The 115,343-nt window shown below is 60.1% G+C and carries 82 protein-coding genes and 3 tRNA genes (1 of these 85 running past the window's edge); 37 read left to right on the forward strand and 48 right to left on the reverse strand.

Annotated elements, in window-relative coordinates; genetic code table 11:
- Positions 1 to 87 precede the first annotated feature (87 nt).
- The 16 genes from J4D99_RS09620 (at position 88) to J4D99_RS09695 (ending at position 24,405) form a co-directional block, all read left to right on the forward strand.
- Complete coding sequence (locus J4D99_RS09620) at positions 88 to 1,059, forward strand: glycoside hydrolase family 43 protein (RefSeq protein WP_208131496.1); 972 nt, start codon at positions 88 to 90, stop codon at positions 1,057 to 1,059.
- Positions 1,052 to 2,935: a sialidase family protein gene (locus J4D99_RS09625; protein ID WP_236018602.1), complete on the forward strand. Its 1,884-nt coding sequence runs from the start codon at positions 1,052 to 1,054 to the stop codon at positions 2,933 to 2,935. Before J4D99_RS09620 ends, J4D99_RS09625 begins: the two co-directional genes overlap by 8 nt.
- A 122-nt stretch (positions 2,936 to 3,057) precedes the next feature.
- Positions 3,058 to 5,904 (forward strand): glycoside hydrolase family 2 protein, encoded by a 2,847-nt coding sequence (locus tag J4D99_RS09630; protein ID WP_208131497.1) that lies wholly within the window; start codon positions 3,058 to 3,060, stop codon positions 5,902 to 5,904.
- 360 nt (positions 5,905 to 6,264) lie between these two features.
- Complete coding sequence (locus J4D99_RS09635) at positions 6,265 to 6,675, forward strand: type II toxin-antitoxin system VapC family toxin (protein ID WP_208131498.1); 411 nt, start codon at positions 6,265 to 6,267, stop codon at positions 6,673 to 6,675.
- Position 6,676: 1 nt separating this feature from the next.
- Positions 6,677 to 7,801 carry an acyltransferase family protein gene (locus tag J4D99_RS09640; RefSeq protein ID WP_236018603.1) on the forward strand — a complete coding sequence of 375 codons (1,125 nt, stop codon included), beginning with the start codon at positions 6,677 to 6,679 and terminating at the stop codon, positions 7,799 to 7,801.
- 106 nt (positions 7,802 to 7,907) lie between these two features.
- Positions 7,908 to 9,077: a hypothetical protein gene (locus J4D99_RS09645; protein ID WP_208131499.1), complete on the forward strand. Its 1,170-nt coding sequence runs from the start codon at positions 7,908 to 7,910 to the stop codon at positions 9,075 to 9,077.
- Positions 9,067 to 9,441 (forward strand): hypothetical protein, encoded by a 375-nt coding sequence (locus J4D99_RS09650; protein WP_208131500.1) that lies wholly within the window; start codon positions 9,067 to 9,069, stop codon positions 9,439 to 9,441. Before J4D99_RS09645 ends, J4D99_RS09650 begins: the two co-directional genes overlap by 11 nt.
- Before the next feature lie 220 nt (positions 9,442 to 9,661).
- Positions 9,662 to 12,418, forward strand: coding sequence for an alpha-L-rhamnosidase (locus J4D99_RS09655; RefSeq protein WP_208131501.1), 2,757 nt, complete (start codon positions 9,662 to 9,664; stop codon positions 12,416 to 12,418).
- A 136-nt stretch (positions 12,419 to 12,554) separates the two neighbouring features.
- Entirely contained in the window at positions 12,555 to 13,790 is a 1,236-nt protein-coding gene (locus tag J4D99_RS09660; RefSeq protein WP_208131502.1) for a glycoside hydrolase family 88/105 protein, read from the forward strand.
- Positions 13,791 to 13,816: 26 nt separating this feature from the next.
- On the forward strand, positions 13,817 to 14,947 hold the full coding sequence (locus J4D99_RS09665) for a sialidase family protein (RefSeq protein WP_208131503.1): 1,131 nt from the start codon (positions 13,817 to 13,819) through the stop codon (positions 14,945 to 14,947).
- Between the two features lie 163 nt (positions 14,948 to 15,110).
- Positions 15,111 to 16,508 (forward strand): alpha/beta hydrolase family protein, encoded by a 1,398-nt coding sequence (locus tag J4D99_RS09670; protein ID WP_236018604.1) that lies wholly within the window; start codon positions 15,111 to 15,113, stop codon positions 16,506 to 16,508.
- A 146-nt stretch (positions 16,509 to 16,654) separates the two neighbouring features.
- A complete protein-coding gene (locus J4D99_RS09675; RefSeq protein WP_208131504.1) occupies positions 16,655 to 18,535 on the forward strand; it encodes a right-handed parallel beta-helix repeat-containing protein in 1,881 nt (626 codons plus the stop codon).
- A gap of 38 nt (positions 18,536 to 18,573) precedes the next feature.
- Positions 18,574 to 20,757 carry an alpha-L-rhamnosidase-related protein gene (locus tag J4D99_RS09680; protein ID WP_208131505.1) on the forward strand — a complete coding sequence of 728 codons (2,184 nt, stop codon included), beginning with the start codon at positions 18,574 to 18,576 and terminating at the stop codon, positions 20,755 to 20,757.
- A complete protein-coding gene (locus J4D99_RS09685; protein WP_208131506.1) occupies positions 20,757 to 21,488 on the forward strand; it encodes an L-rhamnose mutarotase in 732 nt (243 codons plus the stop codon). Before J4D99_RS09680 ends, J4D99_RS09685 begins: the two co-directional genes overlap by 1 nt.
- A gap of 182 nt (positions 21,489 to 21,670) precedes the next feature.
- Positions 21,671 to 22,738 carry a Gfo/Idh/MocA family protein gene (locus J4D99_RS09690; protein ID WP_213019543.1) on the forward strand — a complete coding sequence of 356 codons (1,068 nt, stop codon included), beginning with the start codon at positions 21,671 to 21,673 and terminating at the stop codon, positions 22,736 to 22,738.
- A gap of 77 nt (positions 22,739 to 22,815) precedes the next feature.
- Positions 22,816 to 24,405: a sodium:solute symporter family transporter gene (locus J4D99_RS09695; RefSeq protein ID WP_208131507.1), complete on the forward strand. Its 1,590-nt coding sequence runs from the start codon at positions 22,816 to 22,818 to the stop codon at positions 24,403 to 24,405.
- Positions 24,406 to 24,498: 93 nt separating this feature from the next.
- On the opposite strand, the gene J4D99_RS09700 is transcribed toward J4D99_RS09695, so the two are convergent.
- From J4D99_RS09700 to J4D99_RS09770, 14 genes are all read right to left on the reverse strand, one after another.
- A complete protein-coding gene (locus J4D99_RS09700) occupies positions 24,499 to 26,775 on the reverse strand; it encodes a DUF5703 domain-containing protein (protein WP_309509583.1) in 2,277 nt (758 codons plus the stop codon).
- Positions 26,776 to 26,816: 41 nt separating this feature from the next.
- A complete protein-coding gene (locus tag J4D99_RS09705) occupies positions 26,817 to 28,250 on the reverse strand; it encodes a sialate O-acetylesterase (RefSeq protein WP_208131509.1) in 1,434 nt (477 codons plus the stop codon).
- A 51-nt stretch (positions 28,251 to 28,301) separates the two neighbouring features.
- Positions 28,302 to 30,341 carry an aceric acid hydrolase gene (locus J4D99_RS09710; RefSeq protein WP_208131510.1) on the reverse strand — a complete coding sequence of 680 codons (2,040 nt, stop codon included), beginning with the start codon at positions 30,339 to 30,341 and terminating at the stop codon, positions 28,302 to 28,304.
- A 3-nt stretch (positions 30,342 to 30,344) separates the two neighbouring features.
- Positions 30,345 to 33,824, reverse strand: coding sequence for a glycosyl hydrolase (locus tag J4D99_RS09715; RefSeq protein WP_208131511.1), 3,480 nt, complete (start codon positions 33,822 to 33,824; stop codon positions 30,345 to 30,347).
- 189 nt (positions 33,825 to 34,013) lie between these two features.
- Positions 34,014 to 35,321: an L-fucose:H+ symporter permease gene (fucP, locus tag J4D99_RS09720; RefSeq protein ID WP_208131512.1), complete on the reverse strand. Its 1,308-nt coding sequence runs from the start codon at positions 35,319 to 35,321 to the stop codon at positions 34,014 to 34,016.
- 53 nt (positions 35,322 to 35,374) lie between these two features.
- Positions 35,375 to 35,818, reverse strand: a complete 444-nt coding sequence (locus tag J4D99_RS09725; RefSeq protein WP_208131513.1) for a MaoC/PaaZ C-terminal domain-containing protein — start codon at positions 35,816 to 35,818, stop codon at positions 35,375 to 35,377.
- A 128-nt stretch (positions 35,819 to 35,946) separates the two neighbouring features.
- A complete protein-coding gene (locus tag J4D99_RS09730; RefSeq protein WP_208131514.1) occupies positions 35,947 to 37,023 on the reverse strand; it encodes a Gfo/Idh/MocA family protein in 1,077 nt (358 codons plus the stop codon).
- On the reverse strand, positions 37,016 to 38,194 hold the full coding sequence (locus tag J4D99_RS09735; protein WP_208131515.1) for an ABC transporter substrate-binding protein: 1,179 nt from the start codon (positions 38,192 to 38,194) through the stop codon (positions 37,016 to 37,018). Before J4D99_RS09735 ends, J4D99_RS09730 begins: the two co-directional genes overlap by 8 nt.
- A gap of 52 nt (positions 38,195 to 38,246) precedes the next feature.
- The gene (locus tag J4D99_RS21800) at positions 38,247 to 40,676 is read right to left on the reverse strand and encodes a CaiB/BaiF CoA transferase family protein (protein WP_236018605.1); all 2,430 of its coding nucleotides are present in this window, start codon (positions 40,674 to 40,676) and stop codon (positions 38,247 to 38,249) included.
- A gap of 145 nt (positions 40,677 to 40,821) precedes the next feature.
- Complete coding sequence (locus J4D99_RS09750; RefSeq protein ID WP_208131516.1) at positions 40,822 to 41,982, reverse strand: ABC transporter substrate-binding protein; 1,161 nt, start codon at positions 41,980 to 41,982, stop codon at positions 40,822 to 40,824.
- Positions 41,983 to 41,999: 17 nt separating this feature from the next.
- Positions 42,000 to 45,269 (reverse strand): glycoside hydrolase family 2 TIM barrel-domain containing protein, encoded by a 3,270-nt coding sequence (locus J4D99_RS09755; RefSeq protein WP_236018606.1) that lies wholly within the window; start codon positions 45,267 to 45,269, stop codon positions 42,000 to 42,002.
- Positions 45,270 to 45,451: 182 nt separating this feature from the next.
- Positions 45,452 to 47,872, reverse strand: coding sequence for a beta-galactosidase GalB (gene galB / locus J4D99_RS09760; RefSeq protein WP_208131518.1), 2,421 nt, complete (start codon positions 47,870 to 47,872; stop codon positions 45,452 to 45,454).
- 73 nt (positions 47,873 to 47,945) lie between these two features.
- A complete protein-coding gene (locus J4D99_RS09765) occupies positions 47,946 to 49,079 on the reverse strand; it encodes a glycosylase (protein ID WP_236018607.1) in 1,134 nt (377 codons plus the stop codon).
- Positions 49,080 to 49,085: 6 nt separating this feature from the next.
- Positions 49,086 to 51,869 carry a family 78 glycoside hydrolase catalytic domain gene (locus J4D99_RS09770; RefSeq protein WP_208131519.1) on the reverse strand — a complete coding sequence of 928 codons (2,784 nt, stop codon included), beginning with the start codon at positions 51,867 to 51,869 and terminating at the stop codon, positions 49,086 to 49,088.
- Positions 51,870 to 52,955: 1,086 nt separating this feature from the next.
- Here J4D99_RS09770 and J4D99_RS09775 point away from each other — a divergent pair.
- A complete protein-coding gene (locus J4D99_RS09775) occupies positions 52,956 to 53,372 on the forward strand; it encodes a hypothetical protein (RefSeq protein ID WP_208131520.1) in 417 nt (138 codons plus the stop codon).
- A gap of 113 nt (positions 53,373 to 53,485) precedes the next feature.
- Here the strand turns inward: J4D99_RS09775 and J4D99_RS09780 are convergent, their stop codons facing one another.
- The 3 genes from J4D99_RS09780 to J4D99_RS09790 all read right to left on the reverse strand — a co-directional run bounded on the left by J4D99_RS09780 (position 53,486) and on the right by J4D99_RS09790 (position 55,870).
- Positions 53,486 to 53,695: a hypothetical protein gene (locus J4D99_RS09780; RefSeq protein WP_208131521.1), complete on the reverse strand. Its 210-nt coding sequence runs from the start codon at positions 53,693 to 53,695 to the stop codon at positions 53,486 to 53,488.
- A gap of 294 nt (positions 53,696 to 53,989) precedes the next feature.
- Positions 53,990 to 55,276 carry a flavin monoamine oxidase family protein gene (locus J4D99_RS09785; protein WP_208131522.1) on the reverse strand — a complete coding sequence of 429 codons (1,287 nt, stop codon included), beginning with the start codon at positions 55,274 to 55,276 and terminating at the stop codon, positions 53,990 to 53,992.
- Positions 55,277 to 55,405: 129 nt separating this feature from the next.
- Entirely contained in the window at positions 55,406 to 55,870 is a 465-nt protein-coding gene (locus J4D99_RS09790) for a hypothetical protein (RefSeq protein ID WP_208131523.1), read from the reverse strand.
- A gap of 57 nt (positions 55,871 to 55,927) precedes the next feature.
- Here J4D99_RS09790 and J4D99_RS09795 point away from each other — a divergent pair, with 57 nt between their 5' ends.
- On the forward strand, positions 55,928 to 56,446 hold the full coding sequence (locus tag J4D99_RS09795) for a DUF4112 domain-containing protein (protein WP_208131524.1): 519 nt from the start codon (positions 55,928 to 55,930) through the stop codon (positions 56,444 to 56,446).
- Positions 56,447 to 56,698: 252 nt separating this feature from the next.
- On the opposite strand, the gene J4D99_RS09800 is transcribed toward J4D99_RS09795, so the two are convergent.
- The 3 genes from J4D99_RS09800 to J4D99_RS09810 form a co-directional block, all read right to left on the reverse strand.
- Positions 56,699 to 57,607 (reverse strand): helix-turn-helix domain-containing protein, encoded by a 909-nt coding sequence (locus tag J4D99_RS09800; protein WP_208131525.1) that lies wholly within the window; start codon positions 57,605 to 57,607, stop codon positions 56,699 to 56,701.
- Between the two features lie 2 nt (positions 57,608 to 57,609).
- Positions 57,610 to 58,578 carry an NADP-dependent oxidoreductase gene (locus J4D99_RS09805; protein WP_208131526.1) on the reverse strand — a complete coding sequence of 323 codons (969 nt, stop codon included), beginning with the start codon at positions 58,576 to 58,578 and terminating at the stop codon, positions 57,610 to 57,612.
- Positions 58,579 to 59,051: 473 nt separating this feature from the next.
- Positions 59,052 to 59,369, reverse strand: coding sequence for a hypothetical protein (locus tag J4D99_RS09810; RefSeq protein WP_208131527.1), 318 nt, complete (start codon positions 59,367 to 59,369; stop codon positions 59,052 to 59,054).
- Between the two features lie 106 nt (positions 59,370 to 59,475).
- Between J4D99_RS09810 and J4D99_RS09815 the strand changes: the two genes are divergently transcribed.
- The gene (locus J4D99_RS09815) at positions 59,476 to 61,632 is read left to right on the forward strand and encodes a glycoside hydrolase family 97 protein (protein WP_208131528.1); all 2,157 of its coding nucleotides are present in this window, start codon (positions 59,476 to 59,478) and stop codon (positions 61,630 to 61,632) included.
- 30 nt (positions 61,633 to 61,662) lie between these two features.
- Here the strand turns inward: J4D99_RS09815 and J4D99_RS09820 are convergent, their stop codons facing one another.
- Together J4D99_RS09820 and J4D99_RS09825 are read right to left on the reverse strand one after the other, a co-directional pair.
- A complete protein-coding gene (locus tag J4D99_RS09820; protein ID WP_208131529.1) occupies positions 61,663 to 62,319 on the reverse strand; it encodes a porin family protein in 657 nt (218 codons plus the stop codon).
- Between the two features lie 200 nt (positions 62,320 to 62,519).
- Positions 62,520 to 63,746, reverse strand: coding sequence for a multidrug effflux MFS transporter (locus J4D99_RS09825; RefSeq protein WP_208131530.1), 1,227 nt, complete (start codon positions 63,744 to 63,746; stop codon positions 62,520 to 62,522).
- Positions 63,747 to 64,118: 372 nt separating this feature from the next.
- Between J4D99_RS09825 and J4D99_RS09830 the strand changes: the two genes are divergently transcribed.
- Entirely contained in the window at positions 64,119 to 64,802 is a 684-nt protein-coding gene (locus J4D99_RS09830) for a RibD family protein (RefSeq protein ID WP_208131531.1), read from the forward strand.
- Between the two features lie 51 nt (positions 64,803 to 64,853).
- On the opposite strand, the gene J4D99_RS09835 is transcribed toward J4D99_RS09830, so the two are convergent.
- The 4 genes from J4D99_RS09835 to J4D99_RS09850 all read right to left on the reverse strand — a co-directional run bounded on the left by J4D99_RS09835 (position 64,854) and on the right by J4D99_RS09850 (position 69,217).
- The gene (locus tag J4D99_RS09835; protein ID WP_208131532.1) at positions 64,854 to 65,270 is read right to left on the reverse strand and encodes a response regulator; all 417 of its coding nucleotides are present in this window, start codon (positions 65,268 to 65,270) and stop codon (positions 64,854 to 64,856) included.
- 18 nt (positions 65,271 to 65,288) lie between these two features.
- Positions 65,289 to 68,564, reverse strand: coding sequence for a PAS domain-containing sensor histidine kinase (locus tag J4D99_RS09840; protein ID WP_208131533.1), 3,276 nt, complete (start codon positions 68,562 to 68,564; stop codon positions 65,289 to 65,291).
- Between the two features lie 458 nt (positions 68,565 to 69,022).
- A tRNA-Glu gene (locus tag J4D99_RS09845) sits at positions 69,023 to 69,094 on the reverse strand.
- 48 nt (positions 69,095 to 69,142) lie between these two features.
- Positions 69,143 to 69,217: transfer RNA gene (locus J4D99_RS09850), tRNA-Glu, on the reverse strand.
- Positions 69,218 to 69,468: 251 nt separating this feature from the next.
- On the opposite strand from J4D99_RS09850, the gene gap reads away from it, so the two are divergent.
- From gap to J4D99_RS09870, 4 genes are all read left to right on the forward strand, one after another.
- Complete coding sequence (gene gap / locus J4D99_RS09855) at positions 69,469 to 70,476, forward strand: type I glyceraldehyde-3-phosphate dehydrogenase (RefSeq protein WP_208131534.1); 1,008 nt, start codon at positions 69,469 to 69,471, stop codon at positions 70,474 to 70,476.
- A 103-nt stretch (positions 70,477 to 70,579) separates the two neighbouring features.
- Complete coding sequence (locus tag J4D99_RS09860) at positions 70,580 to 71,455, forward strand: diacylglycerol/lipid kinase family protein (protein WP_208131535.1); 876 nt, start codon at positions 70,580 to 70,582, stop codon at positions 71,453 to 71,455.
- 123 nt (positions 71,456 to 71,578) lie between these two features.
- Complete coding sequence (locus J4D99_RS09865; protein WP_208131536.1) at positions 71,579 to 72,367, forward strand: DUF3050 domain-containing protein; 789 nt, start codon at positions 71,579 to 71,581, stop codon at positions 72,365 to 72,367.
- A gap of 102 nt (positions 72,368 to 72,469) precedes the next feature.
- The gene (locus J4D99_RS09870; RefSeq protein ID WP_208131537.1) at positions 72,470 to 72,814 is read left to right on the forward strand and encodes a translation initiation factor; all 345 of its coding nucleotides are present in this window, start codon (positions 72,470 to 72,472) and stop codon (positions 72,812 to 72,814) included.
- A gap of 95 nt (positions 72,815 to 72,909) precedes the next feature.
- On the opposite strand, the gene J4D99_RS09875 is transcribed toward J4D99_RS09870, so the two are convergent.
- The gene (locus J4D99_RS09875) at positions 72,910 to 75,570 is read right to left on the reverse strand and encodes a GIN domain-containing protein (protein WP_208131538.1); all 2,661 of its coding nucleotides are present in this window, start codon (positions 75,568 to 75,570) and stop codon (positions 72,910 to 72,912) included.
- 75 nt (positions 75,571 to 75,645) lie between these two features.
- The gene (locus J4D99_RS09880; RefSeq protein ID WP_208131539.1) at positions 75,646 to 75,981 is read right to left on the reverse strand and encodes a PadR family transcriptional regulator; all 336 of its coding nucleotides are present in this window, start codon (positions 75,979 to 75,981) and stop codon (positions 75,646 to 75,648) included.
- Positions 75,982 to 76,277: 296 nt separating this feature from the next.
- On the opposite strand from J4D99_RS09880, the gene J4D99_RS09885 reads away from it, so the two are divergent.
- Both J4D99_RS09885 and porU2 read left to right on the forward strand, forming a co-directional pair.
- Positions 76,278 to 77,414 carry a putative type IX sorting system protein PorV2 gene (locus J4D99_RS09885; RefSeq protein WP_208131540.1) on the forward strand — a complete coding sequence of 379 codons (1,137 nt, stop codon included), beginning with the start codon at positions 76,278 to 76,280 and terminating at the stop codon, positions 77,412 to 77,414.
- Positions 77,415 to 77,513: 99 nt separating this feature from the next.
- Positions 77,514 to 82,745: a putative type IX secretion system sortase PorU2 gene (gene porU2, locus J4D99_RS09890; protein ID WP_208131541.1), complete on the forward strand. Its 5,232-nt coding sequence runs from the start codon at positions 77,514 to 77,516 to the stop codon at positions 82,743 to 82,745.
- 70 nt (positions 82,746 to 82,815) lie between these two features.
- Here porU2 and J4D99_RS09895 read toward each other — a convergent pair whose 3' ends face one another.
- The 3 genes from J4D99_RS09895 to J4D99_RS09905 all read right to left on the reverse strand — a co-directional run bounded on the left by J4D99_RS09895 (position 82,816) and on the right by J4D99_RS09905 (position 85,618).
- A complete protein-coding gene (locus J4D99_RS09895) occupies positions 82,816 to 83,313 on the reverse strand; it encodes a dihydrofolate reductase (protein WP_208131542.1) in 498 nt (165 codons plus the stop codon).
- 41 nt (positions 83,314 to 83,354) lie between these two features.
- Positions 83,355 to 84,299, reverse strand: coding sequence for a methionyl-tRNA formyltransferase (gene fmt, locus J4D99_RS09900; RefSeq protein ID WP_208131543.1), 945 nt, complete (start codon positions 84,297 to 84,299; stop codon positions 83,355 to 83,357).
- A gap of 119 nt (positions 84,300 to 84,418) precedes the next feature.
- A complete protein-coding gene (locus J4D99_RS09905) occupies positions 84,419 to 85,618 on the reverse strand; it encodes an exo-beta-N-acetylmuramidase NamZ family protein (protein WP_309509582.1) in 1,200 nt (399 codons plus the stop codon).
- Between the two features lie 81 nt (positions 85,619 to 85,699).
- Between J4D99_RS09905 and J4D99_RS09910 the strand changes: the two genes are divergently transcribed.
- From J4D99_RS09910 to J4D99_RS09925, 4 genes are all read left to right on the forward strand, one after another.
- The gene (locus tag J4D99_RS09910; protein ID WP_309509581.1) at positions 85,700 to 86,914 is read left to right on the forward strand and encodes an ABC transporter permease; all 1,215 of its coding nucleotides are present in this window, start codon (positions 85,700 to 85,702) and stop codon (positions 86,912 to 86,914) included.
- A 195-nt stretch (positions 86,915 to 87,109) separates the two neighbouring features.
- A complete protein-coding gene (locus tag J4D99_RS09915) occupies positions 87,110 to 88,189 on the forward strand; it encodes a Kelch repeat-containing protein (RefSeq protein ID WP_208131544.1) in 1,080 nt (359 codons plus the stop codon).
- Positions 88,173 to 89,531, forward strand: a complete 1,359-nt coding sequence (locus tag J4D99_RS09920; protein WP_208131545.1) for a DUF4270 family protein — start codon at positions 88,173 to 88,175, stop codon at positions 89,529 to 89,531. Before J4D99_RS09915 ends, J4D99_RS09920 begins: the two co-directional genes overlap by 17 nt.
- A 141-nt stretch (positions 89,532 to 89,672) precedes the next feature.
- Positions 89,673 to 90,401: a PD-(D/E)XK nuclease-like domain-containing protein gene (locus tag J4D99_RS09925; protein WP_208131546.1), complete on the forward strand. Its 729-nt coding sequence runs from the start codon at positions 89,673 to 89,675 to the stop codon at positions 90,399 to 90,401.
- 68 nt (positions 90,402 to 90,469) lie between these two features.
- Here J4D99_RS09925 and J4D99_RS09930 read toward each other — a convergent pair whose 3' ends face one another.
- Positions 90,470 to 91,471, reverse strand: coding sequence for a hypothetical protein (locus tag J4D99_RS09930; RefSeq protein ID WP_208131547.1), 1,002 nt, complete (start codon positions 91,469 to 91,471; stop codon positions 90,470 to 90,472).
- Positions 91,472 to 92,244: 773 nt separating this feature from the next.
- Here J4D99_RS09930 and J4D99_RS09935 point away from each other — a divergent pair.
- Positions 92,245 to 92,583: a hypothetical protein gene (locus J4D99_RS09935; protein WP_208131548.1), complete on the forward strand. Its 339-nt coding sequence runs from the start codon at positions 92,245 to 92,247 to the stop codon at positions 92,581 to 92,583.
- Between the two features lie 849 nt (positions 92,584 to 93,432).
- Positions 93,433 to 94,833, forward strand: coding sequence for an RtcB family protein (locus J4D99_RS09940; protein WP_208131549.1), 1,401 nt, complete (start codon positions 93,433 to 93,435; stop codon positions 94,831 to 94,833).
- Positions 94,834 to 94,948: 115 nt separating this feature from the next.
- Here J4D99_RS09940 and J4D99_RS09945 read toward each other — a convergent pair whose 3' ends face one another.
- The 3 genes from J4D99_RS09945 to J4D99_RS09955 all read right to left on the reverse strand — a co-directional run bounded on the left by J4D99_RS09945 (position 94,949) and on the right by J4D99_RS09955 (position 96,608).
- Positions 94,949 to 95,494 (reverse strand): MOSC domain-containing protein, encoded by a 546-nt coding sequence (locus J4D99_RS09945; RefSeq protein WP_208131550.1) that lies wholly within the window; start codon positions 95,492 to 95,494, stop codon positions 94,949 to 94,951.
- A 94-nt stretch (positions 95,495 to 95,588) separates the two neighbouring features.
- On the reverse strand, positions 95,589 to 96,053 hold the full coding sequence (locus tag J4D99_RS09950; RefSeq protein ID WP_208131551.1) for a DUF2231 domain-containing protein: 465 nt from the start codon (positions 96,051 to 96,053) through the stop codon (positions 95,589 to 95,591).
- 84 nt (positions 96,054 to 96,137) lie between these two features.
- Positions 96,138 to 96,608, reverse strand: a complete 471-nt coding sequence (locus J4D99_RS09955; protein ID WP_208131552.1) for a low affinity iron permease family protein — start codon at positions 96,606 to 96,608, stop codon at positions 96,138 to 96,140.
- Between the two features lie 212 nt (positions 96,609 to 96,820).
- On the opposite strand from J4D99_RS09955, the gene J4D99_RS09960 reads away from it, so the two are divergent.
- Positions 96,821 to 96,902, forward strand: a tRNA-Leu gene (locus tag J4D99_RS09960).
- A 52-nt stretch (positions 96,903 to 96,954) separates the two neighbouring features.
- Here J4D99_RS09960 and J4D99_RS09965 read toward each other — a convergent pair.
- The 4 genes from J4D99_RS09965 to J4D99_RS09980 form a co-directional block, all read right to left on the reverse strand.
- Positions 96,955 to 98,526, reverse strand: coding sequence for an NFACT RNA binding domain-containing protein (locus tag J4D99_RS09965; protein ID WP_208131553.1), 1,572 nt, complete (start codon positions 98,524 to 98,526; stop codon positions 96,955 to 96,957).
- A gap of 533 nt (positions 98,527 to 99,059) precedes the next feature.
- The gene (locus J4D99_RS09970; RefSeq protein ID WP_208131554.1) at positions 99,060 to 99,833 is read right to left on the reverse strand and encodes an MBL fold metallo-hydrolase; all 774 of its coding nucleotides are present in this window, start codon (positions 99,831 to 99,833) and stop codon (positions 99,060 to 99,062) included.
- 105 nt (positions 99,834 to 99,938) lie between these two features.
- Positions 99,939 to 100,325 (reverse strand): response regulator, encoded by a 387-nt coding sequence (locus J4D99_RS09975; protein ID WP_208131555.1) that lies wholly within the window; start codon positions 100,323 to 100,325, stop codon positions 99,939 to 99,941.
- A gap of 59 nt (positions 100,326 to 100,384) precedes the next feature.
- Positions 100,385 to 103,966 carry a PAS domain S-box protein gene (locus tag J4D99_RS09980; RefSeq protein ID WP_208131556.1) on the reverse strand — a complete coding sequence of 1,194 codons (3,582 nt, stop codon included), beginning with the start codon at positions 103,964 to 103,966 and terminating at the stop codon, positions 100,385 to 100,387.
- 103 nt (positions 103,967 to 104,069) lie between these two features.
- Between J4D99_RS09980 and J4D99_RS09985 the strand changes: the two genes are divergently transcribed.
- Together J4D99_RS09985 and miaA are read left to right on the forward strand one after the other, a co-directional pair.
- Entirely contained in the window at positions 104,070 to 105,206 is a 1,137-nt protein-coding gene (locus tag J4D99_RS09985; protein WP_208131557.1) for a glycosyltransferase, read from the forward strand.
- Between the two features lie 67 nt (positions 105,207 to 105,273).
- Positions 105,274 to 106,203 carry a tRNA (adenosine(37)-N6)-dimethylallyltransferase MiaA gene (gene miaA / locus J4D99_RS09990; protein WP_208131558.1) on the forward strand — a complete coding sequence of 310 codons (930 nt, stop codon included), beginning with the start codon at positions 105,274 to 105,276 and terminating at the stop codon, positions 106,201 to 106,203.
- 62 nt (positions 106,204 to 106,265) lie between these two features.
- Here the strand turns inward: miaA and pfkA are convergent, their stop codons facing one another.
- The gene (gene pfkA, locus J4D99_RS09995) at positions 106,266 to 107,237 is read right to left on the reverse strand and encodes a 6-phosphofructokinase (RefSeq protein ID WP_208131559.1); all 972 of its coding nucleotides are present in this window, start codon (positions 107,235 to 107,237) and stop codon (positions 106,266 to 106,268) included.
- A 325-nt stretch (positions 107,238 to 107,562) separates the two neighbouring features.
- On the opposite strand from pfkA, the gene J4D99_RS10000 reads away from it, so the two are divergent.
- Positions 107,563 to 107,907, forward strand: coding sequence for a TerB family tellurite resistance protein (locus J4D99_RS10000; protein ID WP_236018608.1), 345 nt, complete (start codon positions 107,563 to 107,565; stop codon positions 107,905 to 107,907).
- Between the two features lie 73 nt (positions 107,908 to 107,980).
- On the opposite strand, the gene J4D99_RS10005 is transcribed toward J4D99_RS10000, so the two are convergent.
- The 5 genes from J4D99_RS10005 to J4D99_RS10025 all read right to left on the reverse strand — a co-directional run bounded on the left by J4D99_RS10005 (position 107,981) and on the right by J4D99_RS10025 (position 112,283).
- Positions 107,981 to 109,168, reverse strand: a complete 1,188-nt coding sequence (locus J4D99_RS10005; RefSeq protein ID WP_208131561.1) for an aspartate aminotransferase family protein — start codon at positions 109,166 to 109,168, stop codon at positions 107,981 to 107,983.
- Between the two features lie 39 nt (positions 109,169 to 109,207).
- Positions 109,208 to 109,699, reverse strand: a complete 492-nt coding sequence (locus tag J4D99_RS10010; protein WP_208131562.1) for a hypothetical protein — start codon at positions 109,697 to 109,699, stop codon at positions 109,208 to 109,210.
- Between the two features lie 19 nt (positions 109,700 to 109,718).
- Positions 109,719 to 110,180: a hypothetical protein gene (locus J4D99_RS10015; protein ID WP_208131563.1), complete on the reverse strand. Its 462-nt coding sequence runs from the start codon at positions 110,178 to 110,180 to the stop codon at positions 109,719 to 109,721.
- A 30-nt stretch (positions 110,181 to 110,210) separates the two neighbouring features.
- A complete protein-coding gene (locus J4D99_RS10020) occupies positions 110,211 to 110,783 on the reverse strand; it encodes an RNA polymerase sigma factor (RefSeq protein ID WP_208131564.1) in 573 nt (190 codons plus the stop codon).
- 78 nt (positions 110,784 to 110,861) lie between these two features.
- The gene (locus J4D99_RS10025; protein ID WP_208131565.1) at positions 110,862 to 112,283 is read right to left on the reverse strand and encodes a vWA domain-containing protein; all 1,422 of its coding nucleotides are present in this window, start codon (positions 112,281 to 112,283) and stop codon (positions 110,862 to 110,864) included.
- 433 nt (positions 112,284 to 112,716) lie between these two features.
- Between J4D99_RS10025 and J4D99_RS10030 the strand changes: the two genes are divergently transcribed.
- The gene (locus J4D99_RS10030) at positions 112,717 to 113,961 is read left to right on the forward strand and encodes an arsenic transporter (protein WP_208131566.1); all 1,245 of its coding nucleotides are present in this window, start codon (positions 112,717 to 112,719) and stop codon (positions 113,959 to 113,961) included.
- Positions 113,962 to 114,054: 93 nt separating this feature from the next.
- Here J4D99_RS10030 and J4D99_RS10035 read toward each other — a convergent pair whose 3' ends face one another.
- The 3 genes from J4D99_RS10035 to icd all read right to left on the reverse strand — a co-directional run.
- On the reverse strand, positions 114,055 to 114,600 hold the full coding sequence (locus tag J4D99_RS10035; protein ID WP_208131567.1) for a YfiT family bacillithiol transferase: 546 nt from the start codon (positions 114,598 to 114,600) through the stop codon (positions 114,055 to 114,057).
- Positions 114,601 to 115,069: 469 nt separating this feature from the next.
- Positions 115,070 to 115,240: a hypothetical protein gene (locus J4D99_RS10040; RefSeq protein WP_208131568.1), complete on the reverse strand. Its 171-nt coding sequence runs from the start codon at positions 115,238 to 115,240 to the stop codon at positions 115,070 to 115,072.
- A gap of 73 nt (positions 115,241 to 115,313) precedes the next feature.
- A protein-coding gene (gene icd / locus J4D99_RS10045; protein WP_208131569.1) for an NADP-dependent isocitrate dehydrogenase crosses the window boundary here: on the reverse strand, positions 115,314 to 115,343 show its 3' end. It continues 1,236 nt past the right edge of the window; the window shows 30 of its 1,266 coding nt (coding positions 1,237–1,266); its start codon lies off the right edge, out of view — the gene reads right to left on this strand; its stop codon occupies positions 115,314 to 115,316.

Consider the following 115,343-nt stretch of genomic DNA (forward strand, 5'->3'; position numbering starts at 1 on the left):
CATCTCTACCGAACGACCCTAGCGGCGTGATAGAGATGCTTCGACAAGCGGACGCCAGATGAGCATGACGTTCACCGGATTCCTTTAATGATTAAAAGTCACCTTCTGCGCTCCTTCACCCCACTGCTAGCCGTAGTGCTCCTGACGTCCTGCGCGAAAGACGCCTACCTGTTCACGTCGTTTCGCGAGCCGGCCACCGATGGGCTGCACCTGCTCTACAGCTACGATGGCTACAAGTGGCAGGACTTGGGCCGCTCGTTTCTGACGCCGCAGGTCGGCCCAGCCAAGCTGATGCGCGACCCCAGCATTACGCAAGGGCCGGATGGCACCTACCACCTCGTCTGGACCTGCGGCTGGAAGGGCGACAAGGGCTTTGGCTACGCCAGCTCCAAAGATTTGGTGCACTGGTCGGAGCAGCGCTTCATCGACGTGATGAGCCAGGAGCCGACTACCGTGAACGTGTGGGCGCCCGAAATTTTCTACGATAAAGGCACCCAGCAATACCTCATTGTGTGGGCCAGCACCATCCCGTTTCGCTTCCCCAAAGGCCAGGAGGACGAGGATAATAACCACCGCCTCTACTACACCACGACTACCGATTTCCAGACCTTCACGCCCGCCAAGCTTTACCTCGACCCTGGCTTCAGCGCCATCGACTCGGAGGTGCTGCGGCGCGGGAAAGATGATTACGTGCTGGTAGTGAAAGACAACACCCGGCCCGAGCGCGATATTAAAGTAGCTTTTGGGCCAACAGCGCTAGGGCCTTTTTTGAACGTGTCGAAGCCCTTCACCGCCAATTTCACGGAAGGCCCTAGCGTAGCAAAATTGCCGCATAACCAATGGCTGATTTACTACGATGCCTACCGCGAGCACAAGTACGGCGCCGTGAAAACCAGCGACTTCAAAACCTTCACCGACGTGTCGGCCCAAACCAGCGTGCCGGTGGGGCACAAGCACGGCACCATCATCGCAGTGCCCCGCAAGGTGCTGAAGAAACTTCAAGCCGTGGCCGCTAATACGGCGGCCGTTACCACTTCAAGCCGCGCCACTCATGACTAAGCTCCGACATTTTCTTGCCGGCACCGCAGTGCTTGGGCTGCCAGGCCTAGCGCTGGCCCAATCGGCCGAAACAGTCCACTACACCGGCACCACGCTCAGCAACGTGGACTACCACCACGGCCAGCTGCGCCCGGCCATCGGCACGCACTGCCGGCAAGTGCTGCGCGCCAACCGCGAGCACCCCGACGCCGCCAACGGCGAGGGCTGGACCTACAACCACGCCCCCATGCTGGCCTACTGGCAAAACCAGTTTTACCTGCAATACCTCAGTAACCCAGTGGGCGAGCACGTGCCGCCCGGCCGCACCCTGCTGATGACCTCCAAGGATGGCAAGGCGTGGACCAATCCTACGGTGATTTTCCCGCCCTACAAAATCCCCGACGGCACCACCAAGGAAGGCCACCCCGGCAAAGTCGCCAAGGACCTCTATGCCGTGATGCACCAGCGCATCGGCTTCTATACCTCGAAGAAGGGCCGCCTGCTCACGCTCGGCTATTACGGCATCGTCATCGAGCCGCACGACGACCCCAACGATGGCCACGGCATCGGCCGGGTGGTGCGCGAGGTGCTGCCCAATGGCAAGTTTGGGCCGATTTACTTTCTACGGAATAACACGTCGTGGGATAAGTCGAAGTCGTCCTACCCCTTCTATACTAGCAGTAAGGACAAAGGCTTCGTAGCCGCCTGCGAGGAAATCCTGGCCAACCCGCTCATGATGCAGCAGATGGTGGAAGAGCAGGACCGCAAAGACCCCTTGATTCCGATTCAGAAGGATTACAAAGCCTTCAGCTACTACCATTTGCCCGATGGTAAGCGAGTGGTAGGCCTCTGGAAGCACGCCCTCACCACCATCAGCCCCGACGGCGGCAAAACCTGGCCCAACCCAGTCATTCGCGCGCCGCACTTCGTAAACAGCAACGCCAAAATCTGGGGTCAGCGCACCTCTGATGGTCACTACGCCACGGTATATAACCCCTCGGAATTTCGCTGGCCGCTGGGCATTTCGACCAGCGCCGACGGCCTCAACTACACCGATTTGTGGCTGGTGCACGGCGAAATCACGCCCATGCGCTACGGCGGTGCCTACAAGAGCTACGGCCCGCAGTACGTGCGCGGCATCCAGGAAGGCGACGGCATTCCGCCCGATAAAAACCTCTGGGTAACCTACAGCGTGAACAAGGAGGACCTCTGGATTGCCTCAGTGCCCGTGCCCGTGCGTGCCACCGCCACCGAGCCAGCCAACGACGTGTTTGCCCAGCTGCCCGCCGGCCAGGAGCTAGCCAATTGGAACACCTATAGCCTGGTACAGGCGCCCGTCGAAATCGGTAAGCTACCCGATGGTACCAAAGGCCTAGTTTTCCAAGACGCCGACAAGTTTGACTACGCCAAAGCCGAGCGCATCATTCCCGAAGCCAAGAAAGTAGTAGCCGAGTTCTCAGTAATTCCTGCCCAAAACGACAAGGGCGAGCTGCAAATCGAGTTTCAGGACACCAAAGGCTCCCCAGCCGTGCAGCTCACCTTCGACGCCGAGGGCAACTTCCGCAACAAAGCTGGCGCCCGGTTCAAGAACATGACCAAGTACGTGGCCGGCCAGCAGTACGACGTGCGCGTGGCGCTCGACGCTGATACCCGCTCCTATACCGTGGCTATCAATGGCAAGCAAGCCGGCACTTACATCTTCTACGCGCCGGTTGCCTCGTTCGAGCGCATCATGTTCCGCACCGGCGAAGCCCGCCATTTCCCTACCCCCGACACCCCCGCCGACCAAGACTATGACTTGCCGAAAGCGGGGGATTCCGAGCCGCTGGCGGTGTTCTACCTAAAGTCGCTGAAGACTTCCGCGCCTGAAGCTGCAAAAGGGCTAGGCCTTAATTAAACTACTACCCATGAGAACGTCATGCTAAGCTTGCCGAAGCATCTCTACTGCGCCGCTAGGGGTACTAACCAGTAGAGATACTCCGGCAAGCTTAGCATGACGAACGTCTTTCTGACTCGTCTATGCCTTCTCGATTACTCAAGAGCTCCAGCTTCTCCAACGTTGCCGCGCTGCTGCTTTTGCTGCTCGCCTTCACGCAAGCCCACGGCCAGCGCACCGAAACGCAGCTCCTCTCCGGCCCCGACAAAGACCACACCGTGAAGTGGCAGTTTTACTGCACCGCCGGTCGCAATTCGGGCAAGTGGACCACCATCCCGGTGCCCTCGAACTGGGAGCTGCAAGGCTTTGGCAAGTACAACTACGGGCACGATAAAGACACCGCCCGCGGCAAGGAAAAGGGTCTTTACAAGTACCAATTCAAGGTGCCGGCCAGCTGGCAGGGTAAGGTCGTGAACATCGTTTTCGATGGCGCCATGACCGATACCGAAGTCAAAATCAACGGTCAGTCGGCTGGCCCCGTGCACCAGGGCTCGTACTACCGCTTCCGCTACGACATCTCGAAGCTGTTGAAATACGGCAAAACCAACCTGCTCGAAGCCACTGTGGCCAAGCACTCGGCCAACGAGTCGGTGAACGGTGCCGAGCGGCGCGGCGACTTCTGGATTTTCGGCGGCATCTTCCGGCCGGTGTTTTTGGAGACGCTGCCGGCAAGTCATATCAGCCGCGTGGCGCTGGATGCGCGGGCCGACGGCTCTCTAAAGGCTAGCGTCTACACGGGCGGCGCGGCCGATGAGGTGGTGGGTCAACTCTATACCCTAGCTGGGCAAAAAGTAGGTGGCGAGTTCCGAGTCGCCGTGGCGGCGGGCAGCCCCGCGCAGCTCCAAACAACCGTGCCCAACGCCCAGCTCTGGACGCCCGAAACCCCCAACCGCTACCGCCTAGCGCTCACGCTGCGGCAGGGTGGTAGGGACGTGCATACACTCAACCAGCGTTTTGGCTTCCGCACTGTGGAGCTGCGCGAGCGCGAGGGCTACTTCGTCAATGGCGTGAAGGTCAAATTCAAGGGCGTGTGCCGACACTCATTCTGGCCCAGCTCAGGACGCGCTACCAGCAAAGCGCTCAGCATCATGGACGTGAACCTGATGAAGGACATGAACATGAACGCCGTGCGCATGTCGCACTACCCCCCCGACGACCATTTCCTGGCCGCCTGCGACTCCCTAGGTCTGTTTGTGTTTGATGAGGTAGCCGGCTGGCACGCCGCCTACAACACGCCCACCGGCACCAAACTGGTAGAGGAAATGGTGTCCAAGGACGAAGCCCACCCCAGCATCATCGGCTGGATAAACGGTAATGAGGGCGGCCACAACTTCGACCTCGACCCCGTGCTCGACCGCATGGACCTGCAAAAGCGACCCGTGGTGCACGCCTGGCAGGTATTCCGCGGCACCGATACCCAGCACTACATCAACTACGACTACGGCAACGGCACCCATCTGCACGGCCACAACATCGTGTTTCCCACCGAGTTTCTGCACGGCCTCTACGACGGCGGCCACGGCGCGGGCCTCGAAGATTACTGGGAGCAAATGTGGCGCGAGCCGCTCTCGGCCGGCGGCTTCCTCTGGGACTTCTCCGACGCCGCCGTGGTGCGCACCGACAAAGGCGGTATCCTCGACACCGACGGCGACCACGGCCCCGATGGCATTGTGGGCCCGTACCGCGAAAAGGAGGGGAGCTACTTCACCATCAAGGAAGTGTGGAGCCCCGTATTCTTCGAGCGCCGCGAAATCACGCCCGCCTTCGACGGCGCCTTCCGCATCCAAAACCGCTTCATCTACACCAACCTAAGCGCCTGCAAATTCACCTGGAAGCTGGCCCAACTGCCCATGCCCGGCAGCGCCGCCGCGCCCGCCCCGCGCACCGGCACCATCGACGCGCCCAGCATTGCGCCCACCGAGTACGGCCCGCTCAAGCTGGCGCTGCCCGCCGACTGGCAGCAGGCCGACGTGCTCTACGTGACTGCCACCGACCCTAGTGGCCGCGAAATCTACACCTGGAGCTGGCCTATTGCCCGCCCCGCGCAGGTGGCCCAGCGGCTGGTGCCTGCGACCGGCTCCGGCTCGGCCACCATCACCGAAACCGACTCGCTCTACACCGCCAGCGCCCACGGCGTCACGCTCACCTTCAGCCGCAAAACCGGCCTGCTGCGCCAGGTGCGCAACGCCAAGGGCCTCATTCCGCTCACCAACGGCCCCGTGCTGGCCGAAGGCGAAACCGCCTTCGAAGGCCTCAAGCAGCACCAGGACGGTGCCAACGTGGTCATCGACGCCACCTTCGGCAAGGCCAGCCGCTACCAGTCGCTGCAATGGACGGTGTACCCCTCCGGCTGGGTCCGCATGACGGCCAAGTACTTTCCCAAAGACTACGATTTTGCCCTGGCCGGCCTCAGCTTCAATTACCCCGAAAAGGAAGTGCGCGGCATCCAGTGGCGCGGCGATGGCCCCTACCGCGTCTGGAAAGACCGCCTGAAAGGCACCAACCTAGGCGTGTGGACCAAGGCCTACAACAACACCAGCACTGGCGAGCCCGACGGCACCAAGAGCCCGCTCTACCCCGAGTTCAAGGGCTACTACTCCAACTTCTACTGGCTCACGCTCCAAACCACCGGCCAGCCCCTCACCATCATCTGCGACCAGGAAGACGTGTACCTGCGCCTCTTCACGCCCCGCTTCGCCGCCAAGCCCTACAACACGGCCCCGGCCTTCCCCAGCGGCAACCTCTCGTTTATGCACGGCATCACGCCCATCGGCACCAAGTCGCAAAAAGCCGAAAACATGGGCCCCATGGGCAAAACCAACATGTACTACGACTACAGCAAAGACCCGTCCTACGCCAAGGAAATCACGCTGTACTTCGATTTCTCGGGAGATGGGGCGCCTGCGCCAAAGACTGTGGGGAAGAAGTAGGAAGGACCAGAAAACCTTTCTAGGCGGTCATGCTTCGGCTGCGCTCAGCATGACCGCCTTTTTCGTAGCTTCGTTAATCGGACACAAGGAAATTTCCCTCGCCCTAAGTTTGCCTGATATGCAACCTATAACCCCACATACCAGCGTTGCCGACTACTACTACGGGGTACTAAGCAACCTAAGCGCTGATAGCAAGCTAGACCTCATTTCGCGGCTTTCGCAATCGCTTAAGCAGCATCAGGAACCAGTATATCCAAGTTTGGAATCCCTTTTCGGAGCCTATAAAGGCGAGGAAACAGCAGAGGAATTAATAGCCGCTATTCGGAATTCCAGAGTTTCCACCCGAGACATTGAGCCGCTTTGAAAACGTACTTGCTTGATACGAACATCTGCATCTACTTCATCAAGGGCTTGTATGAGCTCAACCGCAAGATTGAAGCAGTTGGGCCAACAAACTGCTTCATCTCTGAAATGACGGTGGCAGAACTCAAATACGGCGTTGAGAACAGCAAAACACCGGAATCAATGCGGCCAATTGTGGAGGCATTCATTCCCAAATTTGCCGTTATTCCCGTTTACGATGCGCTCGATGTGTATGCGGCCGAAAAGGCTCGGTTACGCCGGCAAGGGCTGATGCTCGATGATTTTGATATCCTGATTGGCGCGACGGCCATTGTTAACAACATGACGTTGGTGTCCAATAATCAAAAGCATATGAGCCGGCTAGCCAGTATAAATCTGCAGGACTGGACGATGGCAGAGCCTGTATAAGATGATGCAGCCCACCCCGCTACCCACCAAACCCCATTACCCCATCCTCGACGGCCTGCGGGGCGTGGCGGCCCTTATAGTAGTGGCCTTTCACTTGTGCGAGGCCCACGCTACCAGCCACCTCGACCAGGTGATAAACCACGGCTACCTGGCGGTGGATTTCTTCTTTTTGCTGTCGGGCTTCGTGATTGGCTACGCCTACGACGACCGGTGGGGGCGCCTCACGGTGGGCGGTTTCTTCAAGCGGCGGCTGGTGCGGCTGCAACCCATGGTGGTGCTGGGCATGGTGATAGGGGCGGGAATGTACTACTTCCAGGCGTCGGCGCTGTTCCCCATCATCGGCCAGACGCCGGTGTGGAAGGTGCTGCTCGTGATGCTCATCGGCTGCTTTATGGTGCCGGTGCCGGTGTCGCTCGACGTGCGGGGCTGGCACGAAACCTTTCCGCTCAACGGGCCGGGCTGGTCGCTGTTTTTCGAGTACGTGGCCAACGTGCTGTACGCGACGATGGTGCGCCGCTTCTCCAACCTGGCGCTGGGCATCTTGGTGGTGCTGGCGGCGGGGGCGCTGCTGCACCTGGGCCTCACCAGTCCCCAGGGCGATGTCATTGGGGGCTGGTCGCTGGAGCCCGAGCAGCTGCACATCGGCTTCGCCCGCATGACGTACCCGTTTTTTGCGGGGCTGCTGCTGTTTCGGCTGGCGCGGCTGCGGCCGGTGCAAAATGCCTTCTGGTGGTGCAGCCTGGCGGTGGTAGTGGTGCTGGCCATGCCCCGCATCGGCAGCCCCGCGCAGCTGTGGCAAAATGGGCTCTACGATGCGCTCTGCATCATTTTCGTCTTCCCCGCTATCATCTTCTTCGGGGCCAGCGGAGCGGTGCGCTCGGGTGCGGCCCAGCGGCTGTGCCGCTTCCTAGGTGATATTTCGTATCCGATTTACATCACGCACTACCCGCTCATTTACACCTACACGGCCTGGGTGGCGACCCATAAAGTGTCCTTGCGCGAGGGCTTGCCCGTGGCAGCGCTGGTCTATCTGGCGGCGGTGATTCTTGCTTATGTTTGCTTGAAGTTCTACGATGAGCCGGTGCGGGAGTGGTTGAGGAAGAAGGTGTTGATTAAAAATTGGTGATAATGATTCAATAGATTCATGAGTTTTCTAGTGTAAAACATGAATGCAGTAATTAGCAAGAATCACTAAGATTATATTTGTCTCCCTAAATGTCTTAGTTCTAAAAATGCGTCGAAGATACAGGTCTTATTCTTCTAAAATCTATTTCTACAAAAAAGAAATAGATTTTACTGATGGATACTTAGACTACAATCAGTTCTTACTGCAAGAGTTCTTTGTGGCTGATTGCGAGACAAAAGAAAATATATTGGATTCTTACAGAAGTATTTATGGAAACCGTTCACTGGGGTACCTGAAAAGCAAGTATTTGGAATGGGCAAACGGAAACTATCATTTAACTGATTTGATAAGAGGGAGAATTCTGGCAATGATGCCAAAGTTATTAAATGACCAAGCTAAGCATAAATTGGGTATTCATGATTTCGTGTATTCAATTAAGGAATCTATAAAGTCATTTCAAGTATCTCAAAAAACAATTTATAAAAACTATAATAGCTCAACAAATTTGCAGGATATTTCTCGTGTTTTCCAACAGGAGTACGATAGAATACAAGAGTTAAAAATAAATAGATTTAGATTTAATGTGCTCACTGAAGAAGAGAAAATAGAGGTAATCGAGGTGTGTAAATACATTCTTGAGATAAAACTTGAAAAAGCGTTTGCTCAGATAAAAAGGGATATAGAAGTGTTCCTGCCATATATGAGCAAATTTAAAATAGGGGTTTTTTCGGCTAAGTATTACATCGCTTTTTGTAATATAGTTATTGATTTTGCTAAAGTTGATTCTTATGAAATAGATAATTTCAAATTAAATATACATGATATTGAAGTTGATGGTAGATTTAAAATGTATGCTGACAAATATTTGGCCTATGAGCTAGTAGGAATTCAGAAGGAAGTAAAGCAAGCTATAGGGGATTCCTTTCTAAATTCGAATGATGTACAGGTGCTTATTAAAAATTATGAAGAGCTCTTAGGCAGTGATTACGAGATAGAAATGGCCTCTGTGTTTCAAGGCGAAGGCGGAAAGCTTCAAATTAAAGTGCAGTTGAAGCCCTTGGCAATGATAAAAACATCAATATTGTTTTTGTTTTTAAGGGTTTTTCTTTACATTGCTTGTGTGATAGGGGCTATTTTTTTTGTTATTAAATATAATTTATTGGCTCTGTTGTTCTATTTTGGAATTTTCTTAGGAGTGATGATATATAATCTTATAAGGTCAGAGATTAAGCAATTTAAATCACTTAAAAAAGAGCTTAAAATACATGGAAGGTAGTCAACTTTCAAGACTTGATAATGTCAAGATGATTGATATTATAACTAAGATTCCGAATCTGACGGAGCAGGATAGGCATGACCTTTCTTTGCGTGTTGCTTCCGATGATGTTGAGGTTAGGAAAAGTGTTTTGGAGAAAATCACTCAGAGTCATATTGCTCAACATGATTTAATTTTCATACTTGGAGAATTAGCAGCTCTTACTAAAAAGGGTATGTATGTGAAATCCAAGCAGACAATTAAAACAGGGTCTGGAACTTTTGAAATAGAAATGAAGGGTGGAGATTTAAAGCTCATAATACCTGTTTTGATAATTTCAGGTATTGTGTTAATAGGTGCGCTTGTGGTTTTGTTCTGGAAGTAGAAGTTCATTTTATTCTGTATTGAAAATCTAATCACCCATTCCACCATCCTCCCCACACCATGCACAAATCGACCAGATTCGTGCTAACATCCTAGAATAACGGGAAGCAAAAAAGTCCGAACTATGTGGGTGCCGAACTGCGACCCGCGCACCCCCAGCCGGCCCGGTGGCCGAGACGCTTGCTCTACCTTAGGGCGGGCGTAGGGGGAAGACTCCGACTATGACTGCCCGACTTCTGTTTCTGCTACTTACTTGTTTGTCGCTCACGGCCTTGCGGGCCGCGCCGCCTGCTGCTGTGCAGCTTCAGCGGCTGCGCTGCGAACTGCTAACCAACCCCGAAGGCATCGACGCCACCGCCCCGCGCCTGAGCTGGGAGCTGAGCGGGCCGGCGCGCGGCCTCACCCAAACGGCCTACCAGGTGCTGGTGGCCTCCACGCCCGAGAAGCTGGCCGCCGACGAGGGCGACTTGTGGAACTCGGGCAAGGTGGCCGCGGCGCAGTCGGTGCACGTGGGCTACGGGGGCGCGCCGCTGCGCAGCCAAGCGCGCTGCTACTGGAAGGTGCGCACCTGGACCAGCCAGGGCGAAACCGCCTGGAGCGCGCCGGCGCAGTGGAGCATGGGCCTGCTGAACTACCTCGACTGGAAAGGCCGCTGGATTGGGCTGGACCGCGCCTTTCCGTGGGACGATGAGACGACCCACGCCCGGCTGTCGGCCCGCTATTTCCGCAAGGAGTTCAAGGCCGCGAAGGCCGTGACGCGGGCCACGGCGTCCATCATCGGGCTGGGGCTGTACGAGCTGTATGTGAACGGCCAGCGCGTGGGCGACCAGGTGCTGGCGCCCGGCCCCACCGACTACACCCAGGGCGTGAAGTACAACACCTTCGACGTGACGCGCCTGCTGCGGCCGGGCGCCAACGCCCTAGGTACCGTGCTCGGCAACGGCCGCTTCTACGCCATGCGGCAGCACTACAAGCCGTATAAAATCAAGACCTTCGGCTATCCCAAGCTGCTGATGCAGCTAGATTTGACCTACGCCGACGGCAGCCACGAGGTCGTGAAAACCGACGAAACCTGGCAGGCCACGGCCGACGGCCCCATCCGGGCCAACAACGAGTACGACGGCGAAGAATACGACGCCACCAAGGAAATGCCCGGCTGGAGCACCGCTGGCTTCGACGCCCAAAAGTGGGGCAAGGCCGAGCTGGTGCAGGAGCCCGGCGGCGCCTTCGAGGCCCAGATGAACGAGAACATGAAGGTGATGGAAACCCTGAAGCCGGTGGCCCTCAAGCCGCTAGTGGGCGGCAAGTTCGTCCTCGACATGGGCCAGAACATGGCGGGCTGGCTGCGGCTGCGCGCCACGGGACCTAGGGGCCAGAAAATCACGCTACGCTTTGCCGAGACGCTGCAAAAAACCGGCGAGCTGTACGTGGCCAACCTGCGCGATGCCCGCGTGACCGACGTGTACACGCTGCGCGGCGGCACCCGCGAAACCTGGGAGCCCACGTTTGTGTACCACGGCTTCCGCTACGTCGAAATCAGCGGCTACCCCGGCACGCCCACGCTGGCCGATTTCGACGGCCGCGTGGTGTACGACGACCTAGCCACGACGGGCGAGTTTACGACCTCCAACGCCACCATCAACCAGGTGTATAAGAACGCCTACTGGGGCATTCGGAGCAACTACAAGGGCATGCCCATCGACTGCCCGCAGCGCAACGAGCGGCAGCCCTGGCTCGGCGACCGTACCACCGGGGCCTACGGCGAGAGCTTCGTGTTTGACAACTCGCGGCTGTACGCGAAGTGGCTCGACGACATTGCCCAGGCCCAAAAAGCCGACGGCAGCATCCCCGACGTGGCCCCCGCCTTCTGGCGCTACTACGGCGACAACGTGACCTGGCCCGGCACCTACCTCACCATCGCCGACATGCTCTATGCGCAGTACGGCGACGCCCAGCCCATTGCCAAGCACTACGACTCGATGCGCCGCTGGCTCGCCTACATGCGCGCCAACTACATGACCGCCGGCTACCTTGTGACCAAGGATAAGTACGGCGACTGGTGCGTGCCGCCCGAATCGGAGAAGCTGATTCACTCGCAGGACCCCGCCCGCAACACCAGCGGCGAGGTCATCGCCACCAGCACCTACTACCATATGCTGACGCTGATGCAGCGCTTCGCCACCGTGCTCGGCAAGCCCACCGATGCGCAAGAATACGCCGCCCTAGGTGCCAAAATCAAGGACGCGTTCAACCAGAAGTTCCTGAACGCCCAAAACCAACAGTACGCCAACAACACCGTGACGGCCAATCTGCTACCCTTGGCCTACGGCATGACCCCCGACGCCGAGCGCGGCAAGGTGTTCCAGAACATCGCCGATAAAATTTTGGTCGAAAACAAGGGACACATCAGCACCGGCGTCATTGGTACGCAGTGGCTCATGCGCGGCCTCACCGCCGAGGGCCGGCCCGACATTGCCTACAAACTGGCCACCAACCGCGACTACCCGAGCTGGGGCTACATGGCCGCCAACGGCGCCACCACCATCTGGGAGCTCTGGAACGGCAACACCGCCGACCCCGCCATGAACTCCCAAAACCACGTGATGCTGCTCGGCGATTTAATCATCTGGGACTACGAAAACCTGGCAGGCATCAAGTCGGCCGCGCCGGGTTTTCAAGAGATAGAAATGAAGCCCGCCCTGATTGACGGGCTGACCTCGGTGCAGGCGTCTTATAACTCGGTGCGCGGCCTGGTGCGCAGTAGCTGGACGCGCGATGCGAAGCGCTTCACCTGGAACATCATGGTGCCGGGCAATGCCAAGGCGCTGGTGTACGTGCCGGCCAAGGATGCGAAGGACGTGACAGAAAGCGGCAAAAAGGCTTCTGGCGCGGCTGGGGTGAAGTTTTTGCGGATGGAAGGGGCGCGGGCAGTGTTTGAGGTTGGCTCGGGGGAGTATGCGTTTGTGGCGAAGATGTAAAATAGAAAAGAACGTCATGCAGAGCGCAGCGAAGCATCTCGCGTGCAATGCTAACTAATGACGTTGCGACGATTGAATTACTACCCCACGCGAGATGCTTCGCTACGCTCTGCATGACTGTTAAGAATTTTTGTTGATGAATAAAATCCTCTTTGTAAAAAAACTAAAATCCAGCAGCCTGGCCCTAGCGATAGGTGCCACGCTACTAGCGTGCCCACCCGCCGCCCAGGCCCAAACCCCAGCGCCCACCATTGCGCAAATCCCCGCCACCGCCAAGTGGTCGGAGCGCATGGCGCTGTCGGTGCTCAAGCGGAGCCCGTGGCTGCAAGACCCGGCCCTAGGTGACTCCTGGGGCTACACCCAGGGGCTGCTGATGCACGCGCTAGAAGCGCTGGAGCACCAGAACCACGACCCGCGCCTGCGCACCGCCTTGCAGCAGTACGGCGACAAAATGGTGGATGCCCAGGGTGAGATTCACAACAAAGACTACAAGGCGCTGGATAACAGCCTCGACAACATCAACTCGGGCAAGCTCCTGTTTCAGCTCTACACCGATACCAAGCAGGAGAAGTATAAAATTGCCCTGCAAAAGCTGCACGCGGAGCTGCAGCAACAGCCCAAAACCAGCGACGGCGGCTACTGGCACAAGAAGAAATACCCCAGCCAGATGTGGCTCGACGGGGCCTACATGGCTAGCCCATTCGTTGCCCAGTACGCGGCGTATTTCAAGGAGCCCGCGGGGTTTGATGAGGCCGCCAAGCAGCTGCTCTTGCTCGAAAAGCACCTGCGCGACCCCAAAACCGGCCTGCTCTACCACGGTTGGGACGAGAAGCACGTGCAAGCTTGGGCCAACCCCCAAACCGGCCAGTCGCCCAATTTCTGGGGCCGCGCCATCGGTTGGTACGGCATGGCGCTGGTCGATGTGCTCGACTACCTCCCCGCCAAGCACCCCGACCGCCCTAAGCTGGTGCAGGTGCTCGACCAGTTGGCCGTGGCCATCCAGAAATACCAGGACCCCACCAGCGGCCTCTGGTACCAGGTGGTGGACAAGGGCGGCCAGCCCGGCAACTACCTGGAGGCGTCGGCCTCGGGCATGTTTGTGTACACGCTGGCTAAGGGCGTGAACAAGGGCTACCTCAACAAGAAGTACCGCCCGGTGGCCCAAAAAGGCTTCGACGGCATCACGTCCAAGCTCATTGAAGTGAAGCCCGACGGCGAGCTAAACCTGCTGCAAGTGTGCGAAGTAGCCGGCCTCGGGCCCGGCACCGAGCGCAACGGCTCCTACGAATACTACGTGGGCGAGCGCATCAAAATCAACGATTTGAAGGGGGTAGGGCCGTTCATTATGGCCAGCCTCGAACTCAATAAATAGCGGCTCCGGCCATCCAACGTACCGCCATGAGAAACCCCATTTTGCTACTGGCCCTCGGGCTGCTTGCGCACGGCGCATCGGCCCAAACGCAGCCGTGGAAACAGGGCATCGTCACCGACGAATTCATCTTCGAAAAAGCGCCCTTCCCCGAGAGCCACGCCGCCACCATCGCCGAGACACCAAAGGGCCTCGTGGCCGCCTGGTTTGGCGGCACCAAGGAGCGCAACCCCGACGTGGGCATCTGGGTGAGCCGCCAGGAAAACGGCCACTGGACCGCCCCCGTGGAGGTGGCCAACGGCATCCAAAATGAAACCCTGCGCTACCCCACCTGGAACCCGGTGCTCTACCAGGCCCCCGGCGGCGAGCTGCTGCTGTTCTACAAAATCGGCCCGAAACCCTCGGAGTGGAAGGGCTGGCTGCGCACCTCCAAGGATAACGGCCTGACGTGGTCGGCGGCCCAGGCGCTGCCGGAAGGCTACATCGGCCCGGTTAAAAACAAGCCCGTGCTGCTCAAAAATGGCACTTTGCTATCGCCCACCAGTACCGAGGGCAGCGGCGGCTGGCTGGTGCATTTCGAGGCTTCGCCGGATTTTGGCAAGACCTGGACCAAAACCTCGCCCGTGCCCAACGGCGCAACCCAGGGCGCAATTCAGCCCAGTATCCTGACCTATAAGGACGGCCGCTTGCAAGCCCTCTGCCGCAGCCGCGACCGCGCCATCCTCGAAACGTGGTCGACAGACCAAGGCAAAACCTGGTCGCCCCTCGCTAAAACCACCCTGCCCAACAATAACTCCGGCACCGACGCCGTGACCCTGCAAGACGGCCGCCAGCTGCTGGTGTACAACCACGTGTTACCCCCCGGCACCCTCGCCAAAGGGCCCCGCACGCCGCTGAACGTGGCCGTGTCAAAGGACGGCAAAGAGTGGTACGCGGTGGCTATTTTGGAGGATTCGCCCATCAGTCAGTACTCGTACCCCTCGGTGATTCAGACCAAAGACGGGCTGGTGCATTTCGTGTACACCTGGCGCCGCCAGCGCATTAAACACGCCGTGCTCGACCCCAAAAAGATGAAGCTGGTGAAGATTGAAAACGGCGTGTGGCCAGCCATGAAAGGCTACACAGCGCCGGTGGGTGAGGCGGAGATTACGAAGGATTAACTGCATGATAAGCCAGAACGCCAACTAAAAACGCCCGTCATGCTGAGCGCAGCCGAAGCATCTCTACCTCCATACTAACTTCTGACGCTAGCAACGAAGCGGTAGAGATGCTTCGACTTCGCTCAGCATGACCGTTTTTCTGCCCAAGCTCATATTCCCACCCATGTCCAGATTCTTCTGCCTGCTTCTAGGTTTACTTTTCCTCACCACCGCCGCCCAGGCGCAAAACTCCGACGACCAGTACCGCGAGCCGTTGCAGCAGGTGCTGGAGGAAATCCAGCAGCGCTACGGGGTGAAAATCCGGCCCGACGCGACCATGGTGAAGGACAAGTACGTGACCTACGCCGAGTGGCGCTTCCGCCCCGACGTAGACGAAACCTTGCGTAGCGTGCTGGCCCCCTTCGACTACCAAGCGGCGAAAACCGGCGACAAAACCTATAAGCTCAAAACCTTCCAATACCACCTCAAAACGCCGGACGAAGGCGCAGCCCAACTGGCACAACTAGCCAGCCAGTACCACGACGCGGCTACCTGGGAGAAGCGCAAGGCCGAGCTGCGTAGCTGCATGTGGTCGGCGCTACGGCTGTCGCCCATGCCGGCCAAGCCGACCAGCAAACCCATCATTACCAATAAGCGGCAGTTTGATGGTTACACCGTGGAGAACGTGGCCATCGAAACGTTACCGGGCTACTACATGACCGGCTCGCTTTACAAACCCACTAAGGCCAAGGGCAAAATCCCGGTTATCATCAGCCCCGACGGGCACTTTGGCGACGGGCGCTACCGGGCCGATGCGCAATTGCGCTGCGCCACGCTGGCCCGCATGGGCGCGATGGTATACAGCTACGACCTCTTTGCCTGGGGCGAGTCGCTGCTGCAATTCAAGGGCGAAGACCACCGCCGCAGCCTCGCCATGACGGTGCAGGCCCTGAACGGCGAGCGTACACTGGACTACCTGCTGTCGCTGAAAGACGCCGATAAAACCCGCGTTGCTATTACCGGCGGCTCGGGCGGCGGTAGCCAAACCATGCTGCTCACCGCCCTCGACGACCGCATCAAAGTGAGCGTGCCGGTGGTGATGCTCTCGACTTACCACAGCGGCGGCTGCCCCTGCGAAAGCGGCCAGCCCGTGCACCTCTGCGGCAACGGCACCAACAACGCCGAAATCGCCGCCATGGCTGCCCCCCGCCCCCAACTCGCCATCACCGACGGCGGCGACTGGACCGCCCAGACGCCCGAAGTCGCCTACCCCTACCTCCAAAAAATATACGGCTACTACGGCAAAACCGACCTTGTGCAAAACGTGCACCTGCCCAAGGAAGTCCACGACTACGGCCCTTCAAAACGGCAGGCGATGTACGAGTTCATGGCCAAATACCTAGGGCTAAACTTGGCTGCTGCTGAAGACAAAGCCGGCAAGCTGGACGAGTCGCACGTGACGGTAGAAAAGCAGGAGGCGCAACTCGTTTTCGGGCCGAAAGGGGAGGGACTGCCGGCCAATGCGCTGCACAGCTTCGAGGACTTGCAGGCGGAGTTTAATAAGCTAACGGCTGCCCGGTAAATGATGTAGCGTGGACTTTGTAGTCCGTGTACGAGCGCAGCGAGTATCGACGCTTGCGCGGTCAGTTTTGAAGGACTTAAAGTGCAGCCGACGATACTCGCTGCGCTCGTGCGCGGACTACAAAGTCCACGCTACTTCCCACTCGTATGGCCTATCGCCTTTTATCACTCCTCAGCCTGCTCGCCGCTGCGCCAGCCTACGCCGCCGACATCTGGGTGGCGCCCGCCGGCTCGGACCACAACCCCGGTACCCAAGCGCAACCGTTAGCAACTCCCAATGCCGCTCTGCGCCAAGCCCGTGATTTACGTCGCCTGCACGATGCCTCGGTGGCCGGTGGTGTGCATATCTGGCTGAAGGGCGGCGAGTACCAACTGGCGGAGACGTGGTTTTTCCGGCCCGAAGACGCGGGTACAGCCGACAGCCCTACGGTAGTAGCCGCCGCGCCTGGCGAGCGGCCGGTGCTGAGCGGCGGCGTGTCGGTAACGGGCTGGCACAAAGCGGTTGGTAAAATTGCGGGCTTGCCGGCTGCGGCGCAGGGCCAGGTATGGGTAGCCGCTGCGCCGCTACTAGGCGGGCGCGCCCTCAATTTTCGCCAGCTGTGGGTAAACGGGCGCAAAGCCACCCGCGCCCGCACGCCCAACAACGATAACCTGCCCCGCCTGCTCACCTGGGACACCGACAAGCGCGAAACCACCGTGCCGGCTGCCGCGCTTAGCGGCGTGCGGCAGCCTAGCCAGCTGGAAATGGTGCTGCACCAGATGTGGGCTGTAAACGTGCTGCGTGTGAAAACCCTGGCCGTGCAGGGCGACAAAGCCCGCGTGACGTTTCAGGAGCCCGAAAGCCGCATACAGTTTGAGCACCCGTGGCCGCGGCCCATCATCAACGGCAAAAACGGCAGCTCGGCTTTCTACCTCACCAATGCGGTCGAGCTGCTCGACCAGCCTGGCGAGTGGTTTTACGACGCTCCCCACGGGCGAGTGCTGTACTGGCCCCGCTCCGGCGAAAACCTGGCTACGGCTCAGGTAGTAGTGCCGGCCCTGGAAACGGTAGTGCGGGTAGACGGCACCCTTGACCAGCCGGTTAGCTACCTTCAGTTTAAGGGATTGACCTTCGCCTACACCACGTGGCTGCGGCCCTCGGAGCAGGGCCACGTGCCCCTGCAGGCGGGCATGTATCTGCTGGATGGTTATTCGCTGGTAAAGCCTGGCACTCCTGGCAAAGCCGGCCTCGAAAACCAGGCCTGGGTTGGCCGGCCGCCGGCTGGGGTGGAGGTGCAGGGCGCGCACCACACGCGCTTCGAGCGGTGCCAGTTTCTGCACATGGGCGCCACGGGGCTGGACTACCAGAGCGGGACCCACGACGACGTTATTAGTGGCTGCACTTTCCGCGACGTGGCCGTGAACGGTTTGCAAATGGGCAAGTTTTCCGACGAAAGCGTGGAAGCACACCTGCCCTACAACCCAAAAGACGAGCGGGAAATCTGCACCAATGAGTCGATAGAAAATAACCTTGTTACTGATTGCGGCAACGAGGACTGGGGCGCGGTGGGAATCGGCGCTGGCTTTGTACGCGGCGTGACCATTCAGCACAACGAGGTGGCGCAAGTGCCCTACACTGGCATTAGCCTAGGCTGGAGCTGGACCAAAACGGCTAATGCCATGCGCGATAATCGCGTGCAGGCCAACTACATTCATCACTACGCTCAGCATACCTACGATGTGGCGGGCGTGTATACGCTCTCCGCCCAGCCGGGCACGGTCATCAGCGAAAACCGCGTCGACGAAATTGGGCGGGCGCCCTACGTGCACGACCCCGACCATTGGTTTTACCTCTACCTCGACGAAGGCTCGTCCAACATCACGGTACAGGACAACTGGTGCCCCGCCGAGAAATTCCTGGCCAATGCCAACGGACCTGGAAATGTGTGGAAAAACAACGGGCCGATGGTAAGCGAGACCATTAAGCAGGCCGCGGGGCTGGAAGCGGGGTATCAGGATTTACGGAAAGCAATACCAAAAACCAACTAAGAACGTCACTGCCACAAGGCAATCCATCACCCTACCTGATGCTAACACCTTACCTGAAACAGGCTGTGGCTGTGCTGCTCTTGCTGCTCAGCGCTGCGACAGCCCACGCCCAAACCGCCCCAAAGGCCACTTGGATTTGGTACCCCGGCGACTATGAAATCTGGCTGGGCAACCAGATGCAGAACCGGCGCACCGAGCGCGGCACGTTCTTTCCGGTGTTCTGGCGGATGGATAGCCACTACGTGCTCATCGATTTTCACAAGGACTTCGACCTCGCGCAGCCCGAAGAAGTGGAGCTGCGCGCCGAAGGCCAGTACAATGTGAAGCTCGACGGCAAGCCGCTGACTGGTGCGCCCACGCGCCTGACAGTGCCCGCCGGTAAGCACCGGATTAACCTCAAAGTGTACAACCAAGCCACGCCGCCCGCGGTGTTTGTGTGGGGTAAAACCATTGCCTCCGACGGCTCTTGGCTGGTGACCTATGAGGACAAAGAGTGGATTGATGCTTCGGGCAAAACCTCTGACCAATCGGGCACTACGTGGCTCCAGGCAGGCGCCTGGAATTTTGATTCGCCCGAGGCGCGGCCCTCGGCCTATAAGCTGCCGACGGAGGAGCGCCGGGCCGCCCGCGTCGAGCGCACGGCGCAAGGCATGGTGGTGGATTTTGGCCGCGAGACCTTTGGGTACATCAAGCTGCATGGGCTGCAAGGCAAGGGCCAGGTGGCAGTGTACTTCGGCGAATCGAAGGAAGAGGCCCTAGCCACTGAAACCTGCGAAACGCTGGAATACCTGCCCGTAGACCAGCCGCAAAAAGGCGACCGCACCACCAGTCTCTCGAAGGCCTTTCGCTACGTGAATATCCGGCCGGAGGCGGGCGTGCGCCTCGATTCGGTGTCGCTGCTCTACGAGTTTGCGCCAGTAGCCGAGCGGGGCAAATTTCGCTGTTCGGATGCCCAGCTCAATAAAATCTGGGACGTGGCGGCCTACACCATGCACCTCAATACGCGGGAGTTTTTCATCGACGGCATCAAGCGCGACCGGTGGATTTGGTCGGGCGACGCCTATCAGAGCTACCTGATGAACTACTACTTGTATTTCGACACGCCGACTGTGAACCGCACGCAGTTTGCGCTGCGTGGTAAAGACTCGGTTACCAGCCACATCAACACGATTATGGACTACAGTTTTTACTGGTTCATCAGCGTGTATGATGCCTACCAGTACACCGGCGACAAAACCCAGGTGCAGCAGCTCTACCCCCGCATGCAGAGCTTGATGCAGTACGTGCTAGGCCGCCGCAACCCCGATGGCCTGCTCGAAGGCCAGGCCGGCGATTGGGTATTTATCGACTGGGCCGACGGGCTGAGCAAGAAGGGAGAAGTCAGCTTCGAGCAAATTCTCTTTTGCCGTAGCCTCGAAAGCATGGCGTTGTGCGCCAACCTGGTAGGTGACCAGCCTGACGCGGCTACCTACCAGAAGCTAGCCGCCGATGTGCGCGCCAAAATCTTCGCCACCTACTGGAATGCCAGCAAAGGCGCGCTGGTGCACAGCCAGGTAAACGGCCAGCCCACGAGCAACGTGACGCGCTATGCCAACATGTTCGCTATCTTCTTCAACTACCTGAGCCCCGAGCAGCAGCAGCAAGTGAAGCAGTCGGTGCTGCTGAACCCGCAGGTGCCCAAAATTACGACGCCCTACATGCGCTTCTACGAGCTGGAAGCGCTCTGCGCGCTGGGCGAGCAGCCCTATGTGCTGAAGGAAATGAAGTCGTATTGGGGCGGGATGCTCGACCTGGGCGCCACCTCGTTTTGGGAAGAATACGACCCCGCCAAGAAGGGCGCCGAGCACTACGCCATGTACGGCCGGCCCTTCGGCAAAAGCCTGTGCCACGCCTGGGGTGCCAGCCCGATTTACCTGCTTGGCAAGTATTACCTCGGCGTGAAACCCCTCACGGCCGGGTATGCCACCTACGAAGTAGCGCCTACGCTAGGGGGGCTGCAATGGATGGAAGGCACCGTGCCCACGCCGCAGGGCGACATTGCGGTATCGTGCAGCGCCAGGCAAATCAAGGTGCGCGGCGCGAGCGGCAGCGGCACGCTACGCTTCCGCAGCAAGACCAAGCCGCGCTGCAAGGGCGCAAGCATTCTGGCTAAAGGCAACGGCCAGTATGAGATGCCGCTAGCCCCTAGCCGCGAGTACCAGGTGACTTACCAAGCCCTGTAATGGAACAGCCGCTGCGAAACGCTCCGCAACCTCCCGCCAGCTTCAGCGGGAGCCTACGTCTGCACCGCCGGGTGCTGCTGCTAGCGCTAGGGCTGCTAGCCCGCCTCAGCGTTGCGCAGCCGGCCGGCCCTATGTCGGTGGTGGAAATTACTGGCAAAACGCCGCTGGCTGCTGACAAGCTGCTGGCACTGTGTCAGAAATATCAGGTGCCCGCCACCTGTGTTTACCACTGGCAAAACCATCTGGTCGCCTACGGGCAGGCCCCGAAAATCAAGACCGTGCAGCAGCGCCTGGGTGCGCTGTATCCCGGCAGCTCGGTGCAGTTGTACGCCGCGCCTTTCTACCAATTCGACCGGCAGCGTTGCACTGATAAAGCCGTAGCCAAGCACTGGGACAACGTGCTGCTGACCGCCAACCTAGTGCCCGACGAACGCAAGCAACGCGCGTACCTCCGCTACCACGCCACGCAATTTGAAAAGTGGCCCGAAGTGGCTACGGGCTTCTGCAATGCCAGCTTTCAGCAGCTGCTGGTGTTTCGGCAGGGGCGGCAGCTGATGCTGGTTATCAGTATTCCGCACGGCGCGAGCCTTGATGAGCTGAACCCCCGCACAACGCTGCATAATCCGCGCGTGGAGGACTGGAACCGGCTGATGAAGCAGTACCAGCAGGGCCTGCCCGGCACCAGGCCCGGCGAGACGTGGGTGTTTTTGAAGCCAGTGGCGGCGGGATAAGTGGTGCCTTTTAAAAAATAAGCGAATGGTCATGCTGAGCGCAGCCGAAGCATCTCTATCGGCCGCCTAGCGCAGCCGACTGCAACGAAGCGGGAGAGATACCTCGGTTGCGCCCAGCATGGCGGACGAGAGACCAGCAGCAACGACTCCTAACTCATAATTCAGAACCCATAACTAAAAAGATGCTTACCCTAGGAATCCTGGGCCTCGGTGAGGGCCGCAGCACCATGTCGGCCGCGCTGAACAGCCCCAAATGGAAGCTGAAAACCATCTGCGACCGCAACGAGGCCCTGTGCCGCCACCGCGCCGAGGAGTTCAATTTCCCGCACTATACTACGCAGTATCAGGAGATGCTCGACGATACCGAAATCGACGCCATCGCCATCTATACCCCCGACCACCTGCACGCCGAGCACGTGGCGCAGGCCCTGCGAGCCGGCAAGCACGTCGTCTGCACCAAGCCATTTATTGACGACCTGGCCAAGGCCAATGAACTACTGGCGCTGGCCGCAAGCTCGGGCAAAAAGGTGTTTATTGGCCAAAGCTCCCGCTTTTTCGAACCAATGAAGCGCCAGCGGGCCGACTACGAAGCTGGGCTCATTGGCGAACTGATTACCATCGAAGCCTACTACCACGCCGACCACCGCTGGTTTTTGGAAAAAGGCTGGTCCTTGGAAAATGCCTTCAAGTGGCTCTACGGCGGCCTCAGCCACCCGGTAGACTTTATCCGCTGGTACCTGCCCAATATCGAGGAAGTGATGGGCTACGGCATGCTCAGCAGCAACGGCACGAAAGGTGGGCTGAAGCACCAGGATACCATGCACTTCATCTTCCGGGCCACCGACGGCCGCGTGGCCCGCGTGAGCGGCGCCTACACCGGCCCCGTGCAGCCCGTGACGCGCGACTCGGAGATGAGCTGCATCTTGCGGGGTACTGAGGGGGCTAGCCAGGGCGACTACATGGACCTGCGCTACGCCATCACCGACCGCACTGGCGAAGAGCGTATTATCACCTGGGAGCACAAGCTCAAGCACTATTTCCGCTTCGAAGGCAAGAGCCACCACGCCGGCGAATACCAGAATTACCTGGAGTATTTCGCCGACTCTATCGAGCAGGATTTCACCGCCTACCCCGACATCCGCGAGGGCATCGGTACCATCGCCCTGTTGCAAGCCATGGACCGCTCGCTCAGCACCGGCCAGCCGATAAAAGTGCGTGATGTGCTAGCCGAGCACGGTGTGCAGCTATAACACAAGGCCTGGCGCTGGCTCAGCGCAACTTGCGCTAGGCCTATTCCTGCTCAACTTCCACCCCAACCCTTTCCCATATGGGCAATAACCTACTCGGCCATCTTACCATTTGGGATTATGCCATCGTGGCGGCCTACGTCGTGATTCTGGCTGTCATTGGCTACCGGGCCAGCCTTGCGCAGCGCGACAAGCCCGAAGAATCGCTGTTTTTGGCTAACAAGTCGCTGGGATGGGCTAGCATTGGCTTTAACATGTGGGGCACCAACGTGGGGCCGTCGATGCTGCTGGCGTTTGCCAGCATCGGGTACAGCACGGGCATTGTGGCGGTGAATTTTGAGTGGTACGCCTTCGTGTTCCTATTCTTGCTGGCGGTGGTATTCGCGCCGCGCTACCTCGCGGCGCGGGTTAGCACCATGCCGGGGTTTATGGGGCAGCAGTTTGGCGACTCCACGCAGAATATCCTGGCCTGGTACGCGCTCATTAAAATCTTGATTTCATGGCTGTCGCTCGGGCTGTTTGCGGGCGGCGTGCTGGTGCGGCAGATTCTGGGTGTGCCCATGTGGCAATCGGTAATCGTGCTGGTGCTGTTTGCGGGGCTGTTTGCCTACACGGGCGGGCTGCGGGCCATTGCCAAGGTCAACGTATTCCAGATGCTGCTGCTGATTGGCGTATCGCTTACGCTCAGCATCCTCGGCGTGCTAAAGGTAGGTGGGCTGGCCAGGGTGTGGCACGGCGTACCCAGCCACTACTGGAATCTCGTGCACCCGGCCGCCGACCCCAAGTACCCGTGGTATGCCATTTTGCTAGGCTACCCGGTGTCGGCAATAGCGTTTTTCTGCACTGACCAAGCCATGGTGCAGTCGGTGCTAGGGGCCAAAAGTCTGGAGCAGGGGCAGCTAGGCGTGAATTTTATTGGCTGGCTGAAGATTCTATCGCTGCCGCTGTTCATCCTCACCGGCATCTTGTGCTACGAGCTGTTTCCGAGCCTCAAAGACCCTAATGAGGCCTACATGACGATGGTTACCAGCTTGTTTCCGGCCGGGCTGAAGGGCTTGGTCGTGGTGGTGCTCATTGCCGTGCTGGTGGGTACTATCGGCTCGTCGCTCAACGCGCTGAGCACCGTCTTTACCCTCGACGTGTACGCTCGCCGCATCAACCCCCGCGCCACCGAGGCCGATGTGGTGCGCGTGGGCCGCCTCACGGTGCTGGTGGGCTGCGCCTTCGCCGTGGGCATGGCCCTAGCCATCGATAGTGTAAAAGGACTAAATCTGTTCGATGTGTTTCAAGCGGTGCTCGGCTTCATCGCGCCGCCGCTGGCGGTGGTGTTTCTGCTCACGGTGTTTTGGCGGCGCACCACGCAGCGGGCCGTCAATGCGATATTGTCGGTCGGGTCGGCCTTTAGCCTTGGGGTAGGCGTGGTGTATCTGTGGGTGCTGCCGCCGACGAAATACGATTTCTGGCCGCACTATCTGGTGCTGTCGTTCTGCATCTTCGCTACGCTATTCGTAGCCGCCGTGCTGCTCTCGCTAACCGACCCCAAGGGCCAGGCCGAGCGCCAGGCGGTAGACTATGGGGTGCTGACCCGGCCTACTGCGCGGGTGCGGGCACTGTGGTTGGCGCTGACCGTGGTGATGCTGGGGCTGTATGTGGTCTTCAATGGGCATTAAAACCTCCACCCGGTTCTTCGTCAAAAGGAAGGCAGGCCAATGCCCGGCTACGTTGGCGGCAGTCCAGTCCCCTGCTTTTTGAGGAGGAGAGAGCTACAGCACTACCAAATCCTGGCGGCGCGCCTCGGGCCACACGTGCAGCACCTGCACCTTGCCATTTTTTACCTCGCATTCCACCGTCGTTTGCTGCGGTGCGTGTAGTTTGAAATGCACATCCCACTGCTTCGGCCAAGCGGGTAGTAAATAGATTTTATGGTCATCAGCTTGCAGCAGCATTTCTTGCAAGCCCATCATGCCGGAGCCGCCCCAGTTATGGTCGGGGGCCCAGTCGTAGCCCGGTCCCCAGAAAGCCGGAAAGCGGCGGCCCGAGTCTTGCAATTTCCTCACAGTCAGCTCGGCGGCTTCGTTGGTGAGGCCCAGGCAGGCAGCGAAGATGTTGTGCTGCTTCCACCCCACGTGGCTGCGGAAACGCAGCACGTCCGTGTCGTACAGGTAGGTGTTACGCGCCGTATCGAGGCCGGCTTTGCCCACACCGTATATTCCCCACGGAAACACCGGGTACAACTGCGGGCTTTCGGTGTTGTTGAGGCGCTCCCAGGTTTTGGCGGGCGCAATGGTGGGGTGGCCCTGGCTTTCGCGGAAACTAATGGCCGGGATGCGGCCTAGTAGGGCGGTCCATTTCTGGCGCTGCTCGGGCGAGCCATAGCGCGGTGGCAACGCTAGCAGGTGCATGAGCACCGTGCGCAGGCCAGCGATGGTAGCGGTGGAGTTGTAGGCCATCTTGTACGTCTCGGCCCCAGAACTGGGGTAGAGCACCAAATGGCCCGCACCGTCGAGGGCCTTGGCGCCGCGCTGGCGGGCCAGGTATTGGTAATGCTCGTCGAAGAAGGCGAGGCAGCTTTCTACGAAGGGCAGATAGGCGGCCACGTCGTGGCCGGCGTAGCGCTCGGTTTCGAGCATCATCAGGCAAAACTCCAGCACCGTGTCCCACTCATATTCCAGCCACGCATTGTATTCCAGCCCCTTGTCGAAGTCCGCGGGGCGCTTCCAGTTGTATTCAGCAGGGTTGGGCAGGCCGAAGTTTTCGAGTTGCTCGACAAAGCACGCGCCGCCGTGGTGCCAATAGGTTTGGCTACGTAGCTCGGCGTTGTGCAAGAGGCGCAGGTAGAAGTCGAACTGCGGCTTGAGCAGCTCGGCGTCGCCGCTTTTCAGCATGGGCCAGTATACGAGGCGCTGGTTTTGGGCGGTGTGGGTGCCGCCGCCCCAGTTGCGGAAGTCGGGTGTGAACTTGAGCGTGGAGTCCGTCAGCACCGGGTCATAGGTGAACAGGCCGCCGTTGAATTTGGTCGGATACTGCCCTAGCGCATTACAGCCCAGCAGGTAGCGCATGAGCTGGTAGTTGCGGCCGGCCTGCCACTCCGGGGCATTGGCCGCCTGCTGGCCGGGCTGAATGTAAATGAAGCTGCGCTGCCAGTACTCGCGCCACCAGACCACGGTGCGCTGTCGGGCAGCCTTGGGGTTTTGCCGAGCGGCGGCTACCGTCTGCTGCAAGCCCTGCTGCCACTGCTGCGCGGTGGGCACCGTGGCCGTATGCAGCGCTACCACAAACGTGTGCGTGCGCGCCGGAGCGCGGCTTTTTAGCTTCCAGGCGGTGTAAGGAGTATTGAGGTATTGGCCCGTAGTAGTGCCGGCCGGCCGCATAGCTGGTCCTTGCAGCGTGCCGCCAAAAACTAGTTGGTTGAGCGGATTATACAGTTGGTTTTTGATGCCGGCTAGGCCTTGCTGCTGCACCGCCACGTCGAATACGGTCTGGGCTTGGTTCTGGTGGAAGAACTCGACGCCCTGGCTACGGAAGCTGATGCTGTCGTGCCGGGTTTTAACCTCGCCCTGCGGCGCCCATTTGTAGGAGTTCTGATTGTTTTCCTTGCCTTTAAGGCGGCGGTCGGCGGTGCGCCAGCTTTCGTAGCTGGCCTCGGCAGTGAGCTTGGCATTGCTGCTAACTTCGACATGCACGACGGGCCGAAACACATCCACCCAGATGTGCACCTGGGCGGTGTTTTGGCCTACGGTGCCAGTTAGCGTCACGTCGCCGGTTTGCAGGGCTAATTCCTGCTTGAAAGTACCTTTCTCGAATGGATTGGGCGTAAGGTGCAGGCGCACGCGGCCGAGCTTTAGCAGCGAGTTATTCTCATCGAACGTGCCGCTGCGGGCAATGTAGAACAGCACGTCGCCATTCTCAGCCCATACATTCAGGCCGATATCGCCACCGCCGCAGGGCATGGATTCGCCGGCGTTTTTGCTAGGGGCAGTCCAAGTAATATTGTTGGTGGCAAGTTCGGTTTGGGCGTGGGCGAGGAGGGGTAGGAGCACTAGGACGGCCCAGGCGCCACGTTTAAACCCTAATAAATAACTCATTGCGCCCAGTCATCCGTCCGAAACGACGACACTGGTAGCCCTTCGTTGCTAAATAGCGTGGCCCGCGTGAAGTCTTGAAACGCATAGCGCACCGCTACCGGCGCCGCCACCGCATCAGCCGAAACGGTGATGCTGCTGCCGTTGATGCTGGCTTTGGCGGGGTACCATTTCTGGTCGGCGCCGGCTATCTCGAAGCCGGTTAGCTCCTGTCCGAAGGTGGTCATGCCGTTGGGCGAGTTCTTGAAGCGGAGCTGGATGGTTTTGTCCTTCAGGGTCATGGCCTCATAAGTCGGACTCAGCGCGCCGAAGCCTTTGCGGCCGTAGGTTTGGGCTAGGGCCAGTAGAGCCAGGCGGGTGCCGCCCGGCTCCTTGCGCATGGGGTGGATGCTGGTTTCCTCGCCGATGTCGAGCAGCACGGCCATGGCGGTGTTGGGCACCTGGTCCTGGAGCTTGCGCTGGGTGTCGCGGATGAAAGCGGAGTTGTATTTGCCGCCCTTGTTTTTGGAGGTGCGAGTGTAGTCGAAGGGCGCAATCTGGGCGTAGTAAAACGGGAAATCGCCCATGCCCCACTGCGTGCGCCACTGTTTCACCATCGCAGTAAAGAGCTGCGCATACTCATCGGGCCGGTCGTAGTTCGATTCGCCCTGGTACCAGATGGCACCCTTAATGCCGTAGCCCTCAATGGGGTGCAGCATGCCATTATACAAGGTGGTAGCCGTACGGCTCACCAGCTTGATGGTATCGCCCTTGGCGGGAATTTTCACACCCGCAAACTGCCGGAGGTTCTCGGCGTCCATCCAGGCCTCGATGAAAGAGCCGCTGTAGCTGCAATGCAGTAGGCCCACTGGCACGTGCAGCTGCTCTTGCAACAGCCGCCCGAAGTAGTACGCCGTGGCGCTGAAATTGCTCACCGCCTCAGGCTCGGCCAGGCGCCAGGGCGAGGCTTTGCTGTTCTCCTGCGGCTCGGTCACCGATGAGCGCGGCACCGTGTACAGGCGCAGCTGGTCGTTTTTAGAATGCAGAATGGCTTCGTTCGACCCTAGCACCGGTTGGCCCTTAAAGCCCTTCAGCGGCATCTCCATATTCGACTGCCCGCAGCACAGCCACACCTCGCCGATGAGCACGTTTTTGAGCTGTATAGCGGGGCCATCGCCGCTTACGCTCAGTGTGTAAGGCGTATAGCTCGCGGCGGGCGTGCTCACCTTCAGCTTCCACTTACCGGCAGCGTCGGCCTTGGCCGTGTATTTCTGCTTGGCCCACGATGGTGCCACCGTGATGGTGCTGCCCGCCTTAGCCCAGCCCCAGACGGCGCAGTCTGCTTGCTGCTGCATCACCATATTGTCGGTGAAAAGGGAGGGTAGGCGCACTTGAGCGCGAATCAGGGTAGGAATGAGCAGGAAGAGGGAGAGGTATAGGGGCTTGATAGTCATCGGAAAAATTCAAGAAGGACTGAAGTGAGCTGACACGGCTGGTGAGGCCTGCTACCTACTCACCGGCAGCCACACCTCCATGTCGTGCAGCCCGCGGTTGCCCCAGGTGTAGTAGGGCACCAGCTTGAAGGGTACCGTGGCAGCTGGCGCAGCGGCTAGGGGCCGGTATAGCTTGCCTTGCCAGGTGGAGTTGTCGGCTACCTGCGCTTGGCCTTCGAGCCACACCACGTCGCTGCCCGCGATGGTGGTGTGATGTGGCGTGAGGGCGGTATTGGCCGATACCAACAGGCCGCTTAAGGACTTGCCTGTGGGTAGGTCGTTGGCTTCGAGGCAGTACACTACGGGGCCGCGGCGCACGGCCACCTGGTTGCGGATTTCCTCAACCAGCGGATTGGCTTCGACTAGCTGCGCGGGCATGGGCAGGGTGAGCTCTACCTTATCGCCGGCCTTCCAGCGGCGGTTTACTTCGGCGTAGGTGCCGGGCGTGAGGGCGGCGGTTACGGGCTGGCCGTTGACGCGCAGGGTCGCGCCCGCGCACCAGCCTGGCACCCGCATAAACAGCGAAAACGGCTTCTTCGAGGCTTGCTGCATCGTCAGCTGCACGGTGCCATCCCAGGGGTAGCTGGTTTCTTGGGTGAGCTTCAGCGGCGAGCCATCCTTGAGCTTGGTGCTTAGGTTGTTGCCGCCGTACAGATTCAAGTACAAGCCCTTGTCCGAAACGCTGTAGAGGTAGTTATTCACCTCCGAAATGGTGCGCACCACGTTGGGCGGGCAGCAGTTGGAGAGGCTGATGTAGTCGACCCGCTCCTTCGACCAGCGCTGCGAGAAGGGTAGGGCCGCCGAATAGGCTAGGGGGTTGGTGTAGAGAAACCGCTGCCCATCGAGGCTGATGCCGGATAGGACGCTATTGTAGAGCGCGGTTTCCAGCACGTCGGCGTATTTGGCGTCGCCGGTTACTTGCAGCATGCGCCAGTTCCAGAGCACGTTGCCGATGTTGGCGCAGGTTTCGCCGTGGGCAGTGAGGTTGGGCAGCTGGTAGTCGCGGCCGTAGGCCTGGTGAATTTTCTGCACCGTGTCGGGCTTGTAGGCCGTGCCGTCGGGCGACACGCCGTCGTAGAGCGCCCCGCACGCGCCGGTCACGTACATTTTATGCTGGGTCACGTCGTTCCACATGCGGTCGAGGGTGGTCAGCAAAGTAGGGTCACCGGTTTCGGCGTACACGTCGGCCGCGCCCGCAAACAGGTAATTGGCGCGCACGGCGTGGCCGCCGGCCTGCTGCATTTGGCGGAATGGGATGCGGTCCTGGTTGTCATCGGTGCCGATATCGGCGGCTAGCCCCCGAATGTCAATCAGGCTCTTGGCCAGCTCCAGGTAGCGCGGGTCGTGGGTGGTGCGGTACATCTCCACCACGCCCATGTAGTGCGAGGGGCAAATGGCGTTGCGCGCCAGCTCGGGCGAGGCTTTTTTGTAGAAATTATAGAGGTAGTCGGTGGCCTTGCGGGCCAGGTCGAGCATCGTGGTTTTGCCGGTGGCGCGGTAGTGCACGCAGGCCGCCGTCATGAGGTGGCCCAGGTTATAGGTCTCAAAATTCAGACGGTCCTTGAAAGCGGCCTTCTGACTCGGGTTATTCAGCTCCGCAATGGTGCTTTGGGTGCTGATGTAGCCATCGGGCCGCTGCACCTTGGCAATCAAGGCAATGGCTTCGTCAAGCTCCTGGTCGAGCTTGGGGTTGTGGGTCACGGCGTAAGACGCTGATAGTGCTTCCAGTAGCTTGAAGAAGTCGCCATCGTGGAAGGGCGGCCCCTTGTGCTCGCCCTTGGCCAGGCCGGCGGCTATCTCGAAGTTCTTGTACGCGTGGCTGCGGTCGCTGTGGTAGAGCGCCCACATGGTCGGAGTCATCGACTTCTGGCACACGTCGAACCGCTCGGCCCAGAAGCCGTTGGTCCACTTCACGCTGCCCATATCTACACTGCTGAGCTTGGCGTGCGTGCTGGCCGAGGTGTTGACGAGGGCTTTTTGCTGGGCGAAAGCCGGACTGGCCAAAGCCAGCGCCACCAGCCCTAGGCCAATCTTTTTAATGGACACGTTCATAAGCTATTTGGTGGGCGTAGGAAGGGCTAAGGTGCTTACCCCGAGCGTGACCGGCCCTAGCAGCCCCGCTGGCAGCAGCGGTTTGCCCGCGGCGGGCGAAGGGGCTGGGGTCCAGGTCGGGCGTTTGTCGGGGAGGAGGGCCTGGTCGCCGATAAGGCGGTTGGCCCAGGTGTTGGTGACGCGGATGCGCAGCTGATTGTCGCCTTTGCGTAGCGCGTCGGTGATGTCGAGGCGGTAAGGGGCCGTCCAGGCGGTGCCGACGGGCTGGCCATTGAGCGCTACTTCGGCGAGGTTGGCCACTTGGCCTAGCTCCAGGTACACGCGCTGGCTAGGGTGCCGCTTGGGTTGCTTCCAGCGGAAGGTTTGGGTGTACGTGGCGGTGCCGGAGTAGTGGCGGATGGAGTCGTTGGTGTGCTGACTCCAATCAGTGAGCGCGGCGAAGGCGACAGGCTTGGCCGGACCGCGCTGCTTTTGGTCGAAGCTGACTTGCCAGGCCCCCCCTAGGGTTTGCACGCGCTGCGTGGCCGTCCAGTTGGGGCCGGTGTGGGCGCTAGCCTGAATAGTCGGCTCGCGGAACACCACGAACAGCGAGCCGTTGCGGTCGAGGTGCAGGAGAAGGCGCGTGCGGCCGTTTTCGGTTTGCCAGTCGGCAGCGGGGCGGATTTCGCCGGTCACGGCATCCCACAGCTCGGGGCTGCGGCCTACTACGCGCAGGCTCAGGGTGACGGTACGGGCGCTGTCTAGCTGATTGGAAATAAAGTAGATATCGAACTCCGGCGCGGTGCGGTGCGTCCAGGCAATGCCACAGGCGCGCTGGCCGCTGGGGGTAGTCGCTTCTACATCGCGCGCCAACCCTAGGGCCGCAAACGACTCGGCGGTGTAAGGCCCTTGCAGCACGCGGCCCCGGCCAGCGGCGAAGGCAGTGGGGGCAGTGCTAGCAGTGGCCGTAGCGACCGAGGGCAGCTGCGCCGCTAGCTGTTGAATAGCTTTATCGGCAGCCGGGTAGTCCTGCAACGAGGGCGAGCGGCTTGGCCGCCGATTGAGCAGCACGGTAGCGCCGGCTTGCACTAGGGCACTTAGGCGGTTCGCCACTTCGGGCGACATACTGGTGCTGTCGGGGCTCAGCTTCTGCGCGCCGGGCACCACCAGCAGGCCGTAGCTGGCGCCGCCCGGCAGCACGATGCGGCCGTTTTCTACCTTCGCCAGGCGCAGCAGCGCGTCCTTGTTGAAAGAGTCATAGGCGTAGCCGCGCAGTGGGTCCACGAACATGGCGGCCGTTTCCATATTGGCCGAGGCCGACACTTTCTCGGGCTGCTCGCGCATGGGCAGGCCCGCGTTAGCGCGGCGCTGGTGCTCGGCGGCCACGGCTTGCGGACCGACGATGCCGGGCAGGTCATCGACCAAATGGTTGGGCAAAATGGCGCGGCGCGGCGTCTCCTCACCGGTAAATACGGCTACGTCGGCCACCGGGTGGCCCAGTTGCAATAGGGCTTGGCAGCGGCGGGTGTAGTCGACCCAGGCGCGGCCGGGCTTCCACCAGGTTTGGTCACGCTGGAAAAACAGGCCGATGCCGCTCAAGGTCATGCCCGGCTGGCGGTCGAGCCAGGGATTGTGCACAAAGACGTGGTACACCGTCCGGTTGACCCCTAGGGCATAGTTGCGGTCTTGCAGCGCTTTCAGCATGCCGGGGTGCTCGTCCCAGGCTAGCTTTAGCTCGGTAAACGACTCGGCGCCAACGATATTCTTGCCGTAGATGTGCGCGCCCGATACGGCGTCGAGCATGTCGTTGGGCTTGTCGTGGGTGGGGCTGCGCAGCCAGAATTCGCCCATCGGCATGTCGGCATTCTGGTAGTGCAGCAGCCCGTCGCTGACCATCGTGGGCGCCACGCTTTCGGCTGACAGCGTGCAGCCTTTGGCGTGCGCTAGGTCGCGCAGCGTCACGTAAAATTTGTCGTTGACTAGCTCCGCGATGGTTTGGCGCACGTCGAAGAGAACGCGCTCCGACTGGTCGGCGCTACCCAGGGGCACGCCGGCCATCACGGGCAACCAAGGCAGTAGGTCGTAGCCGCGCCGCTGCCTGAACTCGGCTGCAAAATTCTGCGACCAGTTTTGCGAGCCGCACTCCCAGCTATCGACGTGCAGCACCTTCAGCACCCGCGCCGCCAGCTCGGGCCCGCCTTGCCGCACGGCCTCGCCAAACCACTTGTCAAACTGCAAAGTCACGGCGGTGGGGCTGAATTTGTCGCACTCCAACCCCCGGCCCCCGCCGCCCGTGGTATTGACTTGGCCAGTGCTGGTGTGGCCCATGCGCAGGATGGTCCAGCGGGCGGGCGGGGCCTGCCAGGTCAGGCGGCCGTTGGCGTCGAGCTTGTCAGTTAGGTTGATAACCTTGCCTAGGGGCACGCACGCTGCATCGGGTACCTGCTGAGGCGTCGTGCGCTCGCTTACGCGCCACACCTCACCGTTTTTGCCCTCAAACTGATGAATGCGCGGCTCTTCCGACAGCCGTATCTCAGTCACTTTCAGCGACTGCTTCCACTTGGCTGCGTCCAGGTCCTCGGCCCCAGGCTCGGAGCCGGCCGGGTCGTACTGAAAGCGGAAATACCGCGCCGTAGTGGCCGGAAGGGCGTGCGTCACGGCGCTGCTATCCTGCCAGCCGCTGCGGGGCGGCTGTAGCCGCGCCACCTCGCGGAAGGTGTGCCCGTCGTCGCTGGCTTCCACCCGCAGGCGGTTGGCCTGGTAGTTATAGCCCTTCGAGTGGATGCGGATACTGCGGCAGGTAAACGGCTGGTCGAAGGCATATTGCACCCAGCCGGGCTCATTGGCTTTGAGGGTTTCCTTATTGCCGGCTACCGCTAGCAGCGCTGGCTGACTGTCGGGGATATTGCTGGTTACGTGCGGCTTGGTGGTGTAGGTAGTGGCCGTGCCGGTGGCCGGCGTGGGGTAGGCGTACACGGCCACATCGCGGTAGTAGCCGCGCACGGCTGCCGGCTGGGGCAGCGTCAGGCTCAGGCGACGCCCGCCGATGGTCTGCGTCTCGCTGTACGTCAGCTTCTGCATCGACAGCTCGGGCGTAATCCACGGCCCGCCCGCCAGCGCAAAGCCATCGCTGACGTGCATAGCCAGCTTGACCCCTAGGCGGTCGGCTTCAGTCATGGCGTGCTTCACCATCGTCCACCAGCGCGGCGACAACTGCTCGGCCGCGGGCGTGAGGAGCGGCGGATTGTCTACGCCTTTAATCGGCATCAGATACGCCCCGCCAATACCCGCTTCCTTCATCGCCGCGAGGTCGGCCGTGATGCCTTCGGGCGTTACCGCGCCGTTCATCCAGTACCAGAATACCCAGGGCCGGGCGGCCTCGGGTGGGTTTTGGAAGGCAGCCTGGAGGTCGGGGGCTTGCTGGGCACGCACCAAGGCCGGCCACCCGCTCAGGGCGGGGAGCGCTAGTAGCAGAAGGGCCTTACGGAGCGAGCGTGAGTTCATTGGTGAATTGTTGAACTTGAATTTCTAGGTTGTCAAGCTGAGCGAAGCGCAGTAGAGTCGAAGCATCTCAACCGGTGAACTAACTCCTGACGCCAGCAACGAAGCGGTAGAGATGCTTCGACTCCGCTGCGCTCCGCTCAGCATGACGACTTAGCGCGTGGTGTGCTATGATATGCTATATGGACTGCTCTACACCAACTTCCCTCGTACCCGGTACCCATACAGCCCAAACAGCAGCACCACCACGAAGCACACCAGCGGCACCACGTAGCCGGCCTGAATGGCGTCGCCGCGCAGGTCGATAACCGTGCCCATGAGGTACGGCATGATGGCCCCACCCACAATCGACATCACCAGCCACGACGAGCCCGGCTTGGTGTCATCGCCCAGTCCCGCGATGCCCAGCGAGAAAATTGTGGGGAACATAATCGACATGAAGAAGCCTAGTCCCCCTAGAGCGTAAATGACGATAGACCCGTCGCCAAGCACTGCCACGGCGCACAAGGCGATGGCAATGAGCGCATACAGGCTCAGCAATCGCTGCGACGATACGTACTTGAGCAGCGCCGTGCCCACGAAGCGCCCGGCCGTAAACAGCAGCCCGTAAAGCCCTAGGTAGTAGCCAGCCGTTTTCTCGTCGAGCCCGCCACCCTGCTTGGCCATTCGAATGAAAAAGCTTGTGATGCACACCTGCGCGCCCACGTAAAAAAACTGCGCTACCACCGCCCAGCTCAGGTGCCGGTGCCGCAGCACGCTAAAGAAGCCGCCCCCCTCCGAGGGCTCGCTTTCCTGGGCCCGCACCTCAGGCAAGGCCACGAAGTAGAACAACAGCGCCATCAGCAGCAGCACGCCACCGAGCACGATATACGGCATTTTGACGGCCGCCGCCTCGTGCCCTAGATAAGCTAGTCGGGTGGCTTCAGGCATGGCTGCCAGCTGCGCCGCGCTGTACTCCTTGCCCGACAAAATGAGCCGGGTACCCACTACCGGCGCCACCATCGCCGCTAGTCCGTTGAACGAGGCCGCTAGGTTGAGCCGGCTGGTAGCGCCCTCGGGCGGCCCTAGCACGGCGGCGTAGGGGTTCGCTGCCGTTTCGAGGGTAGTCAGCCCGCAACCGATGATAAACAAAGCCGTGAGAAACAGGCCGTAAGAACGTGCTCCAGCGGCCGGCACGAATAGAAACGCACCCGCCGCAAACGTCACTAGCCCTAGGATGATGCTGTTTTTATAACCAAACCGCTTCAATAGCATCCCAGCCGGAATGGCCATTAGGAAGTACGCCAGAAATACTGCCGTATCGACCAAGGTAGATTGCCGGTTGTCGAGCTGGCAGGCTTTTTTGAGGTGCGGAATCAGGATGGAATCCAGGTTGTGCGCCATGCCCCACAAGAAGAATACGCAGGTAACCAGCACAAACGGAAACAAGTAGCGCTGACTGTTGCCGGTGCCTTCTTGGGCGAGGGTGGCCGTGGGGGTAGGAGTGGGAGCTAGGGCCATAAGGGTGGGAGTAGTTGCTAAATAGAAAGGTAAGTATCGCAGCTAGGGGAGTATCACCCGCGCAGCTTCACTACCAGCAAATGGTCGCAGGCTAGCACTACTTCGCCGTGCTCGTTGATGACTTCCACGTGCTCGGTTACGGTGCCGTAGCCGGGCTTTTTACCTTCCTCCTTAGCCGAAATAGTGACTTCTGAATGGATGGTATTGCCAATAAAAACCGGCTTCACAAACCGCAGCCAGTCATAGCCTTTGGAGAAGGCTTCGGGGTTGATTTCGGAAGCCGTGAGGCCAATACCAATGCTGAAAATCATGGTGCCGTGCGCAATGCGCTGGCCGAAAGGCTGGGTCTTGCACCACTCCGCGTCGAGGTGGTGGGGGAAGAAGTCGCCGGTGTGCCCGGCGTGCACCACAAAGTCGGTTTCGGTGATAGTGCGGCCAAGGGTCACGCGCTTGTCGCCGAGCTGATAGTCTTCGAAAAAGGTGGATTTGAAATACATAAGGGGGATGTAGCTTGGACTTTGTAGTCCGAGCGCGAGCGCAGCGAGCATCTGCGGCTGCTTGTTTTTAAATGAGTTACCCTAGCGCAGATGCTCGCTGCGCTCGCGCTCGGACTACAAAGTCCAAGCTACAGTGAGACGCTGCCTCCGTCGCTCGACGCATAAGCGGCTTCCACCACGGCCATCGTTTTTATCACATCTTCCACGCTGGTGGGCAGCACGTCGGTTTCGCCGTTTTTGAAGCGCATGAGGCTGCCCATGGTGCCCATAAAGGCATCCGGGAACCACGAGCCATCCAGCGCTACGGTGTGCCAAACCGGCTTTTCACCCTCGCGCACGAGGCAGTACTCAAACTTGTCGGGCACGCCGTGCGGGTAGTCCATCAGCAGGCCCATGCGCGCTTTGATGGCCCCTTTCGTGCCTTCCCATTTAATAAAGCTCTCCTGGTTTTCGGGCCCGAACGAGTGGTCGTGGTTGGTATTGATGACGGCGTGCATCGTGTCGCCGTAATCAAATAGAATGGTGGAGCGCGACGACGACAGCGCCTTGGCCGGGTGCCGCAGGGTCTTAGCCAGTACCCGCCTAGGCTCGCCCAAAAAACTGCGAATCAAGTCGATGTAGTGGATGCTGTGGTACTGTATTTCGAGGCGCGGGTGCACCATCACGTGCGGAAACAGCTCCCAGGGTGTTTCCAGGGTCACGCGAACTTCCATATCGTACAGTTCGCCGATGAGGCCCTGGCGCAGCATTTCGCGGGCGGCGCTCACGTAGGGCGCAAAGCGCAGCTGGCAGTTGATAGCCGCCACTAAGTTCTTGCGGCGACATACCTCGAGGATTTCCTGACTCTGCCAGAAGTAGTCGCCCATCGGCTTCTGAATCAGCACCCCCGCGCCGTCGGGCAGCTGCGCTAGGGTGGCCACAAACTGCTCGGGCATAATGGTGATGTCGTACACGGCATCGGCCGGGGCGTGGGCCACGGCGTGGGCCACCGAGTCGTACACGTGCGGGATGCCCCACTCAGCGGCCAGCTTCTCGGCCCTAGGGCGGGTGCGGTTCGTAATGCCCACCACCTCGAAGCCGGCCTTGCGGTAAGCCGGCAGGTGCGCGTCGCCCACGATGCCGCCCGCCCCGATGATGACGATGGGCAGCGGCCGCCGGGGCAGCGCGGGCAGGTAGGGAATCTCGGCGGTAGCTAGCTTAAACATGGTCGAGTAGATTAATTCGGCGCTGGGCGGTGGCGAGCAGCTCGGCCACGGGCGCATCGGTGTTAATGGCTTGCAGCACAGCCTCGTCGATGATGGCGGCTATGCGCGCCCAATTGGCTTTGCGGGGTAGGGTTTCGGCCTGCTGGTGCAGCAGGTCCAGCTTGTGGTAGTAGGGCACGAGGGCGTTGATTTCGGCGTCTTGCCACGTCGAGAGGCGGCAGCCAATACCGCCTTCCAGCGTCAGGAGCTTGTCGTTTTCGGGGCGGGTAGCGAAGCGCAGAAAATCATACGCTAGGGCTTTGTGCCGGCTGCCCGCGCCGATGGCGTAGAGCCAGTACACGTTCAGCGAAGCCGACTGCCCACCCGCGCCGTGCGGAATGCGGGCAATGTCAACCCGGCCCCGCACCGGGCAGGCGACGTCCACGTCGCACACGGCCGCGAAGCCAAACCAGTTTATCATCATCGCCGCTTCGCCCCGCGCAAACGCCTGGCCCGCCGCCACCGACTCGTACTGCCTAGTGTGCGGGTGCCCGGCCGCCGCATCTTGCAGCAGCTGCCGGTAAAAGCTAAGCCCTTCTACCGCCGCCGCGCTGTCGATGCAAACGCGTCCCTGCGCATCTACCAGCTGGCCGCCGCGCGTCCAGAGGTGCAGGCAGAAATCAAACACCGTGTTGTGCCCATCGGGGTAGCCAGCGGCTACGAAGCCAAACAGGTTATCGGTGGGCCGCTGGAAAAAACGTGCCACCGTCTGGAAGTCTTCCCAGGTTTTGGGCACCTGCAAGGGCTGGCCGTGCTGCCGTTGGAAAGCCGCTTGCTCGGCTGGATTTTCGAATAAATCGCGGCGATAAATCAAGCATTCCGGCCCATCGTGGAAGGGTAGGCCCACTACGGCGTCGCCATACTGCTGCATTCCCAGCAGCGAGGGGCTCCAGCCTTGCGGAAAATCGGCGGGTGGGTTTTCGTGGATAAAGGGCGTGAGGTTTTCGAGTGCACCCGCGGCGTGGGCTTCGGCCAGCCAGTCGGTGTTGATGTGCGCCACATCCCAGGCGCCGTTTTGCAAGCCCTTGTCGGTGAGCAGGCTGGCGTGCAGCTCGTGCAAGTCCATGGGCACCATTTCCACCGCCAATTGGCAGCCGGTTTCCTGGCAAAAACTGTCCCACAGCTTCGCCATGGCACTTTCGAAAGGGCCAAACTTGCGAACCGCGATACGGAAAATGGACGGTTCAGGCGTCATGGCGGGCAGTTTGAGGGGTAGCGATTTCCGCCAGGATGGCGGCATTGTCCTGGCCCAGCTTGGGTGAGCCCACGGGCGAGGTGAGCAGCTCGCCATCGAGGCGGATGGGGCAGCGCGTGGTGCGGTACTGGTACCCGTCGCGCATGCTGACTTCCTGCACCACATTCAGTGCCGCAAAGCCTTCGTGCGCCAGCAGCTTGTCCCAGCTTAGCACATTGGCGCACCAGATATCGGCGGGCTCCAGGATGGCTAGCCAGGCTTCGGTGGTAGCGGTACGCAAGTGCTGGGCTAGGGTGGCTTTTATCTCGTCGCGCTCGGTGAAGGCCTGCGCCGGCTCCAGGTAGTGCAGCAGCGGCTCGCAGCCCAGCAGCCGGCCCAACACCGGAATCGAGCCCATCGCCAGCGCCAGGAACCCATTGCTGGTCTGGTAGATGCCGTAGGGGGCGCCCAGGTAGGCGTGGGCGCTGTTGTGCTGGGTGCGCTGGGGTAGGGCGCCGCCGTCGTTGAAGAAGGTGGTGATAGTTTCAAACTGAAAATCGAAGGCCGATTCCAGCATGCTCACCTGCACCAGGCCGCCTTCGCCGCGCCGGCCGCGGCGCACCAGGCAGGCCAGTAACCCTTGCGCAAGGTGTGCGCCCGCCAGCATATCCACGATAGATAGGCCCATCGGCACGGGGCCGGCGTCGGCGTTGCCGCTCAGCCAGGCCAGGCCCGCTACCGATTGCAGCAGCAGGTCCTGGCCGGGCTTGTCGCGCCAGGGGCCATCGGGGCCGTAGCCGGATATTTCACCGTACACCACGTTCGGATTCAGCGCTTTCACGCTGGCGTAGTCGAAGCCCAGGCGCTCCATCACGCCGGGGCGGTAGTTGTGCATCACCACATCGGCGCGGCGGAGTAGCTCGCGTACCTGCGCTTTGTCGTCCTCGTTTTTGAGGTCAACGGCAAAGCTTTCCTTGTTGCGGTTGATGGCGTGAAACACCGACGACTCGCCGTTCATGATGACGTTCGAGGTGTAGAGATGCCGGCAGATGTCGCCGGTTTCGGGCCGCTCAATCTTGATGACCCGCGCGCCCATATCGGCCAGCCGCAGTGCGGCGGAGGGGCCGGAGAGAAACTGACTGAAATCAACAACAAGCAGGTCTGCTAGGGGCTTAGGGTTAACTTCACCCCTAGCCTTTCCCCTCCGGGAGAGGGGAGCTGGACGGTCGCTTACGTCAGAGAACGCAAGGCTCTCCTTTTCCGAAGAGTTTGGGTTTGGCGGTAAGGCAGCGCCCAACCCAAACTCCTCCTGAATAGCCGCCGTATCGCGCCCCGGCTTGGGTGCCGCCTTATCCGAGTACAGCTTCTCGCCATCAATGCGAATGGGGCAGCGGGTGGTGGGGAGCGACTGGCCATCGGTGAGCTTCACTAGCTGCTGCATGCCCAGGGCTTGGTAGCCGGGGCTGCTGGTGGCTTGCTGATAGTTTAGCACCTCGGCGCACCACACGCCCAGCGGCTCCAGCCTGGCCAGCCAAGTGGCAGTAGGCTCTTCGCGTAGTGCATCAACTAGGCGTTCGGCAATGTCGTCGCGGCCTTCAAACCAAGAGCTGGCAGTGGGGTAGTCGGCTAGAATACCCGTGTCCAGCACGGCGTCGAGCTTATCGAGGTTGCCCATAGCCAGGGCTAGGTAGCTGTCCCGGGTTTGGTAGATGCCGTAAGGCGCACTAAGGTAGGCGTGGGCGGTGCCGCGGGCCGCGCCGCGCTGGGGCAGTTGGCCACCGTCGTTGAGGTGGGTGGTGAGCAGCTCAAACTGCATGTCGAGCACCGATTCGAGCAGACTGACTTCGACCAGCACGCTCTGGCCGGTGCGGTTGCGCTTGAGCAGCGCCGCCAGCAGCCCCTGCGCGAAGTGCGAGCCGCAGATGATATCGGCCACCGCGATGCCAAAGGGCGTCGGCCCGTCGTATTTCGTACCCGACAAATACGCCAGGCCCGACATCGACTGAATCAGCAAATCCTGCCCCGGCTTGGTGGCCCAGGGGCCGGTAGGGCCGTAGCCCGTTACCACGCCGTACACGATGCGCGGATTAATAGCCCGCACGGCGTCGTAGTCGAGGCCGATTTTCTCCATGATGCCCGGTCGGAAATTGTGGGTCATGATATCGGCCTGCGCCAGCAGCTGCTTCACCTGGGCCAGGTCGGCGGGGTTCTTGAGGTCGGCGGCGTACGATTCCTTGTTGCGGTTGATGGTGTGAAACACCAGGCTGCTGCCCTCCACAAACAGATTCTTAATGGCAATCTGCCGGCCCGCCTCGCCCGAGCCCGGCCGCTCAATTTTGATGACGCGCGCGCCTAGGTCAGCCAAGCGGAGGCCGGCCGATGGGGCCGCCAGGAATTGGCTGAACTCGATTACTAAAAGGCCTTTTAGGGGGAGGGGCATGGGTGGTTTCGTCTTTACAATCGTCATGCTGAGTGCAGCGAAGTCGAAGCATCTCGCATGGTGAACTAACTTCTGGCGTTAGCAACGAAGCGGTAGAGATGCTTCGACTTCGCTGCGCTCCGCTCAGCATGACGTTCCTTTTGAGTTACGCCATCGCTCTGGATTTCACATACAACTCGTTCAGCTTGCGCAGCAGCGCCCGCTCGTCGCCACCGTTCATCAAGTACTGGCGTACTGGTTCACCGGCGTGGTCCTGGAAGAACATGTGGCCGTGGTAGCGCGGGCGCAGGAAGGCGCGCTGCAGGGAGGGTAGCGTATCGAGGAAGTAGTTGCTGCTTTGGGCGTTTACCTGCTCATCCTGCCAAGCGGTGAGATGGCCGGGCTGGCCGCCGTTGGCGAAGTACAGTGTTTGCTGGCAGGCAGGCGAGGCCACATATTCGGCGTAGCGCACGGCGGTGGCTACGTCGGTGCACTTGGCCGATATAGCTAGGCCGGTGCCGCCTAGGGTGCTGCGCAGGCGCGTGCCACCGGGCGTCAGGCTCACCATGTCGTGGAAGTGCAGCAGGCGGCGGGCGTAGCCGCGCCGGGCATAGTTGGAGTAGCCGTAGGCAAAAGGACAGTAAGCTAGGCCGTCGGTCTGCGTCATGGCCTCGTAGGTCTGAATCGGGTTGCGGTGGAAGCAGGCCGGGTCTACCTTGCTAGCCAGCTCGCGAAATAGCTGTAGCGCTTGTACCCCAATAGCTTCGCTCACTACTTCGTTTTCACGCTGGCACGGGTCTTCGCCCAGCGAGCAGCAAAACATGTAGAAGCTCATCAGCGTGTCGATGGGGATGAGCGAGAAGGCCACCAGGCCGCGGTCGGCGAGGGCGAGTAGGTCAGTGAAGGTTTCGGGCAGGGGTAGGCCGCGCTGGGCAAGCAGGTCAGGGCGACTGGCGGCTACGGGCGTGGCCGCGTCGATGGGCAGTGCCCACTGGTGGCCGCTGAAGCTGTAGCTTTCAAAGGAATGCCCAACGGTATTGCCTTGCTGGTCAGATAGAAACCTGGTGGACAAGTACTCATCCAGCGGCAAAATTGAGCCGGTACGCGCCGCAAAGCCCGCCCACGGGTGGTCAATTACCAGCAAATCGAACCGCTCGGCCAACTGCTGAATCGACTCATCGGCGAACTGCTGAAGCGAGCGTTTCTGCCAGGTAATTTCCACGCCAGGGTTTAGCTCCGAAAAGCGCTGGGCGGTGGCCGCCATCGGTACGAAGCCCCGGCTATGATTCCAGGTAATTCCTTTCAAATGAATGCTGTCGGTGGGCATTGGAGAGATTCCGTCGTTTAGAATTTTATGGCTTGGGCGCGAACTGCGGCGTCGTTATTGCCGCTCACCGGCAGCAGGTAGAAGCTGTAGCGGTAGGGCTTGGCGGGCACCTGGTACTTCTCAATGGGGGCGGCCTGGGCGTCCCAGCTAGTGTTGCCGCCCACGCCCATCTGTACCAGGTCGATGTTGAGGGTGACCAAACCCGCATCTTTGAGCTTGTTGGTGTGGCGTGCCTGCTCGATATTCTGCTCGGTGTAGGGCCAGGCACTCATGCTCAGCAGGCTGTCGGCCACCACCAGCAGGCCGGCGTTTTGCTTGTCGGCAAGCTGCATCCAGCGCACGTCGGTGCGGTTGGCGTACTCCATCGGCACCACGTAAGAGTCGGCAAACTCGCTGAGCGGCTGCGTGTAGATGCCCGCATCGAAGCCGTAGCGGCGGTCGATATAGTTTTCCAGCGGCCCCCGGCCGTAGTAGCTGATTTGCGTATCGGCGTGGCGAATGCCGCACTGCATGCCCACCCTGGGGATATTGGGCAGGCCGGCGGCGGGCGTGAGGGCGTAATCTACTTTCAGGGTGCCAGCGCCGTTTAGCGTGTAGGTCACGCGCACGGTGGTTTTGTCGTCGATGAGCGTGTAGGTGCTGGTGAGGCTGGGTTGGCCGGGGTTCGACTTGTCCAGCGTCAGGCTTTGTAGCTTGGGCGCGGCCGTAAACCACGGTTTTAGCTGCTTATCGGCTTTCCAGCCGCGGCGGTCGTTGTCGGTGAGCGGGCGGGTGAAGTGGGGTAGCAGCGGGGCGGCCAGCTGCTCGGTGCCGCCCTGGCGATAAGAAGTAAGGGCGCCGCTAGCCTTGTCGATGCTCACCTGAAAGCCATTGGCGCTGAGCACGTAAGCCGTAGCGTCGTCGCGCACGGCCACGGCCGGGTAGCTTTTAGCTGACTTGGCCGGCTGGGCCAGGCCAGTCAGGGCAAACTGGTTGCTGGCTACCTCGTGGCCTTGGTCAGCCCAGCCCAGTGCCTGCGGCAGCGCGAAGGAAATCGTAGCCAGGTACTCCGCGCCCGCCTTCATTTTGGGTAGGTAAGGCTTGAGCGAAATAACCGTGTCGTGCCCCGCCGCCAGCCGCAGGCGCGGCAGCAGTTTGGTGCTTATAACGCGGCCATTTTCGCGCAAGACCAGCGCCACGGCGTAGTCGGCCAAGGACTTGCTGGCGTGGCGGTTCTCTATCTTGATTAACACCTTATTCGCATCGGTAAGCGTGCATTCGGCGGGCTGGTACACGCGCTTGCACTCGTACATGGCGGCCCTGGGCTTGCCATCCGATTCCACAATGCCCTTGATAGTGAAGTCGTCGTAGTACTTCTCCTGAAAGTCGCCGCCGTAGGCGTAATAAGCTGTGCCAGTGGAATCGTGCTTCAACAGCCCCTGCTCTTTAAACTCCCAGATGCAGCCGCCAATCACGCGCTTCGTATTGCGCCAGATGTCCCAAAATTCCTTCATGTTACCCGTAGCGTTGCCCATGGAGTGGGCATACTCGCAGAAGAAAACGGGCCGCGTATCGCCATTGTCCTGGTTGGCCAGCAGCTCGGCCGTGAACAGGCCGGGATACATGCGGCTCACCATATCCACGTAGGCCTGGTCGCGCGGCACCTGAATGCGGTAGGCGTGGTTTTTGGGGTAATTCGGGTTGCTAGGGTCGATGTAGCCGGGTAGGTGCGGGTCGCCCTGAGCGGGCTCGTAATGAATGGGCCGCGTGATGTCGAAATCGTGCAGCCAGGCCGCCATTGCCGCGTGGTTGGGCCCGCGGCCGCTTTCGTTGCCGAGGCTCCAAAAAATAATGCTAGGGTGGTTTTTGTCGCGCAGGGCCATACGTATGCTGCGCTCCTGGTAGGCGGCGGTCCAGGCCGGGTCGTTGCTCAGTTTCGAGCCTAAGCCGTGGGTTTCGAGGTTGGCCTCGTCAATGACCAGGATGCCGTACTCGTCGCAGAGGTCGTAGAAGTACGGGTCGTTGGGGTAGTGGCTGGTGCGGATGCAGTTGAAATTGAACTGCTTGAGCGTACGCACATCCTGCCGAATGTCCTCGCGGCTCACGGCCATGCCCTTGGTGGGGTGGTGGTCGTGGCGGTTCACCCCGTAGAGGTAGGTCAGCTTGCCGTTAAGCAGCAGCTTGCCATTTTCCTTCGAAAACTCAATGCTGCGAAACCCCACTTTGCAGCTCTTGGCCTCCAGCACCGCGCCGGCTTTGTCAGTCAGCGTGAGCACCAGCGTGTAGAGGGTGGGGGCTTCGTCGCTCCACTTCAGCGGGTTGCGCACGGTGGTTTCGAGCAGGCCAAATTTGGCATTGTCGAGGCGCGGGTACTTTTCGTTCAGGATGGCATCGGCGCTGAGTTGCAGGCCGTTGTCCAGCACCGGCTTGCCCGCTCGGTCATACAGCTGGGCCGCTACTTGGTAGCCCGTGAGGTCGTTGTTGCCGGTCAGGTTTTCCAGGCGTGGCCGAATACTCAGCACCGCGTCGCGGTAGTCTTTATCGAGCTTGGCCTGCCAGTGAAAATCGGCTAGGCGTACCTTCGGCTCGGCCAGCAGCAGCACCTCTCGGTAGATGCCGCTCAAGCGCCAGTGGTCCTGGTCTTCCAGATAAGAGCCATCCGACCAGCGCATTACCTGCACCGACACTACGTTCTCGCCTGCCTGCAAGTAGGGCGTCGCGTTGAATTCCGACGGCAGGCAGCTATCCTCGCCGTAGCCCAGAAACTTGCCATTCACCCACACCTTAAACGCCGAGCTGACGCCGCCAAAATGCAGCGTCAGGTTCATATTCTGCCAGCCGGCCGGCACCGTAAACGTGCGCTGGTACGAGCCCACGCCGTTGTAGTCCTGCGGCACGTAGGGTGGGTCGACGGGGCGGAAGGGGTACTTAGCGCTCTTGTAAATCGGCTTGTCGTAGCCGTTCATTTCCCAGTTGGCCGGCACCGCCAGCTGCTTCCAGCCCTGCACCCGGCTCTTATAAAAGTCTTTGGGCGCATCGGCGGGCTTCAGGGCAAACTGAAAATCCCAGTTGCCATTGAGCGAGAGCAGGCGCGGGGTTTTGCTGCGGTCGCCAGCTAGGGCGTCTTTTTCGGTGGGGAAGGAGTAGGCCGTAGCGCGAGCGGGCTCGCGGTTCAGCTCGGTGATTTGCGGGATTTGCCAGGCATCGCCCTCGGGGCCAGTGTAGATGGCCGGCGGGTGCGAGACGTTGGGGAAGAAGTACACGCTGGCCTCCTGGGCCTTTGCCGTACTTATTAAGAGCAGTAGCAAGGCTGTCCAGACGGTGCGCCTCCCCCCCAAGCCCCCTCTCCGAAAAAGGAGCGGAAGAGCCTGACGACTCACTTTGTTGAGGATATGGGGTGGGCGTAACATGCTCATTCTGTTGGTCAATTCAAGTAGTGGTCCGTTTCCCATCCTCTTTTTGGAGAGAAAACTCGGGGTAATGCGAACCATCAGGGCTGGCTTTGAACAGTGATACTTGCTGGAGTAAGCCCATCGGCTGTGGCCTTTATCGTGATAGCGCCGCCTTTCTCAGTGGTTTGAATAATGGCCAACGCCATCCCGTTATACGCCTTTCGGAAATCGGCCTTAAACGGCTCCATACTAGCCTGATACCCGTTATCTACGCCCGCCACGAAGCCCGGTCCACTCACTGCGAACTTCACTAGATTGGCCGCGTCGGGCACCAGGTTGCCGGCCGCATCCAGCACGCGCACGGTAACGAAAGACAGGTCCTTGCCATCGGCTTGGAGCTTGCTACGGTCGGCCAGTAGCTCGATTTTGGCGGCGGGGCCGGCGGTTTTCACGGAGCTGGTGAGGACCGTTTTGCCAGCCTTGCGCGACACGGCTTGCAGCGTGCCGGGGGCGTAGGGCACGCGCCATCGTACGTGTAGGTCGTCGTTGCCCTTCTTTTTCACCCCTAGCGACTTACCGTTTAAAAATAGCTCTACCTCGTCAGCTTGGCTGTAATAGGCCCATACATCCACGGTTTGGCCCGGCTTCCAATTCCAGTGCGGCAGCAGGTGCAGCACGGGCTTGGTAGTCCACTCGCTTTGGTACAGATAATAAGCGTCTTTCGGGAAGCCCGCTAGGTCGATAACGCCGAAGTAGGAGCTACGGGCTGGCCAGGGATAGGGCAGGGGCTCGCCCAGGTAGTCGAAGCCGCTCCAAACAAAAGCGCCGCTGATGAAGGGACTATTTTTAATAGCGCGCCAGGCGGCTTCGTGCGTGGCGCCCCAGTAAGGGGCCGCGTTGTCGTAGCTGGAGGCCGTGAAGTCAGGGTTGCCGTCGGTTAGCTTGCTTTTGCCATCCTTGGGCCAGATGCGCAGGCTGTCGGAAGGCAGGTCGTAGTGCCCACGGGTTTCGAAGGCTGCTGCGATTTCAGTGGCCAGAAACTTTTGGCCGGGGAAGCGCTTCGGCAGCTCGGGGTATCCGGCGTGCTTGTAGTTGAAACTGAGCACGTCGAGCACGCCGGCCTGGCTGATGAAGTTCTTCGCGGGTTCCTGCTCCGTCAGGGCCGAGGTAACGGGCCTAGTCGGGTCGAGGTGCTTCACGGTGGCCGTTAGCTCCTTGGTGAGGCGCGTGCCGGTGCTGTCGAATTGCTCCCGGATTTCGTTGCCAATGCTCCACATAAACACGCTTGGGTGGTTGCGGTCGCGCCGAATTTGGTCTTCCAAATCGCGCTGGTGCCACTCTTTAAAGTCGAGGTGGTAGTCCTGGCTGTTCTTCTTTTTCAGCCACATATCGAACGCCTCATCCAGCACCAGGAAGCCCATGCGGTCGCACAAATCCAGGAACTCCGGTGCAGGCGGGTTGTGGGAGGTGCGGATGGCGTTGCAGCCCATCGCCTTCAATATCTCCAGCTGCCGCTCGATGGCGCGGGTGTTCACCGCCGCGCCCAGGGCCCCAAGGTCGTGGTGCTGGCACACACCCTGAATGCGCAGCGGCTGCCCGTTCAACGCAAAGCCCTTGTTGCTGTCAAAGTGGAAAGACCGCACCCCTAGGGCGGTTTCATAGCTGTCTTCTAAGGTCTTGCCCCGCCACACCTGCGTCAGCACCCGGTACAGGCGCGGCGCGGTGGGCGACCACAGCGCCGGTTGCTTCAAAGTCAGTTGCTGCGTGGCACTGCCGGTGGTGCCTGACACCGACACGGCGGCCGTGCTGGCGGTAGCCACTTGGCGGCGGTTGGCGTCGTAAATGGTCATAACCAGCCGTACCGTTTGGCGCTGGCCGGTGGCGTTGCGCAGGGTGGTTTGCACACGCACGGTAGCGGCCTGTGGGCTCACCTGCGGCGTGGTTACGAAGGTGCCCCAGGGCGCCACGGCCAGCTGGTGCGTGGTCACCAGCCGCACGTGGCGGTAGATGCCCGAGCCTGAGTACCAGCGCGAAGCGGGCTGCGCCGAGTTGTCGGCTCGCACGGCTAGGGTATTAGACTGGCCGTCCGGCTGGAGGTAGGGCGTTAGCTCGTAGCGAAACGAGCTGTAGCCATTGGGCCGCCGTCCTAGCGAGTGCCCGTTCAGCCATACCTCGCTGTTGCGGCTCACCCCGTCAAACTCAATCCACACGCTCTTACCGACCGTGGCGGGCAGCACGAAGGTTTTGCGGTACCAACCCACGCCGGTGGGCAGGCCGCCGCCATCGGGCTTGGCCGGGTTCTTCTCATCAAACTGGCCCTCGATGCTCCAGTCGTGCGGCAGCGTGAGCGGGCGCCACCTGGCATCGTCAAACTGCGCGTCTTTGGCCGCGGCCTCGTCGCCCAGGTAAAATTTCCAGCCTTTGTCGAAGCTCACCACCTGGCGCGGCCCTGCCTGCGCGGCCACGGTGCCGGGCCGGGCGCTGAGCAGGAGAAACAGGAGGGAAAGGAGGCAAGGCATTGGTTGTAGCGCGGACTTTTAGTCCACGAAGGGTTCGTTTTGCTGTTGTTGACTCGCGGACTGAAAGTCCGCGCTACTTGACTGCTTTCGGCTTCTTCACCGGCGGGGCGATAAAGGCCACGGTGCTCTTACCTAGGTCTTTGGAAGTCGCCACCGCAATACCGCGCTGGTCGGGCTTGTTCACGGCGCAGTAGTAGTGATACACCACGCCTTTATATTTGAGCACAAATGACTTGTGGGCGAATAGTTCGTCGTAGGGCTCTGATGGTTGCACCAGGTTGGCCCCCGTCCAGTCGGTCCAGTGCGTAAGGTCATAGGAGCAGGCAAAGCGGTTCACGGCGCCACTCACGCCGGGGTAGAAGGCCCCGAAGTAGAACATGACCCACAGGCCGTTGTCCATCTTTTGCAGGTAAGCATCGCCCGTGATGCCGGTGTGGTGGTTGAGCACGGGGTTGCGCAGGTAGCGCTGCCAGTGGGTCATGTCGTCCGACACGGCCATGCCGATGCGCTCGGCGCCACGCTTAGCGTTGAGGCTGTCGCCGTTGGCGTTGTAGTACATCACGAATGGGTGGCCGGTGAGCTTGCTCTTGTCCCACACCACCGAGCTTTTGTAGATGGTGTGGTTTTCCCACCAGCGCACGTCTTTGTCGTTGGCTTTCAGCAGGGGCTGGGGTAGGCGCTGCCACTGGTGCACGGTGGTGGGGTCCTTGTCCGTATAGGCCATGCCGATGGACAGCAGCCCTTTCTCATACCCCCGCGAGTTGCCACCGAAGTACGACAGCCAGTACTTGCCCTGGTAGGGCTGCCACTCGTAGCTGCCGCCCCATTTCGGGTCTTGCAGCGCCACGTAGCCCGCCTTCTGGTTGGTGTCCCAATCGGTAGTATCACTGAAAGACAAGATTTTGCCTTTCGTTTCCCACTTTAGCAGGTCCTTGCTGTGGGCCAACCAGGTTTCGTAGCCGCGCCCGTCGTAGATGATATAAGTCATCCACCACTGCCCGTTTTTGCGGAATACGCTCGGGCAATCCATCTTCTTTTTGTTGTCGTCGGTGACGAGCACCAAGCCGTACTTGTAAGGCGTTTTTACCTCCTCGTACACCTTCTGCATCTCAGCGGCGGGCACAGTCGTGGGAAAGGCTTTTTGCGCCCAGCTCTGGCGCTGGCCGCCCCAACTTAGCAGAAGAAAACAGATAAGTTTCAGTTTCATAAAAAGCTAGATTGAGCTAACCACGAAATGGTAAGTCCCGGAGCCTGCCTGGATGCGGGCCTTGCCAGCTTCTGCCGCCAGCAGCTTTAGCTCCGGCCGTTGGGCCAGCGGCTGGTTGCGCTCGGTGATGGTAGCTTTCGCATCAGCCGGCAGATAGATAGTGGCCGTGGTATTCGCCGGAATGGTCACGGTTAGGTCGAAAGAATTGCTGGTTTTTTTCCAGTCGCTCACAATCAGCCCGTAAGGCGAGAGGTGGCTGGCGCGGGCACTGGTGACGTCGCCCACCGGCTCCGGTCGAATGTCAATCTTATTGAAGGCCACAGAGCCTTCGGCCGGGCGAATGCCCCCCAGGGCGCCATACAGCCACTCTTGCAAGTGGCCCAGCATCAAGTGGTTGTTCGATACCGAAGGCAGCGCCGCCCACGATTCCGTGAGGGCCGTGGCGCCGTGGGCCAGCTGGTAGCCATAGCCGGGCACATCGGTGCGGCTGTTCATGGCAAAAATCACGTCGGAGCGGCCGGCATTTTCCAGCGCCCGTAGCACGTAGCGGTAGCCGATGTCACCGGCCGTGAGGGCGTTGCCGTGGCTGCGAATGTCCTGTACCAGATTGTCGAGCACGGCCGCCTGGTCGGTGGGCGCTACTAGGCCCATGTACAGCGCCATGGCGTTGGCGGTTTGGCTGCCGGTGGCGTACTGCTTGGTTTGCGGGTTGAAGAATTTCTGGTTGAACGCCGTTTTTACCTCGGTGCCCAAGTTCTCATAGGTTGTGACATCGTCGGCTTTGCCTAGCAGGCGGGCTATTTGGGCCAGCAGCGTGAGGTCGTAATAGTACGTGGCGGTGGCAGTCACGCCCATCGGCGTGAGTTGCGAGGTGCCCGGGGGCTTGGGCCCTAGGTCGTACCAATCGCCCAGGCCCTTGCTATTGACGTGGTTGACAGACTGCGTGCCGAGGTAGGCTACGTAGCGCTGCATCATGGGGTAGCTGCTGGCCAGCACCTGCTGGTCGCCGTACCACTGGTACACGTACCAGGGCAGAATGATGCTGGCGCTGCCCCACTCCGGCGAGTCGCGGAAGATGTCGCCGCCCCACTCAAACTTGACGTATTCAGGCGCGATTTCTGGCACTAGCCCCTCGGCCGTTTGCGAGGCCTGCATGTCCTGAATGGTCTTGCGGCAGAGCGTGGCAATGTCGTAGCGGTAGCGCATCGAGGCGCCCATCAGGTGCGTCTCTTCGAGCCAGCCCAGCTTCTCACGGTGCGGGCAGTCGGTAAACACGCTGGCCATATTGCTGCGCACGGCCCAGTCAATCAGTGTATTGGTTTTGTTGAATAGCTCGCTCGAACACGAAAACTCACCCACCTGCGCCGCCGCATTGCGCGTGTGCAAGGCGGTGAGCTGCACGATTTCCGGCTGAGCCTTGGCAGTAGCCTGGCCCGTAGGCACACCGCCCGTCACTTGCGCGTAGCGAAAACCGTAGTAACTGAAGCGGGGCCGCCAGGTTTCTACGCCGCTGCCCTTCAGTACATAAGTGAAGAAGTAGGGCCGGCCGCTGTTGCGCTGGTTTACGGTTTTGTCGGCCCCTAGCAGCTCGGCGGGCGCAATGCGTACCGTGTCGCCGCGGTGCCCACGCACTTGCAGCTCCACAATGCCCGAGGCGTTCTGCCCGAAGTCGTACACCCACTTGCCCGGCTGCGGCTGCATTACGGCCTGGGGCTTAAATACGTCGAAGGTTCGCAACGATTCCTGCTGCTGGCTCAGCAGCTCGGCCGGCCCGTCTACGGTGATAACCGGGCGCCAGGCTTGGTCGTTGAACCGGGGGCTAGCCCAGCCGGCCTGTTCCAGGGAGGCGTTGTAATCTTCACCTCCATAGATGCTCGAAAACGTAACCGGTCCGGCCGCCGTCTTCCACGACTGGTCGCTGATAATATCCTCGCGCGAGCCATCCTGGTACTCCAGCGCCAGCCGGCAAATAAGTTTGGGGTAGCCAAAGGCGGCCTTTAGCTTGCGGTAACGCTCCTTCACGGGCGGCACGTAGTAGAAGCCGTTGCCGAGCATCACGCCGAGCGCGTTAGCCCCCTTTTTTACCTGGTCGGTGACGTCAAACGTCACGTACTGCGCCTGCTGGTCGTACTTCGTCCAGCCCGGGTCAAGGAAGTGGTTGCCGACCTTCTGCCCGTTCAGCACCGCTTCAAACTGCCCCAGGCCGCTGATATACAGCATAGCCCGGCGCACCTTCTGCTTAGCCGTGAAGGGCTTGCGTAGCAGCGGCAGCACGTTGTTGCCGTTGTAGGTGTCTTTGCGGCCGTCTATGGGCAGCAAAGACACGCGCTCGGCGGGTAGCTGCTCGTAAGCCACCCAGCGAGCACCTCGCCAATCGGCAGGCGCCAGCAGGCCCATTTGCCACTCGGCGGGTTCCGACCAGGCAGATGTGTGGCCGTGGTTGTCCCACACCTGCACCTGCCAGTAATAGGCGCGCGCCGCCTGCAAAGGCTGGCCCGCGTAGTTAACCTGTAAGCAGACATTGGAGGCTACTTTGCCCGAATCCCAGACGTCGCCAACCTGTTGACTAAGCGTCTTTTTATCTTTCGCAACCAAGATGCGGTAGGCCGTCTGCTGCACGTTGCGCTGGTCAGAAACGAGCTGCCAGCTCAGCGTCGGGGTAGGCGTTTGCACACCCAATGGGTGCGCCTGGTAAGCGCAGCGCAGCTGGTGAGCCTGCAAGCTCTGGGCCGCCCCTAGCTGGCTAGCCAGCACGAGTAACCAAGCGATACAGAGGGCGCGAGCAATCATTAATAAATGGCTGATTAGCCAATGTATAGCTCGTAAGACTGCTTATTATGTGGGTGGCTTACAAAATAACTAGCTAGAAGGACCAAGCACCTGAGCAGCGTGAGCGTAAATAGACCACAAAGATTGAGTTACTCAGGTCGCGGTGTTTTTCACCTCTTGGCATCTTCTTATAGGATGTTTGCATAAGCGAGCAGTCTGGCTGGCAAGACTGATTCCACCTATTTAACGCCCCTGGCTAGAGGCTACGGCACCCCACTTGGCCCTCCCTGGCACCTGATGCGCTTGGCTGCGACGTAGCCAGACTATCTCGTATTATCACCCAAAAAGGGCGGTATCACCCACCGCAAGGCATGATAGCTGGGTTGCCCTTGATTAGGTACATTTTCAGTAGTGGCCACATGGTGAAAGAATGGCCCGGCGGCCCTGGCGAGACGAGTGGGGCAAAGTCAATTTACTAACATCGTAGAATCGACTGGCCGTTTTATCCTGCTAGGCTATTCTGGGCCACCTCATCGCCTAGGTGCCAAAGCTCCGCAATGTTGCCTTACGGACTACCACGGCCCGCGTGGTTTGCCTGTGTCAGCCCGGTCGGCCGTGGTCAAGAGTATTATGGGCAGGCACTACAGTGGCTATAAGGGAGCTGCGCCGGAGTGTTTATCCCTCAACGGCGGAAAGGGTGGGCGGTGATTTGGTAAAAATTTAGGGCGTTCAGTGCCCCGGTACTTGATTCTAGCTATTGGACTATACAAAGACGAGCGCCGGGCCTAGCCCGGCTATAAAGCGGCCGATTATTCGGGGCAGTGCGGCTGATAAAGGTCGGGGTTAAGCGGCAGCGCCCAGGGGCAGCGCCCAGGGGCAGCAGGTAAATTAGTAGTGTGAAAGCAGGACACACATGTTGGGTAAGCGCTGGCAAAAGCGGGGCATTAAGCTCGCATAGTAGCTTTTATTTTGCTGGTGTGCCCATTTTTGTGCGCAAAACGGAGCCTTTTTTGCTAGCGGCGCTACCTAGGCTCGTCTGGTGCTGGCTTGGCTGGGCGCCTGTGGCCAGGCGCCCCATTTACGATACTTACCCTTTCGCTTCACATTATGCCTTTTTCCAAGCTTGCTCTTTATTTTGAAAACCCGGTCGGGCGCTTGCTCGAAAACGATAATGGCTATGTGGTAGTGGAGTATCGCCCCGGCCCCCGCAAGCTCAGTGACCTGCAAGCCCTGCTTACCCATGCCGGGAATTTGCTGACGAGCAGACGCTGGCACAAGCTGCTCGGCGACCAGCGCCTAATGGCTCCCTTTACCCCCGAGGAAAGCAAATGGATAACGGAATACTGGCTAACGGCTAGCCAGTTACGCACCGATACGGTGTATGGCGCTGTGTTGCTGCCACACGACGTATTTGCCCGCTTGTCGGTAAGCCAACTTATCAACGAGGCTAGAGCAGCGGCTATGACCTACCGTTTGTTTGAAGATGTAGCCGCAGCAGAATCCTGGCTTTTACAATTGCCCTAAAAGCTGGCAGCCCCACGCAACTACCTGTCTTAGAAAGCTGTTGCGCGGGGCTGCCAAAATGAATTGTAGAGACTAGGCCAGTAGCACACCTCTAACTTATCCGGACCACTTATTTATCCTCCAGAGAAAAGCCTGGTTGGCTGAGGTAGAGACATGTTTTGGCGGCGGAACTGCGCAAAAAAGCGCGTGCGCTTGTCGATAAGCATCACATAGAGCATCCCTAAGAAGGGCACCAGACAAATAGCCACCAGCAAACGCAAGTGCCAATACTGCGCGGCTGTAAGGTGCCAGTGCTGCGCGAGTGCTTTTAGAATGGGTTGCATAAGACAGGTTTTAGGTTAGTGAGAAAACCGTCTGCTATGTGGTGAGTAAGTACTCACTTTATAACCCTGTTTATTCAGTAAAGTTTCATCTAAGGTGAAATATTTTAAAAATTTTTCTGTTACTGGTAGCAGCAAAGCCAAGAGTAAAGCCTGGGTTGACTTTAGATAGGCAGCGGCAACAAAGAGAAGGATAGCAAGGTACTAGTCGCTCGCTTGCCATAACAAGCAAAGCGAGGGGCTAGTAAAGCATGCAAAGCAGCCCCGCGCTTTGATATGCCGCTTACATAGTAATCGCTAGGCCAGCATAGCGCGAGCTGCTGCCTGCCCACTCACCAGCGCCGCCTCCACCGTGCCCGATGCGGGGCCTTCATACACACCCTCGCCGGCAAAAAACAGTGTGCCGGCCACCGGCGTGGCCAGGGCTGCGCGAGCAGCCGGCGCGCCCACTGTGGGGTAGGAGTAGGCCCCGTAGGTGTGCGGCTCGGCACCCCAATTGCGCACGTAGCTGGCGCGTAGGCGCGCTTGCAGCACCTCGACCGGCTGCGCCAGCAACTGCGCCAGCGAGGCAAGGGCCAGCGGCAGCACGGCCTCGGGCGAAGCCGTGTGCAGGCGCAGGGCGGCGGGCCCGGCCAGCCAACCCGTGAGCAGGGGCCGGGCATCGGGCAGCTGGCTCCACCAAGTAGGCACCGGCTCGTCGGAAAGCAAGAACTCCAACTCAGGCAGCCGCTCGTGCCAGAAAACCTCCTCAAACTCGACCTGCACCTTGATGACGGTACCGAACCCTAGCTGGGCAGCGGCGGCCCGGTGAGCGGGCAGCTCAGGCACGAAGGCTAGGTGGCCTGCCTGCCCGGTGGCGCGCTGCCACACCCCTAGCGACACGGTGCAGAGTACTTGCCGGGCGTGATAGCTGGCCCCATTTGCGGTCAGTACTTCGGCCGCGCCCGGCTGCCAGCTTATTTCCTGCACGGGCATGGCCAGGTGCACTTGGGCGCCCGCGGCCTGGGCCTGCGCGGCCAGCCAGTGCAGCAGCGGGCCGTAGCCGCCCTGTGGGCGGGGCGAGTCCTCGGCCCCGCCGGCGGCCCACTCGTCGCGCAAGGCCCAGGCACTCACGCGCTGGGCATCGGCCGCATCGTAGCCTTCGGCAAACTGCGTGGCGAAGGCGCGTAGTGACGCATGCTCATCACCACTAAATTCCTGGGTCAGAAACTCGGCCAGGGGCATGTCCTGAGGCAGGGCATTGAGCCGGGCTAGCAGGGCGGGGAGCTGGGCAAAGAAGTTGGTATCGGGCTGCACCTGGCCGTCTTTGATAGTATACGTTTGCCCCTCAGTGGCTTGCCACCGGATGCCGGCTTCGGCCAGCAGCGCCCTGGTAAGGGGCACCGGCTCGTGCATAAACTCGGCCCCGGCTTCGAGCGGGGCGCTAAAGCCGGCGGGTTGCAGCGTGTGTACGCGCCCGCCCAGGCGGTCCTGGGCCTCAAGCACGCGGCGCCCGGCAGCGGCTAGCTCGCGGGCGGCCAGCATGCCCGCCGCGCCAGCGCCGATGATGAGAATGTCGGTTTCATAGGAAGAACTAGCAGCCATTAAAGCACAGTTGGGAAAAGGATAGTAGAAAAGAAATAAGCACGTAGTGGCGAACGGCTCAGTCGGTAGTGCCCCGCACAGGCACGCTAAACAGCCGCCTCTGGCAGAGTGTTAGTCCCGTTGAATTGCTTAAAACTTGCGGAGCTTCTCCTTGCTCAGCTCGTAGCTGAGGATAGCGGGCACGTAAAACGTGACATCGGCCGCAAACTTGGCCACCAGCACCCCTAGCGGCACACTGTGCAGCCACCGCGGCAGCCAGTACATGAGCGCCGGGCGAACAACGAAGCTGTCAAGAACCTCAGCCACGCCAAACTCAACTACCAGTGCCCGCACATTGCGGCCAAAAGTAGCTAGCGAATAGGGCAGCCCCTGCGCCTGCCGCACCCGGCGGGCCTGCCGGGCATCTTGCAGCAGCAACCAGCCGAAATACGCCACATTGCCGGCCCAGGTGGCCGCCAGCGCCACCGCTACGCGCGTGGCGCCGGCCTGCCCCGTGGCCGCAGCAGCTCCTAGCGTGGCCAATAGCGAAAGCAGCTCGGCCGAGCCGTAGCGCCCTAGCCATTCTCGCACCCGCGAAGTCTTTGCGCTAGGCATGTTAGTTGTTAAGTGCCAGTTGTTCGTATCGCTTATTAACAACCAATTGCTAGTCTTATGCCAGTATCAGTCTCGCCACCGCCGGCCACAATTGCCACCGACGCGCGCCTGCGCTGGGTCGAGCATGTGGCCCGGCTCATGGATAGCCAGTTTCGGCTGCCGGGCACGCGCTTTCGCTTTGGCCTCGACCCGCTGCTGGGCCTCATTCCGATAGTGGGCGACCTCTCGTCGACGGCCGTGTCGGTAGCCTTGCTGCTGACGATGCTGCGCCACGGGGCTAGCGGGGCAGTGGTGGTGCGCATGGTGCTCAATATCTTGATTGATACAGTAATAGGTGGAATTCCGATTATTGGTAACGTATTCGATTTTGCCTATAAAAGCAACGAGCGCAATGTAGCGCTGCTGCGCCGCCACTACGCCGAGGGCCGGCACTCGGGCAGCGGCAAAGGCCTGGTGGCCATTGTGCTAGTGGTAATGCTGGCGGTAGTTGGGTTGGTGGCCTGGGGTAGCGTGGCGCTGCTGCACGCTGCCTGGCAATACGTTGAAATGCACCCGATTGGCGGTGTAACTCATTAACTGGCTGACGATTCGATAAATAGTGCCCGGACATGATGCTGCAGCTAAAGCTGGCGCCGACCGTTAGGTTGAGCAGCTGTTTGAGGTCGCAGTCGTAGAGGCTACCGTCTTACCTCGCCGAAATGGTGTGGCAGCACATCACGCCGGCCGTAGCCGCGGAGTTGAAAATGTTGACGAGCTTTTTTATATAGCCGACTTACTTTTTTGACGCCATGAAGTAGTCCAGCAGCTAGCAGGCCCGAGGCCGACTTGTTAGTTGAACGAAGCCCGGAATTCCAGCGGTGAGAGGTTGGTTTTGGCCTTGAATAGCTTGCTGAACGATTGCAGGTGCTCGAACCCTAGCGCGTAGGCTATTTCGCTCACCGTCAGGCTGGTAGTGGAGAGCTTTTCTTTCGCCTTGGCCAGCAGTTTGGCATGAATGTGCTGCTGGGTATTTTGCCCGGTGAGTACGCGCAGCAAGTTGCTTAAGTACTTGGGCGATAGGTGCTGGCAATCGGCCACATACTGCACGCTGGGCAATCCGCTCTCGGCCAAATCGGGCCGGTCGAAATAGAGGTCAAGCAAGGTTTCTATCCGAGTCAGGACTTCATGGTTGGCCTGCTCGCGGGTGAGGAACTGGCGGTGATAAAAGCGGTCGGCATAATGCAGCAGATTTTCGAGGTGCGATGTGATAATCACTTTGCTGAACCGGTCTATTGTGGAGGTATACTCCTGCTCGATAGCCTGGATAATAGTCAGGATAGTCGCTTCCTCCTTGGCCGACAGAAAAAGGGCTTCCTTGAGCGAATAATCCCAGAAGTCGTACTGTTTGATGGTTTTGGCTAGGGGCGTATTCCAAATAAAATCGGGGTGGATATATACCACCCACCCCGATTTTTCTACTTCCGCGTCTTTGTCGGCCACCGCCAGGCTAAATACCTGGTTAGGAGCCATAAACGATAGAATGCCTTCGTTGAAGTCAAACGGGTGCTGCCCGTAGGTCATGCGCACATTGCGCATGCGCTTGAGCGAGATGCAGTAGAAGTCGAAGACCATGCTCATTGGCTGCTCGCCGTAGCGCTGCGGCACGGTTTCTACATCCACCACGCTCAGGAGCGGATGCTGGGGCTTGGGCAGCTGCGCAAACTCATGAAACTCGCTTAGGGTGCGAAAGCGCCTCATGTCTATTCTTTTTCTTGGCCTAGTTCCAGTACCAGCTTGCCGCGCACGTGCCAGGTCTGGCTTTCGCGATGAGCCTCGGCTACCTGGGCTAGTGGATATACCTTGCTGACAACCACTTGTACCTGGCCGGCCTCAACAAGTTGGGTCATTTCCTGCAGCCAGTCCTGTCGGGGCTGGTTGGGGGCTAGCTCGCCCGTGGCCTGCTTCTCAGCCAGCGCCGCCAGCACGGCCGCGTCAAAGGGAAAATCGACGTTGACACTCACCAGGATGCCACCGGTTTTCAGTGCCGTCACGGCCTGCAGGCGCGCGGTGTTGTTGCGTAGTGGCGAGGCTTCTACTACTACATCAACCTCGCGAAGCGTTTCCGTGGCCTGCTGGCTCTGGTAGTCAAGGGCTTCATCGGCCCCTAGCTGCCGCAGGTAGTCTAGGTTGCCACTCGAGGCAGTGCCAATGACGTATGCTCCCTTGGCTTTGGCAAACTGCACGGCAAAGCTGCCTACCCCGCCCGAGGCCCCCTGAATGAGCACCCGTTGGCCGGGCTGCAGCTTGCCGTGGGCAAAAAGGGCCGTCCAGGCCGTGAGGCCGGCTAGCGGCACGGCAGCTGCCTCTACAAAGCTCAGATGCTGCGGCTTAGGGGCAAACTGACTGGCCTTGGCCGCGCAATATTCGGCGTAGCTGCCATTGCCGGGAAAATTGGGCACCCCGTACACCGCATCGCCGGGTTGAAACCCGGTAACAGCGCTGCCCACGGCGACTACCACGCCGGCCGCGTCCCAGCCCAGCGTCAGAGGCAAAGCTAAATAAGCCCGCAATGCGTCGTTGCCGCCTTCGCGCACCACCCAGTCTACCGGGTTTACGCCGCTGGCTCGCACCTCGATGAGGAGCTCATCGGCCGCGGGCACGGGCCGCGCTATGTCTTCTAGTTGCAGCACCTCAGGGCCACCAAAGGCATGAATTCTAACCGCTTTCATAACAAGCTCTTTTTTGGTTGATTGACAAGGCAAAGGTCCGCTCGGGTAGAAACAGTAGATTTAACCAAACTGCTTGTTGCTGTAGCCAAAAGGCCGAAGCGCCTCGGCTTTGGGGCAGCGCTACTGGCGGGGTCAGCAGCCCGCCGCATTGTTGCTTCTTGCGTTTTATAAATAAGTAGAGCGTGTGAGGCACCAGCCAAGCCAAAGCTTTCTGCCCGGTCAACGACATAATAGGGCAATACAAACTCGTCGGCTTAACCTTTGCCACAATTCTTTGCGCTAGGGCGCGGAATATTCTCCGCAGCCACTACTCCTTCATCGAGCTTTATAAAGCTCATCCACACCACTACACAGGGCGCCGATACTACGCTGTGGTCCAGCTTGCTGGTTGGGAATGAACGGGCCTTCAGCCAGCATTGCACTACTACGACGGCCTCTGCCACTACGGCCTGCGCCTGCCGGGGAGGAGCTAATCAAAGACAGTATAAGGATTCCACCACCCAGCCTAGCCCAAAGTGCCGGACGATGGTTGTGGCCGAAACCGGCACCATGACTGCCACCAAGGCCGCCAGCTCGTGAATTACCACCTGTAAAGCGCGCCCAATTCCTTCGGTCGCGCTACTACGGAGCACTGTGCCCTGCTGGCTGCGGGCCGGTGAAGGTTGATTATCAGCAACCTGCAAGACCAGATAGCGTAGCACTGGCCCCAAAATGCCCTGGGCGCCGGCCCGCCCGAAATCAGTCTGGATGGCCAGCACCTGGCCCCGGGCGTGTACCTGTGCCGGCTGCAAACGATTGCGGGTAGCGCCGTGCAGCGGCCCATAAAGCTGGGGTAAGAATGGGTTTTAGTGATGCAACTTGCCGCTATTCTCCATGAGTTTCCACCCTTTTTACTATATGTTGCTTCGTCTGCGTACTGTGCCTGCCTTCCTCCAAAAAGTCCCCCAAGCCCTGACTATCTTCTGCCTTATCCTGCTAGGGTACGGGGTAAAGGCTGAAGAAATAAAGTCACCCAATGGGCAGCTCACGCTCGAGTTTTCGCTGCAAAGAGGCGGGGTGCCTACTTACCACCTCACTTATAAAGGGCGCGACGTTATTAAACCCAGCAAGCTGGGCTTCGACCTGAAGAATGCCCCGAGCCTGACCAGCGGCTTTGCGGTAGCAGAAAGCAAGCAGCGCACCTTCGACGAAAGCTGGCAGCCGGTGTGGGGCGAGGTCAAAACCATCCGCAACCACTACAACGAGCTGGCCGTGACGCTCACGCAGGCCGCCACCAGCCGCATTATCCGGGTACGCTTCCGCGTGTTTGACGACGGGCTCGGGTTCCGCTACGAGTTTCCCAAGCAGGACAAGCTCACGCACTTCGTGGTGAAGGAGGAGCGCACCCAGTTTGCCCTGGCCGGCGACCACAAGGCCTTCTGGCTGCCCGGCGACTACGACACGCAGGAGTACAACACGACCACCTCGAAGCTCTCGCAGGTGCGTGCGCTGATGAAAGCGGCCGTGACGCCTAACGCCTCGCAAACGACCTTTTCGCCCACCGGCGTGCAAACCCCGCTTATGCTCAAAAGCCAGGACGGGCTCTACATCAACCTGCACGAGGCGGCCCTGATTGACTACTCGACCATGTCGCTGGAGCTGGACGACAAGAATTTTATTCTCGAAACGCACCTCACGCCCGACGCGGCGGGCGACAAGGGCTTCCTGCAAACGCCCGCCAACTCGCCCTGGCGCACGGTGGTGGTGAGCGACCGGGCCGGCGACATCCTCGAGTCGCACCTCATCCTGAACCTGAACGAGCCCACGAAGTACAAAGACGTCAGCTGGATAAAGCCCGTGAAGTACGTGGGCGTGTGGTGGGAAATGATAACCGGGCGCAGCACCTGGGCCTACACCGACGCCACCAACATCAAGCTTGACTCGACCGACTACCGCACCCTGAAGCCCAACGGCCGCCACGCCGCCAACACGGCCCACGTGAAGGAATACATCGACTTTGCGGCCAAGCATGGCTTCGACGCCGTGCTGGTGGAGGGCTGGAACGTGGGCTGGGAAGACTGGTTTGGCGAGCACAAGGACTACGTGTTTGACTTCGTGACGCCCTACCCCGACTTTGACGTGCAGGAGCTGCACCGCTACGCGGCCGGCAAAAACGTCAAGCTCATTATGCACCACGAAACCAGCGGCGCGGTGCGCAACTACGAGCGCCACCTCGAGGCAGCCTATAAGTTCATGGCCGACAATGGTTATAATGCCGTGAAGAGCGGATACGTGGGCGACATTCTGCCGCTCGGCCAGCACCACTATAGCCAGTGGACCAACAACCACTACCTCTACGCCCTCACGGAGGCGGCCAAGTACCATATCATGGTCAACGCCCACGAGGCCGTGCGCCCCACCGGCCTAGCGCGCACGTACCCCAACTTGATTGGTAATGAGGCCGCCCGGGGCACCGAGTACGAAGCCTTCGGCGGCAACAACCCCGACCACACCACCATTCTGCCCTTCACGCGCCTGATGGGCGGGCCGATGGACTACACGCCCGGCATCTTCCAAACCCAAATCAGCGCCCTCAATCCTGAAAATAAGTCCTTCGTGCACAGTACCCTGGCCCGCCAGCTGGCCCTGTACGTGACCATGTACTCGCCCTTGCAAATGGCGGCCGACCTGCCCGAGAACTACAACAAGCACCTCGACGCCTTCCAGTTCATCAAGGACGTAGCCGTGGACTGGGACGACACCAAAGTGCTCGAAGCCGAGCCCGGCGACTACGTCACCATCGCCCGCAAGGCCAAAGGGAAAAACAGCTGGTTCATTGGCAGCTCGTGCGACGAAAACGGCCGCACCTCGACGGTGAATTTCAGCTTTCTGGACCCCGGCAAGCCGTACGTGGCCACCATCTACGCCGACGCCAGGAACGCGCACTACGAGAAAAACCCGCAGGCCTATACCATCCGCAAAGTCAACGTCACCAGCAAGTCTAGGCTGGCGCAGTACTGCGCGCCGGGCGGCGGTTACGCCATCAGCGTAGTGCCAGCCACCACCAGGCGCTAGCTGAGGTAGTAGCGGGCTGTAGCACCGTTTTTACTTGCTGTTGAGCTGGTAGGTCAGCGAGGCTTGCAGCGATTGGCGTTGAAGTTTGCCATCAGCGTCGCTGCGGGCCTCGTTGAGGGCTAGCAGGCCTTGATAGGCTCGCACACTCACGCCCAGGCCCGCTGGTAGTGCCAGCCCGAGCCCCAGGCAAGGGCCTACGTCAAGGCGCTGCCGGTCTTTCGCGGCAGCCTGGTCAATCTCATACGCCTGGGTCGTGTAGCCCAATCCCCAGCTTGTTATGTAGTCGGTGCCCGTCTGGCGGCCGCCAAGTAGTAGGCTGGCCTGCGGCCCGGCCTCTAGGTACACGCGGCCAAGGCTAGCGCGCACTAGCACTGGCACGCTTAGGTAATGCAGGCGCAAGCGCGTATCGGCTTTAAAAAAAGCATCGCCGACGGACATGCTGGATTGCGACAGTGTGGTGCGCTCATAGCTATACGCCACCTCGGGCACCAGCGAAAGGTGGGGGGCTAGCGGCAATTGGTACAGAAGCCCGGCTTCGAGGCCCGCCTGCGCGCTAGAGCTGCTGCGCACTACCTGGCCTTCGGTGGCGCGTAGCCTCGTGAGGCCACCCCCGAGGCGCACGGCAAGCTGGGCGTGGGCAGCACTGCTCGCAGCCAGGCTGCCTAGCAGAAGAAAAAGTAGCTTCATAGCACAAAAAGTAAGGTTGGTACAGACAGGAGCCGCTGCTCGGCTAAAGCGTTGCAGCGGCTCCGTCTGGCTTATGGGTAGGTAGCTGCCGGTTTGGGGGTGCTGCTGCCTTTCGAGTAGGTAGCCAGAAGCAGGCCAGGCAGTTAGAAAAGCGCTGGTGGCTTGCTAGCCCCAAGTCCCGTTCCGGCGCACGCAGCTCCTTAGTGCAGCGCGCCGCCTGCCTCGCCGGTCGTGGCCACGAGGTGCGTGACCCGCTGCCGGCCCACGAGCAGCACGAGCAGCGCCAGCAGCGACGGCCCAGCCATGAGCGCCGCCATTGGCACGGCCGTGCGTGCGTCGAACAAGCTCACGCCCACCGATGCCAGCGCGCCCGCACCCATTTGCAGCGCCCCCATCAGGGCCGAGGCACTGCCCGCATTGCGCGTGAAGGGGGCTAGCGACAAGGCCGACGTATTGGGGCTAGTGAAGCCCAGGCAGCACAAAAACAGGAACAGCAGGGCAATGGTACCGCCCAGGCCCAGTACGCCCGCGCTGGTAAGACCAAGCAATACGCTGGTAGTCAGCAATTGGCAGCCCAATGCTACCAGCACAATCTGCTCGCTTTGGTAACGGCGTAGCAACAAACTATTAAGCTGGCTCGACCCAATAAGCCCAATGGAGAGGAAGGCAAAAATCCACCCGTAGACCTTGCCCTCGACGTGGTAAATGTCCATAAATACCAGCGGCGACCCTGCCACGTAAGCGAACAGGCCGCTGAACGATACGGCGCCAGTGAGGGCGTAGGTCGTGAATTGAGGTTCGCGGAGCACGGCCCAGAAATTGGTGAGGATGGGCCCGGGCCGTAGCGAGAGCGTGGTGTCGGGCTTATACCCATTGGGGAGCCACAAGGCCGAAGCCAGTAGCAGCAACGCCCCAAGTGCCCCGAGCACCAGGAACACTGCCTGCCAACCGAAGGCCGCCGTCACGTAGCCCCCGATAGTGGGCGCCAATAAGGGCGAAACGCCTAATACCAACATCAGTAGCGCAAAGACCTTGGCGCTTTCCTTCACCGGGAATAAGTCGCGCACCATGGCCACCGAGGCCACCGCCGCCGCGCAGCTGCCAATGGCCTGCACAAAGCGCAGGGCAATCAGGGTTTCAATGCGCTGCACCGCCAGGCAGCCGATGGAGGCCACCACGTAAAGCGCTAGCCCAAAGTAAAGCGGCTTTTTGCGCCCAAACCGGTCGAGCAACGGGCCATAAAGCAGCTGCCCGGCCGAAATGCCTACAAAAAAGCTTGACAGCGACAGCGCCACCTGGGCCGCCGTCGTGTGCAGGTTTTTGGCAATGGCCGGAAAGCCCGGCAAATACATATCAATAGAAAACGGCCCCAAAGCCGTGAGCGCACCCAGAATGAGAATGAGGGAGAAATAGCGTTGCTTCGTCATGAGAAAACTGAGGCGCCGCAGAGCGCGGCGCAATAGCGCAGCTAGCAGCCTGAAGGACAGCCAAGAGTCATCAGTCGGTAGGCCGCTGCAGTAAATTAAGATGGAGTAAGCAGGAGTTGCTCGGCTGCCGGGCACTGGCAGCCACAACAAGCAACCCAGGCATTTTCTTGCTGCCACTCGATGAATTAGGAGAAAACCAACGAGTGAAGCCTGAGGTGGCGAGTGGTGTCGTGTGGTTTTGAAACTCCAGCCCTTTCCCGGCTAGGGGCACTGGCCGGCCTGCCATACGCCGCTTGTCCATTCGGGTTTCGCCTGCGTAGTGTAAGGGGCGGGCTAGCTGCCAGCTTCCCACTAGCCACCTTAAGCTACTTTATGAAACCACACATCATTTGCCACATGATGGCTTCGCTTGATGGCCGCATCATTACCCAGCGCTGGGGCCAGCGGCCCGACACGAGCGTGTACGAAACCATCGGCGCGCGCTTCGACTCGCAAGCCTGGCTCTGCGGCCGCGTTACCCTGGAAAAGGATTTCACCAAGGGCCGCCAGCCCGAAGCCCGGCCCGGCGACACCGTGCCCGACCGCCACGATTTCGTAGCCGATGCCACCGCTACCTCTTTTGCCGTGGCGGTAGATGCCAGCGGCAAGCTGGGCTGGGAGTCGGGCTACCTCGACACTGACCACATCATTGCCGTGCTCAGCGAGCAGGTCGGTGATGACTACCTGGCCTACCTGCGTCGGCGGGGTGTCTCGTACATTTTTGGCGGGGCCAAAGAGCTGGATTTTGGCGCCGTGCTCGACAAGCTGGGGCAGTTGTTTCCCATTCAAACCCTGCTGCTTGAAGGGGGCGGCCACCTCAACGGCGCACTGCTGAAAGCCGGCCTGGTAGATGAGCTGAGCTTGCTGCATTACCCCGTCATCGATGGGGCTGCCACTTCGCCTACGGTATTTGAGCAGGGCCCGCAGCCCGGGCCGGCCGTGCCCTTGCAACTGCGCCACGTAGAGCAGCTGGCCAACGGCGTGCTGTGGCTGCGCTACGCCATCGCCCGCTCCTAGCCCCTCCCGGTAGGGCTAAGCCCTTTAAGAGCGTGGGTGGCGGCTAGTGGCTTAGCTGGCAGCAGGTAAGTGCCGCTGAAAATGGCGCTGCAATAAGCCATCGACCTTTTCGCGGGTCAAAGGCTTGTTAATGAGCCCTGCGATGCGCAGCCCGCGTAGCCGATTCAGGTCGCCGGGAGCCATCGAGGTTGTAAGCATAATAATAATGGTGTCCTTATGCTGGGCATCGGGCAGTTGTTCGTAAACTTCCAGAAACTCAATGCCGCTTAGGCCCGGCATATTCACAGCTAGCAGCAGCAGGGCGGGCTCCGCGGAGGTGGGTAGCTGTTCGAGCATCGCTAGGGCCTGATTGCCGCTCTCTGCTACCAGAATGCGCTCAGCTACGTTTAGGCGCTTGAGTAGCAGCTCATTCAGGAAGTTAGTGGTCGGGTCATCATCCACGAGCATGATGCTGGAAAGCTTTTCCATAGGCAGGCGAAGAGGGCCTTAGGCTGGTGATAGAGTGGGCAAGGTAACGGTGAAGATAGAACCCACTCCCGGCTCGCTCTGCACCGCAAGCGTGCCGCCCAAGTTATCAATAAGGCGCTTGACCATGTAGAGGCCCACGCCCGAGCCCGACACATGGCTATGGAGGCGGCGGAAGAGGCGGAAAAGCTGGTCTTGCTGCCCTTGGTCCAGCCCCAGGCCATTGTCTTGCACCGCCAGGGCCACCTTGCCCGGCCCGGCGCTGCGGCAGCTCAACCCAATGTGGAGCGGCCGCGCCGAGTCGCGGTACTTGATGGCATTGGAGAGCAGATTATAGAGAATGCTGCGCAGGCTTCGGGCGGGAAGCCGTAATGCCGGGCACTCGGCAAGCTCCAGGTCGAGCGTGGCGCCCGAAAAGGTTAGCTCCGGCAAGATGTCGAGGCGCACGGCTTCGACCAGTGCGGGCAGGTCTACCGCCTCGGCGTGCTGCTCCAACACGTCTTGTTGCAGGCGGGAAATATCGGTGAGGTGGGCCAGGGTCTGCTGAAAGCGCTGCACGGCGCCCTGCATCATATCCAGCAGCGTGGGGATGGGCTCTACTTGCTGGGCCGTGGGCGGAAGCTCGCTGCGCAGGGCTAGCAGCAAGCCTTCCACGTTGGTAATCGGCGATTTCAAATCGTGGCTGGCCGTGTACACGAAGGTATCGAGCTCGGCATTGGTGCGGGTGAGGCGGGCATTGCTCTCGTGCAGCTCTTCGTTGGTGACCTGCATTTCCTCGTTGATGGCGGCCAGCTCTTCGTTCAAGGTTTGCACCTGCTGGCGCGCTAGCACCTGCGCCGTTACGTCAGTGGCCACGCACACCACGGCCAGCTCGCCGCTGAGGCGGTGCAGGGGCTGGTAAACAAAGTCGAAATAGCCAACCTCTCCGGGCAGGTGGCGGGCCAGGCGAATAGCCTGGGAGTGCGCCTGAAAAGGAGTTCGGGTGCGCCGTACCCCGTCGAGCAGCTGCCGCAGCCCTTGGTCGACTAGCTCTGGAAAAGCCTCAAAGAAGGGCCGCCCAAGGAGGTCGAGCGGAGAGCGCCCCAGCATTTCGCCCATCAGGGGGTTAACGAGTTCTAACCGGTAGTCGGAGCCCTGAAATACGCAAATGGCCACCGGCGCCTGCTCAAACAGCACTTGCAGGTTGGCTTGCTGTTCTTGCAGCTGCTGGTGGGCTAGCACCTGCTCGCTTACGTCGCTCACCAGGGCATAAAAGCCAGCTACCTCGCCTTGCTGCTTGTCGGGAATGTAATTGGTACGGATGTACTTGGTAAGGCCATTGCGGTAGGGCATGAGCGCCTCGAAGGTGACGGCCTCGCCCCGAAGCGCCCGGTCCATGTAGGGCTGCGTGGCCGCATAGGCGCGCTCACCTATCGCCTCGCGTGCCGAGCGGCCCAGCAGCTCCGCCGTAGAAAGCCCAAACCAGTCGTGGTATGCCTGGTTGACGAATTGGTAGCGGTGGTCGCGGTCTACGTAGCTGATGAGCACGGGCAGCGCATCGGTAAGCAGCTGCAGCCGATGGGCGCTGGCCTCGCTGGCGCGGCGGGCCTCTACCTGCTCGGTCACATCATAGATGAAGGCGGCCACGCCCACAATGCGGCCCTGCTCGCGGTAGGCTTGATAGGCCAGGGTGACGTAGCGCGGGCTGTCGGGCTGTAGCTCAGCCAGGGGCATGTCGAGCACCGTTTGGGGTTCGCCCGTGGCAAAGACGTTATCGAGCAGCGCCGTCAGCCCGGCCACTTTCAGGCGCGGGTACACTTCTTCTACTTTATGGCCTTGCAGCGAGCCGCTCCAGTCTTCGGGCGGAAACAGGTCGCAAAAGGCCGGGTTAAAGTAATCGATGCGGTGCTCGGGCTCGCGCAGCAGCACAATGGCTACCGGCGTTTGCTCGAATACCTGGTAAAGCTCCTGCCGCTGCTGCGCCTGGCGCTGTGCCGCTGCTAGCATGGCAGCTTGCAGCGTAGCGGCTTGGCGGCGGGCCAGCACCTGCTCGGTAACATCCACGGCAAAGACCAGAATGCTCCGTCCGTGCTCACCCTCATTCGGCATTGCCTGGCAGGTAAAGTTGAAGTATTGCAGCGTAGCCGCCTGGCCCTCGCGGGTAAGCTTTACGGCAACCTCCTGGCCGGTGTAGGGCTCACCAGTAGTATAAACGCGGTTCAGTAAGTCGATAAAGCCCTGCTTCTGCAACTCGGGCAGAGCTTCGGCTATGGAAGCACCTAGCTTGGCCCGGCCCCCTGTCAAGCGTTCAAACGCTTCATTAGTAAAGGAAAAACGGTGTTCTGGCCCAACAAAAGCGGCTACTGCGGCTGGCACCTGCCCCAGAATAAGCCGCAACAGCTGCTGCTGCTCGGCCAGTTGGCTGGTGCGCCTCTGCACCCGGGCCTCCAGCTCCTGATTTAGCTGTTCAACCTGCTGGCGGGCTCGCACCTGCTCAGTGACTTCATGGGCCATGTTGAGGATGCCATTGATGCGGCCATCAGCCCCACGGGTAGCTTGGTAGATGAAGTCGAAGTAGCGGGGCTCGGGGGCGTCGGCTAGCTCCACCGCTGCCTCCTTGCCGTAGTAGGTTTCGCCCGTGCGGTACACGTGGTCAAGTAGGGCAAGAAAGCCTTGCTGAACCAATTCCGGGGCCGCTTCTCCGTAAGGCCGGCCTAGCAGCTCCCGCAAGCCAAATACACGCTGAAAATTCTGGTTGGCCAACTCAAAAATATGAGTGGGGCCCTCTAGCAAGGCGATAAGTGCGGGCGCCTGGGTAATGAGGTCGAGCAGGCGCTGCCGCTGCACTTCAGCCTCGGCGCGGGCGGCCTGCTCACGGCCCTGACTGGCGCGCAGGGCCTCTTCTACCGCCGAGCGCGACTGGTCATTCGTATCGGTAAAGCTCACCACCAGCCGCTGCCCCTGGCGCTGCGCTGTTAAATGGAAATAGCCATCCAGGCCATCGTGTTGATAATTGAACTCGTGGCGGGCTAGCTGCCCCGACAAAAAGGTGTCTCGATAAAATGCAAAGACGCCCTCTCTCTGCGCGGCCATTGGAAACAGCGTCAGAAAAGATTCGGGTGGGCAGGCGGGTAGCCGCAGCATCTGCTGGGCAGCCGGATTGAGATGCTCATATGCCAGGTCAACGATAGCCTGGCCTGCGGCATCGTAAACGGGCCGAAATAAAATCACCCCCGTGAGGGAAACGTTGAGCAGCACATCCACCAACTCGGCTGGGTTGTCGTCGGCCCAAGCAGTTGGGGTGGGAGAGTCAGGCATGGGAAAAGGAAGCGGAAAGCGAAGAAGCCGGCTGCTAAAGGTACCGCAGTCAGCCCTCGCTCAAGAGCGGCCGGCGTGTTTAGGGGTCCAATAAGGAGCCGGCCAAGCAGTGCGCGCAAGGTGAGCGCGTTGGACTTAACGCGTGTTTAGGAATGTAACAGCATGACGTTCCAAAGGCGTTTTCAGTAAAATCTCCAGACACTCTTAGCTTCCCCGCTAAAATGAACGTGCTAATGGGTTGGCCTACCACCTTATGCGTACCTGCCAAGCGGCAGCGCTTTAGTAGTAGGGGGCCGGATGCACGAACGTATTGCGACTCACGTTGGTACCTGGTTCGGGCGTTGCACCTGTCGGCCAGCTTCCCCGCGCTCGCCTATAGCCCAAGCAATACTGAAGGATGCTACCTGTGACAGAAGGCAATAAAAAAGGCCTTCTCGGTGCTGAGAAGGCCTTCTTAGTAGTCCGTAGGGGAATCGAACCCCTGTTGGTAGAATGAAAATCTACTGTCCTAACCCCTAGACGAACGGACCAGTTTGCTTCGGTGGGGTAAACGTAAAAGTATCGAGGTGGTAGCCTCTTGGTAGTCCGTAGGGGAATCGAACCCCTGTTGGTAGAATGAAAATCTACTGTCCTAACCCCTAGACGAACGGACCGTTTTTGTTTTGGTGGTGCAAAGGTACGAGCGTTTGGCTTTAAACCAAATAGAGGGCCTGGTAATTATGCTTCCAGCCTAAAATCATGTTGATTTTCAGTTGAAAAAAAACTGCGACAGTAGCAGGCTTGTTAAAGCAGCCAGGAGGCACTAGGGCAGCTATTCGGTAAACTCGCCGAAAAGCGTACCTTCGCCCCGTATTTTACTGGGGCCGCGGCAGTGGCCCGTCCTACTTCCATTTTTTCCAACATCATGGCAAAAATTAAAGTCGCCATCAACGGCTTTGGCCGCATTGGCCGCCTCACCTTCAAGTCGCTGCTCGGCCGCGACAATGTGGAGATTGTGGCCATCAACGACCTGACTGACAACAAGACCCTCGCCCACCTGCTGAAGTACGACTCGGTACACGGCCGCTTCGACGGCACGGTGAGCTACGACGATACCAGCCTGACCGTGAACGGCCAGCACATCGCCGCCCTCGCCGAGCGCGACCCCAAGCTGCTGCCCTGGAAAGAAATGGGCGTTGACATCGTGCTCGAAAGCACGGGTCGCTTTGTGGACGAGGCCGGTGCTGGCCAGCACATTACGGCTGGTGCCAAGAAGGTAGTGATTTCGGCTCCGGCTACCGGCAACATCCCCACCGTAGTGCTCGGCGTGAATGAAGAGACCCTGAAAGGTGACGAAACCATCATCTCGAACGCTAGCTGCACGACCAACTGCCTGGCTCCGATGGCCAAGGTGCTAGACGATGCATTCGGCATTGAGAAGGGCTACATCACCACGGTGCACGCCTACACTTCGGACCAAAACCTGCAGGACGCGCCTCACAAGGACCTGCGCCGCGCTCGCGCCGCTGCCTACAGCATCATTCCGACCTCGACTGGCGCTGCCAAGGCCGTGGGCCTAGTGCTGCCCCAGCTGAAGGGCAAGCTCGATGGTATCGCCATGCGCGTGCCCATTCCAGATGGCTCGACGACCGACCTGACCGTTATTTTGAAGAAAGAAGCCACCAAGCAGCAAATCAACGACGCCCTGAAGGCCGCCGCTGAGGGCCCGCTGAAAGGCATTCTGGAGTACAGCACCGACCCGCTGGTGAGCATCGACATCGTAGGCAACAAGCACTCGTGCATCTTCGACTCGGAGCTGACCTCGACCAATGGCACCCTAGCCAAGGTAGTGGGCTGGTACGACAATGAAACCGGCTACTCGACCCGCACCGCCGACCTCATCCAGAAGCTGGGTGAGAAAATGCAGGGCTAGCCAGTAGCTTTTTTGCTGCTTCTACTTACTGACGAAAGGCCTGCCTGCTAGGCAGGCCTTTTTGTTTTTGCTGACTATAGCTGCCGTGCGAGGCGGCGTTTGTATGCCGAGTATCTGCTTTATTTTCAACCCGATGGCGGGCACCGGCCGCCGGGCCGACTTTCCGGCGCTGCTGCAGCAACATTTTGGTGGCGCAGCGGGCGCCGACTACCTGCTGCGGCCCACCGAAGGCCCCGGCCATGCCACCGAGCTGGCTCGTGAGGCGGCGCAGGCAGGCTGCCGGGTGGTGGTAGCCGTGGGCGGCGATGGCACCGTAAACGAGGTGGGGCAGGGGCTGCTGGGCCAAACCGGCGCGGCAATGGGCATCGTGCCCCGCGGCTCGGGCAATGGGCTGGCCCGCCACCTGCGGGTGCCGCTAGGCTTGCCCACCGCGCTGCGGCGACTGCGCCAGCCCACCTTCAGCCGTATGGATGTGGGCACGATAAACGGCCGGCCGTTTTTCTGCACCGCTGGGCTAGGGTTTGATGCGCACGTGAGCCAGCATTTTGCGCAGGCCGGCACGCGGGGCGTGAGCACGTACCTGCGCGTCACGTTTCGCGAATACGGTAACTTCCGGCCAGTGCCGGTAGAGGTGGATACCAACAGCCAGACCCTGGCCACCGATTGCTACGTGCTGGCCTTTGCCAACGCCTCGCAGTACGGCAATAATGCGTTCATTGCCCCGCAGGCCAATTTGCAGGATGGCCTGCTCGATATGTGCCTTATTGATGCGCTGCCGCCGTGGCGGGCGGTGCAGGTGGTGCTGGGCATGGCCCTGGGTACGCTGCCGCGCACGGGCGGCGCGGCCTATCGCCACACGCAGCACGCCACGGTGCGGGCCGCCGCGCCGCTAGGCTACCACGCCGATGGCGACTACCTGGGCCATGGCACCGAGTTCGAAATAGGCATACTGCCGCTTGCGCTAGAAGTAGCAGTGTAGGAAATCTGCGGGCAATCTGAATTACGTAGGAGTAGTGTTTCTACCCCGGCTTGCTTCTGCTAGTGATGTAAACTCGCAGTTGATGTGTTCAAGCCCGTACTTATTTAACTCTAATTCAAGAATATGCCTCAGGATTTTGTGCAAGAGCTGCAGGCACAGCTACAGCCAGCGCGCCAGCGCATGGTAGACCACGCGGTGTATCGCCGCATCGAAACGCTGGCCGACCTCCGCGTATTCATGGAGCACCACGTGTATGCGGTGTGGGATTTTATGTCGCTACTCAAAGCCTTGCAGCGCGAGCTAACCTGCGTAGAGGTGCCCTGGGTACCCAAAGGCAGCCCCGCCACCCGTCGCCTCATCAACGACATTGTGCTGGAAGAGGAAACCGACCTCGACCCCGAGGGGCAGCCGACCAGCCACTTTGAGCTGTACCTGCGGGCTATGGCCGAAGCCGGGGCTGATACTGCGCCTGCCAAACGCCTGCTAGCCGCCCTGGCAGAGGGGGCGAGCGTGCCGGCCGCGCTGGCAGCCGCGCAGGCACCAGCCAGTGTGCAGGCGTTTGTGAAGCATACGTTTAGCGTCATTGCCAGCGGGCGGCCGCATGCGGTGGCAGCAGCCTTCACCTTTGGGCGCGAAGATGTGATTCCGGATATGTTTCGCAGCCTGATTGCCGACCTGGGCCAGCGCTTTCCGGGCCAGCTCGACACGTTTACGTACTACCTCAACCGCCACATCGAGCTCGATGAGGACCATCATGCCCCGCTAGCCCACCAGATGGTGCGCGACCTCTGCGGCACCGACCCCGCCCGCTGGCGCGAGGCCGCCGAGGTAGCCCAGCAGGGCATGGCCGCCCGCGTGGCGCTCTGGGATGGCATTGCCGCGGCGCTGGTTCAGGAGCGGGCCGTGGGTTAACAGCATTTAGGTAACGCTAAAAAAGGACGCTAGCCCCCGGCCAGCGTCCTTTTTTAGCGTTAAAAGCGTGTGCAAGAGGGCTAGCGCGCCGACCTTTGCGCTATGAAAAAAGACCAGCCGCGCCGCCAGGGAGTGGTTTACTCGACCAATCCTGAGTTCTCTTACCAGTCCGATGAGGCAGCTGAGGCAGCTACGCTGCCACCCCAGCAGCAACAGCTGCGGGTGCAGCTCGATAAAAAGCAGCGCGGCGGCAAGCAGGTGACGCTCGTTACGGGCTTTGTGGGCCGCGAAGAAGATTTGCAGACCCTAGGAAAACTCTTGAAAACCAAATGTGGTGTGGGCGGAAGCGCCAAAGATGGCGAAATCGTGGTGCAAGGCGACTTTCGCGCCAAGGTCCTGGAGGTGCTGCTCAAAGAAGGCTATAAAGCCAAGCAGATTGGGGGCTAAGGCTTCCGAATGATTTAGTAACAACAGCTAGGGGTCCTCTAAGGCGAATAGCACCTTAGAGGACCCCTAGCTGTTGGGCAGAGTGCATGTATAGATTAGTCGTTTTCCTGCTCCAGCGTACTGCCGCTGCTCAGGTCTTTCTGCACATTGCTGGGGTGGCCGGTGTAGTGCGCCGAGCTGCCGCTGCTCAGGTCAGCCTTGAGCTCGTCGGTGGCGTGCACCTGGGCCTGCGAAGCGCTGCTGAGGTCGAGTGTAACGCGGGTGGCGCGCAGCGCGCGGGCTTCTACCTGGCTGGCGCTTGAGCCGTCGATGTCCAGTTCGTCGGCAGTACCAGTAAGGTCGGCCTGGCTGGCGCTGCTTACCTTCACTTCAAGCCGCGGCACGTGCACATCGAGGCGGGCCGAAGAGGCACTAGAGGCTTCTACCCGCAGTGCTTCGTCGCGGAAGCCGCTCACGTCGGCCTGGCAGGCACCACTAAGCTCCAGGTGCTGGAGGCGGGGCAGGGTCACCTGCACCAGCATGGGGTGGCGGCTCGCGTCGAAGCCCGAGAACCAGCCGTTGCCGGAGCGGTAGCGCACCACCAGGCGGCTGCCCTCCACACTAAGGCGCACATCGGAGAGGTCGTCGGGGCGGCCGGCTACTTCGGCCTTGTGGACATCGCCCTGGCGCACCACCACCCGGAAGGCGCCGTGCACTTCGACTGCGTTAAAGTCCTCGCTACCAGTCAGCGTCTTGCGACCAGTGCCGTAGTAGCTAGGTTCGGTATTGAAGCGCTCAGCGCTGGAATGGATGCGTATGGTAGGCTCGTCGCCGTCGGTGTTCACGCGCACCTGGGTTTTGTTGCCGTTCACGTCTAGGTTCACCACCTCGTCGCCGTCGGTATTATTGTCGTTGTCCTCATCGGCTACGGGCGGGCAGTTGAGGCAGGCAAACTTGCCCTCGCGGGTGAAGCGGGCGCGGTAGTCGCGGTCATCAGTAGGGCGGTGGCCGCTGGTGAAGTCATCGTCGTCGAGGCGCTCGATGAAGCGCGGTGTGAGGCGGTAGATTTTATTCAGGGGCAGGTGCAGCGTCAGGCTCAGCTTTTGCTCGCGGTAGGGGGCGTTGCTTTTCAGCGTAATGCCCTGGTCGAAAATAATGGTTGAGTCGCGCTGAGCGATGTTGTAGTTAATGGTCTGCTGGGCGGTGAGGCGGGCGGCCTCCTCGGTGCGGCCGCGGGCCCGGAATTCTTCTTCCACGAAAGGAGCCGCGCCGCTGTCGGCCGGGGCCAGACTCAGGTCAACCCAGTGAAAATTGTCTTCTACATTACGCGAGTCCAGCACAATGCCGGGGCTAGCGATGGGCTTCAGGCGCACGGTAGTGGTGTAGGTGTCTTTGGCCTGAAAGTCGCGGGCCACCTGCAAGCCAGCCGCCGCACTGCCCACCACGCCCAGCACCCACAGCCCCAGCAGCGACAATCCCACCGTGCGGCTCAAGAGCCAGCGGCGCATTATCAGGCGCAAGCCCAGCAGTATCAGGGCAAAAGCCGGAATGGCCGAGGCGAAGAACATGGCGATGGCGCCCCAGGGCGGCAGGTTGCGCACGGTAGCCCCGAAGCTGTCGTCAAACATAAACCCGTTGCTGGTGTGCTCAACCGCCGTGAAGGGGATGATGCTCAGGGCGGCGCCCAGCAGCAGCAGCATGGTAAACAGACTGGTGCTACCCCAGAAAATCAGCAGGCCCCCAACTATCCACCGGATAACGGTACCTACAAAATTGGCAGCCGGCTTGGCGCTGCGCGCCGCGCCCTCCAGAAAAGTGCCCAGCGGGCGGTTGGGCGTGGGGTTGCCGTCGCCATCAAAGGCGTTGCTGCGCAGATTGTTGTCGATGCCCGAGAGCGTTACGGCATCACCGCGCATCTGCATTTTTTCTGATACCGTGCGGGCTTCAGGCACCACGGCCCACAGTATCAGGTAGATGAGGAAGGTAGAGCCACCCAAGAACAAGCCAATCAGGAAGAGCACCCGCACCAGCACCACATCGGTCTGGAAATAAGCGGCTAGGCCCGCCGATACGCCCCCGACCTTCCCATTGTCGGTATCGCGAAAGAGCTTGCGCTCGGTGAGCTTGCCGCCAAAGTCCAGGGTGTCGATGGGGGCGGGGGCATCGTCGCGCTTGGGCAGCGCTATCCACAGCACCACGTAGGTGATGAGCGCTAGGCCCCCAAAATCGAAGCGGTGACGGAACATGCCCGTGCCGGGAATGTGGTCGTACACTCCAAACACATTGGGCAGCAGCACTAACGCCAGAAAAATGAGGCGCACCAGCAGGGGGTTCACCCGGAAATACTGGGCTAGCCCCGCGCACACACCGGCAATCTTGCGGTGGGCCAGGTCGCGGTAGAGGCGGCGGGGCTCAGTGTCGGCCGGGGTGGGGGCGGGGCCGCCCGCAAAAGCCGGGCCGGCACCGGCGCCGGCCGCAACGGGCTCGGTGTAGGTGTCCTCATCCTCGTCGGGCGAGGTGTTGAAGTCGCTTACGCGGCCCATCTTGGCCGTCATTTCCTCCACATCCTGAAGGGTGATGACCTGCTTGGTAACCGAGAGGCGCGCCGCAAACAGCTCGGCGATGCGGCCCTCGATGTCGGCCACGATTTCTTCGTGGCCCTGGTAGCTGGCAAAGTGCGCCTTCACCTCCTGGAGGTAGCGGCTAAGCACGTCATAGCCATCGTCTTCGATGTGGAAGATGATGCCCTGCAAATTGATGCTGATGTTCTTTTTCATGAGAAGGGCCGCAGGCGCGAAGCGCGGCAGGTTGAAGTCGGAGAAAGAAAGGTTAGCGGTAAAAAGCAGGGACCGCTAGGGGCGGCGGGGCTGGCGAATGATGCCTACGGAGAGCGCCATTTCTTCCCAGGTCTGGCGCAGCTCTTCCAAAAACTGGCGGCCGGCATCGGTGAGCGTGTAGTATTTGCGGGGTGGCCCAGAGGTCGATTCCTTCCAGACGTAGTCGAGCAAGGCGGCATTCTTGAGGCGCGTGAGCAGCGGGTAGAGCGTGCCCTCCACCACTATCATGCGGGCTTGGGTGAGCTCCTCCAGCATGTCGCTGGCGTAGGCCTCCCCGCGGCCGATAATCTCCAGGATGCAGAATTCGAGGATGCCTTTGCGCATCTGCACCTGGGTGTTCTCTAGTTTCATGGGCGGTATGGGCTAGTAGTAGGTGAGGAACGGTACAAATGTACAACGGGTACTTTGTAATGCATAATACTTGGTGTAAAAATTTTTGTTGCCTTTCGTCGGTTTTTTTCTGCGTCTGAAGTCGTTACGTATTTATTTTTTCCTATTTCATCTTGCGCAACATCCAAAAGAGTAGCCCCAACTATGCGCTAATCAGCCGTATACAGCGCCGGCGTTGCGGCTGAGCCGAGCGCCACGCACTATCCGGCAGTAACTTGCGTTGCTGCTCCGATTATTTGTCAGGCTATCCTTTTTCTATGCTACAACTCTCCGCTAGCTGCCGCGCTGGGGTGACATTACTTGGCCTGGGGGCCGTGCTGGGGCTAGCCGCGCCCGCTGCCCGCGCCCAGACCAACACCCCCAAGTACAGCAACGAGTTTTTGAACCTGGGCGCGGGTGCCCGCTCGCTGGGCATGGGCAAGACGCAGGTAAGCCTAGCCAACGACGCCACCGCCGGCTACTGGAACCCGGCTGCCCTCACCACTATCACTGCCAAATACGATGGGGTGCTGATGCACTCCGAGCTGTTTTCGGGGGTGGTGAAGAATGACTACGCGGCCTTTGCCATGCCGCTCGATGAGAAGAGTGCCGTGGGCGTGACGCTGCTGCGGCTAGGGGTCGATAATATCGCCGACACCCGCGCCCTGGTGAACGAGTACGGCTACATTCAGTACGATAAAATCACCTACTTCTCGGTGGCCGACTATGCGCTGCTGCTCAGCTATGCCCGTAAGGTAGGCCCCGAGGGGTTGAGCGTGGGCGGCAGCGGTAAGTTTATCTACCGCAACGTAGGTCCTTATGCCAACGCCTATGGCTTTGGGGTAGATGTAGGCCTGCAATACAACCACAAGGGCTGGCTGCTAGGCCTGATGGCACGCGACATTACCACCACTTTCAACGCCTGGAGCATCGACGCCGATAAGTTTAAGGCGAACACGATACCCGGCGAGGCCATTCCGACCAACACCACCGAGCTAACGCTGCCGCGCCTGGTACTCGGGGCGGGGCGGCAGTTTACGCTGCCGGCGCAGTTTACGGCCCTGGTGGCCGTCGACCTAGAAGCTACCACCGATGGCCAGCGCAATACGCTCATTTCGGCCAAGCCCGTGAGTGTAGACCCGCGCGTAGGCGTCGAAATTGGCTACCGTAACCTGGCTTTTTTGCGCGGTGGGGTAGGCAACTATCAGAAGATAACCACCTTCGATATGACCCAGCAGTGGAAGGGCCAGTATAGCCTGGGCGCGGGCGTGGCCTTCAGCGGCCTGCGCGTAGACCTGGCGCTTTCGCGCCTGGCGGTGGAGAAGCTGGGCTCAACATCGCAGACCAACTCCCTTATTGTGAGCCTGGGCTATGGCCTGGGCAGCCGCACGGGCAGTGTGCTCAATAACAAGTAAAAGTAATTAAAGCGCTAATAAATAACTGGATATTATCTTATGAATGAAGCATACTTTGCTGAGTGGGCGCGAGTGTTTTGCAGGTTAGCTGGCGGGCGAATGATGAGCTTGGCCTGGCTGGTCCTGCTGCTGGGCGCCGTAGCCCCAGCGCATGCCCAATCGGGGGCCTATGGCAATGAGTGGATAGTGCCGGGCCAGCCCTACTATAAAGTAAAAGTGTGGCGCGATGGCCTCTACCGCCTCGACTATTCCTACCTCAGCCAGCTGGGGGCCGGTGCCGTGGCCCCTGCGCAGCTGCAAGTGTGGCGGCGTGGTAAGGAAGTGGCCGTGTACCAGGGTGGTAACTCGGCCACGCTCGATAACTCGACTTTTATCGAGTTTTACGGCCAGCGCAACGATGCCGGGCTGGACAAGGAGTTTTATAAGAATATAAAAGACCAGGCCAACCCGTTTTATAGCTTCTATACCGATACGGCGGCTTATTTCGTGACTTGGGGCGCCCGGGCGGGCAAGCGCATGGCGCAGCCCGCGGCGGCCGGCGGCACGCCCCACAGCTGGCGCCTGCAGTCCTCCTTGACCCAGAAAGTAGGCAATTATGCCGAAGGACCTACTGAGCAGACATATACCTTCCTGCCATGGATAGAAGCGGGCGAAGGCTTTTTTCAGGGATTTTACTACGGGCCGGTTCAAGCGCCGCTCGATTCGGCGCTGCGGGCCGTGTCTACGGCGCCAGGGGCCCCGAGCCCGGTGTTGGAAGCCGTGGTAGTAGGCGGCTTCCGCGACACAAATCACAAAACAGCCGTCAAAGTGGTCCCGCCGGCTGGCGGCACCCGCTCACTCGGCGTCCTCAGCTATTACGGCTACGACCATGCTTACGGCCGCTATCCGCTGCTGGCTAGCGATATCAGCAGCAGTGGCATGGTAACGGTAGGGTTCGATTTGGCGCCTCAGCCCCCCCAAACCTATGTTGATGTGTATCGCCTGTCGTGGTGGCGCGTGACGGCGGCGCAGCAAAACGTATGGTTCAGCGACCGGCAGCAGCTATTCTTCCAGAATGACTCGCTGCTGACCGGGCCGGCTACCTACGAGGTGGATAATATTCCGCCCACGGTGAGTGGCTTTGATATCCACGACCCGTGGAATGTGCAGCGCATTGTGCCTGCTACTGCTGCTACGTTGGGTAGTACCGGTCGCCGCTACGTGTTTCCAAGCGCTACCAGTCAGCAAACCCGGCGCCTGCTGCTAGCCGACGAGGCGCGCCCGCTGGTGCCCCCGCCCGCCCGCCCGGTCAATTTCCGCACCATTGACCCAGCCAAACCCAACTTCGTTATTATCACGCACCCCAAGCTGATGCAGGCGGCGGGCGGGGTACCCAATGTGGCGCTGGCCTACGCCAGCTACCGCGCTTCGGCCACCGGCGGGGGCTACGACACGCTGATGGTAACCGCGCCGCAGCTCTACGACCAATTTCACTACGGCGAGCGCTTCGTTATCGCGCTGCGTCATTTTGCGTTGTGGCTAGCCGCCAAATCTCCCGCTACCCAGACGAAATACCTGCTACTGCTGGGCAAAGGCATTTCGCCGGGCTCGCCCGTGGCTACTGCTGCAAATCCCGACTATACGTTTGGACTGGGCGGCGGCTTCGACGCTTCGCAATCCGCGCGGATAAGGGGTGAGAATGGCCTCGACCTAGTACCCATCTCGACGCGTTCATCGTCCGATATCTTCTTGTCGAGCGACTGGCCGCACGACAATAACGTCCCCGCGCTGCCTACTGGTCGGGTCGTGGCAAGCACTGCGCAGGAAGCCCTGGATTATTTGACTAAGCTCAAGGAGTACGAAGCCCAAATTAACCCAAATCAACTTAACCCCGAACCCTGGCACAAAAACTTTGTGCATTTGGGAGGTGGCCATGACCCGGCTGAGATTGCCACGTTTGGCGGCTACCTCGACAAGTATAAGCGGCGTGCCGAGCACCCGCTGCTTGGCGCTAGCGTTACGACCTATCTGCGGGTATATGACCCGGCTAACCTCTACGCGGAGAAAAATATTTCCAGCGAAGTAAATGCCGGGCTAGCCCTGATAACATATTTCGGCCACGGGTCAACTACGACGTTTGATATAAACATCGGTGATATCTATGACCCGCTTCAAAACTATAACAATGCCAAGAAATACCCGGTCATGATGTATAACGGGTGCTCGGCCGGGGCGGCGTTCTTCAACGCCCACACGTTTGCTACCGACTGGATACTGGCGCCCAACAAGGGCTCCATTGGCATAATGGCGGAGAGCGGCTTCTCGTATGCGGACTTGCTCGACCAGACCCAGGACCTGACGTATAAACTACTCCTTAACGACCCGGTCTGGTTTGGGCGGCCTATTGCCGAAGTGCGCCGTGAGGTAATCCGGCGCTTGCAGCCCACGTCGGCTTTTCAACCTGTGCCGGGTAACCTGCGCGCCACTGAGCAACTGTTGTGCACTATTTGGCAGGGCGACCCAGCGCTACGCATGTATGCCCCGGCCAAGCCAGATTTTGTAGCCAGCAATGCCGCGCTCTCGCTCAGCCCCATTGCGCCCGATGTGGCCGTGACGGGTGCTTCGAGCAAGTTTACACTTAATATTGGGGTGAGCAACCCCGCGCGCATTACCCGCGACTCCATTGAGATTCGGGTCACGCGCATGTACCCAACTGGTAAAATTGCCCCCGAGGTATACGTGTTCAACAATCACAATGGCCTCAAGCCGTTTCCGCAGGCCTTCCGGCGCGACACGACCTATACAATCACGCTGAATAACCCCACCAGTGATTTTGCGGGCGACAATGTCTTTACCGTCGAACTCGACTACCGCAACAAAGTAGACGAGCTTGATGAAACCAATAATAAGGCCACGCTAACCTATTCTTTCCTGAAGCGCGGGCTTACGCTGCTAGCGCCCAGCGAGTTTGCCATTGTGGCGGGCAACAAGCCGCGCCTCGTGGCTCAGAGCAATGACCCTAGCGGCCCGGTGCGCAGCTACGATTTCCAGATTGACTCGGTGGCTAGCTTCACCAGCCCAGCTTTGCAATCGAGCACTATTTCGGCGGGCGTAATCGCGGCCTGGACGCCACCTAAAGCCCTTACCGCGAAGGCTGACTCGACGGTGTGGTACTGGCGCGTGCGCTTCACCAACCCCGTGCCGCCCGAAGATGCCGACTGGCAGGTGAGCTCATTCCGCGTTATTTCGGGCGCCCTGGCCGGTGGTTGGTCGCAGAGCCACAATGGGCAGTTCAACCGCGACCAATTGCAGGGCGTGGCCGTGGCTACCCCTAGCAACCGCTGGAGCTTTGCAGCCCAGCAGCAGTCCCTCATACTGCGTACGGCGGGCGGCGGTAGGCCCGGCAGCCCATACACCTTTCTGGTAAGTGGCTACGGCATCAACACGGGCAATACGGTAGCCAATGTAAGTAACTGCGGCTCTAAAGCGCCTAATTTGCTGCTGGCCGTTTTCGACCCGCGCACGCTCAAGCAAATCGCGGTGGCGGGCTCCTACTCGCTGTGTGGGCCTGCGGGGCAGCCGTTCTACTCATTCGCGGCCGACCCGACCTCCAGTGCCGATACACTGGATAACCTGAATAATAGTGCCGCTCGCCGGGCTCAACTGCTCGACTTTCTGGGCAGGGTGCCCGATGGTGCCTACGTAGCTCTGGTGAGCGAAAACCGCCTGCGGTACGCCGACCCTAACGTAGCCGCTACTATGCGCCAAGTAGCCACCCTGCTCGGCAGCAAGCTGGTGACTACCTTCAAAAATGGTGACCCCTGGGCGCTAGTGGCACAAAAGAAAGCGAGTGGCAGTGTGCTAGTGGCCGAAGCCGGCCCCGATGTTAGCTCCGCTACCCCTTCTTACCTGCAAAGCGTTACGCTGAATACCTCGCTCAGCGCGCCTAGCCAGGCAGGTACTATCACGAGCACGCTCATTGGCCCGGCTGTGAAGTGGCAGACGCTCTTCGACGTTATCAAACCCGAAACCCCCACGGCCAGCTATACGCTCTCGCTGGTAGGCATCGATGCCAGCAACAAAGCCACCGTGCTACAGCCCGACATCAAGGCGAAAAACGTGGACCTGACGGGCTACTCGGCCGCAACCTACCCCTATATGCAGCTGCAGCTAGCCCTGCGCGACTCCGTAAACCGGGTACCGCCGCAGCTCAAGGAGTGGTTTATTACCTATAAGGGCAAGCCCGAGGGCGTGGTGCGCCGCGACCTGGTGGCGGCCGCCGTCTACGATTCGGTGAGCCTCAAGGCGCAGGCTACCTCGGGCACTGGCTTTATCAAGTTCCCGGTTAAGTTCGACAACGTCTCGCAGGAGGCCTTCGCTAGCCGCCTCCAGACGCAGGTGCAGCTCATAAATGCGGTTACTAACCTGCCGGTGAAAACCCTGCCGCTGCTCACGGCCACCCGCGACTTGCTGCCCGGCGACAGTGCCCTCACCGTGAATGTGAGCATCGACATGCGTGGCTTATTTGGGAAGTACTACGTGCGGGTGGTGGTGAATCCTCAGCTACAGCCCGAGCTGTATTACTTTAATAATGAGCTGAGAACGGCCACATTCACCGTGCGCGACAACAATGTGCCGCCTACTCTTGATGTAGCCGTTGATGGCCGCCATATTCTGGATGGCGAGCTGGTGGCCCCGCGCCCCGTTATCACCATTCAGCTCAAGGATGAGGACAGGCTACGCCTCATCACCGATGCCTCTTATTTCACGGTATTCCTGACCCGGCCCAACGGGCAGGTTGAGCCAGTGAACGTCAACGGGCCGCAGGTGCATTTCAGCGTCGATAATACCTTGGGCAGCCTAGCCAAGCTGGAGTACCAGCCGGGCCTGGGCACGCCGCTGCCCGATGGCGTGTACACGCTCAGCGTGCAGGGCCGCGACGCGGCGGGCGCCATCGCGGGTACAGTCAACTATCAGGTGAAGTTTACGGTGGTCAATGCTTCGCAGATTTCCAACGTGTACCCGTACCCGAACCCCGTCACGAGCAAGGCCAAGTTCGTGTTCACGGTGACGGGCGCCGAGCTGCCGCGCAACATGAAAATCCAGATTATGACCCTGACGGGCCGCGTAGTGCGCGAGATTTTTATGAGCGAGCTAGGCCCCTTGCACATCGGCAACAACATCACCGACTACGCCTGGGATGGCACCGACCAGTACGGCGACCGCCTAGCCAATGGCACCTACCTCTACCGCGTGGCTGTGGACGACCCGACCGGCGAGTTTAAGAAGTTTACCACCGCCGGCGACCAGGCCTTCAAAAACGACTGGGGCAAGCTTGTGCTGCTGCGCTAGCCACACCTATAAAACAACTAAAAAAGGTCGCCTGGCTGAGCCGGGCGACCTTTTTGCTTCTAGAAAGACCCTAGCGGCGGCGCAGCGTAACGAAGCTATAGGCTAGCGCATGCTGGGCATCGGGGGCGTGGCGCTCGCGGGTTTCCTCGCGCCAGTCGGTGGGCGGGAGAGCCGGAAAAAACGTGTCACCGTCGGGCACGGTGGTATGTACTTCGGTGAGGTACACTTGGTCGGTGGCCGCCAGGGCCTCGCGGTAGACTTCGCCACCGCCGATAATGCAGACTTCCTCGCCGCCCGGTTGCTGGGCCGCCAGTGCCAGCGCCTCCGGCAGTGAATGGGCTAGCAGCACGCCATCGGGGGCGGGCCAGGCTACCTGGCCCGTTACCACAATAGTGGTGCGGCCCGGCAGCACCCGGCCGATGCTTTCAAAAGTGCGCCGGCCCATCACGATGGGGTGGCCCAGCGTCAGTTTTTTAAAGTGCTGCAAGTCGGCGGGCAGGTGCCAGGGCAATTGGCCCTGGCGGCCGATTACGTTGTCTTCCGCAGCGGCTACAATAATGGAAACCATAAAATGAGGTTACGGGATGAGTACTGAAAAGGTCTGGCTTCTCACGGCTTACTCGGCAGCTCCAGCTTGGTGCCGCGCAAAAACTCTTCGGTGCTCATGCGCTTCTTGCCTTCAAGCTGCACTTCGAGCAGGGCTAGCTGGCCATCAGCAGTGCTTACGCTGAGCGATTTTCGACCGTCAGTGGCCCAGGTGCCGGGTGGGGCGGGCTCCGTAGAGGACAGTGCCTGAGCCCGAAATACTTTCAGCCCGCGCCCATCGGGCAGCGTGGTGTAGGCCGCCGGCGCCGGGCTCAGGCCACGTATTTGATTAATAAGTGCAGCGGCGGGGCGGGCAAAGTCGAGCCGGCCGGTCTCTTTAGTGAGCTTGGGGGCCGGGCGCAGGTCGGGGGTGCTGGGCTGCGGGGTGCTAGGGGCCGCCCCGGCCGCAATGGCCGCCACCGTGCGCCGGGCCAGCGCGGCGCCCGCCACTTTGAGCTTATCGTAGAGCGAGCCAAAGTCATCGCTAGGGTCGATGGCTAGTTTATCTTGCAGGATGAGGTCACCGGTATCAATCTCGTGGCGCAGAAAAAAGCTGCTCACGCCGGTTTCCTGGTCGCCGTGCATGAGGGCCCAGTTGATGGGCGCCGCGCCCCGGTACTGCGGCAGCAGCGAGGCATGAATGTTCACCGACCCTAGCCGGGGCATGTTCCACACCGCCTCGGGCAGCATCCGAAAGGCCACCACTACCTGCAAGTCGGCCGCGTAGCTTTTTAATGCTTCCTGAAAAGCCAGGTCTTTCAAATTGGTAGGCTGCAGCACGGGCAGGCCGTGCGCCAGGGCCGCCTGCTTCACGGCCGAGGCTTGCAGCTGCCGGCCGCGCCCGGCGGGCCGGTCGGGGCCAGTAATGACGGCTACCACCTCGGCCTCGGGCATGGCGAGCAAGGTTTCGAGGGTGGGCACCGCAAAATCGGGGGTACCCATAAAGACGATGCGAAGAGGAGAAGGCATGAAATCAGTACTTTAATAATCAGCTGTCATACTGACGAAGGAAGCATCTGCTTGCCGAAGAACGGCCCTATTCGGGCATAAGAAGTTGGTTCCTTCGTCAGCTTGATGACTAGGGGTGGTTACCGCTCCGGATACAGCAAGTATTTCTTACGAAGTTGTTTGAACTTGCTCAACCCCGGCTCCCAGCTAGCCCGGATGCTGGCCTCAGAGCGACCAGCCACTACCTGGGCCCGTAGCGAGTCAGTGCCTGATAGCTGCTCGAAGTATTTGGTGAAAAAGTGCTCTTTGTCGGTGCTCTGGCGGTAAAAATCAAGCAAGTAGCTCACGGTAAAAAACTGCGCCGGCTCGCCCACGGCGGGCTGGTGTAGGTCGAGGCCGTAGCAGCGTTGGCCATTGAGCGGCGGCGTGGGCGAGCCCGCGTTGGGGCGAGGCGTAAACTGGTAGGGGCGCGTGCTGGGCTGGCTAGGGCTTCCTATCACTTCAAACGGCCGGTCGGTGCCGCGCCCCACGCTCACGTTGGTGCCCTCAAACAGACAAATGCTAGGGTAGAGGGCCACGGCTCGCGCCGTGGGTAGGTTGGGGGAGGGGCGCACCGGCAGTGCGTAGGGGGTGGCGTGGGTGTAGCCGCCTGCCAGGGGCACCACGTGCAGGCGGCAGGCCTTGCCCCCAGTCAGCCATTTTTCGCCATTAATCATGTTGGCCAATTCGCCTACGGTGAGGCCGTGGCAAATGGGCAGCGGGTCGAGGCCCACAAACGAGCGGTGCTTGGGGTCGAGCACTGGGCCATCGACCAGGGTGCCATTCGGGTTGGGCCGGTCGAGCACCACCACAGTTTTGCCCTGCTCGGCGGCGGCCTCCATTATATAGTGCAGCGTGCTGATGAAGGTGTAGAAGCGCGTGCCCACATCCTGAATATCAAAAACCAGCACGTCTACGTCGGCCAGCATCTCGGGCGTGGGCTTTTTGGTTTTGCCATACACCGAGCGCACGGGCACGCCGGTGCGGGCATCGCGCCCATCGGTGATGGTGGCGCCATCGGCCGCCTCGCCCCGAAAGCCATGCTCAGGGGCGAAAATGGCCGTCAGGTTCACGTGCAAGGCTTTCAGCGTATCGACTAAATAAGTGGGGCCTAGCCGCGAAGTCTGGTTCACGACCAGCCCCACGCGCTTGCCCTGGAGCAGGGGCAGGTAGCGCGGCAATTGGGCGGCGCCCATCACGGGCGTCGGCTGGGCGGCAGGCGCTGCGGCCTGGCTAGTGGCTGGCTTGTCGGGGGCCGAGCAGGCTAGCAGCCCGCTGGCCATAATAATCCACTTCATCATAGCCCAAAAGTAGCCTGCTGCGTAAGAAGCGCGCTGCTGCCCCGGCCCCAACCCCCGGCGAGGCGTAGCTTTACGGCACTTGTGAATATCGCCCGCTACATATCGCGCCGCATGGACGGAGCCGACTCCGGCTCCTTCACCCACTCCGTGACGCGCATTGCCACGGTCAGCATTGCGCTGGGCATTGCCGTGATGATAGTGTCGTTCTCGATTCTGCACGGCTTCCGCGAGCAGATTCAGAATAAGATATTCTCCTTTGGGGCCCACTTGCAGCTCTCGCGCTACGACACCAACAACTCGCTCGAAGTAGCGCCCATTTCCGAGCCCGAGCTGCGCCGCCAGCTGGCCCGCTACCCGCAGGTGACCTCGGTGCAGCCCTTCGCCCGCAAAACGGCCATCATCAAAACCACCGACGAAGTGCTGGGCGTGGTGCTAAAAGGCGTGTCGGAAAAGCACGACCTCAGCTCGATGCGCCAGAATATGGTGGCGGGCAAGTTTATCAGCTTTACCGACACGGCGGCCAGCAACGACATCGTTATCTCGCGCAAAATCGCCGACAAGCTGCGCCTGCAAGTGGGCAGCCCGGCGCTGTTTTACTTCATTCAGCAGCCGCCGCGCATTCGAAAGTTTCGGGTGGCCGGTATTTACCAGACCGGCCTCGATGAGTTTGACGAGGTGTACGTGCTCGGCGACTTGCGCCAGATTCAGGAGCTGAATGCCTGGCCCGACTCCCTGGTAGGCGGCCTCGAAGTGCGCCTGCGCGACTTTTCGCGCCTCGACCACACCTTTGACCAGTTCTATGAGCAGTTGCCCTACGAGGTGCGCATCGAAAAAATTACTGACCAATATGCTCAGCTTTTCGACTGGCTCCAGCTGCTCAACCGCAACGTTATTATCTTCCTCATTCTGATAATTTTCGTAGCTACCTTCAACATGGTCGCTACCATCTTTATCATGATTCTGGAGCGCACCAAGATGATAGGCATCCTCAAGGCGGTGGGTGCTACCGATAATCAGATACGGAGCATGTTCTTCTTCCGGGGGCTATCCATTACGGTGAAGGGGCTAGTGATTGGCAATTTTATTGCCTTGGGATTCTGTGCGTTACAGTATTACTTCCGCATTATCCCCCTCGACCCCGAAAACTACTACATGGACCGGGTACCCGTGGCCTGGGACCCCCTCGTGATGGTGCTGCTCAACGTGGCTACGCTAGGGGCTTCGGTGCTGTCGGTGCTCGTGCCGACCTACATGATTGCCCGCATCAAGCCCATGGTAGCCATTCGGTTTGATTGAGGCACTGGTGCTGGCCAGCTGGCCAACTAGCGGGCGCTGCGCGGCAAAAGCCCGGCGTTGAGCGACAAAAATGGGCGGGTTTGGCGAACAAGATGTAATTTAGCCGGGCCAAATGGGCTAGTCAAAAATAAAAGCCGGGTGCAACCTGTTTACTGCTCGGTACGCTCTCTTGGGTACAATAACATTTCTTTTTTCATGAAAAATTTTCCTCGGCTAGCCGGCCGTATGCTGGCTCTGCTGCTGGTGCTGGGTGGCCTCGGGCTAAGCAGCTGCCACAAAGACGACACCACTACCGTGTATGGCAACTGGCAGAAGGGTAACTCTTTTCCTGGCACTGCGCGCAGCAACGCCGTCAGCTTCGTTGTAAATGGCATCGCATATGTAGGGACGGGCATCGATGCGAATAGCGTTAAATACAGCGACTTCTACTCGTTTAATCCTGCCACTGGCAGCTGGCTGCGCCTCACGCCCTTCCCCGGCGTAGCACGCTACAATGCCACGGCCTTCTCGGTGGGTAGTTTTGGCTACGTGGGCACCGGCTACGATGGCACGAATTACCTAAAGGATATGTGGAAGTTTGACCCTAGCCAGAACACGGCCACAACCACGACGGTTGGCACTACCGTAACGACGACTACTACCGCTGGCAAGTGGACGCAGATTGCCGACCTGCCCGCTAACCCCGGCACGACGGGCCGCTACGGCGCCGTAGCTGGCAGCGCCGGCAACTTTGGCTACGTGGGCTGCGGCTTCGACGGCAACAACGAGAAGGACTTCTATAAGTATGACCCTTCGAAAGACTCTTGGAGCACGTTTGCGGGCTTCCCCGGCGACAAGCGCACCAACGCCGTGTCCTTCACCATTAACAACGTAATGTATGTAGGCACGGGCATCAACAATGGCCAGTACGTGACCGACTTCTACGCCTATGACCCCGCGAAGGACGCTTGGACGGCGAAGAACCAACTGGCTAACATCAGCAACTCGACGGCCTCGTACGACTATAGCAAGGTGGCCCGCTCGCAGGCCGTTGCCTTCACAGTTGGCAACTTTGGCTACGTAGTCACCGGCAATAACGGGGCTGTAGCAACCTCCTGCTACCAGTATGACCCCGCGCAGGATATCTGGACCGCTATGAACCCCTTCCTTGGCGCGGGCCGCAACAGCGCCGTTGGGTTTGGCATTGGCAACTTTGGGTACGTGGGTACTGGCTACTCGGGCAGCACCCGCTTCGACGACTTCTGGACGTTTGACCCCAATGTCACGCAGCAATAAGCCTCATCTGGCCCTGGCCGTCTGGGGCCGGCTGCTGGCTATGCTGGGCCTGGTGGCACTGGCCGCCAGCTGCACCAATACCGCGAGCGACATTGGCGTCGGCCTGCCCGACGCCAATGTTGACACCGGAGCATTCCTGGTTGATACCCTGACGGTGCGCTCCTCGACGGTGCTGCGCGACTCGGTGCCCAGCTCCAACTCGAACTACCTCTTCGTGGGCCAGTATACCGACCCACTGCTGGGCAAGCTCACGGCACGCAGCGCGTTTCGGCTAGGGCTGACGGAACTCTTTACGCCCGACCCCACCGCCGTATTCGACTCCATCACGCTCGTGCTGAAGCCGGACAATTACCGCTACGGCGATACGACCAAAACGCAGGCGCTGGTAGAAGTACACCGGCTTAATACGGGTATCTCCTTTACGAAATACTCGTATACGTCGCCCAAGCTGACAACCATGGATTATGATTCAGTGAACTTGCTGAATTATAGCCCCGTGCTTAAAATCAATACGGCTCCCCGCGGCCGGGCGCGACCCAATATTACGACGCTGCGCCTGCCGCTGGACCCAGCTTTTGGTCAAGCGTTGCTGGCGAAGGGAAAGGCTGGCCAGCTGAGCACCCAGGATGACTTGGATGCTTACCTGCCGGGCTTGGTTATTACGCCGGCTGCCAACGATGAAGGCGCTCTTATTCGCCTGAGCGCAACTTCTGCCGATGCGGTGATGCACTTGTATTCGCACGTGCCGACCGACCCTACCACGGTCATTACCACCAACTTCTCGCTAGCTACCGGCTCCCGGCACTTCTTCCAGTTTCGCGTCAATCGCAATCTGGCGGGCGTGCCTAACCTCCCGCGCAAGTCCTTGGAGAGCGTGCCGTCGGCCCTTACCGGCGAGCGTACTATTATCGAAGGCGCGCTAGGCCTGCAAACCCGCTTGGAGTTTCCGTACCTGAAAGACCTGCGGCAGTTTGGCAACAACCTGACCATTACGAATGCGCAGATTACGGCCTCGGTGCCTACCAGTACACTAACGCCGTTCGTGCCGGCGCCGCCCGCGCTCAGCATTTACTACACCGATGCAAACAATCACCCGCTCGCGCTTTATCAGCCGAACATCACGTACAACACGAGTATCTCGACGCTGACGAGTATTGAGCAGGGCACGTACAACTGGTCGATGACCTCTTACATTCGAGCCGTGCTGGCCAATACTATTCCCAATAACGGTCTGCTGTTGGCATCGGCTACGCCCGATGTACCCAGCCGGGTATTTATCGGAAGCACCCGCAATACACAGAACAAGCTATCATTCCGCGTATACCTTATTCGGGTGCAATAGCCTAGCAAAGGTAGAAACAGCCCACAGGTACCCTTAAAAGCCCCGGCGCTGCTGCGCCGGGGCTTTTGCTTTGGTAAGCCATTTAAACTCGACTTCCTGCGCTTTCGGGAGACTTTTTGGCGGAATGACTGTTAGCCTAAAGTGTCTGACCAGCTTTTGCCGCCCGCCCCGCGCCCCGACCTGCTTCGGGTGTCGTATGATGATTACCGCGCCCTGCCCGCCATCGCCAACTCTGACTTATCGCGCCTGCGCGATGCCCTTGATGGCCGGCCCCCACGCGTCGACTCGGGCTCGGGGGCACTGAGCTTTGGTACTGCCTTTCATACAGCGCTGCTTGAGCCAACCGACTACCAGCCCGGCCAGCCTGGCCTCAACGATACGCTCATCTGGTGGCTCGTAGAGGGCGTGAAGCTCAATACCGAGCTCAACCGCCTACTCGAAAATGGACTGACCGAGCGCAGCGCCCTCTTCACCGAGCCTACCACCGATACGCTGTGCAAGCTGCGCGCTGACCTTGTGCTCGACCAGCCCGGCCAGCTCTACACCGTCATCGACTTTAAGACTACCATGGCCCGCGATGCCGAGCATTTCCGTTGGCAGTGCTCGGCCTACGACTACGACCGCCAGGCTGCCTTCTATACCGATGCGCTTCGGGCCGACCGCTTTTTGCTGGTAGGCGTGCAAAAGGTTGAGCCTTTCGGAGTTTTTCCTATCGAAGTGCCCGCCGCCATGCTAGCCGAGGGGCGTCGCAAATACCTGCACCTGCTCAAGTTGCTGCGAGCCCCCGCTACGGCGCCAGCCTACCGGGCCCAGGCTGTGCAGGCTGCTGCTCTGGCGCTTGGGCACGGGGGGCCTAGCCCTGAAGGCTAGCCAGCAGGGGCAGTAGGTGCGAGCGGTATTCCACTAGCCGCAATTCAGTAAAACGCCTGGCCTCTTTGCTAAAGGCCTTCGTGCCCACTAGCTGAGAGCTCGCGTAGAAACTGACGTAGGCTGCTAGGCTCCTGAAGATGCCGCACCAGCTGTATCAGGTAGTCGGTTTCGGCTCGCAAGCTGCGTTTTATTTCGCGCAGCCGGGTGCGCTGCTGCTTTTCGGAGCCGCTCCAAGGCGCGTTCTCTTCGGGCCGGCGCGCAGCTGCCAGCTGCTGGCTTAGTTGGGCTTGCTGCTGCGCCAGGGCCTCAGTATAGCGCTTTAAGAGGTCTTCGGCCTCGGCACTGGGTGAGGCAGCTGCCTCCGCAGTAGCTAGCAGCGAGAGTAGCGCCGCCAAGTCGTTGGCCGCATAGGCGGCCGTAATTTGTTGCATAAGCGCCGTTTGGGCCTGCTGCGCCGCGGCATTGGCCTGGGCGGCGCGGTCGGGATGATGCAGGCGGGCTAGCTGGCGATAGGCGGCTTTGGTGTTAACCAGCAACGCCTCGTTTTCTTGCGCAGTGGTTTTGGCCTGGGCAACCCTGGCTTGCTGGCGCTGCTGCCGGCGGCGAGTCTGGGCGGCGGCTGCGGCCTGCTCGTGGGGCAGCGGCTCAGCACTGGCTAGGGGGGCGCCCACTGCGGGTTCCGCTTCTACTGGTGGTAGAGGCGGAGCGTAGCGAGCCAGAATATCGGTTTCTTCTTCGCCGAAGCGTGCTTGCAAGCTACGTGCATTATATACCAGCAACTCGGTTACTTGCTGTTCTTCCGCGCGGTTGAGGTAGCCACTTAGCAACGCGGCTTCTAAGGGCGCATACAATGCCCGGCGGGCAGCTACGGCGGCTGCGGCCACCGGCCCCACCTGCTGCCAATAGGCCTGCCGGATAGCTGCTTGACTAGCCTGCAGGCGCTGCAGCTGCCCACGAAGCTCTTCCACTTCTTGCAGGGCATGGCGAAAAGCGAGCTGCGCCGGAGAGCTGGCTGGTGCGGCGTCTACCCGGTCGGGCAGCCAATGGCGTTCGGGTAGGGTATCAGTCACGAACCGCAAAGTTACAACAAAGCAAAACCCTGCTAATAGTAGTTTTATAAAAGCTCTGCGAGTAAATAAAACGAATAATTAGTTCGTTTTGCCAGGCCTTCTGCTAACAGTTATTTTGGAGTGAAATAAATTTATTTTTAAAATAATTCTGCAATTAGTTGCGCAATTAAAATAATTGTCACAACTTTGTCGCACTAAATCCCTAAAGTCATGTATCGCCCCCTGTCAAATCTCCGCAGCTTGGATAAGATGCAGCCAGAAAAACTGGTATGGCTCGGTACGTTTGCCTGATTTTAGCACCCGCTAAAACTGTTGCAACCCGAGCCCACGAAGCTCGGGTTTTTTGTTGTTAGCCGGTTATCAGCCGCTTAGCTTTTCTCCCCCGATGCTCACTAGTCCTTGCTATTGCCAGTTTGAGTTGCCTCAGCAGCCGTCGGCCCAAAACCGGCTGAAGCACCATAGCTCGGTTTTTCTTCGTGTAGTCCGCCCCGATAATCGGCGGTAAACCTCAAACGCAAGAAAAAGCCCGGCCTTAAAAACCGGTTTTTTTGTTTTTTAATTACCGAATAAAAAATGTTTTTTATTCGGTAGGGATAAGTATGTCTAATTGAAAAATAAATACTGGAGCCCTTTCCTGCTATTGCCTATTTTCCACTTCCGCCATCTCTCACCATGCGTTTCAACTTTAACCTGCATAATAAAGCGGCACCGATTCGCAACCACGAAAATGCACCTGTTTACCACTCTCGCCGGCGCTACAGCTGTACGCCGCCGTGGCTACGGCTGCCCTCAGCGACCAGCTTTACGAAAATGCCGATGGCCGGCTAGCCCGCCTGCGAGCACTGGTGGCCCAGAATGAGCCGCAGCTTGTGGCGCGGCTGGCAGTGTACGCCCGCGAGCAGCTGTACTTGCGCTCGGCGTGCGCGCCGAGCATGGTGTGGCCCTTATTGCTGGCTGGTCTGATAAGATATTCGGTGTGCTGGCGGCCCTCGAAAACGGCGATAGAGCTCTCCCCAAAATTCAGAAAATCGAGCTGTAACCTACGCAACCCGGCCGGGCTAATCAAGCGGAACCCCCGGCCGCTACCGCTTTTGCCGGAATTGGTGCCGTAGCTAGGGCCTGCTTCGGGCCGTAGCGGGCTAATAGCTAATAATCCTTGCGGCAGGTGGCAAAGCCGGGTAGTCTTGGCACTTATTGCTCGATTTTTTGAGAATTGGCCAAATAATTGTTTTACGCTTTACAGGCAGGTTGTAAGCCTGCACGACTTAGGCAAACGGCTGACCCCCTAATGGCAGTCGCTGGCCGGAACGGCTACCCGCCGGGGCCTTGCTTGCTCCGGCGGCCCGTTCCAAACCAGTCGCATTTTCCTTTTGTGAGTGCCGTAGGCTGGCGCTACTTCGTGGTAACGTTTTCGGGTGCAAGGCTTTGTACGCGCGGGGTCGAATCCTGGCGCTAGCCTGGGCTAGCGGCGGAAAAAACTGCGCCAGCCGCCTGTTGCCTCACTTCGCGGGAATACCTTCCGGGTGTCTTTCCCACCACCTTTTCTACCCTGGCCTAGCGCCGAAAACGCTTTCTGACTATGAAAACGCTTACGAGAACTCCATAGCTTTTCAACTGGGCCATACTCCGTAAGCTGCGCGGTAAGGCGGGCAGGTTCAAATCCTGCCCGCGCCCAATCATTCGGGGCCGGTGGCGAAACTGGTAGACGCACAGCTTCTTAAGCGGTCCGGTGCCAATTGCCTCATACTCATAATAGTACTGGTTTGGGTGCCGTAGCCCGGCCCTACTTCGCGCTGTTAATGCCCAGGACGCGGGTTCGAGTCCCGCCAATTGTTGCCTTGGCAACACCCCGTGCGCCGCCTGCATTGCTCGGGCAGTTGTATCACTGGAGAATTCAGGAAGAGAAATAAAAAATCCCTCGCTTGTTACTTCTTCATTTCCAATTTCAAGTTCGACAAATCATGGCCTCGCAACTACGCGGCAACGACCTGCGGCAGCTCGGGTTTCCCGAAGGCCGCGCCATTGGGCTGGCGCTAGCCCAGCTGCAACGCAAAGAATTCAAGCGCCTTGCGCAAAACGAGCAGCTTACGCTGCTGAAAACCATTCTGGCTAGCCCCCAGGATTTTCTTACCGACCTGGCCTGGAGCCACACGGCCGCCGCGCTGCTGCCGGCGCCGGCGCGGCACGTCGAGCTGGTGGCGCGCAAGGCGTACGCCACGTTCGGCGCCGAACACATCGACCAGAGCGCCATTCACCAAATGGAAACGGCCATGAAGCTGCCCGTGACGGTGGCCGGGGCTCTCATGCCCGACGCCCACCACGGCTACGGCCTGCCCATCGGGGGCGTGCTAGCCACTGATAATGCCGTGATTCCCTACGCCGTGGGTGTGGATATCGGCTGCCGCATGGCGCTGTCGGTGTTCGACCTGCCAGCCAAATACCTCACCCAGCGCACCCAGGAGCTGCGTAAAATCTTGCTCGACAACACCCGCTTCGGCAGCGGCCGGGGGTGGGAGCGGGGCCAGCGCCTGAGCCACGGTGTGCTCGACCGCGATGAGTTTCAGGCCGTGCCCTTCCTCAAAAACAAGCTTGCCACAGCTGCCGAGCAGCTCGGCACTTCGGGCTCGGGCAACCACTTCGTAGAGTTTGGGCTGGTCGACATCACCGACCCGGCCAATGAGTTGGGCCTGCCGCTGGGCCAGTACGTGGGCGTGCTCTCGCACTCGGGCTCGCGGGGCCTGGGTGCCAGTGTGGCCCAGCATTATACCGGCTTGGCCAAAGATGTGTGCAAGCTGCCCGCCGAGGCCCAGCACCTCGCTTGGCTAGGCCTCGACACCGAGGCTGGCCAGGAGTATTGGGCCGCCATGACCCTAGCCGGCGACTACGCCTCGGCCTGCCACGAGCACATTCACCGCCGGCTAGCCAAAGCGCTGGGCGAGAGGCCTCTGGCGAAAGTGGAAAACCACCACAACTTCGCTTGGAAGGAGCGTCTGGCCGATGGCCGCGAAGTCATCACGCACCGCAAAGGCGCCACGCCGGCCGGTGCCGGCGTGCTAGGGGTCATTCCGGGCTCGATGACAGCGCCCGGCTTTATTGTGCGCGGGCGCGGCGTGGCAGCTTCGCTCAGCTCGGCCTCGCACGGGGCCGGGCGCCTGCTGTCGCGCACTCGCGCCAAGGCCGAGCTGAGCGAGGCGCAGGTGCGTCGCCACTTGGCCGACCACGGCATCGAGCTCATCGGGGGCGGCCTCGACGAGGCGCCACAGGCCTACAAAGACATCCACACCGTGATGGCCAGCCAGCACGAGCTAGTGGAAGTGCTCGGCTCGTTCACCCCAAAAATTGTGCGGATGGACGGGGCTTAAAAAACTTATAGACGAGCTAAATCCGGCCGGGCCGCCCACTTCGTAAAGTAAGGCAGGCTCATCAGAGCCGTGTTTTCATAGCTCAGAAAGCCCGTCGCCTTTGGCAGCGGGTTTTTTATTTTTTAGGCTTTTCAGGGGCTGGCGGGCCGGGCAGCACGCGCACCGTGTCGCCCACCCGCAGGCGCCCTCCCTGAGCAATATGGGCCGTGAGGCCGCCGTGGCCGCGCATGGCATTGTAGCCGCCGGGGCCGAGCTCTTCTTCCATGCGCGAGCAGGGGTGGCACTCGCCGGTTATATCTAAAATAACTTCTTCCCCGATTTGAATCTGGCGGCCTTTCAGGGCAAGCAAGTTGAGCCCGCTCACCACCAGGTTGCGGCGCAGGCGGCCCGGCGCCACCGGCTCGGCTAGCCCCAGATAGCCCGCTACCGCCGCCAAGTGCTCGTGCTGAATCAGCGTAATCTGGCGCTTGCCGCCCGGCCGGGGGCTAGCGTGGTCACCGGCCAGGTGGCGGTCAGTTAGTACTTCTGCCTCGGGCACCGCGTCAGGGGCTTCTCGGCGGGCCCGCCGCAGGCCAATCCATTCCAGTCGGCCTTCCTGGGGCAGAGTAGCCAGCAGCTGGGCTACCGTCGATTTATCATCGCCAAAAAAGGGAAAAGCCATAGCAGACGGAAGAAAGGAACACGTAGGAGTACCGCCTGGGCGGCGGGTAGCCAGCCGCTAGGCCCCTATGCTACGTTTTGCTGGCTAAAATAGTCTACAGCTCATCAGGCGTGCCGAAGCCTTCCCGAATTTCGGGGTGACTGATTTGCCCACCCAGGTTACCCGCTCGCGCTAGCAGGCCAAAACTCAGCACCGCGCCCAGCAGCGTGCCCCAGGCCAGCTGCCGGGCCCGCGGCGCCCCGGGCTGCCGCTGGGCCAGCCCTAGCAGGGCCAGGGTGCCCGTAGCCACCAGCACCCAATAGCCCAGCCGCGCCGCCTGCGCGTGGTTTTGAATAAGTGCTTGGCTCACGCGCGGCATGTCTTTAACGACCTGCGCCGCGCCGGGGCCAGTGAGCTGGGCCGGCAGCCCGAGCGCCACGCCCAGTACCAGCGCCCAGAGCCCCGCGCGCAACACGGCATCTTGCCGCTTCAGCAGGCCGGCCGCCAGTAGCAGCGCGCCCGCTAAGGCTCCAAAAATGGGTGTATGATTGAACAGGAGGTGCCAGTGCGCTTGGTTCATGCTTGAAGGAAAGCCCGCGCCAGCTAAGAAGGCCAGGGGCCCGCAAAGGTAGCAAGGGCCCTAGCCGTAAGGGGGCGCGGCTGGCTAGTCGTTGCGGTGGGCGGCCAGCTTCTCGTGGTGGTTATCTTCCGCCTCTTCTACCGAATGGGTTTCGCCCAAGTCGTTGTCGGCCTTTGCTTTATCGGCTAGCAGACAATAAAACTGGTGAATAAGTCGAATTTCCTCCTCCGAAAAATCCTGCGCGTTGATGAGGCGATTGCTAGCCCCTTTGGTAGCCGCAATCAGCTCATTGAGCTTGAGATGCAACACCAGCGAATCTTTGTTCTGCGCGCGCTGGATGAGAAAGACCATCAAAAACGTTATGATGGTTGTGCCCGTGTTAATGACAAGCTGCCAGGTTTCAGAATACTTGAAAAGTGGCCCCGCCACTGCCCATAGCAGTACAATGCCTACCGCGCCTACAAACACAGCCGTGGTGCCCGAGTACTTGGTGATTTGTTCGGCTAAGCGGCCGAAAAAGGAAGCTTTGTTGGTAGATTGGGTAGAATCAGGCATTGAAAAAATAAAAAAACGCTCGGTATAGGCCGTGGCTAATATCTTGCCAAATAAGTAGTAAGGCGATGTGCGGAAGCTGAAGCAAGTATTTTTTAAGGGTAAAATCACGGCGGAATTTGAAAAAACCACGCGCCGTAGTACATTTGCACCCGCTTCGCCGCCTCAGCGAAGCCGGCCACTGAGCCGAAGCTACAAGTTACCGATTGCCTTCTGCGCACGTGGTGAAACTGGTAGACACGCCATCTTGAGGGGGTGGTGCCTTCGGGTGTGGGAGTTCGAATCTCCCCGCGCGCACGTAGAATAAAAAAGCCCGCTATACAGCGGGCTTTTTTGTGTTTTGGCTAGGCTATTTCTCAAATGGATTGGCGGGCACTACCAGCACTACCCGCTCGCGCTCTACCAGCACCTGGCCGGGCAGGGCGCCCTTGGGCTTGCGCACAAATTTTTTGGGCGTCACCGTGACCGGGCACAGCGAGTCGTGCTGGCGGCGCGAGTACCAGCCGGCCAGCTGGGCGGCGTGCGCTATCACCGGCTCCGGCACCGGCTGCCCTGCCCGGTGCCGAATAACGACGTGGGAGCCGCTCACGTCTTTGGCATGCAGCCACAGGTCGTCCTTATGCGCGTATTTCTGCGTCAGCAAGTCGTTGTTTTGCGCATTGCGGCCCACCAAGATGGTAAAGCCCCGGTCCTCAAATACCTTAAACGGTAGTTCGGTGGGTGCTTTGGTTGGCGTCGGGCTAGGGTCGAGGTTGTGCTGTTTGCGCCAGGTGCGCAGGCTCCGCAGCTCGGCCAGAGCAGGCTGGGTGTCCAGCTCTTCGAGCAACTCCAGCGCTTGCAGGGCTTCGGCTTCGCGGGCGGCTACGCGGGCTTGCAGCTGGCGCTCTTCAATCTGCTGGTTTTTGGCCTTGCGGTAGAGATTCTCGGCCGTGCGCTGTGGCTTTTCGAGCGGCTTGAGCTTAATAGCTACTGGCTCATTGGTGTAAAAATCAACGATTTCAACCTGGCTAGCCCCCGGTGCTATGGCGTGCAGATTGGCCATGATGAGGTCGGCGCGGTGGCGGTAGCCCGCCTCGTGGGCCAGCGCGTGCAGGCGCTGACTGGCCAGGTGGGCGCTGGTGCTGGCTTCGTCGGCCCGGCGTGTAAGCAGCTGGCGCAGTTGGCGGCGCTCGGTTTCGAGGGCGCGACGGGCCAGTGCCAGTGGCACAAAGCGCCGTAGCGCCCCGATGGGGTCGGTACCAGATAGCGTGTCTAGCACTTCGCCCAGCGGCACCAGGCTCAGCCGGGTGCGGCCGTCGAGGTAGATAAGGTAGTAATGGTGAGAGCTTTCAAGCTCGGCCTGCAGCTCACGGGCTAGCTGTTGCTTTAGCTCGGCGGGTGCTGGGTCGTAGCCGCGCTGCTCGCGCAGGTAGCGCGCCGGCAGGTCGGCCAGCGCGGGGGGTAGCTTGCCGGTAGGGCCGATAGGTGGGCTAGCCACACTAGCGGCGTCGGGTACGAGGTCGGCATCGGCCGTGTAGCGCTGGTGAAACAGCTGGGCCGGCGCGCCCGGCGCGGGCCGGAAAATAGCGTTGGGCCGGGGACCGTAGAGCTTAAACGCGAGTGTGGCCGCATCTTCCACGAAGTTGAGCTGCACTACTCTGTCTTGCGGCCAGGCCTCGACGCTCGCCACCGTGCGGCCCAGCAGCTCGGGCAGCAGGTCGACCGAGTTTTGACGGGCACGGTGGAAGCTCTCGGGCAGGGCCAGCGCTGGGAAAGCGGCCCCTAGCTGCGCTTTTAACCAAAATTCGCCGCCAGTTTCGCTCAGCAGGCCTAGCACCAGCTCATCCTTTTCCTGCGAAAAGCAGCTCGCCACGCGGTAGCCGCGCAGCCGCTCGGTGAGGGCCGGGGCTAGCTGGCGCAGGAAATAGTAGTTGGTGTGCATGAAAGAATCATTCTTGAGGAAGAGGCTCCAGCTTCAACAGCTTTATCAGTAAAGGGCGCGATTTACGAACTTCCAGCCAAAACGGTACTGTAAACAGTACTGTGCCAAAAAGCAGTATCTCGACTGGAATCAAGAAGCTAGAACTGAAATGTTTGACTACTAGCCAAAAGGCAGTGATGCCTAGTGCGCTCATACTCACTAAGCAAAGCCACAGAGTAGCTAAGCCCAGGGCTAGTGGATTCAATCGATGACGCAGCCGCAACCGACTGCCTGTAGGATATTCAGGCTCAACCCAGCCAGTTATCTGGGGCAGCATTGCGTTGCGACCTGTAATAACCCGGCTAATTTCAAAGTCCTTGACTCCTGCACGGCCTCTAAAAGGTAGGTCGGGCTGTGCTTTGAAAAAATCACGCCAGCCAAGTGGTGGCAAAATAGCCCCTCGTATGCAGGACAGTAATTCAGCTGGTGGCAGTGGTGAACGAATATTCTTCAGTAAACCACGGAATAAATCGCATGGATAATATGGCCGTCGGTTACGCATCTACCTCCACCACCAGCCCATCATACGCCAGCCGCACCCAGCCGGGCAGGGTAGTCTCTACCTCGCGGTGGCGGCCTAGCTGGTGGCTGATGTGGGTCAGGAAAGCCTGGCGCGGCCGCAATTCTTCCAGGATATTAACTGCCTCGCTCAAGGTGAAGTGGGAGAGGTGTGGCTCGTGGCGTAGGGCATTAAGCACGATAGTATCGCAGCCTTGCAGCTGGGTCATCGTGCTGTCGGGCAGAAAGTTGGCGTCGGTCAGGTAAGCTAGCCCACCGATACGGAAGCCTAACACCGGTAGCTTGTGGTGCATAGCGCGCAGCGGCTGCATAGGCAGGCCTAGCACGTCGAAGGGAGTCTGGTCGTCCAGGATGGGGTGTAGGCCCACCTGCGGCACACCAGGATACTTGTGCTCGGCAAACACGTAGGCATATTCGCGCTTGAGCTGCTCGATAACGCGCGGCTCGGCAAAAACGGGCATCTCCTGCTGCTGCCGGAAATTGAAGGCTCGCACATCATCGAGCCCCGCCGTATGGTCCTTGTGCTCGTGGGTAAACAAGATGCCATCGAGCCGGCTAATATGGGCGCGCAACATCTGCTGCCGAAAGTCGGGGCCGGTATCGATAACCAGGCTTCGCCCTTCCACGGCGAGGTGCACCGATACCCGCAGGCGCTGGTCGCGGTAATCGAGCGAGCGGCACACCGGGCAAGTGCAGCCTATCATGGGCACCCCCGAAGAAGTGCCCGTGCCTAGAAAGGTGAGGGTCATTCTTATAAATTATGAATTATGAATTAAAAACTATGAATCGGTGAGTGGGGCAAGGCCGTGCAGCTCAATTCATAACTCATAATTTTTAATTCATAATTAGTATCGCTAACCTACATACTGGCGCACTACGCGCACGAGGGCGTCAAAATCCAGCGGCTTGGGCAGGTAGTCAGTCACGCCGGCCTCGCGAAACTGCTCCATCGAGTAGTTGTTGGCATTGCCGGTGATGGCAATAACGGGCAGTTGATTGATGCGCGGGTCGGCGTGGGCCCGAATGTCGCGGGTGCACTCAATCCCATTGCGCACCGGAATATTAATGTCCATTAAAACCCCATCTACGGGCTGGCTTTCAAGCTGGCGAATTACCTCGCCACCATTTTTGGCCAGTACTATCCGGTATTTCTGCTGCTCCAGAATTTTGCGAGTCAGGCTGAGAATAACCGAGCTATCCTCGGCAATGAGGATGGTTTTGGGGGTAGCAGTTGGGGACATGTGGAAAAATACGAGTAAACAAGGAAAATAAAAGCCAAAATACTGGTCGGCGTGACTACTTAAGCATCGCTGGTAGTGAGCAAGCCGGGATAATTGGCGATAAAAAGGGCAAATAGCTGATTAAGCTCGGGCAGGCCGCTAGCCAGCACCTGCGTTTGCTGCTGCTTGATAGCTTTTTCCAAAGCTAAGGCTTGGGTTGCCAGCTTAGTCAGACCCAGCGTGCCGGCCGTGCCCTTGAGCTGGTGCAGCAGTGGGTGAAGCTTTTCTATCTCAGTAGCTTGCCAGTGCGCGTTTATCTGCGCCAGCAGGTCGGTAGTTTCCTCAATAAACTCGCCGTAGAGCTCGGCCGTGAACTCCTGACCCCCTAGCTGCAGTAGCTGCTTTAGCACTTCGGGGTCTACAATGGCCGGTGCGGGCGTAGTAGATTGTGTGGCCGTGGTGGTATCCGAGGTTGGGCCCGCTACCCAACGGGCTAGCATCTGGGCCAGCTGCTGGTGCTTTACGGGCTTAGCCAGGTAGTCGTCAAGGCCAGCTTCTACAAACCGGGCCGCGTCATCAGGCATCGAGTAGGCCGTCATGGCGATAATGGGCGGGCTAGCCGGACCCAGCTGCGCCTTGATGGCGCGGGTGGCTGCAATGCCATCAAGGCCAGGCATCTGAATATCCATGAGGATAATCTGATAAGCAGCATTCGGCGCCGTGGCCCGAGTGATGGCCTCGTAGCCATCGCTGGCGATATCCACCTCACAGTTCAGCTTGGCCAACAGCCGCGCCGCCACTTTCTGGTTGATGATGTTATCATCGACCAGCAGCACGCGGGCCGCGGGGCCCGGCAGGGCGTCCACGGGTGGGGGCGGAGCCGGGGCCGGGACCTCAGCTACTACCTGCGCCTGCGCTGGCACCCGGCACTGGATGGTGAACCAAAAAATGCTGCCTTCTCCCGCATCCGACACTACTCCAATGGTGCCGCCGAGCAGCTCGGCCAGCTCCTTGCTGATGGCTAGCCCCAGTCCGGTGCCGCCGTAGGCCTTGCTGGGCGTCGTATCGAGCTGGGTGAAGCTGGTAAACAGCCGGGCCGCGTCGGTGGCCGAAATGCCAATGCCCGAGTCTTGCACCGCAAAGCGCAGCGTATGGTACTCGCCCTCGGCCCGTGCCGACGACACCACTACGCTCACCGTGCCCTGGGCCGTAAACTTGATAGCGTTGGCAATGAGGTTGGCCAGAATCTGGAGCAGGCGCGTTTCGTCGGTAATGACGGTGGCCGGCGTGCCTGGCGCCAGGTGGCAGGTAAAGCGGAGGTTTTTCTGATTAGCGCGGTACAGAAACAGCGCCCGCAGGCGGTCGAGCAGGGGCTCGAGCGTGAGCGGGGCTTCGTTGAGCCGCATTTTGCCGGCCTGAATTTTCGACAAATCCAGGATGTCGTTCAGGATGGTCATCAGCGCCTCCGAGCTGGTGCCCAGCGTATCGACGTAGTCGGCCTGTTCGCCTGTGAGCGTGGTTTGGCTCAACAGGTCAATCATGCCGATGATGCCATTCATGGGTGTGCGCAGCTCGTGGCTCATGTTGGCCAGGAACTGCGTTTTGGCCTCTGAGGCGGCTTCGGCTTGCTCCTTGGCCAAGCGCAAGTCGTCCTGAATGCGGCGTATTTCGGTGATGTCGCGGGCAATGCCTTCGGTGCCGAACCGCGTGCGCCGGGCATTGATGAGCACGCTTACCGGGTAGCCGTCGTGGTGGCGCAGCTGGGTTTCGAAGTTGCGTAGCTCACCCTGCTTGCGCAGTTTCTGGCGCAACTCCTGGTGTTGCTCGGGCTGCCAGTAAAAATCTTCGATGCGGTAGCTAAGGGCCTCTAAGGGGCTATAGCCCAACACCTCACGCAGCGAGGGGCTGAGAATGGTAAAGCGGCCCTCGCGGTCGGTGCGGTAGTATACATCCTGAAATGACTCGAAGATGGACCGGAATTTTTCTTCCTGGGCCGCCAGCACCAGCTGCGAGTTTTTGCTGGCCGTAATATCCTGCGCCTGCGCCGTTATCTCGTCAAACGAGCCATCGGTGAGGTAGATAGGCGCCAGGCTCACGCTCAGCCACACGCTAGGGTAGCGCGGCACGCGCAGGTGCACTTCAAACTGCTGCGACTCACCGCGGGCGGCGGCCAGATAGCTGCTGCGAAAGAGTTCGCGCGTAGCCTCATCGGTAAGGGCAATGTCATTTTCCAGCACGTTGAGACCCTGGGTGGGCAGCACGCCGTTGCGTCGCTGGTAGAAAGTGGCATAGTTACCGTTGAACGACACGAGGTGCCCCCGCCGGTCTACGTTCCAGATAAGCTGCGAGCCGCTCTCGAAAATGGCATTTAGTCGGGCATTCTGGCGGCCCACATATTCTTCCTGGCGCTTGCGGTCGATAGCCAAGGCCACTTGGCCCGAGATAAAGTGCAGAATATCAAGGTCGGCGGGTGTGTAGAGGTCGGCTCGGTCGTATTCCTGCACCGCCAGTACCCCGATGGTCCGGTCGCCCACGCTCAGCGGCGAGGCTAGCAGCACGGCGGGCAGGCGCCCAAAGGCCGTCATTTCGCCGGTACGCATCAGGCGCAGTAGGTCGGCCTGCGTGAAGAACATGGGCTGGCCCTGCTCAATCACGTACTCGGTAATGCCCAGCGAAAATGGCCGCCCATCGCCCTGCTCGAAATAGGCATGCTGGTCGACGTAATACACGAATTGGAGGTGAGTGCGGGCATCGTCGCAGAGCGCGATAAAAATATTATTCGTTTCAATCACCTTGCCCAGCTCGCGGTGAATGGCCCCGTAGAGCGCCGGCAGGTCGTGGGCCGAAATAGCCAGGTTGGCAATACTGTAGTAGACCTTTTGCAGGCGCTCAGCCTTGATGCGGTCGGTAATGTCGTGCAGCACGGCCCTAGCGCTGGGCAGGCGGCCCGGCTGCTGCTCGCAGCTCACCGAGCCGATAAGGTGCACCGGGCGGCCAGCCTTGGTCAGCAGCACGGTTTCGAGCTTATTGAGGGCCTGCCCTTCGTAGAGGCGGCGCAATTGGTAGAGCAGCTTGGCGCGGTAGTAGGGGTGCACTACATCGGTAAGCGGGCGGCCCAGCAGCTCCTCCTCGGTATAGCCCAGCTTCTCTTGCCCGGCGCGGTTCACAAACAGCAGCAGGTTGGTGGCGCTCAGGTGCAGAATGAGGTCATGCGAACTGTCGAAAAACTCACGCAGGTAAGCCGGCTCCGGTACCAGGGCCGGGGTGCGCGTGGTTTTGGTGCTGTTGAGGGTATAGCCGATGGTCCACAGGCCAGTAATATGCTGCTGCTCATCGCGCAGCAGCTGCGACTGCCACTGAATGACAATAGTTTCGCCCTGCTTCGTAAGAAGCTCCAACTCATAATATTCGGCGCAGGGCACCTCACCGCGCAACACGCTCAGCAAGTGCGCCTGGCGCTCGGCCTGCTGGGCTGGTGGCGTTAGCAGCTGATGATAGGAGTGGCCAACTATCTGCGCACGCTTGTAGCCGGTTAGCTGCACGAAGGTGTCGTTCACCTCCGTCATGCGCCCGCCCGCGTCGAAAACCACGTAGGCAAGCTGCAGCTGGTCGAACATGTGCGCGGTAGCCGGTAGTTGCGGCCCCGAAAGTTGAGCGGGCATAGAGTGCTACAAACGCATTGCCGGGGCCGAAGTTATAGCTGGCAAAAGCGGTAGAAGTAGATTTGGGCGGAATTTACGGCCGCCGCGCCGTTTTACCTAGTCTGTGCCCATTTCTTCTCCCCGGCTGGTTTTCGCCGTCACCACCGACCTAAGCTACGACCAGCGGATGCAGCGCATCTGCACCAGCCTGGCGAAAGCCGGCTACAGCGTGCTGCTAGTGGGCTGGCAGCGCCCACAGTCGGTGCCGCTAGGGCCACAGCTTTATCAACAGCACCGGTTGCGGGGCTGGTTTCAACGCGGCAAATTATTTTATCTGGAGTATAACCTGCGGCTGTTTTTTTATTTGCTGGGGCAGCGCGCAGCTGCTTGGGGCTGCGCCGACCTCGATGCCGCGCTGCCTACGTGGCTGCGCGCCCAGCTAGGGGGACAGCCCTTTGTGTACGACGCCCACGAGCTTTTCACGGAGGTGCCCGAGGTGGTGGCCCGGCCCGGTGTGCAGCGTGCGTGGCGGTGGGTCGAGCAGTTTGTGGTGCCCCGTGCCCGGCTGCGCTATACCGTGGGCCCGGCGCTGGCCCGGCTCTTCGAGGCGCGCTATCCGGGGTGCGGGTTTGCGGTGGTGCGCAATGTGCCGGCGGGCCCACCAGTACCTCCCGCTAGCCCCCCGCTGCCCCCCATCGGGCGGCCAGTGCTGCTTTACCAGGGCGCCCTCAACGTGGGCCGGGGCCTGGCCGAGCTGCTGGCGGCCATGCCTCAGGTGCCGGCCCGGCTCGTAATTTGTGGCGAGGGCGACCTTTCGGCCACGCTGCGTGCCCAGGCCGCCCGGCTAGGGCTGCTGGCCTCGGGGCAGGTCGAGTTTCGGGGCTACGTGCTGCCGGCCGAGCTGCGCCGGCTCACGGCCCAGGCCACGGTGGGCATTATGCTGCTCGAAAACGTGGGCCTGAGCTACTATTACTCCTTGGCTAATAAGTTTTTCGATTATGTGCAGGCGGGCGTTCCGCAGCTCTGCATCGACTTTCCCGAATACCGCGCCCTCAATGCCCAGCACGAAGTGGCCGAGCTGGTGTCCGACCTGGCGCCCGCCACCCTGGTCGCGGCGTTGGCCAGGCTGCTACCCGGCGGCCAGCCCGCCGCCCACTACCAGCAGCTGGCCGCCCACTGCCGCCAGGCTAGCCAGGAGTGGAACTGGGAGCGGGAAGAAAAAACGTTGCTAGGGCTTTATGCTATGCTTAAGTTAAAATAAAGAAGGAAGTAAGAGTTGCCGTTACGGTAGCTGTTACTGTCTCCTTCTCAATTCTTTATTTCTACTAATGCTTCCTCCTGATATTCTTGCTCGGCTGGCCCCCATAGCTGACGACCCGCGCCCGGTGCTACTCGCTGTGGCCGGCCCCACCGCCGTGGGCAAAACGGCCCTCACCGTGGCACTGGCTCAGCAGCTAGACACCGAAATCGTATCGGCCGACTCGCGCCAGTTCTTCCGCGAGATGAGCATTGGCACGGCCAAGCCTACACCCGAGGAAATGCAAGGGGTGCCGCACCATTTCATTGATTCGCACAGCATTACCGAAGACTACAGCGCCGGGCGCTTCGCTGCCGAGGCCGAAGCGCTGCTAGGTCGCTTATTTGCGAGCTATCCGGTAGTCATCGCCACCGGCGGCTCGGGGCTCTACTTGCAGGCCCTCACCGATGGCCTCGACGAACTGCCGCCCGTGCCGCCCGCCGTGCGCCAGCAGCTCCAGCACGAGCTGGGTGCGCAGGGGCTAGCCCCCCTCGTGGCCGAGCTGGCCGCTACCGACCCCGTAGCCCACGCGCGCCTCGACCTGCAAAACCACCAGCGTGTACTGCGCGCCCTTGAAATAACGCGCGGCACGGGGCGGCCCTTTTCGAGCTATCACCTGGGGCCGACGGCCGTGGCGGCCAAGGCGGCGGCCAGGCCGTTCCGGGTGGTGAAAATGGCCCTCACCCGTGAGCGCGAAGAGCTGTACCAGCGCATCGACCAGCGGGTGCTTCAGATGCTGGAGGCTGGCTTGGTGGCCGAGGTGGAGCGGCTGCTGCCTTTCCGCGCGCACAATGCGCTGCAGACGGTGGGCTACCAGGAGATTTTTGGCTACCTCGACGGTGCCTACGACTACGCCGAGGCTGTGCGCCTGCTTCAACGCAACACCCGTCATTACGCCAAGCGCCAGCTCACCTGGCTGCGCCGCGATACGGGGTATGAGTGGGTGACAATGAGTGAATGAGTAAGGGGGTGAATGAGTGTATGCTATTGTTGTCATTCACTCATTCACCCCCTTACTTATTCTTATACGCTCAATATCTCCACCATGCGCATAAAGCTCTGGTTTATCACCTTGCGCTTGTTGATGGTGTCGTCGAAGGGCGTGTAAGTGAGCTTGCGGTCCACGATGCCAGCCATCACGTTTTTCATGCCATTGAGCAGGCCTTCCACGGCTGCGATGCCGAGCTGCGAGGCTAGCAGGCGGTCGGCGGCCGTGGGCGAGCCCCCGCGCTGAATGTGGCCCACGATGGTTACGCGGGTATCGAGCTGCGGAATGGCTTCCTTCACGCGGCGGGCCACGTGGTGCACGTTGCCTTCTTCTTCGCCCTCGGCCACGATGACGATAAACGAGGTTTTGTGTCGGGCATAGCTGCTTTGCAGCGTTTCAATTACGGCATCTACGCTCATGGCCGTTTCGGGCACCATCACGATTTCGGCGCCGCCGCCAATAGCGCACGGAATGGCGATGTAGCCCGAGTCGCGGCCCATCACCTCCACAAAAAAGCAACGGTCGTGCGAGTCGGCCGTGTCCCGGATTTTGTCAATCGCCTCCAACGCCGTATTCACGGCTGTGTCGTAGCCGATGGTGTAGTCGGTGCCGTAGAGGTCGTTGTCGATGGTACCCGGCGCGCCCACCGTCGGGATGCCAAATTCCTTCTCGAAAATGGTGGCGCCCGTAAACGTGCCGTTGCCGCCAATGGCTACCAGCCCCTCAATGCCGTGGTTCACGAGCTGGTCGAAGGCCTGCTGCCGGCCCTCCTTGGTCATGAATTTCTGCGAGCGGGCCGATTTCAGGATAGTGCCGCCGCGCTGCACCGTATTCGACACCGAGGCCGAATCCATGCGCACAAACTCGCCCTTAATCATGCCGCTGTAGCCCCGCATGATGCCGTATACTTCGATGCCGTGGTACACGCCCGCCCGCACCACTGCGCGCAGGCAGGCATTCATGCCCGGCGCGTCGCCGCCACTCGTAAAAACTCCGATTCTCTTCATGGTCAAAAGTCAGCTTAAAGCGCCCACCGCCAACCTAGGGTTGGCTTTAAGCCCGCAAAGGTCGGCAACCAACTGCACTTGCCGAAGGGAGCTGAACAATTTGCACAGACATTTTTTTTTAAGTTGCGTAGAATAGGATGAAAACGCGAAGCACAGTCTTGGTAATTAAGGAGTTTGTGCTTACTTTTCGCTGTCTCATCGCCCACCCTCAACCCACACGCTTATGTTTGGTTTTTTCGAAAACGAGCAGGCTAAAAAAATAAAAGGCCACCTTTGTAATCTTGCCGCTCTAGCCAAAGCCGATGGTCATGTAGATGACCGGGAGATGAATTTTATTATTACGGTTGGCAAGAAAAACGGCGTGTCGGCCGCGGAAGTGCGCAAACTCGTAGCTGGCCAGACGAACTGTATCTCTGACCTGCCCGGCAACGACTCCGAGCGCTTCGACCAGATATTTGACCTCGTCGACATGATGCTGGCCGACGGCATTGTAGACGAAACCGAAATGGATTTTTGCATCATGATGGCCGAAAAGCTCGGCTTCCGCAAAGCCATTGTAGGAGTATTGGTGCGCAAGATTTCGCAGGGCGTGAAAGACGCCGTGCCCCGCGAGCGCGTCAAGGAAGAAAGCCTAACCTTCTTGAATTACAACGACTTGCCTGTGCGCTAGGTACTAAATAAATGCGTGAGGGGTGAAGGAGTGAGTGTGCTTGGTGGCATTCACTCCCTCACCCCTCACGCATTTATTTAGTGCTGATGGCCCGCAGCAGCCCCGCCACGGCCGCGTCAATCTCAGCCTCGGTAATGGTGAGTGGCGGGGCAATGCGCAGCGAGTTGTCACAAAACAGGAACCAGTCGGTGAGAATGCCCTCTTCAGCCAGCGCCCGGTCGATAATGGGCTTGAGTACCTCAAACGACTCGAACTCCACGGCCATCAGCAGCCCGCAGTTGCGCACTGACCGAATAGCCGGGTGCACCAGCTGCGCCCGCAGGCGCGCAGCTTTGGCCGCCACGCCAGCCAGCAGGTTTTCTTCCTGAATGACTTGCAGGGTGGCCAGCGAGGCTGCGCAGCTTACTGGGTGCCCGCCAAACGTGGTGCAGTGCCCCAAAATCGGGTTGGTCTGGAAGCCCACCATAATCTCGGGCGAGGAAATAAAGGCTCCGATGGGCATGCCGCCGCCCATGCCCTTAGCGCACACCAGGATATCGGGCACCACGCCAAACTGCTCGAAGGCCCACTGCGTGCCCGTGCGCCCAAAGCCACACTGAATCTCGTCGAGGATAAGCAGGGCGCCTACCTCGGTGCAGCGCTGGCGCACAGCCGGCAGGTAGCCGGGCTGCGGCAGGCGCACGCCGGCCTCGCCCTGCACGGTTTCGAGCACTACGGCGGCCGTGTGCTCGGTGATAAATGCCAGGTCGGCCAGCTCGTTGTAGCGCAGGTGCGCCACATCGGGCAGCAGGGGCCGGTAGCTGTTTTTGAAGCCCTCGGAGCCCGTGATGGAAAGTGCGCCGTGCGTAGAGCCGTGATAAGCATTGTAGGCCGATACCAGACCAGTGCGGCCGGTATGGCGCTTGGCGAGCTTGAGGGCGCCCTCAATGGCCTCGGCGCCCGAGTTGGTAAAGTACACCGTGTCGAGCGGGGCGGGCAGGGTGGCGGCCAGCGCCTGGGCTAGCCGGGCAGGCGGAGCTTGCACCAGCTCGCCATACACCATCAGGTGCAGGTACTTATCGAGCTGCTCCTGAATGGCTTGCAACACACGCGGGTGGCGGTGCCCTACGTTGCTGACGCCAATGCCGGCTATTAAATCCAGAATTGGCCGGCCCTCCGGGGTGTACATATACACGCCTTCGGCCCGCTCAATTTCGAGTAGCAACGGAAACTCGGAGGTTTGAGCCTGGTGACGCAAAAAAAGCTGGCGGGAGGTAAGCATAACGCCCGCAAAGGTACCGCCGCTAGGGTAGGTGCGGGGCTACTGCTCGCCGGTGGGGGGCGCCGCTGGCTGACCAGCGCCCGCCACGCGCTTAAGCACTTCCTTGGTAAAGTCGCGCTCGGCCTGGTAAAGCTGGGCCACCTGGCGCAAGCTCAGTACCTTCTGCAGTTTGTCGAAATAATCTTTCTCCAGGTTAAGCTGCTGCTGACGCAGGGCAAAGTCCTGCGTAAAGTTGTCGCGCAGCTGCGCATCGCTAAGGGCAGGGCTAGCCGCATCGCGGCGCAGCAGGCGCGCCGTACGGTTCAGCTCGCGGCGCTTGCCAATAAAATCATTATAGAGCGGCCAGAAGCGCTGAGCCTGGTCTTGGGTGAGCGAAAGGCGCGAAGTGATAAACGCAATTTTGGCGTTGTCGAGCTGTGTGATACTGGTGCCCATCTGCCCTGGCCGGCGTGCCTGGGCCTGGGCTGGCTGGGCGGCTACCACTGTAGCCAGCAGCCAGCTACTTAAAAGAACTACTCGTAACGAATTCATAACTAAGAAACAAGGGAGCTTACAAGAGGCCGGCCTCTTCGGCGGGCTGCGCATCGAGCGCTTCGGTAAGCTCAGTAGAAGAAGGCTGCAAATACTGCTTGGTGATGCCCAGGTGATGGGTGGGCAACTCGGCTAGCTCCAGCATATCCACGTGCGTTTCGCCGCTGGTAAGGTACTCCACCAGCTGGGCCGGAGGCACGGCATCGAGGCTGGCGGCCTTAGCCACCGGGCTATGCAGCGACGCCCCCCCTAGCCAGAGAGAGGCTGCAAAAGTACCCAGCAGCAGTGTCGAGGCAATACCGGTGCGCAGGTAGGCCGGGGCACGCAGCAGCCAGGCTAGCGGCTGCGAGGTGCGCGCGGCCGGCGGGGCTACCTGGGCCATCACCCGCGTAGGCAGCTGCTCGAAATAGCCGGCCGGCGGGCTGCTCAGCGGCTGGGGCCGGCGGCGCGGGTGCTCATCGAGTCGAAAAGGCGTTTTCATGAATGTTGGATGGAAGCGCGGGGCAAAAGTTTAATAGGCTTCGTCGGCGTTTGTGGCCGGGGTGTCGGCCGCCGTTACGTATTCTTCGATTTTACGGGCTGCGTGGTGGTAGCTGGCTTTCAAGGCGCCCACGCTGGTGCCGGTCACTTCGGCCATCTGCTCGTAGGGCATTTCGTCGTAATAACGCAGGTTGAACACCAGTCGCTGCTTGTCGGGCAGGCGTAGAATGGCTTTTTGCAGCTTCAGTTCAATCTCGTCGCCGGCCACGGCTGGGTCGGCCTCCAGCTTGGCGGCCAGCTCGGCACCCACGTCGTTGAGGGGCAGAAAAAACTTGCGCCGCTTGCTTTGCAGAAAGCTCAGGCACTCGTTGGTGGCAATGCGGTAAATCCAAGTAAAGAGCTGGGCATCCTGCCGAAAGTTGTCCAGGTTTTTCCACACCTTCACAAATACGTCCTGCGTGAGGTCGTCGGCATCGTCGTGGTCTACCACCATCTTGCGCACGTGCCAATACACCTTCTGCTGGTACTTGCGCACCAACTGATTGAAGGCCAGATTGCGGCTGGCGGGCTCGTGAAACTTGGCGAGGATTTCGTGGTCTTCCAAACGCAGAAAGCAGGCAATGGTGCAGGTTGGACGACGGGCGGGCTTCGAAGTTTAATGGACTAGCCCTACCGCCCGGTCTCACCGCCCAAAAATGCTCAGCGAGGTCGTCTGGGCCGAGCGGATGGTGAAGTTGCGCACGTCCGTAAACTTGCTGCCGTTGCTGGTGGCCGTGCGAAACACGAGCCGGTAGGCGCCCGGCTGCATGGCCAGGTTGACCTTGCTGCTAGTCTCGGGCAGGTTATAAATCCAGGTCTGCGACTCATCATCATTAAGCCTGTAGATGCTGCCAAAGCCTTTGAGGTCAGACGTAATATTGAGCGTGCCGGGCACGGCGTAGGTTACGGTAGCAGTCTGGCCCTGGCGGATGCTCACGCGCTGGGTGAGGCGCGGCAGCGTCAGGATTTCAACCTCATAGTTGCCAGCCAACAGTTTCTGCTTGCTGCCAAACGGCAGGGCTAGCCCAGTAGCCGAGCTGCCTTGGGCCCGCACCACGGCCTGCACCGCGCCGCCGTAGGGATTGGGCGAAATATTGGCCGGCTGCAGGGCTAGCGTGCCCTGGGGCGTCTTGAAATTTAGCACATTGGCCTTGCCTGCCCGGATAGCAATATTGGGCTGCCGCACGGCCGGCACCGTGTTTATGACCAAGTCGTAGCTCTGCAGGGCGTCGATGTCGAGCACGTCGGCCTTGCCCTGGGCGTCGCGGTAATGCACGTAGTTGTACTCGGGCTGCCCGGTCACGTTGTTCACAAACGTCATGTTCACGTTTGTTTCTACCGGCCGGCCGGCCTCGTCGGTGAGGTTTACGGCCACCGTGGTTTTGGCCAGGGTTTGGGCTATCACATCGTTGAGTACCGTTTGGAAGGTCTTGACCTCGGCCGCATTATAGTACTTGCCCAGGCAGGCCAGCGCCTGCCCAAAGTCTTTTTCGGCCCCAATGCCAATCACGAAGGGCTTAAGAAACACCCGCTTGCGCTGCAGGGCTAGCGAGGCCGCGCAGGGGTCGCCCTTGCACGACTCTACACCGTCGGTGATGAGCAGCAGCACGTTGCGCGAGGTTTTATCCAGGGGAAAATCCTTGGCCGACTGCTCCAGCGAGTAGGTGATGGGCGTGTTCCCCTGCGCCTTCAGTGTCTTGAGCCGGGCCTTGATGGCGGCGGCATTGCGGGGCGCGAAGGGCACTTCGAGGCGCGAGTCTTCGCAGTTTTGCTCGGCGTTGGCGTGCTGGTGGCCGTACACGCGCAGGCCCAGCTCCAGATTGGGGTAGGCGTTGAGCGAGTCGGCCATCTTGGCCAGCAGGCGCTTGGCCACCTCCCAGCGCGGCTGGCCCTCCCACGGCGCCATCATCGAGCCCGAGGCATCGAGCAGAAATAAAATGCGCGTCACCTTCGGCTTGACGGGTGGCGCATTTTGGGCCCGGCTGGCGAGGCAGCTTATCAGCAGCAGGCAGGCTAGCAGGCAACTGGTAGCAAGGCGGGTAAAAGAGCGGCGCGGGACTAGCATCGCCGAAATTTACAGCGGCGCCCGCAACTTCCCCTTCGGGCGCCAGCCCCGCAGCTAGGCCCTATTCTACGACCAAGCATGCTGGTAGTAAGGCTTGCCCTAGCCAACACCGCTTAGCTTCGTGCTGCTGTTGCTGTCCGTTGTAATCAATCAAAAAACTTGGGAAAACGCTAAGCAAATCAGTGCACACGCCTGGGGATGAGGTATTGGAACCTGCACGATACCATAGCGTATGCTATTGCTTATAAGAGAAGTAGCTTCGAGCAAATGTTAGGTGTCAACTTGCATGCCTCCTGCCTGCAAGTTTAAGTTCCAGTAGCTCAGGTCGTTCCCACTTCTTCCACTATTGAATCGCGGCAGCGCTGTTATGCGCCTCGGCTACTTAGTTACTCGTTCCGCAACCTCATAATCGCCTGTTTCGCCTGCCTGTTTCATGTCAACTATTCTTATCTGGATTATCTCGCTAGTATCTATTGCTCTGGTTATCATCCGGCCCTTCAAGGTGCCAGAATATGTGTGGGCCGTTAGCGGTGCCGGGCTGCTGCTGCTAGCCCGGCTGCTTACGCCGGCCGAGGGGCTAGCAGGCGTGGGCAAGGGCCTGGATGTGTACCTGTTCCTGACGGGTATGATGCTGCTGGCCGAAGTAGCCCGCGAGGAAAAGCTCTTCGACTGGCTGGCCGCCCACGCCACCAAGCTGGCCAGGGGCTCGGCCCAGCGGTTGTTTCTGCTCATCTACCTGGTGGGGGTGGTTGTCACGGCGCTGCTCTCCAACGATGCTACGGCAGTTGTGCTCACGCCGGCCGTGGCCAGCGCCGTGCGGGCTGCCAGGGTCAAAAGCCCACTGCCCTACCTGTTCATCTGCGCTTTTATCGCCAATGCCGCCTCGTTTGTGCTGCCCATCTCCAACCCGGCCAATCTGGTTATTTATGGCGCACACATGCCGCCCCTGCTGGTGTGGCTGCCGCGTTACCTGCTGCCGGCGGTTGTTTCTATCGGCGCCACCTATGCCATGCTGCGCTACACTCAGCGCGCCGAGCTAAAGCAGCCTATCGATAAGGACCTTGAGCTGCCCACTCTGGCGCGCGGCGGCCAGGTGGCGCTGGCCGGTATCGGTGTCACGGCCGTGACGCTGCTGCTGGCCTCGGGCTTCGACCAGCCGCTCGGCCTGCCCACGGCTATTACGGGCACGCTCACGGCAGTGGTGGGGTTGCTGGTGGCCCGTAAAAACCCCTTCAGCATCGTCAAAAACGTATCGTGGGCCGTGCTGCCGCTGGTAGCTGGGCTGTTTGTGCTGGTCGAAGCGCTGGGCAAAACCGGTATTAGGCAGTGGCTGGCGGGGGTGCTTACGCACGGCGCCCAGCAGTCGGCCGCCGCTACCACCTGGGCTAGCGGGGTGGGGGTCGCCTTGCTGTGCAACGTGATGAACAACCTGCCCGCCGGCCTCATCGCCGGCAACGTGATGCAAGCTGCCCAGGTGCCCGAAACCGTAAAAAGTGCCGTGCTCATTGGCATCGACCTTGGCCCCAACCTGTCCATTACCGGCTCGCTGGCCACCCTGCTGTGGCTGGTAGCCCTGCGCCGCGAAAACATCGACGTGAGCGCCTGGCAATTTCTTAAGCTCGGCGCGCTGGTCATGACCGTGCCACTGGTGCTGGCTATCGCGTCGCTGTTGGTGTAGCCATTGGAGGCATGGGTTGCTTCTTGCGCGCACTCCCGCTCGTTTCGCGCCCCAACTGCCAGGTATCTCAGGCCGCTAGGGGCTGCGCCGGCGCTACTGCCCCAACAGCCCCAGGTGTGCCAAATGGTGCTGGCCGTGCCAGGCGTATTGCACCAAAGCCTGCTCGAGCGTGCTCGTGGTCTGGTAGCGCGGGTGGTAAAAGGTGCGCTGCCACTGCGCCTCGCTCAGGTTTTGCAATAAGATAACCCAGCGGGCATGCAGGCTTTCGAGCAGGGCTAGCGACACGGCTAGGGGCGTCACAGCCACATCGGGCAGCGTGGCCCAGGCCTGCTCATCGAAGGGCCGCACGGTCGGGTTGTCCTCCGTAAGGGCTAGCCGGAAGCGGCTGTACAGATTGGGGTGCGTATCGGCCAGGTGATGCACCACCTGGCGGCCCGTCCAGCCGCCGGGGCGGTAGGGTTGCTCCATGCGTGCAGGCCCGGCCCGCTCTACCGCTGCCTTCAGCAGCGCCGGAAATTCGGCTAGCTGCTGCAAGTAGGGGGCGCGCCCGGTCGGCGTGAGTGGGGCGGCAGGCAACTGCGGCCGGCCAATAGGAAAGCGCAGGTAGTCGTTGGCGGGAGAGGGGAATGAGGAGAGCATAACGGAAAAATTGTTAGGCCCCAAAAGTAGTGTTTGCCTCAGCGGCAATTGCCGGACCTGCTGGTATAGCTTACTTCTTAGGCTTGCCTAAAGCCATTGCCAAAATGGCCGCCGCATACTATCAGTAGCCGTCGGCTCAATGATAGTGCGCGTTCCCTCAGGGCTCGTGATGGTAGTCGTATTGCCTGTGCGCTCCCGCGCCGCGCAGTAGAAAGCACTTCTTCATCGGAAAGCCAATTTCGCACCCCTAGCCAGAATAGTATGGTCAGGTTTACTAACAGATACTATTCACCAGATATATGCTCCACTGCCGCGCCAGCGGTAAGCCGGCAATGCACCGATAGGGTCGTGCAAGCGACTCGTTTTATAGGAGGCACAGCCTCCCTGAATAAAAAGCACTAGTTACGCTGCGCTAAACTCGCGCCAGTATGGTAAGTGCTTCATTTTTGGAATTTTATATCAATCAAAATTATACCTGATTTCTCTTTATTCCCTTGCTCATTAAATAGAGCCCTAGCAAAATGCAGATACCTGCACTCATTATTTCAGAATCTAAATTTCGGCCACTTTTAAGATTCATCCCAGTATTTATCCCCGCGGCAATTATAAACGCACCTAAAGCGATAAAAAATATTTTCATAGAACAAACTAAACCCCCGCGCCAGCCTCTCAGCCAACGCGGGGGTTTGTGTTAATTGGCGACTGCCAAGCTACTACATATTCTTAATAATCTCGTCGCCGAA

It is taken from the genome of Hymenobacter sp. BT559, from assembly GCF_017571525.1.
Taxonomy (GTDB): Bacteria; Bacteroidota; Bacteroidia; order Cytophagales; family Hymenobacteraceae; genus Hymenobacter; species Hymenobacter ginsengisoli.

Coding starts and splice junctions, on each gene's coding strand:
- pfkA (WP_208131559.1), bottom strand. CDS start 107,237: ATGAAGAGAATCGGAGTTTTTACGAGTGGCGGCGACGCGCCGGGCATG.
- J4D99_RS09860 (WP_208131535.1), top strand. CDS start 70,580: ATGCCGAGTATCTGCTTTATTTTCAACCCGATGGCGGGCACCGGCCGC.
- J4D99_RS09685 (WP_208131506.1), top strand. CDS start 20,757: ATGGAACAGCCGCTGCGAAACGCTCCGCAACCTCCCGCCAGCTTCAGC.
- J4D99_RS09865 (WP_208131536.1), top strand. CDS start 71,579: ATGCCTCAGGATTTTGTGCAAGAGCTGCAGGCACAGCTACAGCCAGCG.
- J4D99_RS09620 (WP_208131496.1), top strand. CDS start 88: ATGATTAAAAGTCACCTTCTGCGCTCCTTCACCCCACTGCTAGCCGTA.
- miaA (WP_208131558.1), top strand. CDS start 105,274: ATGCTTCCTCCTGATATTCTTGCTCGGCTGGCCCCCATAGCTGACGAC.
- J4D99_RS09710 (WP_208131510.1), bottom strand. CDS start 30,341: ATGAACGTGTCCATTAAAAAGATTGGCCTAGGGCTGGTGGCGCTGGCT.
- J4D99_RS09775 (WP_208131520.1), top strand. CDS start 52,956: ATGCCTTTTTCCAAGCTTGCTCTTTATTTTGAAAACCCGGTCGGGCGC.
- J4D99_RS09750 (WP_208131516.1), bottom strand. CDS start 41,982: ATGCCCACCGACAGCATTCATTTGAAAGGAATTACCTGGAATCATAGC.
- J4D99_RS09920 (WP_208131545.1), top strand. CDS start 88,173: ATGTCACGCAGCAATAAGCCTCATCTGGCCCTGGCCGTCTGGGGCCGG.
- J4D99_RS09945 (WP_208131550.1), bottom strand. CDS start 95,494: ATGGCTTTTCCCTTTTTTGGCGATGATAAATCGACGGTAGCCCAGCTG.
- J4D99_RS21800 (WP_236018605.1), bottom strand. CDS start 40,676: ATGCCCCTCCCCCTAAAAGGCCTTTTAGTAATCGAGTTCAGCCAATTC.
- J4D99_RS09820 (WP_208131529.1), bottom strand. CDS start 62,319: ATGAAGCTACTTTTTCTTCTGCTAGGCAGCCTGGCTGCGAGCAGTGCT.
- gap (WP_208131534.1), top strand. CDS start 69,469: ATGGCAAAAATTAAAGTCGCCATCAACGGCTTTGGCCGCATTGGCCGC.
- J4D99_RS09980 (WP_208131556.1), bottom strand. CDS start 103,966: ATGCCCGCTCAACTTTCGGGGCCGCAACTACCGGCTACCGCGCACATG.
- J4D99_RS09830 (WP_208131531.1), top strand. CDS start 64,119: ATGAAACCACACATCATTTGCCACATGATGGCTTCGCTTGATGGCCGC.
- J4D99_RS09625 (WP_236018602.1), top strand. CDS start 1,052: ATGACTAAGCTCCGACATTTTCTTGCCGGCACCGCAGTGCTTGGGCTG.
- J4D99_RS09795 (WP_208131524.1), top strand. CDS start 55,928: ATGCCAGTATCAGTCTCGCCACCGCCGGCCACAATTGCCACCGACGCG.
- J4D99_RS09840 (WP_208131533.1), bottom strand. CDS start 68,564: ATGCCTGACTCTCCCACCCCAACTGCTTGGGCCGACGACAACCCAGCC.
- J4D99_RS09780 (WP_208131521.1), bottom strand. CDS start 53,695: ATGCAACCCATTCTAAAAGCACTCGCGCAGCACTGGCACCTTACAGCC.
- J4D99_RS10005 (WP_208131561.1), bottom strand. CDS start 109,168: ATGCTTACCTCCCGCCAGCTTTTTTTGCGTCACCAGGCTCAAACCTCC.
- J4D99_RS09800 (WP_208131525.1), bottom strand. CDS start 57,607: ATGAGGCGCTTTCGCACCCTAAGCGAGTTTCATGAGTTTGCGCAGCTG.
- J4D99_RS09645 (WP_208131499.1), top strand. CDS start 7,908: ATGCGTCGAAGATACAGGTCTTATTCTTCTAAAATCTATTTCTACAAA.
- J4D99_RS10000 (WP_236018608.1), top strand. CDS start 107,563: ATGAATTTTATTATTACGGTTGGCAAGAAAAACGGCGTGTCGGCCGCG.
- J4D99_RS09940 (WP_208131549.1), top strand. CDS start 93,433: ATGGCCTCGCAACTACGCGGCAACGACCTGCGGCAGCTCGGGTTTCCC.
- J4D99_RS09715 (WP_208131511.1), bottom strand. CDS start 33,824: ATGAACTCACGCTCGCTCCGTAAGGCCCTTCTGCTACTAGCGCTCCCC.
- J4D99_RS09870 (WP_208131537.1), top strand. CDS start 72,470: ATGAAAAAAGACCAGCCGCGCCGCCAGGGAGTGGTTTACTCGACCAAT.
- galB (WP_208131518.1), bottom strand. CDS start 47,872: ATGCCTTGCCTCCTTTCCCTCCTGTTTCTCCTGCTCAGCGCCCGGCCC.
- J4D99_RS09785 (WP_208131522.1), bottom strand. CDS start 55,276: ATGGCTGCTAGTTCTTCCTATGAAACCGACATTCTCATCATCGGCGCT.
- J4D99_RS09695 (WP_208131507.1), top strand. CDS start 22,816: ATGGGCAATAACCTACTCGGCCATCTTACCATTTGGGATTATGCCATC.
- J4D99_RS09690 (WP_213019543.1), top strand. CDS start 21,671: ATGCTTACCCTAGGAATCCTGGGCCTCGGTGAGGGCCGCAGCACCATG.
- J4D99_RS09895 (WP_208131542.1), bottom strand. CDS start 83,313: ATGGTTTCCATTATTGTAGCCGCTGCGGAAGACAACGTAATCGGCCGC.
- J4D99_RS09955 (WP_208131552.1), bottom strand. CDS start 96,608: ATGCCTGATTCTACCCAATCTACCAACAAAGCTTCCTTTTTCGGCCGC.
- J4D99_RS09735 (WP_208131515.1), bottom strand. CDS start 38,194: ATGGCGAAGCTGTGGGACAGTTTTTGCCAGGAAACCGGCTGCCAATTG.
- J4D99_RS09650 (WP_208131500.1), top strand. CDS start 9,067: ATGGAAGGTAGTCAACTTTCAAGACTTGATAATGTCAAGATGATTGAT.
- J4D99_RS09815 (WP_208131528.1), top strand. CDS start 59,476: ATGTTGCTTCGTCTGCGTACTGTGCCTGCCTTCCTCCAAAAAGTCCCC.
- J4D99_RS09880 (WP_208131539.1), bottom strand. CDS start 75,981: ATGAAACTAGAGAACACCCAGGTGCAGATGCGCAAAGGCATCCTCGAA.
- J4D99_RS10030 (WP_208131566.1), top strand. CDS start 112,717: ATGTCAACTATTCTTATCTGGATTATCTCGCTAGTATCTATTGCTCTG.
- J4D99_RS09675 (WP_208131504.1), top strand. CDS start 16,655: ATGGCCTATCGCCTTTTATCACTCCTCAGCCTGCTCGCCGCTGCGCCA.
- J4D99_RS09665 (WP_208131503.1), top strand. CDS start 13,817: ATGAGAAACCCCATTTTGCTACTGGCCCTCGGGCTGCTTGCGCACGGC.
- J4D99_RS09765 (WP_236018607.1), bottom strand. CDS start 49,079: ATGAAACTGAAACTTATCTGTTTTCTTCTGCTAAGTTGGGGCGGCCAG.
- J4D99_RS10035 (WP_208131567.1), bottom strand. CDS start 114,600: ATGCTCTCCTCATTCCCCTCTCCCGCCAACGACTACCTGCGCTTTCCT.
- J4D99_RS10010 (WP_208131562.1), bottom strand. CDS start 109,699: ATGAATTCGTTACGAGTAGTTCTTTTAAGTAGCTGGCTGCTGGCTACA.
- J4D99_RS10025 (WP_208131565.1), bottom strand. CDS start 112,283: ATGCTAGTCCCGCGCCGCTCTTTTACCCGCCTTGCTACCAGTTGCCTG.
- J4D99_RS09770 (WP_208131519.1), bottom strand. CDS start 51,869: ATGATTGCTCGCGCCCTCTGTATCGCTTGGTTACTCGTGCTGGCTAGC.
- J4D99_RS10040 (WP_208131568.1), bottom strand. CDS start 115,240: ATGAAAATATTTTTTATCGCTTTAGGTGCGTTTATAATTGCCGCGGGG.
- J4D99_RS09950 (WP_208131551.1), bottom strand. CDS start 96,053: ATGAACCAAGCGCACTGGCACCTCCTGTTCAATCATACACCCATTTTT.
- J4D99_RS09660 (WP_208131502.1), top strand. CDS start 12,555: ATGAATAAAATCCTCTTTGTAAAAAAACTAAAATCCAGCAGCCTGGCC.
- J4D99_RS10015 (WP_208131563.1), bottom strand. CDS start 110,180: ATGAAAACGCCTTTTCGACTCGATGAGCACCCGCGCCGCCGGCCCCAG.
- J4D99_RS09790 (WP_208131523.1), bottom strand. CDS start 55,870: ATGCCTAGCGCAAAGACTTCGCGGGTGCGAGAATGGCTAGGGCGCTAC.
- J4D99_RS09655 (WP_208131501.1), top strand. CDS start 9,662: ATGACTGCCCGACTTCTGTTTCTGCTACTTACTTGTTTGTCGCTCACG.
- J4D99_RS09905 (WP_309509582.1), bottom strand. CDS start 85,618: ATGATGAAGTGGATTATTATGGCCAGCGGGCTGCTAGCCTGCTCGGCC.
- J4D99_RS09835 (WP_208131532.1), bottom strand. CDS start 65,270: ATGGAAAAGCTTTCCAGCATCATGCTCGTGGATGATGACCCGACCACT.
- J4D99_RS09705 (WP_208131509.1), bottom strand. CDS start 28,250: ATGACTATCAAGCCCCTATACCTCTCCCTCTTCCTGCTCATTCCTACC.
- fucP (WP_208131512.1), bottom strand. CDS start 35,321: ATGGCCCTAGCTCCCACTCCTACCCCCACGGCCACCCTCGCCCAAGAA.
- J4D99_RS09875 (WP_208131538.1), bottom strand. CDS start 75,570: ATGAAAAAGAACATCAGCATCAATTTGCAGGGCATCATCTTCCACATC.
- J4D99_RS09680 (WP_208131505.1), top strand. CDS start 18,574: ATGCTAACACCTTACCTGAAACAGGCTGTGGCTGTGCTGCTCTTGCTG.
- J4D99_RS09825 (WP_208131530.1), bottom strand. CDS start 63,746: ATGACGAAGCAACGCTATTTCTCCCTCATTCTCATTCTGGGTGCGCTC.
- J4D99_RS09640 (WP_236018603.1), top strand. CDS start 6,677: ATGATGCAGCCCACCCCGCTACCCACCAAACCCCATTACCCCATCCTC.
- J4D99_RS09970 (WP_208131554.1), bottom strand. CDS start 99,833: ATGACCCTCACCTTTCTAGGCACGGGCACTTCTTCGGGGGTGCCCATG.
- J4D99_RS09630 (WP_208131497.1), top strand. CDS start 3,058: ATGCCTTCTCGATTACTCAAGAGCTCCAGCTTCTCCAACGTTGCCGCG.
- J4D99_RS09975 (WP_208131555.1), bottom strand. CDS start 100,325: ATGTCCCCAACTGCTACCCCCAAAACCATCCTCATTGCCGAGGATAGC.
- porU2 (WP_208131541.1), top strand. CDS start 77,514: ATGATGAGCTTGGCCTGGCTGGTCCTGCTGCTGGGCGCCGTAGCCCCA.
- J4D99_RS09915 (WP_208131544.1), top strand. CDS start 87,110: ATGAAAAATTTTCCTCGGCTAGCCGGCCGTATGCTGGCTCTGCTGCTG.
- J4D99_RS09885 (WP_208131540.1), top strand. CDS start 76,278: ATGCTACAACTCTCCGCTAGCTGCCGCGCTGGGGTGACATTACTTGGC.
- J4D99_RS09730 (WP_208131514.1), bottom strand. CDS start 37,023: ATGTTTAAGCTAGCTACCGCCGAGATTCCCTACCTGCCCGCGCTGCCC.
- J4D99_RS09725 (WP_208131513.1), bottom strand. CDS start 35,818: ATGTATTTCAAATCCACCTTTTTCGAAGACTATCAGCTCGGCGACAAG.
- J4D99_RS09965 (WP_208131553.1), bottom strand. CDS start 98,526: ATGCACACCAACTACTATTTCCTGCGCCAGCTAGCCCCGGCCCTCACC.
- J4D99_RS09670 (WP_236018604.1), top strand. CDS start 15,111: ATGTCCAGATTCTTCTGCCTGCTTCTAGGTTTACTTTTCCTCACCACC.
- fmt (WP_208131543.1), bottom strand. CDS start 84,299: ATGCCTTCTCCTCTTCGCATCGTCTTTATGGGTACCCCCGATTTTGCG.
- J4D99_RS09805 (WP_208131526.1), bottom strand. CDS start 58,578: ATGAAAGCGGTTAGAATTCATGCCTTTGGTGGCCCTGAGGTGCTGCAA.